Source organism: Kitasatospora sp. NPDC004531 (genome assembly GCF_053602195.1).
In genome coordinates this window covers 1-88778 of sequence record NZ_JBSGDD010000020.1, presented here as the reverse complement: position 1 = coordinate 88778, position 88778 = coordinate 1, and the positions used below count along the sequence as shown (strand labels likewise).

The 88778-nt window shown below is 73.9% G+C and carries 77 protein-coding genes, 3 tRNA genes and 1 pseudogene; 40 read left to right on the top strand and 41 right to left on the bottom strand.

All coding sequences use genetic code 11. The annotated features are described in order from the left end of the window. The 3 genes from ACWEMJ_RS12000 to ACWEMJ_RS11990 form a co-directional block, all read left to right on the top strand. A partial coding sequence (locus tag ACWEMJ_RS12000; RefSeq protein WP_452136881.1) for a PP2C family protein-serine/threonine phosphatase occupies positions 1-743 on the top strand: 743 nt, incomplete at its 5' end. A gap of 148 nt (positions 744-891) precedes the next feature. Then, complete coding sequence (locus ACWEMJ_RS11995; RefSeq protein ID WP_452136884.1) at positions 892-2382, top strand: aminopeptidase P family protein; 1491 nt, start codon at positions 892-894, stop codon at positions 2380-2382. Positions 2383-2675: 293 nt separating this feature from the next. Further along, positions 2676-3692 (top strand): helix-turn-helix domain-containing protein, encoded by a 1017-nt coding sequence (locus ACWEMJ_RS11990; RefSeq protein WP_452136880.1) that lies wholly within the window; start codon positions 2676-2678, stop codon positions 3690-3692. Positions 3693-3699: 7 nt separating this feature from the next. Here the strand turns inward: ACWEMJ_RS11990 and ACWEMJ_RS11985 are convergent, their stop codons facing one another. The 5 genes from ACWEMJ_RS11985 to ACWEMJ_RS11965 all read right to left on the bottom strand — a co-directional run bounded on the left by ACWEMJ_RS11985 (position 3700) and on the right by ACWEMJ_RS11965 (position 6932). Continuing rightward, positions 3700-4467, bottom strand: a complete 768-nt coding sequence (locus ACWEMJ_RS11985; protein ID WP_452136879.1) for a MerR family transcriptional regulator — start codon at positions 4465-4467, stop codon at positions 3700-3702. 74 nt (positions 4468-4541) lie between these two features. After that, positions 4542-4964, bottom strand: coding sequence for a MarR family winged helix-turn-helix transcriptional regulator (locus tag ACWEMJ_RS11980; RefSeq protein ID WP_452136878.1), 423 nt, complete (start codon positions 4962-4964; stop codon positions 4542-4544). A gap of 54 nt (positions 4965-5018) precedes the next feature. After that, positions 5019-6080, bottom strand: a complete 1062-nt coding sequence (locus ACWEMJ_RS11975) for a hypothetical protein (RefSeq protein ID WP_452136877.1) — start codon at positions 6078-6080, stop codon at positions 5019-5021. Between the two features lie 95 nt (positions 6081-6175). After that, on the bottom strand, positions 6176-6499 hold the full coding sequence (gene trxA / locus ACWEMJ_RS11970; protein ID WP_452136876.1) for a thioredoxin: 324 nt from the start codon (positions 6497-6499) through the stop codon (positions 6176-6178). A 19-nt stretch (positions 6500-6518) separates the two neighbouring features. Further along, positions 6519-6932 (bottom strand): MerR family transcriptional regulator, encoded by a 414-nt coding sequence (locus ACWEMJ_RS11965; RefSeq protein ID WP_452136875.1) that lies wholly within the window; start codon positions 6930-6932, stop codon positions 6519-6521. Positions 6933-7027: 95 nt separating this feature from the next. Between ACWEMJ_RS11965 and ACWEMJ_RS11960 the strand changes: the two genes are divergently transcribed. From ACWEMJ_RS11960 to ACWEMJ_RS11950, 3 genes are all read left to right on the top strand, one after another. Next, positions 7028-7831, top strand: a complete 804-nt coding sequence (locus ACWEMJ_RS11960) for a GNAT family N-acetyltransferase (RefSeq protein ID WP_452136874.1) — start codon at positions 7028-7030, stop codon at positions 7829-7831. 122 nt (positions 7832-7953) lie between these two features. After that, complete coding sequence (locus ACWEMJ_RS11955; RefSeq protein ID WP_452136873.1) at positions 7954-8325, top strand: YciI family protein; 372 nt, start codon at positions 7954-7956, stop codon at positions 8323-8325. Next, on the top strand, positions 8322-9560 hold the full coding sequence (locus ACWEMJ_RS11950; RefSeq protein ID WP_452136872.1) for an RNA polymerase sigma factor: 1239 nt from the start codon (positions 8322-8324) through the stop codon (positions 9558-9560). Before ACWEMJ_RS11955 ends, ACWEMJ_RS11950 begins: the two co-directional genes overlap by 4 nt. Here the strand turns inward: ACWEMJ_RS11950 and ACWEMJ_RS11945 are convergent. Beyond that, positions 9530-10723 carry an ROK family transcriptional regulator gene (locus ACWEMJ_RS11945; RefSeq protein WP_452136871.1) on the bottom strand — a complete coding sequence of 398 codons (1194 nt, stop codon included), beginning with the start codon at positions 10721-10723 and terminating at the stop codon, positions 9530-9532. The two genes, ACWEMJ_RS11950 and ACWEMJ_RS11945, sit on opposite strands and share 31 nt — an antisense overlap. A 173-nt stretch (positions 10724-10896) precedes the next feature. On the opposite strand from ACWEMJ_RS11945, the gene ACWEMJ_RS11940 reads away from it, so the two are divergent. The 4 genes from ACWEMJ_RS11940 to ACWEMJ_RS11925 all read left to right on the top strand — a co-directional run bounded on the left by ACWEMJ_RS11940 (position 10897) and on the right by ACWEMJ_RS11925 (position 14291). Further along, positions 10897-11124: a hypothetical protein gene (locus ACWEMJ_RS11940; protein ID WP_452136870.1), complete on the top strand. Its 228-nt coding sequence runs from the start codon at positions 10897-10899 to the stop codon at positions 11122-11124. Positions 11125-11258: 134 nt separating this feature from the next. Continuing rightward, entirely contained in the window at positions 11259-12770 is a 1512-nt protein-coding gene (locus ACWEMJ_RS11935; protein ID WP_452136869.1) for an LCP family protein, read from the top strand. Positions 12771-12801: 31 nt separating this feature from the next. Next, on the top strand, positions 12802-13413 hold the full coding sequence (locus ACWEMJ_RS11930) for a hypothetical protein (protein WP_452136868.1): 612 nt from the start codon (positions 12802-12804) through the stop codon (positions 13411-13413). Positions 13414-13529: 116 nt separating this feature from the next. After that, complete coding sequence (locus tag ACWEMJ_RS11925; protein ID WP_452136867.1) at positions 13530-14291, top strand: AfsR/SARP family transcriptional regulator; 762 nt, start codon at positions 13530-13532, stop codon at positions 14289-14291. Here the strand turns inward: ACWEMJ_RS11925 and ACWEMJ_RS11920 are convergent. The 6 genes from ACWEMJ_RS11920 to ACWEMJ_RS11895 all read right to left on the bottom strand — a co-directional run bounded on the left by ACWEMJ_RS11920 (position 14266) and on the right by ACWEMJ_RS11895 (position 25018). Continuing rightward, on the bottom strand, positions 14266-15261 hold the full coding sequence (locus ACWEMJ_RS11920) for a hypothetical protein (RefSeq protein ID WP_452136866.1): 996 nt from the start codon (positions 15259-15261) through the stop codon (positions 14266-14268). The genes ACWEMJ_RS11925 and ACWEMJ_RS11920 overlap by 26 nt on opposite strands. Positions 15262-15312: 51 nt before the next feature. Further along, entirely contained in the window at positions 15313-18378 is a 3066-nt protein-coding gene (locus ACWEMJ_RS11915; protein ID WP_452136865.1) for a BTAD domain-containing putative transcriptional regulator, read from the bottom strand. Positions 18379-18531: 153 nt separating this feature from the next. Continuing rightward, positions 18532-19788, bottom strand: a complete 1257-nt coding sequence (locus ACWEMJ_RS11910) for an MFS transporter (protein ID WP_452136864.1) — start codon at positions 19786-19788, stop codon at positions 18532-18534. Between the two features lie 7 nt (positions 19789-19795). Then, on the bottom strand, positions 19796-20449 hold the full coding sequence (locus tag ACWEMJ_RS11905) for a pyridoxamine 5'-phosphate oxidase family protein (RefSeq protein WP_452136863.1): 654 nt from the start codon (positions 20447-20449) through the stop codon (positions 19796-19798). Between the two features lie 186 nt (positions 20450-20635). After that, entirely contained in the window at positions 20636-23575 is a 2940-nt protein-coding gene (locus ACWEMJ_RS11900; protein WP_452136862.1) for a BTAD domain-containing putative transcriptional regulator, read from the bottom strand. 156 nt (positions 23576-23731) lie between these two features. Beyond that, positions 23732-25018, bottom strand: a complete 1287-nt coding sequence (locus ACWEMJ_RS11895; protein ID WP_452136861.1) for a cytochrome P450 — start codon at positions 25016-25018, stop codon at positions 23732-23734. A gap of 202 nt (positions 25019-25220) precedes the next feature. Between ACWEMJ_RS11895 and ACWEMJ_RS11890 the strand changes: the two genes are divergently transcribed. Then, positions 25221-26387: a damage-control phosphatase ARMT1 family protein gene (locus tag ACWEMJ_RS11890; protein ID WP_452136860.1), complete on the top strand. Its 1167-nt coding sequence runs from the start codon at positions 25221-25223 to the stop codon at positions 26385-26387. A 79-nt stretch (positions 26388-26466) separates the two neighbouring features. Here ACWEMJ_RS11890 and ACWEMJ_RS11885 read toward each other — a convergent pair. Beyond that, positions 26467-26540 (bottom strand) — tRNA-Gly (locus ACWEMJ_RS11885). 438 nt (positions 26541-26978) lie between these two features. Here ACWEMJ_RS11885 and dcd point away from each other — a divergent pair. Then, a complete protein-coding gene (gene dcd, locus ACWEMJ_RS11880; RefSeq protein WP_452136859.1) occupies positions 26979-27554 on the top strand; it encodes a dCTP deaminase in 576 nt (191 codons plus the stop codon). A gap of 78 nt (positions 27555-27632) precedes the next feature. Here the strand turns inward: dcd and ACWEMJ_RS11875 are convergent, their stop codons facing one another. From ACWEMJ_RS11875 to ACWEMJ_RS11855, 5 genes and pseudogenes are all read right to left on the bottom strand, one after another. Further along, positions 27633-28526 carry a metal-dependent hydrolase gene (locus ACWEMJ_RS11875; RefSeq protein ID WP_452136858.1) on the bottom strand — a complete coding sequence of 298 codons (894 nt, stop codon included), beginning with the start codon at positions 28524-28526 and terminating at the stop codon, positions 27633-27635. Between the two features lie 86 nt (positions 28527-28612). Then, positions 28613-29527: a YIP1 family protein gene (locus ACWEMJ_RS11870; protein WP_452136857.1), complete on the bottom strand. Its 915-nt coding sequence runs from the start codon at positions 29525-29527 to the stop codon at positions 28613-28615. Between the two features lie 196 nt (positions 29528-29723). Continuing rightward, a pseudogene (locus tag ACWEMJ_RS11865) lies at positions 29724-30797 on the bottom strand (sugar phosphate nucleotidyltransferase); the annotation flags it as partial. A 231-nt stretch (positions 30798-31028) separates the two neighbouring features. Further along, the gene (locus ACWEMJ_RS11860; protein WP_452136856.1) at positions 31029-32117 is read right to left on the bottom strand and encodes a LamG domain-containing protein; all 1089 of its coding nucleotides are present in this window, start codon (positions 32115-32117) and stop codon (positions 31029-31031) included. 88 nt (positions 32118-32205) lie between these two features. Beyond that, positions 32206-34419 (bottom strand): (Fe-S)-binding protein, encoded by a 2214-nt coding sequence (locus ACWEMJ_RS11855; protein WP_452136855.1) that lies wholly within the window; start codon positions 34417-34419, stop codon positions 32206-32208. A gap of 305 nt (positions 34420-34724) precedes the next feature. Between ACWEMJ_RS11855 and dnaK the strand changes: the two genes are divergently transcribed. The 5 genes from dnaK (at position 34725) to ACWEMJ_RS11830 (ending at position 40176) form a co-directional block, all read left to right on the top strand. Further along, positions 34725-36572: a molecular chaperone DnaK gene (dnaK, locus tag ACWEMJ_RS11850; protein ID WP_452136854.1), complete on the top strand. Its 1848-nt coding sequence runs from the start codon at positions 34725-34727 to the stop codon at positions 36570-36572. Beyond that, complete coding sequence (gene grpE, locus ACWEMJ_RS11845) at positions 36569-37156, top strand: nucleotide exchange factor GrpE (protein WP_452136853.1); 588 nt, start codon at positions 36569-36571, stop codon at positions 37154-37156. Before dnaK ends, grpE begins: the two co-directional genes overlap by 4 nt. 127 nt (positions 37157-37283) lie before the next feature. After that, complete coding sequence (gene dnaJ / locus ACWEMJ_RS11840) at positions 37284-38435, top strand: molecular chaperone DnaJ (RefSeq protein WP_452136852.1); 1152 nt, start codon at positions 37284-37286, stop codon at positions 38433-38435. A 7-nt stretch (positions 38436-38442) separates the two neighbouring features. Beyond that, entirely contained in the window at positions 38443-38964 is a 522-nt protein-coding gene (locus ACWEMJ_RS11835; protein ID WP_452136851.1) for a heat shock protein transcriptional repressor HspR, read from the top strand. Between the two features lie 204 nt (positions 38965-39168). Next, positions 39169-40176: a helix-turn-helix domain-containing protein gene (locus ACWEMJ_RS11830; RefSeq protein ID WP_452136850.1), complete on the top strand. Its 1008-nt coding sequence runs from the start codon at positions 39169-39171 to the stop codon at positions 40174-40176. A 102-nt stretch (positions 40177-40278) separates the two neighbouring features. Here the strand turns inward: ACWEMJ_RS11830 and ACWEMJ_RS11825 are convergent, their stop codons facing one another. After that, positions 40279-40440, bottom strand: a complete 162-nt coding sequence (locus tag ACWEMJ_RS11825; protein WP_452136849.1) for a hypothetical protein — start codon at positions 40438-40440, stop codon at positions 40279-40281. Between the two features lie 346 nt (positions 40441-40786). Here ACWEMJ_RS11825 and ACWEMJ_RS11820 point away from each other — a divergent pair, with 346 nt between their 5' ends. Further along, on the top strand, positions 40787-41404 hold the full coding sequence (locus ACWEMJ_RS11820) for a hypothetical protein (protein ID WP_452136848.1): 618 nt from the start codon (positions 40787-40789) through the stop codon (positions 41402-41404). A 7-nt stretch (positions 41405-41411) separates the two neighbouring features. On the opposite strand, the gene ACWEMJ_RS11815 is transcribed toward ACWEMJ_RS11820, so the two are convergent. From ACWEMJ_RS11815 to ACWEMJ_RS11785, 7 genes are all read right to left on the bottom strand, one after another. Beyond that, positions 41412-42392, bottom strand: a complete 981-nt coding sequence (locus ACWEMJ_RS11815) for a LuxR C-terminal-related transcriptional regulator (RefSeq protein WP_452136847.1) — start codon at positions 42390-42392, stop codon at positions 41412-41414. 58 nt (positions 42393-42450) lie between these two features. Then, entirely contained in the window at positions 42451-43404 is a 954-nt protein-coding gene (locus ACWEMJ_RS11810) for a LuxR C-terminal-related transcriptional regulator (RefSeq protein WP_452136846.1), read from the bottom strand. Beyond that, positions 43397-44332 (bottom strand): LuxR C-terminal-related transcriptional regulator, encoded by a 936-nt coding sequence (locus ACWEMJ_RS11805; protein WP_452136845.1) that lies wholly within the window; start codon positions 44330-44332, stop codon positions 43397-43399. Before ACWEMJ_RS11805 ends, ACWEMJ_RS11810 begins: the two co-directional genes overlap by 8 nt. Then, positions 44329-45279 (bottom strand): LuxR C-terminal-related transcriptional regulator, encoded by a 951-nt coding sequence (locus ACWEMJ_RS11800; RefSeq protein WP_452136844.1) that lies wholly within the window; start codon positions 45277-45279, stop codon positions 44329-44331. Before ACWEMJ_RS11800 ends, ACWEMJ_RS11805 begins: the two co-directional genes overlap by 4 nt. After that, positions 45272-46273, bottom strand: a complete 1002-nt coding sequence (locus ACWEMJ_RS11795) for a helix-turn-helix domain-containing protein (protein ID WP_452136843.1) — start codon at positions 46271-46273, stop codon at positions 45272-45274. Before ACWEMJ_RS11795 ends, ACWEMJ_RS11800 begins: the two co-directional genes overlap by 8 nt. After that, positions 46266-47270: a LuxR C-terminal-related transcriptional regulator gene (locus tag ACWEMJ_RS11790; RefSeq protein WP_452136842.1), complete on the bottom strand. Its 1005-nt coding sequence runs from the start codon at positions 47268-47270 to the stop codon at positions 46266-46268. The genes ACWEMJ_RS11795 and ACWEMJ_RS11790 overlap by 8 nt, the downstream gene beginning before the upstream one ends. 650 nt (positions 47271-47920) lie before the next feature. After that, positions 47921-49021 (bottom strand): SLAC1 family transporter, encoded by a 1101-nt coding sequence (locus ACWEMJ_RS11785; protein WP_452136841.1) that lies wholly within the window; start codon positions 49019-49021, stop codon positions 47921-47923. A 70-nt stretch (positions 49022-49091) separates the two neighbouring features. Between ACWEMJ_RS11785 and ACWEMJ_RS11780 the strand changes: the two genes are divergently transcribed. From ACWEMJ_RS11780 to ACWEMJ_RS11770, 3 genes are all read left to right on the top strand, one after another. Then, positions 49092-50021, top strand: a complete 930-nt coding sequence (locus ACWEMJ_RS11780) for a LysR family transcriptional regulator (protein WP_452136840.1) — start codon at positions 49092-49094, stop codon at positions 50019-50021. Between the two features lie 77 nt (positions 50022-50098). Further along, a complete protein-coding gene (gene clpB, locus ACWEMJ_RS11775) occupies positions 50099-52702 on the top strand; it encodes an ATP-dependent chaperone ClpB (protein ID WP_452136839.1) in 2604 nt (867 codons plus the stop codon). A gap of 197 nt (positions 52703-52899) precedes the next feature. Continuing rightward, the gene (locus tag ACWEMJ_RS11770; RefSeq protein ID WP_452136838.1) at positions 52900-53454 is read left to right on the top strand and encodes a YbjN domain-containing protein; all 555 of its coding nucleotides are present in this window, start codon (positions 52900-52902) and stop codon (positions 53452-53454) included. A 66-nt stretch (positions 53455-53520) separates the two neighbouring features. On the opposite strand, the gene ACWEMJ_RS11765 is transcribed toward ACWEMJ_RS11770, so the two are convergent. After that, positions 53521-54990: a DUF2079 domain-containing protein gene (locus tag ACWEMJ_RS11765; RefSeq protein ID WP_452136837.1), complete on the bottom strand. Its 1470-nt coding sequence runs from the start codon at positions 54988-54990 to the stop codon at positions 53521-53523. Between the two features lie 420 nt (positions 54991-55410). Between ACWEMJ_RS11765 and ACWEMJ_RS11760 the strand changes: the two genes are divergently transcribed. From ACWEMJ_RS11760 to pyrE, 5 genes are all read left to right on the top strand, one after another. Further along, entirely contained in the window at positions 55411-56571 is a 1161-nt protein-coding gene (locus ACWEMJ_RS11760; RefSeq protein ID WP_452136836.1) for a pyridoxal phosphate-dependent aminotransferase, read from the top strand. 379 nt (positions 56572-56950) lie between these two features. Next, on the top strand, positions 56951-57541 hold the full coding sequence (locus tag ACWEMJ_RS11755) for a DUF2617 family protein (RefSeq protein WP_452136835.1): 591 nt from the start codon (positions 56951-56953) through the stop codon (positions 57539-57541). A gap of 157 nt (positions 57542-57698) precedes the next feature. Next, positions 57699-59390, top strand: coding sequence for a spermine/spermidine synthase domain-containing protein (locus ACWEMJ_RS11750; protein ID WP_452136834.1), 1692 nt, complete (start codon positions 57699-57701; stop codon positions 59388-59390). A gap of 115 nt (positions 59391-59505) precedes the next feature. Further along, on the top strand, positions 59506-60360 hold the full coding sequence (locus ACWEMJ_RS11745) for a CoxG family protein (RefSeq protein WP_452136833.1): 855 nt from the start codon (positions 59506-59508) through the stop codon (positions 60358-60360). 29 nt (positions 60361-60389) lie between these two features. Beyond that, positions 60390-60926: an orotate phosphoribosyltransferase gene (gene pyrE, locus ACWEMJ_RS11740; RefSeq protein WP_452136832.1), complete on the top strand. Its 537-nt coding sequence runs from the start codon at positions 60390-60392 to the stop codon at positions 60924-60926. A gap of 106 nt (positions 60927-61032) precedes the next feature. On the opposite strand, the gene ACWEMJ_RS11735 is transcribed toward pyrE, so the two are convergent. Next, complete coding sequence (locus tag ACWEMJ_RS11735) at positions 61033-61755, bottom strand: DedA family protein (protein WP_452136831.1); 723 nt, start codon at positions 61753-61755, stop codon at positions 61033-61035. Positions 61756-62017: 262 nt separating this feature from the next. Between ACWEMJ_RS11735 and fbaA the strand changes: the two genes are divergently transcribed. From fbaA to ACWEMJ_RS11715, 4 genes are all read left to right on the top strand, one after another. Continuing rightward, the gene (fbaA, locus tag ACWEMJ_RS11730) at positions 62018-63040 is read left to right on the top strand and encodes a class II fructose-bisphosphate aldolase (RefSeq protein ID WP_452136830.1); all 1023 of its coding nucleotides are present in this window, start codon (positions 62018-62020) and stop codon (positions 63038-63040) included. 116 nt (positions 63041-63156) lie between these two features. Continuing rightward, positions 63157-63576, top strand: a complete 420-nt coding sequence (locus tag ACWEMJ_RS11725) for a DUF3151 domain-containing protein (protein WP_452136829.1) — start codon at positions 63157-63159, stop codon at positions 63574-63576. 271 nt (positions 63577-63847) lie between these two features. Continuing rightward, complete coding sequence (locus ACWEMJ_RS11720; RefSeq protein ID WP_452136828.1) at positions 63848-64714, top strand: DUF3152 domain-containing protein; 867 nt, start codon at positions 63848-63850, stop codon at positions 64712-64714. 175 nt (positions 64715-64889) lie between these two features. Next, positions 64890-65753: a nucleic acid/nucleotide deaminase domain-containing protein gene (locus ACWEMJ_RS11715; protein WP_452136827.1), complete on the top strand. Its 864-nt coding sequence runs from the start codon at positions 64890-64892 to the stop codon at positions 65751-65753. 3 nt (positions 65754-65756) lie between these two features. Here the strand turns inward: ACWEMJ_RS11715 and ACWEMJ_RS11710 are convergent, their stop codons facing one another. The 4 genes from ACWEMJ_RS11710 to purS form a co-directional block, all read right to left on the bottom strand. Further along, the gene (locus tag ACWEMJ_RS11710; protein WP_452136826.1) at positions 65757-66569 is read right to left on the bottom strand and encodes a sterol carrier family protein; all 813 of its coding nucleotides are present in this window, start codon (positions 66567-66569) and stop codon (positions 65757-65759) included. Between the two features lie 76 nt (positions 66570-66645). Next, positions 66646-68901, bottom strand: coding sequence for a phosphoribosylformylglycinamidine synthase subunit PurL (gene purL / locus ACWEMJ_RS11705; protein WP_452136825.1), 2256 nt, complete (start codon positions 68899-68901; stop codon positions 66646-66648). After that, positions 68901-69578, bottom strand: coding sequence for a phosphoribosylformylglycinamidine synthase subunit PurQ (purQ, locus tag ACWEMJ_RS11700; RefSeq protein WP_452136824.1), 678 nt, complete (start codon positions 69576-69578; stop codon positions 68901-68903). Before purQ ends, purL begins: the two co-directional genes overlap by 1 nt. After that, entirely contained in the window at positions 69575-69829 is a 255-nt protein-coding gene (purS, locus tag ACWEMJ_RS11695; protein WP_033250393.1) for a phosphoribosylformylglycinamidine synthase subunit PurS, read from the bottom strand. Before purS ends, purQ begins: the two co-directional genes overlap by 4 nt. A 411-nt stretch (positions 69830-70240) precedes the next feature. On the opposite strand from purS, the gene ACWEMJ_RS11690 reads away from it, so the two are divergent. The 7 genes from ACWEMJ_RS11690 to ACWEMJ_RS11660 all read left to right on the top strand — a co-directional run bounded on the left by ACWEMJ_RS11690 (position 70241) and on the right by ACWEMJ_RS11660 (position 74740). After that, positions 70241-70558 carry a histone-like nucleoid-structuring protein Lsr2 gene (locus tag ACWEMJ_RS11690; RefSeq protein ID WP_073807183.1) on the top strand — a complete coding sequence of 106 codons (318 nt, stop codon included), beginning with the start codon at positions 70241-70243 and terminating at the stop codon, positions 70556-70558. A 154-nt stretch (positions 70559-70712) separates the two neighbouring features. Then, positions 70713-70785, top strand: a tRNA-Gly gene (locus ACWEMJ_RS11685). A gap of 37 nt (positions 70786-70822) precedes the next feature. After that, positions 70823-70895, top strand: a tRNA-Gly gene (locus ACWEMJ_RS11680). A 165-nt stretch (positions 70896-71060) separates the two neighbouring features. Next, positions 71061-72035: an ABC transporter ATP-binding protein gene (locus ACWEMJ_RS11675; protein WP_452136823.1), complete on the top strand. Its 975-nt coding sequence runs from the start codon at positions 71061-71063 to the stop codon at positions 72033-72035. Further along, positions 72032-72835, top strand: coding sequence for an ABC transporter permease (locus ACWEMJ_RS11670; protein WP_452136822.1), 804 nt, complete (start codon positions 72032-72034; stop codon positions 72833-72835). Before ACWEMJ_RS11675 ends, ACWEMJ_RS11670 begins: the two co-directional genes overlap by 4 nt. Before the next feature lie 49 nt (positions 72836-72884). Continuing rightward, the gene (locus ACWEMJ_RS11665; RefSeq protein WP_452136821.1) at positions 72885-74129 is read left to right on the top strand and encodes a sensor histidine kinase; all 1245 of its coding nucleotides are present in this window, start codon (positions 72885-72887) and stop codon (positions 74127-74129) included. After that, entirely contained in the window at positions 74126-74740 is a 615-nt protein-coding gene (locus tag ACWEMJ_RS11660; RefSeq protein WP_452136820.1) for a response regulator, read from the top strand. Before ACWEMJ_RS11665 ends, ACWEMJ_RS11660 begins: the two co-directional genes overlap by 4 nt. 30 nt (positions 74741-74770) lie before the next feature. Here the strand turns inward: ACWEMJ_RS11660 and ACWEMJ_RS11655 are convergent, their stop codons facing one another. The 4 genes from ACWEMJ_RS11655 to purD form a co-directional block, all read right to left on the bottom strand. Continuing rightward, positions 74771-75670, bottom strand: coding sequence for a phosphoribosylaminoimidazolesuccinocarboxamide synthase (locus ACWEMJ_RS11655; protein WP_452136819.1), 900 nt, complete (start codon positions 75668-75670; stop codon positions 74771-74773). 93 nt (positions 75671-75763) lie between these two features. Further along, entirely contained in the window at positions 75764-77308 is a 1545-nt protein-coding gene (locus ACWEMJ_RS11650) for a N,N-dimethylformamidase beta subunit family domain-containing protein (RefSeq protein ID WP_452136818.1), read from the bottom strand. Between the two features lie 152 nt (positions 77309-77460). Next, positions 77461-78954 (bottom strand): hypothetical protein, encoded by a 1494-nt coding sequence (locus ACWEMJ_RS11645; protein WP_452136817.1) that lies wholly within the window; start codon positions 78952-78954, stop codon positions 77461-77463. Positions 78955-79386: 432 nt separating this feature from the next. Next, entirely contained in the window at positions 79387-80631 is a 1245-nt protein-coding gene (gene purD, locus ACWEMJ_RS11640) for a phosphoribosylamine--glycine ligase (RefSeq protein ID WP_452136816.1), read from the bottom strand. 420 nt (positions 80632-81051) lie between these two features. On the opposite strand from purD, the gene ACWEMJ_RS11635 reads away from it, so the two are divergent. Then, positions 81052-81837 carry an SLATT domain-containing protein gene (locus ACWEMJ_RS11635; protein WP_452136815.1) on the top strand — a complete coding sequence of 262 codons (786 nt, stop codon included), beginning with the start codon at positions 81052-81054 and terminating at the stop codon, positions 81835-81837. 228 nt (positions 81838-82065) lie between these two features. Here ACWEMJ_RS11635 and ACWEMJ_RS11630 read toward each other — a convergent pair whose 3' ends face one another. From ACWEMJ_RS11630 to ACWEMJ_RS11620, 3 genes are all read right to left on the bottom strand, one after another. Continuing rightward, on the bottom strand, positions 82066-82716 hold the full coding sequence (locus tag ACWEMJ_RS11630; protein ID WP_452136814.1) for a hypothetical protein: 651 nt from the start codon (positions 82714-82716) through the stop codon (positions 82066-82068). 45 nt (positions 82717-82761) lie between these two features. Then, positions 82762-83658 carry a GntR family transcriptional regulator gene (locus ACWEMJ_RS11625; RefSeq protein ID WP_452136883.1) on the bottom strand — a complete coding sequence of 299 codons (897 nt, stop codon included), beginning with the start codon at positions 83656-83658 and terminating at the stop codon, positions 82762-82764. Positions 83659-83781: 123 nt separating this feature from the next. After that, complete coding sequence (locus ACWEMJ_RS11620) at positions 83782-84579, bottom strand: carbon-nitrogen family hydrolase (RefSeq protein ID WP_452136813.1); 798 nt, start codon at positions 84577-84579, stop codon at positions 83782-83784. A 159-nt stretch (positions 84580-84738) separates the two neighbouring features. Here ACWEMJ_RS11620 and ACWEMJ_RS11615 point away from each other — a divergent pair, with 159 nt between their 5' ends. After that, positions 84739-85566: a maleylpyruvate isomerase family mycothiol-dependent enzyme gene (locus ACWEMJ_RS11615; protein ID WP_452136812.1), complete on the top strand. Its 828-nt coding sequence runs from the start codon at positions 84739-84741 to the stop codon at positions 85564-85566. A gap of 4 nt (positions 85567-85570) precedes the next feature. On the opposite strand, the gene ACWEMJ_RS11610 is transcribed toward ACWEMJ_RS11615, so the two are convergent. Further along, positions 85571-86923, bottom strand: coding sequence for an MFS transporter (locus ACWEMJ_RS11610; RefSeq protein ID WP_452136811.1), 1353 nt, complete (start codon positions 86921-86923; stop codon positions 85571-85573). Positions 86924-86994: 71 nt separating this feature from the next. After that, entirely contained in the window at positions 86995-88194 is a 1200-nt protein-coding gene (locus ACWEMJ_RS11605) for a M64 family metallopeptidase (RefSeq protein WP_452136882.1), read from the bottom strand. Between the two features lie 293 nt (positions 88195-88487). On the opposite strand from ACWEMJ_RS11605, the gene ACWEMJ_RS11600 reads away from it, so the two are divergent. Then, the gene (locus tag ACWEMJ_RS11600) at positions 88488-88751 is read left to right on the top strand and encodes a helix-turn-helix domain-containing protein (RefSeq protein WP_452136810.1); all 264 of its coding nucleotides are present in this window, start codon (positions 88488-88490) and stop codon (positions 88749-88751) included. Positions 88752-88778: the final 27 nt, after the last annotated feature.

Below are 88778 nucleotides of genomic sequence, written 5' to 3'. Positions count from 1 at the left end.
CCCCCGCCGCCACCGCCGCGCTGCGCCGCTCGCTGCTGCCCGACCACCTGCCGGTCCGGCCCGGCCTGCGGATCGCCGCCCGCTGCGTGCCCGCCGCCCTGGAGCACTCCGCCGGCAGCGACTGGTACGACGCCGTCCCACTGCCCGACGACACCCTGGCGCTGACCGTCGGCAGCGTGCTCGGCGGCGGCCCCGGCGCCGGACCGGGCGCGGGCCTCGGCGCGGCCGCCGCGATGGGCCGGGTGCGGGCCGCGCTGCGCGCCTACGCCGTGCTGGAGGGCGAGGACCCGGTCTCCGTGCTCGGCGACCTCGAACTGCTGCTGAAGACCACCGAGCCGACCCGCTCCGCCACCGCCGTGTACGCCAACGTCGACCCGGCCGAGCGGCGGATCGCGCTGGCCGGCGCCGCGAACTGCCCGCCGGTGCTGCTCACCCGCTACGGCGCGAACTTCGTGGAGACCTCGCTGTCCGCGCCGCTGGGCATGCTCAGCTGCTGGGAGGCCCCCGGCGTGGAGCTCACCGCGGAGCGCGGCGACCTGCTGGTGCTGTACACCGAGGGCCTGGCCCGCCGCTTCGGGCCCAACCTGCACGCCGGGCAGTCCGCGCTGCGCCGGGTCGCCGCCGACGCCCCCCGGGACGTCCGGCTGGACCCGGAGCTGCTCTGCGACCACCTGCTGGACCGGGCCGGCGGCGAGAGCCCCGGCGAGGACGACCTGGTGCTGCTGGCGGCACGCTTCGAGTGAGGCCCGTCGCGGCTTCGAGTAAGCCCCACCGCAGCTCGAAGGGGCTTTCTTCACCCGAACGGCGCTACGTACCATGGGGGCGACGTCCGCCCACGCGCCCCGCGACCCGGGGAGTGCGGGGCGGTACCAGCGCGAGGAGGCGACGTACGTGACCGAGGACCGCAGCCCGGCGGTGTCCGAGAACCCCGAAGGGACCGCCGAGGGCGAGGAGGACAAGCCGATCAAGAGCCGCAAGAACGGCCTGTACGGCGAGATCTCCGAGGAGCTCACCGCGTCCATGCGCTCCGGCTGGGCCGACACCGAGCTGCACGGCCTGCAGCCCGTCGCCCAGGCCCCGTACGCGGCCGAGCGCCGCGCCAAGCTGTCCGCCGCGTTCCCCGGCGAGCGGCTGGTCGTCCCCGCGGGCAACCTGCGCACCCGGTCCAACGACACCGAGTACGCGTTCCGCGCCGCCAGCGAGTACGTGCACCTGACCGGCAACCAGACCGAGGACGCGGTGCTGGTCGGCGAGCCGGTCGAGGGCGGCCACGAGTTCGCGCTGTACCTGCTGCCGCGCTCCGACCGGGAGAACGGCGAGTTCTGGCTCAGCGGCCAGGGCGAGCTGTGGGTCGGCCGCCGCCACTCCCTCACCGAGGCCGCCCAGCTGTACGGCCTGCCGGTCCGCGACGTCCGCAAGGCCGCCGAGGAGCTCGCCGCCGTCACCGTCCCGACCCGCCTGGTGCGCGGCTACGACGCCGGTCTGGAGGCCGCCCTCGCCGAGCAGCTCGACGAGGAGAAGGACGGCGAGCTGAAGGTGTTCCTGTCCGGGCTGCGCCTGGTCAAGGACGAGTGGGAGATCGGCGAGCTGCGCGCCGCCTGCAACGCCACCGTCAACGGCTTCACCGACGTGGTCCGCGAGCTCGACCGCGCCGTCGCCACCTCCGAGCGCTGGATCGAGGGCACCTTCTGGCGCCGCGCCCGCGTCGAGGGCAACGACGTCGGCTACGGCACCATCGCCGCCGCCGGCCCGCACGCCACCACCCTGCACTGGGTGCGCAACGACGGTGACGTCCGCCCGGGCGAGCTGCTGCTGCTGGACGCCGGCGTGGAGACCAGCACCCTCTACACCGCCGACGTCACCCGCACCCTGCCGATCAACGGCACCTTCACGCCGCTGCAGCGCAAGATCTACGACGCGGTGTACGACGCCCAGGAGGCCGGCATCGCCGCGGTCAAGCCCGGCGGCCGGTTCCGCGACTTCCACGACGCCGCGCAGCGGGTGCTCGCCGAGCGCCTGCTGGAGTGGGGCCTGATCGACGCCTCGGTGTACGACGTGGACAAGGTCCTGGAGCTCGGCCTGCAGCGCCGCTGGACCCTGCACGGCACCGGCCACATGCTCGGCCTGGACGTCCACGACTGCGCGCACGCCCGCCGCGAGAACTACGTGGACGCGGTGCTGGAGCCCGGCATCGTGCTGACCGTCGAGCCCGGCCTGTACTTCCAGGCCGACGACCTGACCGTCCCCGAGGAGTACCGCGGCATCGGCGTCCGCATCGAGGACGACATCCTGGTCACCGCCGACGGCAACGAGAACCTGTCGGTCGGCCTGCCGCGGCGGGCCGACGAGGTGGAGGCCTGGATGGCCTCGCTGAACGGCTGACACAGCAGCGCCGAAGCCCCCGTTCCGGTCTGCCGGCGGGGGCTTCGGCGCGCTCAGTGCCGACGGCCCCAGCCGGAGCGGGCGGCGACGGTGACATTCTTCTCGAAACGGACACGGCCGGGTGCGGACATGGCTGCTCTCCGGAAAAGGGGGTGGGGTGGCCGCGGAAGGCGCTGCCCCCGCGTGCTGACGCCTCCATCCTCGCGGGCGGTCGCGGCTCAGTTCCAAAGGTTTTCCGGCACGGGCCGCTACACTCGCCGCGAACCCCCCACCGGCCGCACCTGGAGCACCCCATGGCCGAGCCCGTTCCCGTCACCATCGGAAAGCGCCCGGCGCCCGTCCACACCGTCGCCGTGTACGCCTTCGCGGGCATGGCGCCGTTCGAACTCGGCGTGGTGGTCGAGGTGTTCGCCCTCGCCCGCCCCGAACTCGCCGGGCTGCTGGCCGCCCCCTGGTACGACGTCCGGGTGTGCGCGGAGCGGCCCGGACACCCGCTGGAGGCGGTCGGCGGGTTCACCCTGACGCCCCGGCACGGCCTGGAGGAACTCGCCGCCGCCGACACCGCCGTGGTGGTCGGCGTGCCCGACCCGTACGGCGACGTGCCGCCCGCCGTGGTCGCCGCGCTGCGCACCGCGCACGCCCGGGGCGCCCGGGTGGTGTCGATCTGCTCCGGCGCCTTCGCACTGGCCGCCGCCGGACTGCTCGACGACCTGCCCGCCACCACGCACTGGCGGTGGGCCGAGGAACTGCGCCGCCGCCACCCCCGGGTCCGGGTCGACCCGGACGTGCTCTACGTGGACAACGGCCAGGTGCTGACCAGCGCGGGCAGCGCCGCCGGCATCGACCTGTGCCTGCACCTGGTCCGGCAGGACCACGGCGCCAAGGTCGCCAACACCGTCGCCCGCCGCTTCGTCGCCCCGCCGCACCGCGACGGCGGGCAGGCGCAGTACGTCGAGGCGACGGTGCGGCCGGTGGACGAGCCCGAGGACGGGGTGGCCCGCTCGATGCGCTGGGCGCTGGACCACCTCGCCCGGCCGCTGACCGTGCCGCTGCTGGCCCGGGCGGCCGGCATGTCCGACCGCTCGTACCTGCGGCACTTCACCGCCCGCAACGGGGTCAGCCCGATGCGGTGGGTGGCGATCCAGCGGATCGCGGCCAGCCTGCCGCTGCTGGAGTCGCCGGAAGGCAGCGTCGAGGAGATCGCCGCAGCGGTGGGCTTCGAGTCGGCGGCGACCTTCCGCCACCACTTCGGCCGCACCATGCGCACCTCGCCGACCGCCTACCGGCGCACCTTCGGACCGGCCGCCTGAGGCGGCGTCAGGACTGCTCCAACCGGTCCGCGTTGGCGTGGATCGCGTCCCGCAGCCACCCGGCGAGGCCCGGGGCGAGCTGCTCGTAGGTGGCGGTGAACCGCGCGTCGGCGACGTACATGTCGCCCAGGCAGCGGTGCATCTGCGGGGCGCACTCGTAGAAGTTCAGGCCGATGTGCGCCCGGTGCTGCTCGGCGGCGGCCATCGCCTCCGGGCTGTCCGGGGCCGCGCCGGCCGTGAACGCCGCCACCAGCGCCTCGTTGATCGCGTCCGCCTCCTCCTTGATCCGCTCCCAGTCCGCCTTGGTGTACCTGGCGGTCCGCTGCCGGGACTGCTTCCAGGCGTCGGTGTCGCCCCAGCGCTGCTCGGCCTCGTCCTCCCAGTTCTCCTGGTAGTCCTTGCCGAACACCTCGAACTTCTCCTCAGGGGTCAGCTGAATTCCCAACGTCCTTGCCTCCATCGCTCGTTCGACCGCCGCGGCGAGGTCCTCCAACTTCCGGATCCGGTCGCCGATCAGCTCGCGCTGCCGGCGCAGGTGCTCGGTCGGGCCGACCGAGCGGTCGTCCAGGATCGCCGCGATCTCCTCCAGCGGGAAGCCGAGTTCGCGATAGAACAGGATCTGCTGCAACCGGTCCAACTCGGCGTCGGTGTACCGCCGGTAGCCGGCCGGGGTGCGGCCGCCGGGCGACAGCAGGCCGATCTCGTCGTAGTGGTGCAGGGCGCGCACCGTCACTCCGGCGAGCCGGGCGAGCTGCCCGACCGTGTATCCGTCCATCGCGTTCCCCTCCTTCCCTTCCCGCTGCGCACCAGCCTCCGGCCTCACGCCGCGTGAGGGTCAAGTCGCTTCCGCTACTCGGATTCGCTGTAGCGGACCAGGTAGTCGGCGAACCGGTCCAGGTCCTCGTCGTCCCAGGAGGTGAAGCGGTCGGTGAAGATCCGCCGCCGCTGCTCGTACGCGTCCGCGAGCAGCCGCTCGCCCGCGTCGGTCAGGTGCAGCAGCTGCCCGCGCTGGTCGTCCGGGTCGGCCCGCCGGGCCAGCAGCCCCAGCCGCTCCAGCGAACCGACCTGGCGGCTGACGGTGGACTTGTCGAGCATGAAGTGCGCCGCCAGGTCCGCCGCCCGGCAGGAGCCGCGTTCGTTGACCAGGTCGAGCATGCTGTACGTGACCAGCGACAGCTCGGGGTGCAGCTGGGCCGCCTTGTGGCGGGCCCGGCGGGCGAACGCGGTGAGCTCGCGCTGAATGGTCTCCAGCGCGGCGTCGCGGTCGGGCATGGCGGTGGCTCCTTCGTCGTGCGGTGTCGCGACCCACGGTAGGGGCAGCCGTCCTCAGACGCCGACCGCCTCCTCCATCTCCTCCTCCGCCGGCTCCCCGGCCGACTCGCCGGCGGCCGGGGAGTGAGCGGCGGCGAGGGCCCGGGCGCGCTCGGCGCGGGCGGCGAGCAGGAGCAGCGCCGCGCCGGCCGCGAGCCAGCCGAACAGGGTGGCGACGTGGCCGCCGAGCCCGGCCCGGCCGCCGAAGTACACGTGGTCGCGGACGCCCTCCAGGAAGCCCGCGCCGTTCCAGAAGGAGTGCAGGGCGCCGTAGAAGCCGTTCTGCAGCTCGGGCTGGAAGATGCCGCCGGAGCTGGTGAAGTTGAGCATCACGAACAGCGCCATCATGGTCAGCGTGGTCCACCGGCCGAGGAAGGTGTGCAGGGCGGTGCCGATCGCGACGATGCCCGCCGAGTACAGCCAGCTCATCGCCCAGACGCCGAGCAGGCCGTGGTCGACCAGGTGGAACACCGGCCCGGCCAGCGCCGCGCCGATCAGGCTGACCACCAGCGCCACGCCGAGGCCGAGCAGCGCCCGGATCCGCGTCGTCAGCGCCGCGCCGGCCGCGCCGAGCACCGCGACGGAGCCGTAGGAGCCGATGCTCAGCGCCACCAGCAGGAAGAACAGGCCCTGCCCGGTCGGGTCGCCGGCCGGCAGCGGGGTCAGTTCCTGGACGGCCAGCGGCTTGCCCTGCTGGGCGGCGACCGCGGTGAACACCTTCTCGGCGGCGCTCGCCGAGGTCTCCGAGTCGGCGGTGGCGACCAGCAGGGTCGGCGTGTCGCCGCCCGGCACGTACGCGGCGACCAGGTCGCGGTCGAGCAGCCGGGCGCGGGCCGCGTCGGCGTCGGCCGCGGTGGTGACGTCCAGGGCGTCGCCCGTCCGGTCCTTGAGCGTCTGCGCGAGCGCCTGGGTCTGCGGGCCCTGGCCGACCACGGCGACCGGCAGGCCGTGGGGAGCGGGGGCGTGGAAGGCGGACAGGTACGCGACGCCCATGCCGAGGCACATCAGCAGCGGTGTGACCAGGTGGGTGAGGACGTGCCGCAGGGCGGGGCGGGAGCCCGCTGGCAGCGAGGACATCTCTGACTCCATGGTTGACAAGTACAACTAATATCTAGTTGCACTTTACAACGCAAGGAGCCTGGCGCCCCCGCCCCGTGACACACCTCACCCGCCTACAGCAGGTCGTCGAGCTCCCGCAGCAGCCGGGCCTTGGCGCGCGCCCCGACCATCGAGCGGACCGGCTCGCCGCCCCGGAACACCATCAGGGTGGGCATCGACAGGACGCCGTACGCCGCCTGGGTCTCCGGGTTCCGGTCCACGTCCAGGGCGACGATCTTCAACTTGCCGGCCTGCTCCTCGGCCACCTCGGCCAGCACCGGTGCCAGCTGCCGGCACGGCGGGCACCAGTCGGCGGTGAACTCCACCAGCACCGGGCCCGGGGCCTCCAGCACCTCGCTCGCGAAGTCCTGGTCGGTCACACTGCGCACACCACTCATCGGATCTCCTCCCGATACGTCAGTCGTCGTCGCGGACCAGCTCGCAGCGCGGCTCCTGGTCCGCCGCCGCCAGCGCGTCGCGGGCCGCCTCGGCCTGCGCCAGCTGGGCCGCCACGGTGTCCCGGACCTCGCACAACCGGGCCACCATGGCGTCGAGTTCGGCCAGCTTGGCCCGGTACACCTCCAGCGAGGCCGGGCAGGAGTCCCCGGCCGGATGGCCGGCCCGCAGGCACTCCACGAACGGCCGGGTCTCCTCCAGCTCGAACCCGAAGTCCTGCAGCACCCGGATCTGCCGCAGCAGCCGCAGATCCTCCTCGTCGTACGCCCGGTACCCGTTCCCCCCGCGCCGCGCGGGCAGCAGCCCCCGCGACTCGTAATACCGCAGCGCCCTGGTGGTGGTCCCCGCCCGCTGGGCCAGCTCGCCGATCCGCATGGCCACGACGCTAGACCTTCACCCCGACGTCAACGCCACCGGCGGGAAGGAGAAATGGCCGGAAAGCGCTTGCCAAGATCCACTACCCTCGCCTGGTGACCGACCTGACCACGGCCCTGCTCGCGGCCTACGACGAACATCTGCGCGGCCTCGGCCCGGCCCGCGAAGGCGAGACCCGGCAGGCCGACGGGCCGCTGCTGCGCAAGTACGGCGGCTTCCGCGGCTTCCTCACCTCCCCCACCGCCGACCTCGGCCTGCGCGGCGAGGAGCTCGACCGGCTGATCGCCCGCCAGCGGGACTTCTTCGCCGCCCGCGGCGAGGCCGTCGAGTGGAAGACCCGCGGCCACGACCTGCCCGCCGACCTGCCCGAACGCCTCACCGCCGCCGGCTTCGTCGCCGAGGATCCGGAGACCGTCCTGGTCGGCCTGGCCGCCGAGCTCGCCACCCCCACCCCCGCGCCCGAGGGCATCACGCTGCGCCGGGTCACCGCCCGCACCGACATGCGGCGGATCGCCGCGCTGCAGGCCGAGGTCTGGGGCGGCGACTGGAGCATGCTGATCGGCGACCTGACCGAGAACGCCGCCGCCGACCCCGAGGGCTTCCTGGTGATGGTCGCCGAGACCGACACCAGCACCCCCGAGGTGGTCTCCGCCGCCTGGCTGAGCCGCACCCCCGGCACCGAGTTCGGCGGCCTGTGGGGCGGCTCCACCCTCGCCGCCTGGCGCGGCCGCGGCATCTACCGCTCGCTGGTCGCGCACCGCGCCCGCTGGGCCCTCGACCACGGCATCCGCTACCTCCAGGTGGACGCCTCCCCCGACAGCGCCCCGATCCTGCGCCGCCTCGGCATGCACGCCGTCACCACCACCACGCCGTACATCTGGACCCCGCCGGCCTCCTGACCGCCGCTGCGCCGCTCCGCCGACCCGCCGACGAGCGGGTTCGGCGAGCATGTAGAGAACCGCCCGGCCCGCTCCGACCACCGGACAGGAGCACCCGACGGACAGATGAGGACGTGGTCCCCGTGAAGTACCTGCTGATGACCTACGGCAACCAGGAGAAGTGGGCGTCCGTCTCGGCCGAGGAGTGGCCGGAGGCGATCGCCCAGCAGGACGCGTTCAACGCGCGCTACCGCGAGACCGGGGAGCTGATCGGCGCGTACGGCCTCGGCGACGCGGCCGCCAGCCGGCTGGTGCGCCGCCAGGACGGGCTGCCCGCCGTCAGCGACGGTCCCTACCTGGAGACCAAGGAGTACATGGCGAGCTTCTACCTGCTGGACTGCGAGAGCGAGCAGCGGGCGCTGGAGATCGCCGCCGACATGCCGTGGGCCGACCGGGAGCCGGTGGAGCTGTGGCCGGTCCTGCACGAGACGCCGATGGACGACCCGGCCGCGTGAGCGGACCGACGGCCGCCGACCAGGGCCTGCTGCGCACCCTCGCGCCGCAGGTCCTGGCGGCGCTGCTGCACCGCCACCCCGGCGCGTTCGACAGCTGCGAGGACGCGGTGCAGGAGGCGCTGCTGGCGGCCGCCGCCCAGTGGCCGCGGCAGGGCCGGCCGGACAACCCGCGCGGCTGGCTGGTCACGGTGGCCTCCCGCCGGCTGGTGGACCTGGTGCGCGCCGACCGGGCCCGGCGCGAGCGCGAGGAGCGGCTGTTCCTGGCGACGCCGCAGTCGGAGCTGCTCGGCCGCCCCGCCGACGCCGACCCGGCCGCCGACCGGGACGACTCGCTGGCGCTGCTGTTCCTGTGCTGCCACCCGGCGCTGACCGCGCCCAGCCGGATCGCGCTGACGCTGCGCGCGGTCGGCGGCCTGAGCACGGCGCAGATCGCGGCGGCGTTCCTGGTGCCGGAGGCGACGATGGCGCAGCGGATCAGCCGGGCGAAGCAGACCATCCGCGCCTCGGGCCTGCGGTTCGCGCTGCCGGAGCCGGGCGAGGCGGTGGCGCGGCTGCGCGAGGTGCTGCAGGTGCTGTACCTGGTGTTCAACGAGGGCTACACGGCCACCTCCGGCGAGGATCTGACGTCCCCCCGGCTGTCCGACGAGGCGATCCGGCTGACCAGGATGCTGCACCGCTCGGTGCCCGCGGACGCCGAGGTGATGGGCCTGCTGGCGCTGATGCTGCTCACCGACGCCCGGCGGCCGTCGCGCACCGGCCCGGCCGGCGAGCTGGTGCCGCTGGCCGAGCAGGACCGCTCGCGCTGGGACGCGGCGGCGATCGCCGAGGGGGTGGCGCTGGTGGAGCGGGCGCTGCCGCACGGCCGGGTGGGACCGTACCAGTTGCAGGCGGCGATCGCGGCGCTGCACGACGAGGCGCCGGACGTGGCGGCCACCGACTGGCCGCAGATCCTGGCGCTGTACGACCTGCTGGTGCGGGTGGCGCCCGGTCCGATGCCGGAGCTGGGCCGGGTGGTGGCGCTCGCGGAGGTGCACGGGCCGGAGCCGGCACTGAAGGAACTGGACGCGCTGGAGAAGCCGTTGGGCCGCCACCACCGCTTCTTCGCGGTGCGGGCCGAGCTGCTGGCCCGCACCGGTGCGGCGGGGCAGGCGGCGGAGGCGTTCCGGCGGGCGTCCGCGCTGGCGCCGAGTGTGCCGGAGCGCCGCTACCTGGCGGAGCGGGCCCGCGGTTGCTGAGCCACGGCGGCGCTCACCGCGGCGTCGATCGCTCCGTAGAGCTCGGAGCGCAGGCCGAGCCGGCTGGCGCGGATCTCGACGGCCTCGGCGACGGCGGGCTGCGCGTAGCGGTCCACGGATTCCCGGATGCCGGTGATCAACGGCCCTCCGGCCAGGCCGAGTTCGCCGCCGATCACGATGGCGGCGGGGTTGAGGCAGTTGACCAGGTCGGCGAGCACCCGTCCGATGGTGCGGCCGGCCTCGCCGATGACGCGGGCGGCGGCGGGGGTGTCGGCGAGTTCGGCGAGCGGCGGCAGTTCGACCCGGGCACCGGGGGCGAGGACGTGGGCGAGGCGGCGGCGGACCTCGACGATGGAGGCGACGGACTCCAGGCAGCCCCGGTTGCCGCAGCGGCACCAGGTGCCGGTGTCGGGGAGCTGGATGTGCCCGATCTCGCCGGAGATGCCGCTGGCGCCCCGGTAGATGCGGCCGTCGAGCAGCAGTCCGGCGCCGATGCCGGTGGAGGCCTTGACGTAGATCAGGTCGTTGAGGGCGTGGCCGCCGCTGTGGGCGCGTTCGCCGCGGGCGCCCATCTCGGCGTCGTTGCCGACGGTGACGGGGCGGTCGAAGAGCCGGCCGAGTTCGGCGGCGGGGTCCATGCCGATCCACTGGGAGAGGGTGGAGGGCGCGCGGACCACGTTGGTGCGGGTGTCGAGGGCGCCGGGGATGCCGGCGGCGACGGCGGTGATCGCGTCCAGCGGGTGGCCGGCGGCGGCGAGCGCCCGGTCGGCGAGGGTGCGGGCGGCGTCCAGCACCTCGCGGGGGTGGTTGTCGACGTCGAGGTGCGCGGTGGCCTCGCCGAGCACGGCGCCGGTGGTGTCGGCGACGGCGGCGGTGACGTGGGTGTGCCCGAAGTCGAAGGCGAGGACCAGGGCGTGGGCGCGGCGCAGGGTGACGGCGGCGGCGCGGCGGCCGCGTCCGGCGGGGGTGGCGGCGGTGGTCTCGCCGGCCAGTCCTTCGCCGATCAGGTCGTTGACGGCGCTGCTGACGGCGGAGCGGGAGAGCCCGGTGAGCCGGCTGATCTCGGCGCGGCTGAGGGTGCCGTGTTCGCCGAGGACGGCGAGCAGGGTGGCCCGGGTGCGCAGGCGGCGGGCCGAGGGCGCCGGGTGGGCGGGGGCGGTCATGGCGGGAACGGTAGCGGACAGCGACCGGATATACACCGTTGAACGGATTATTTGATGGGCGACTTGTCCTCTTGACGGAGGAATTGGCCTATACCTATGGTCGAGTCAGCTCTCCGTCGCCCATCGGGGCCCGGAGGAGCGGCAGGCGCCCGCGCGCCGGGAGAGGAAGGCCGATGGACTCCACCCAGAGCCGCCACCGCTGGTGCGTCGAGATTCCGCACGCCAACGAAGTCCGCTCCGGCAGCCATCTGTTCATCGTGGACGCCCCTGCCGAGGACGACGCCCGCCGCACCGCCATCGAGCGCGCCGAGTCCGCCGAGGCCCGCCGCCACCGGCGCGGCGCCGCCCTCGACCTCGCCCGGGTCACCGTCGTGCACCTCGCGCTGCTGCGCACGCACTGACTCCGCCTCCCCCCACACACCCGTGCGTCCTCGCACCGGGTGTGACTTCACCTGCCCGCATTTGTATGCTTCGCTGAACCTCTACAGCTCTGTAGAAGTTCGGGCCGGCGCACGCCGACGGCGAAGGGGGCGTCATGTCTGCACGCAGGGCGGGGGCCCGGCCCACCAGGTCCGGGCGCGGCCGCCGGGCCCGCCGGATCGCACTGTGGACCACCGCCGGCGTCGTCGCGCTCGCCGTCACCGGCGGCGGCCTGGTCTACTACCGGCTCAACGGCAACCTGAGCACCTTCGACAGCTCCGGCGTCAGCAAGGACCGCCCCGCCGCGGCCGGCGCCGACGCCCAGGGCCGGGTCCCGGTCAACCTGCTGCTGATCGGCTCCGACTCGCGCTCCGGCGGCAACAAGGACCTCGGCGGCGGCCAGGAGGGCGGCGCCCGCTCGGACACCGCGATCCTGCTGCACGTCTACGCCGACCACAAGCACGCCGTCGGCGTCTCCATCCCGCGCGACTCGCTGGTCGCCGTCCCGCCCTGCCTGCTGCCGAACAAGAACTGGACCAAGGCGCAGCCCAGCGCCATGTTCAACAGCGCCTTCTCGGTCGGCGACACCGAACAGGGCAACCCCGCCTGCACCCAGAACACCGTGGAGAAGCTCACCGGCCTGCGCGTCGACCACACCATGGTGGTCAACTTCCAGGGCTTCGCTGACATGACCAGCGCCGTCGGCGGCGTCGACGTCTGCCTGCCCAAGCCGGTCTACCAGGGCGACCTCGACCCGAACCTCGGCCACCGCGGCAAGCTGCTCTTCGACCAGGGCCACCAGAAGATCTCCGGCCAGGCCGCGCTGGACTACGTCCGCATCCGGCACGGCCTCGGCGACGGCTCCGACATCGGCCGCACCAAACGCCAACAGGCCTTCCTCTCCTCGCTGATCAAGCAGGTCAAGGCGGAGGGCATGAACCCGGTCGCGCTACTGCCGCTGGCCGACGCCGCCACCAGGTCGCTCACCGTGGACGAGGGCCTCGGCTCCGCGCAGAAGCTCGTCGACTTCGCGATGTCGCTCAAGGACATCGACCTGCACGACATCAAGTTCCTCACCGTGCCCTGGCGCTACCAGGGCGAACGCGTCGCCCTGGTGCACCCCGACACCGACCAGCTGTGGACCGCGCTCAAGGCCGACCGCACCCTGGACGGGCAGGACGCCTCGGCAGGCCCGAGCCCCGCCGACAGCCCGAGCCCCGGCCCGACCGCCGCGCCGACCGCGGTGGACGGGGCCGACATCAAGGTCGCCGTCCACAACGGCACCGACACCGCCGGGCTGACCGCCAGGGCCGCCGAAGCGCTGGAGGGCTCCGGCTTCACCGTCACCGCCCGCGCCAACGCCGCCTCCCGCGCCCATGCCACCACCCTCGTCGAGTACGGGCCCGGCGAGCGGGCCGGGGCCGAGAAGGTCGCCGCGCTCTTCCCCGGCGCCACCCTGCAGGCCGGCGCCCGCGCCGGAATCACCCTCACCCTCGGCGCCGACTACGCCGTCGGCCACGGCACCGCCACCGCCGCCCCGCCGCCGCCCACCGGCCCGCTGCCCAGCAGCGTCAGCCAGGCCCGCTCCGCCGCCGACGACGCCTGCACCGACCTGACGTTCGGCTGAACCGACCTGACCACCACGGGGGACAGCAGCGATGGACCCGCACTCCGGCGACGGCCCCACCCAGCAGGACCGCGCCGACTTCGAGTACGCCCTCGGCCGGGCCCTCGCCGACCCGGCGGTGCGCGCCGCCCTGGCCGGCGACGGCGCGCGGCACGCCCGGCTGCGGGCGCTGGCCCGGCAGCGCACCGCCGAGATCCTGGCCGCCGCCGAACCCGAGTACCTGGCCTACCGCCGGCTCCGGGACGCCGCACCGCCGCAGGCCGCTCCCGCCGCCGAGCCCGGGGAACGGCTGTCCGGCTGGTTCGGCGTGCTGGCCCTGGTGGTGCCGATCGTCACCGGCAGCGCCGCCGCCGTGTTCTTCCTGCTCGCCGCCGTCATCGGCCTGTCCCGCCCGCACGCCGCCCTCGCCGACGCACTGCGCACCGCTGCCTGGACCACCGTCGCCGCCGCCGTCACCAGCGCCCTGGCCGGCCTGCTCGGCCTGCTGTTCAGCGCCGCCCGCCGGAGCGCCGCACCCCCCGAGGGCCCCCGGCACGCCCAGGACCTGTCGGCCGCCCGGACCGCCTGGCGCACCGCCCTGCTGCACCGCGGCCTGCTCCCCTTCCTGCTGGCCCGCCCGCACCCCGCCGACCCCGACGACTGACCGGCGCGGCCGGCGATATCGAGGCGATAACGGGGTGATGAGGCGCCCTTCTACCGTCGATCGGGCAGGCGGATCCGGCGGACGGGCCCGCACCGGGCAGAGGAGGGGGCGACGGCATGGAGTTCCGCATTCTCGGACCGGTCCACCTGCTGGCCGACGGCCGGCAGGACACCCTGAGCGGCACCAAGCAGCGGACGGTGTTCGCCGCGCTGGTGCTGGCCGAGGGCCGGGTGGTGTCGGACGAGCACCTCGGCCGGATGCTCTGGGACGAACGCCCGCCCGGCACGGCCGCCGCACAGCTGCACACCTACGCCTCCCGGCTCCGCCGCCGCGTCGGCGCGGACGTGCCCCTGGTGCGGAGCCGGTCCGGCTACCGGCTGGAGGCCGGGCACGTGCCCGGCGACCTCACCGCCTTCGGCGAACTGTCCCACAGCGGCTTCCGGGCGCTGCGCGAGCAGCGCTTCGAGGCCGCCGCCGAGCTGCTGCGCGCGGCACTGGAGCGCTGGCACGGCGAGGCGCTCGCGGACGTCACCGACCACCTGGCGCTCGCCGAACGCCCGCGCCTGGAGGAGGCCCGGCTGGCGGCCCTGGAGGCCCGGATCGAGGCCGACCTGATCACCGGCCGGCACCGCCGGCTGATCTCCGAACTGACCGGCCTGGTCGCCCGTCACCCGATGCGGGAACGCTTCCGGGCGCTGCTGATGACGGCGCTGTTCCGCTCCGAACGGCAGGCCGAGGCGATGTCGCTCTACCAGGACGGGCGGCGCCTGCTCGCCGCCGAACTCGGCGTCGAGCCGGGCCGGTTGCTGACCCGGACCTACCAGGCGATGCTCACCGGCGAGATGCGCACCGTCATGCCGTACCGTCCGGCGCACTGACCTGGTCGGCGGTGCGGAAGGTGAGCAGCCGCGCCCCCGCGCCGAGCGCGACGGCCAGCAACTCCTCCGCCGGGTACGGGTCGAGGACCGGCGGCGGCTCCAGCAGCAGCCGGTGCAGCCGGACCAGCAGGGCGCGCAGCGCGGTGCGCAGCCACAGCGGCCCGACCGCCGTCCCCGCCGCCCACAGCGTCAGGCAGGCCGTCGCCGCGTACAACGTCTCGTAGGCGGCGGCCAGTTCACGCCCCGTCGGGCTGCCCTCCGGCTCGGTCGGCAGCTCCGCCATCCGCCGGTGCAGCTCGTCGCCGGCCTCGAGCAGCGCCTTGGCCAGGCTCTGCACCTCCGCACCGGCGCCGTCCAGCGCCGGCCCGCCGACCAGCCGGGGCAGCGCCTGGACGGGACTGCAGCCGCCCCGGGGACCGGCCCCGCCGTCCGCCTCCGGGACGGGGGCGCCCAGCCGGACCGCCTCGGCCAGGCCCGGGCCGTCCACCAGCTCGGCCGCGAACCCGTTGACCAGCCACGGGAATCGGGCCACCACCGCGCCGCGGAAGCCCTCCGTGCCGCCCGGACGGACGGCCGCCGGGCGGCCCAGCGCGCCGGTGGCCTCGGCGACCAGGGCCGGCACCAGCGCCGAGACCACCGGAAGGGTGACGTCCGCCTCGGCGGGCAGCACGTGCGCGCTGCGGGCGGCCAGCGCGGCGGCGGCCTCGGCGGCCCCGAGCAGGGCGGCGGCCCGGCCCAGCGCGTGCGCCTCGTCCGCCCCGACCGCGCCGTCCCGCAGCGCCTCCCGCACGGCCCGCTCGCCGGCGTCCAGGTGCCACGACCAGCCGACCGTGTGCAGCGCCAACGGTCCCGCACCGGTGGCCGCCGGGTCGCCGTCCAGCAGCGCCCGCAGGGTGCACACGGTGCGGGGGGCGAACGGCGCCGACCCGTCCGGTGCGTCGGCGGGGTGCGGCTCGGAACTACCGGTCATCACCGGCTCCTTCGGGGAACGGGGCAGCTGCGTCCACTCTGCCCGAGCGGTCTATACCGCGCCGATATCGCCGCGCGTCGCCGCGGTGCCGGGATCGCCGCCGGTCGCCGCGCCGAGGGCCGCCGACTCCCGTTCCGCCACCAGCAGATCGCGTTCGGCCCCGGCGGCGCGGAGCAGCTCGGCCGCCCGGCCCAGCCGCGCCCGTGCCTCGCCGGTGCGGCCCAGCGCGGCCGCCGCCCGGCCGAGCGCCACCCCGATCCGGCCCTCCGCGACGACCAGCCCGCCCAGGGCGACCACCAGGTCCAGGGCGGTCAGCAGCTCGGCGTGCGCCTCGGCGGCCAGGCCGCGCCGCAGGAGCGTCTCGCCCAGGCCGAGCCGGGCGTGCGCACACCCCAGCAGATCGCGCCGGGCCGTCACCACCCGCAGCGCCACCTGGAGCGCGCGCTCCGCCTCCGCGAACCGCTCCAGCGCCAACAGCACCCGGGCGTAACGGAAGTGGACCTGGGCGGTGACCCCGGTCTCCCCGATCCGGCCGGCGACGGCCACCGCCTGCTCGGCGTGGCCCAGCGCCGCCTCCGGCCGGCCGAGGTCCAGCTCGCCCTGCGCCAGGAAGCCGAGCACGTGCGCCTCGCAGGACAGGTCGCCCGCCGCCCGGAACAGCGCGACGGCCTCGGTGAGCCGCGCCCCGGCCGAGACCAGATCGCCCTGGACGCGGTCCAGCACGGCCAGCGAGCGCACCGCCAGGGCGCGCCCGTACTCCTCCCCGAGCTGCTCGAACAGGGCCTGCGACCTGAGCAGCGGCTCGGCGGCCGCCGAGACGTGCCGGATGCCGATCCAGCACTCGCCCAGCCACGCCAGCACGGCGGCCTCGCCGCGCAGGTTCCCGGCCGCCCGGGTCGCGGCCAGCACGCGCTCGCAGCTGTCCTGCCAGTCGTCGGGGTACTCCCTGGTGCGGAACAGCACGACGACGCAGCCCAGCAGGTCCCAGGCCAGTTCGTCCAGGCCCAGCCGGGCCGCCTGGCCGATCGCGGCGACCAGCGACAGCCGCTCCGCCTCGAACCACTCCAGCGGGTCGGCCGTCAGCTCCGCCAGCAGCAGGGCGTCCATCTCCAGGCGCGGGGCGGAGCCGTGGATCAGCCCGAAGTCGCCGCCGTGCTCGACCCGGTGGGCCTGCTCGGCGACGGTCAGCCAGCCGCGCAGCGCCCGCTCCACGCTCCGCCGCCGCTCGTCCTCGCTCTCCTCCGCCAGCACCCGCTCGCGGGCGAACAGGCCGAGCAGGTTCTGCATCCGGAACCGCAGCCGGCCGGTGCCGTCGGTGCCGGTGACCTCCAGCAGTTGGACGTCCACCAGGTGCTCCAGCAGCCGGTCCGCCTCGAACGGGTGGACGTCGAGCAGGGCGGCGGCCGTCCAGACCGTGACGTCGGGCGCCTCCAGCAGCGCGAGCCGGCGGTACAGCCGGGCCGCGTCCGGCGCCAACTGCCGGTAGGAGAGCGCGAATCCGGCCCGGACCTGGGACTCGCCCTGGCTGAGCTCGTCCAGCCGGCGGCGCTCGTCGGCCAGCCGGGCCACCAGGTGGCGCACGCTCCAGTGCGGCTTCGAGGCCAGCCGGGCCGCGGCGATCCGCAGCGCCAGCGGCAGCCGGTCGCACAGCTCGGCGAGCCGCCCGGCCTGCTCCGGGTCGGCCGCGATCCGGTCCGCGGGGACGATCCGGCCGAGCAGCTCGACCGCCTCCGCCGGTGGCAGCATGCCGAGTTGGACCCGCACCGCGCCGTAGCGGAGCATCAGCTGCTCCATCGGCGGGCGGCCGGTGACGACCACGCAGCACTGCCCGCTGCCGGGCAGCAGCGGGTCGATCTGCGCCGCCGACGCCGCGTTGTCCAGCACCACCAGGACCCGGCGGCCGGCCAGCAGGCTGCGGTACAGCTCGGTGCGTTCGCCGGTGTCGGCGGGGATCCGCTCGCTGGGCACGCCGAGCGCGCGCAGGAAGCGGCTCAGCACGTCGGCCGCCGAGGTCGGCTCCCTGGTCCCGTCGTGGCCGCACAGGTCGACGTACAGCCGGCCGTCCGGGAAGCGGGCGGCGACCCGGTGCGCCCAGTGCACGGCGAGTCCGGTCTTGCCGACGCCGGCGACGCCGGTGATCAGGCCGATGCCGGGCGGCTGATCGTCCGTGCGGCCCTCGACCAGCCGGTCGAGGACGGCGATCTCGGCGGCGCGGCCGGTGAAGGCCGGCACGTTCGGCGGCAGGAAGGACGGTGTCGGCGTGGAGAGTGGCGGGGGCGCGGCGGCGGGCGGCTCCGGCAGTGGCGGCAGTGCCGGCTCGGGATCCGGCTCCGGCGTCGGGTGGTCGTCGGGCAGGCCGAGCGCCGGGTCGTCGCGCAGGATCGCGTCGTGCAGCCGGAGCAGCGCGGTGCCCGGCTCCAGGCCGAGCTCCTCGACGGACTGCCGGCGGCCCGCGCGGAAGGTCTCCAGCGCCTCCGCCCGCCGCCCGGCCCGGTACTGGGCGCGGATCAGGGCGTGCCGGGCGCTCTCGCGCAGCGGGTGCGCCCGGACCACCGGCGCCAGCGACCCGATCACCTCCAGGTGCCGTCCGAGGGCGAGGTCGAGCTCGGCGAGCGCCTCCAGGCAGCGCATCCGGGTCTCGTCCAGGCGGGCCGCCTCGTCCTCGACCTGCCGCCCGGTGACGCCTTCCAGCACGGGCCCGCGCCACAGTCCGAGCGCCCGGCCGTACAGCGCGGCGGCCTCGGCCGTGCGCCGCCCGCCCGCCGCCCGCTCGGCCTGCCGGACCAGCTCCTGGAACTCCAGCAGGTCGATCCGGTGGCCGGCCGGGTTCAGCTGGTAGCCGGGGTGGACGGTGGTGATCAGGTCGTCGCCGCAGCCCTCCGCGCGGAACACCTTGCGCAGGCCCGCGACGCAGATCGCCACCTGGGTGCGGGCGGTGGCCGGCGCCGCGCCCTGCCAGACCGCCTCGACCATGGCGTCCACCGACACCACCGAGCCCGGCGACAGCAGCAGCAGCGCGAGGATGGTGCGCCGGCGCGGACCGCCGACGGCGGTGCGGCGGCCGTCGGTGACCACCGACAGCGGGCCCAGCAGGCCGAATTCGATCCGCGCGTCCAACCGGTCCCCCGTTCGCCGGGTGCCCCTGCTCCCCGGTGCGGGCGCCACGTGCGGGAAGCTTCACCCCTTCTCCGCACAGTTGATCACAGGATCGGCGCGCTCCTCCCCCCACTTTTTCCCCGACTTCTCCCCCGGTTCCCGCCCTCCGCCGCGTCAGTCCCGGGCGGGCGCCCGGCCGAGGGTGCGGATCGGGCGGGCCGCCAGCAGCGCGGCGGCGGTGAGGGTGGAGACGACCAGCCCGACCAGCAGGACGGGCGTGGTGCCGAAGGCGTGCGTGGCGGGCCCGGCCAGCGCGGAGCCCAGCGGGTAGAGGCCCACCGACCCGGCCACCTCGTACGCGTGGACCCGGTTGAGCACCTCGCCGGGCACCTGGGTCTGCACGCTGGTGGCCCACATGACGCCCCAGATCCCGATGCCCGCGCCGACCAGCGCCTGGGTGGCGGCCAGCAGCCAGACCGGGGCGTCCAGGACCAGCGCCAGCGGGTACAGCGGGTAGGCGAACATCGCGACCGCGCCGGCCGCCAGCGGACGGGCGGGCTTGTAGCGGATGGCGATCAGCCCGCCGGCCACGGTGCCCGCCCCGAGCGCGCAGTTGACCAGGCCGAACGCGGTGGCCCCGTGCCGGGGGACGATCAGCCCTGCGGCGAGGGAGAGTTGCGGGCCCCAGGCGAGGACGGCGTAGAACATCCAGATCAGGATCACGCCCCACAGCCAGCGGCGTGCCCGGAACTCCTGCCAGCCGACCACCAGGTTGCGCCACAGCCCGTCCCCGGCCGGCGGCGCGGGCACCTTGCCGAGGCGCAGCGCGAACAGGCAGCTCGCGCTGGTCGCGTAGGCGAGGGCGGAGATCGCCATCACCCATCCCGTGGAGCCGAAGCCGACCAGTACTCCGGCCAGCGCGGGCCCGCCCAGGCCGGTGATCGCCTCCGAGGTGCGCAGCACCCCGTTGGCGCCCTGCACGTCCCGGGCGACCAGCGGCACGGTGGACGAAGCCCCGGGCTGGAACAGCGCGTTGGCGGTGCCGGCCACCGCGAGCAGCGCGTACAGCTGCCACAGCCGGTCGACGCCGTGCAGGAAGAGGACGGCGAGCAGGACGTGCGCGGTGAGGTTGGCCAGGTCGGCGACGATCATCATCCGCCGGGCGGTGAACCGGTCGGCGAGCACCCCGCCGAACAGCACCAGCCCCGCGAACGGCCCGACCAGGAAGGCCATCGCGTAGCCGGCGGTGTCCAGCCCGTGGCCGCCGCCGACCAGGCCGGCCGAGACGGCGACCGGGAGCATCGCCCAGCTGAGCAGGCCGGCGCTGCGAGCGGTGAACCAGTACCGGAAGTTGCGGGACCAGATCGCCGGTCCGGCGTCGGCGGGCCGGCCGGGGGCCGGCGCGGGGGCGACGGCGAGATGTTCGGACACGGGTGGTTCAGTCCTTCGGGTCGTGGCGGGCGGCGGCGAGTTCGGCGCGCAGCGCGGCGTTCTCCGCCTGCAGTCGGGCGAGCCGCTCGCGGACGGGCGCGAGTGCGTGGTCGAGTTCGGCTTCGCTGAAGCGCGGGGTGATGTGGTTGGGGCAGTTCCAGGCGAAGGCCTCCACCCGGACGGTGACCACCTGCTCGATCCGGCCGTCGGTGCGCGGCGATTCGAGCCGGGCGACCAACTCCGGGTGCCGGTCGGCGGGGACGGCGCTCGCCCGGCCGAACAGCTTGAGCCGGGCCTGCCGCCCGTGGTCGAGGAAGAACAGCGAGACCCGGTCGTCGGCGCGCAGGTTTCCGCTGGTCAGGTACTGCCGGTTGCCGCGGACGTCCAGGTAGCCGAGGGTGTGCGCGTCCAGCACGTGGACGAAGCCCGGCGGCCCGCCCCGGTACTGCAGGTACGGCCAGCCGTTCTCGTTGACGGTGCCGATCAGGAAGCCGTCGAGGCTGCGGACGAACGCGGCCGCCGCGTCGCTGAGCGGCTCGGGCCCGCCGGGCGGCTCCCCGCCGGGGTCGCGCAGCCGTCGGCCGGCCGCGGCGGCGCTGCCGAACTCCTGCTGGACGCGGCGCACCGAGGGGGTGGCGGCCAGTTGGTCGTAGCGGCTCATGCGGGTTCCGGGGGCAGCGGCACGGTGTCACCTCGGGGTGTCGGCGCGGGCGGTGCGCCCACCGTACGGAGCCCGCCGGTAGGCGTTCCGGTAGCCGGACCAGAGCCGGCGCCACCGCGCCGACCTGCGACGACGGCTGTCTGCCGGGCCGAACCGGCAGAACGCCGGAAGTGGCGGAACTGCCGCTCAGCGCAGCCGCGTCACGCCCATCGCCCGGGACAGCCGCAGCGCCTCCCGCCAGTGCCCGACCGCCGCCCCGGGCGCGCCGAGCGCGGACTGCGCGCGGCCGAGCGCCAGCAGCGCCCGCACCTCGCCCGGCAGGTGCCCGGTCTCCCGCTGCACGGCGAGTGCCCGATACCCGCTGTCCAATGCCTCCAGCGACCGTCCCAACCAGACGAGTGCGCAGGTCAGCGCGGTGAGTGCGTTGCCTTCGAGGATGCGGAAACCCGCCGCGCGGGCGAGTTGGAGAGCGCTTTCCAACTGCTCGGCGGCGGCCTGCGGATCGGTCTCGGTACGGGTGGCGGCGAGGCCGATCAGGGCGACCACCCGGGGGTGGCGGTCGTCGGAGGCCTCGGCCAGCCGCAGCGCCTCCCGGTACCCGGCGGCCGCGTCGGCGCGGCGGTGCGCGCGCTCCTGGGCGGCGGCCAGCGCGAGCCGGGCGTTCGCCTCCAGCGCGGGATGGCGCAGCGAACGTGCGACGCCGATCGCGGCCCGGGCCGACAACCGCCCGCCGGCCGGGTCGCCGAGGTCGGTGCGCGCGCCGGAGAGGCAGCTCAGCGCCACCGCCTCGCTGAACGCGTTGCCGGTGCTCCGGTGCACCGGCAGCGTCGCGTCGAGCAGCCGGACCGCCTCGGCGGGGCGGCCCAGCGCCCGGCGCACCACGGCCAGATTGGTGCGGGCGATGGCTTCCTCGGCGACCGCCCCGCGCTCCCGATGCAGCCCGGCGGCCCGGGTGAAGTGCTCGGCGGCCTGCTGGAGCCGGCCGAGCTTCCCGCAGATCAGCCCCAGGACGGTGAGGTCGTCGGGGTGCCCGGCATCCGGCGTCGGCGCGAACTGCCGTGCGAACGACGGGAGTTCACTGGCACCGGCCGCGCATTCCGCCGCGGCCCCGGCACCCGTCGGGTACCGGTCGCACAGCCGCTGCCGCGCCTTGTCCGCCTCCTGGCACCCCGCCAACTCCCGGGCGTGCAGCCGCAGCAGCCCCGGCAGCCCGTACCGCCCGGCCGGCCGCTCGCGCAGCAGGTGGGCGTCGGCGAGGGTCCGCAGCAGGGCGGCGGTCTCCACCGGATCGGCGTCCGCCAGCGCGGCCGCGCCCTCGACGGTGGTGTCCGGCCCGGGGAGCAGCCCGAGCAGCCGGTACAGCCGCCGGGCCGGGACGGGCAGCGCCCGGTACGAGAGGTCGAAGGCGGCCCGGACGGTCGAACGCGCATCGCCCTCGACCCGCAGCAGATCGAGCAGGTCCTCGCCGCCCGGCCGGGCGCAGTGCTCGGCGATCGTGCCGCCGCGCGCCACCAGTGCGGCCCCGGCGGCCCGAACCGCCAGCGGCAGGCCGTCGCAGAGCTCCACCAGCCGCCGCGCGGCATCCGGCTCGGCGGCGACCCGGCACCCGCCGACGACGCTGCCGAGCAGTTCACCGGCCTCCGCCGGCCCGAGCCCGTCCAGGGTGAGGCTGCGGGCGCCCTCCCCCGCGACCAGGCCCGTCAGCCGCCGGCGCGCGGTCACCACCACCGCGCACCCGCCCGCCCCCGGCAGCAGCGGCCGCACCTGCTCGGCGTCCCGGGCGTTGTCCAGCACGACCAGCACCCGCCGCCCGGCCAGCAGCGTCCGGTACAGCGCGGCGGCCTCGTCCTGCTCACCGGGCAGCCGGTCCGGCGCCGTGCCGAGCGCCCGCAGGAACCGGGCGAGCACCTCGACCGGCCGCAACGCCGGCTGCGCGGAGTGCCCGCGCAGGTCGACGTACAGCTGCCCGTCCGGGAAGTGCTCGCGCCGCAGCTGCGACCAGTGCACGGCCAGCGCGGTCTTCCCGACCCCGGGCGGGCCGGCCAGCACGGCCAGTCGCGGCTGCGGGCCCGGGGCCACCAGCGCGTCCAGCGCCCGGAGTTCGGCGCGGCGGCCGACGAACGGCCCGCTCCCGGCCGGCAGCTGCGCCGGCCCGCCGACCGGTGCTCCCGGCGCGAGTTGACGGCGCAGCACCCGCAGGTGGGCCTCGTCGACCTCCGGGCCCGGCGCGATGCCGAGCTCCTCGTCGAGACGCTCGCGCAGCCGGTGGAACACCTCCAGCGCGGCGGCCTGTTCGCCGTCACCGGCCAGCGCCAGGATCAGCCGGGCGTGCAGCCCCTCGTGCAGCGGCTCGGCGTGCACCAGCTCCCACAGCGGGGCCACCGCGTCGGCGGGCCGCCGCCGCAGCATGGCCGTGTCGGCGTGCAGCAGCGCGGCCCGGATCCGCCGCTCACCCGCCGCGACGGCCGCCGGGTGCCGCCGCAGCGCGGGGTCGGCGTCCGCCAGCACCGGGCCGCGCCACCAGCGCAGCGCCCGTGCCAGCGTCTCCTGCAGGGCGGCCGGGTCGGGCGCGTGGTGCGTGCACACGGTGCGGGCCAGCAGCGCGTCGAACCGGCCGAGGTCGGTGTCCTGCGGCGCGGCCGTCAGCCGGTAGCCGACGGGGGTGCGGGCGACCCCGTCGCCGCCGAGCAGGCGGCGGACCCGGCCCAGGTAGGTGTGCACCAGGCTCTGCCCCGACCGGGGCGGCCCGTCCGGCCACAGCGCGTCGGTGATCTCCGCCGAGGTGGCGGGCTCGGGGTGCTTGAGCGCCAGCAGGCCCAGCAGCCGCCGCACCGTCGGACCGGTGACCGGGACGACCCCGCCGGCACGGCGCACCTCCAACGGCCCGAGCAGCAGCAGGTGCGGCCCCTCCTGCGCCGGCTCCGCGAGTTCCCGCACCTCCTGCTCGGTCAGTGCGAGCGCCTCGGCCAACTGCCGGACCGTCCCCGCCCGGGGATGCCGCACCCGGCCCTGTTCGAGGTCGCGCAGCGCCCGGGCGCTGAGCCCGGCCCGCTCGGCGACGGCCTGCTGACTGAGCCCCGCCCGGCGACGCGCCGCCCGCAGCCGCTCCCCGAACACCGCGCCCACCGTGGCACCCCCTCCTCGGACCCGACGCACAGTGTGTCCGCGCCACCCACCCCGGGCAAGGGAGGGACTGCCCGGCCCGCCGAACGCCCGGCCCGCCGACCGCCGTTCAGCTCCCGGCCGCTCAGCTCCCCGGCCGCTCAGCCCGCCGGCCACCGCTCAGCCCGTCAGCCAGGCGAGGAACTGGCTCCAGCGCCCCGGCTTCCCGGCGGGCGCCTCGCGGGGCCGCTCCCCCGCCACCGGCCCGCGCGCCTCCTGGACGGCCGCCGGTCGCCGCGGCGCGAACCGACCCGGCAGCGCGACCGGCGCACGGTTGAACGGCCCCGGCCGCCAGCTCAACGACCTTTCCGGCACAGCCAGTTCGAGATCGGGCAGCTGCTGGAACAGGTTGTCCAGCGCCGCCATGGTGATGTGCAGCGCCGGGTCCTTGGACGGGCAGGCGTGCGGCCCCGCGCTCCACGACAGGTAGGCGCGGCTGCCCGCCTGCCGCTGCGCGACCAGCTCCGGACCGGTGTTGGCGGCCACGAAACTCACCAGCACCAGATCCCCCGCCCGCACCCGCTGCCCGCCCAGGGTCACGTCCGTCGTCGGGTAGTGCGGCGCCAGGTTGGTGATCGGCGGGTTGTCCCACAGCGTGTCGTCGATCGCCTCGTCGGTGAGGCCGCCGCCCTTCGTGTAGGCCTCGTCGGTCAGCCGCCGGTGCAGCGTGTTGCCGATCAGGTTGCCCAGCGGCTCCGCGCCCGCCCCCAGCAGCAGGGCCAGCTGGTGCACCATCTCCTCGTCGCTCAGCCGTTCGTGATGCGCCATCAGCCAGGACGTCACGTCGTCGCCGGGTCGCTCCCGCTTCAGCGCGACCAGCTCGCCCACCGCGCCGAACAGCACCTGGGCGGCCTGCTCGGCGTTCACCCCGTCGAACATCCCCGAGATGCCGAACAGCACCCGGTCCCCGATCTCCGCCGGGCACCCGAACAGGTCGTTGAACACGAACAGCGGCACCTGCCTGGCGTACTCCGCCAGCAGGTCCACCGACCCCTGCTCCGCGAACCGCGAGATCAGGAAGTCGGACACCTGCCGCGTGGTCCGCGCCAACCGCCGCGGCTCGACGCGCGCCATGCTGTCCGTCACCGCCCGCCGCAGCCGCAGGTGCTCGGCCCCGTCGGTGAACATGCAGTTCGGCCGCGGCCCCAGCAGCGGCAGCACCGGGCTGTCCGCCGGCACCCGCCCCTCGTTCAGCGCCCGCCACCGCCGCGGGTCCTTCCGGAACGTCCCCGGATCCTGCAACAGCCGCAGCGCCACCGCGTAGTCGGTCACCAGCACCGCCTCCACCCCCGGCGCCAACTCCACCGGAGCCGCCGCCCCGAACCGCCGCAGCCGCGCGTAGTACCCCTGCGGATCCCCCGCGAACCCGTCCCCGTACAACGCCACCCGCCCACCGAAAGCCCCCACGGCCCCTCCTCCCACCTCGGTCGGGCGCGAATGCTACCCGCGCACCGGCCGTCGCCCCGAAGCGGAACTCGCCTTTCCGGCCGATGTCCTGACGCTCCGTCGGCGAGATCGGGCATGTCCGTACGGGCCTCGCCCCGGGCGGACGGAGCATCATTGCTCCGCAGGTCGACACTGCCGAAGCCACCCCGGAGACGAGCACGCCATGGAACCCGCACCCCTGATCCGCAGCGACACCCCCGGGTCGTTCCCGTGGAGCGTGTTCCACGAGCGCCACCCGAAGCTCATCCGGCAGGTCGTCGACGCGCTGCCGTACGAACCCGGGCAACGCGCCGCGCTGGAGCGCCTGTTGACGGAGAGCACCAGCGGCGTCCTGGAGCCGCCGACGGCCGACGCCCACGACCGCGAGCAGTGGCTGGAGTGGGGGCGGGGGCTGTGGGGGCGGCCCTGGGGCGAGGCGCCGTTCCTGTGGGCGGAGAGCTGGTTCTACCGCAGGCTGCTCGACGCCACCGGCTACTTCGGACCCGGCGCCTGGCAGGGCATCGACCCCTTCGGCCCGTTCAAGCACGCGGAACTGGCCTCGGCCGCGGTGGACGGGGAACTGGCCGCCCTCGACGAGCTCGCCGAACTGCCGGCCGCCCGGCGGGCGCAGGCGCTGCTGTCCTCCGCGCTGTGGGGCAACCGCGCGGACCTCGGCTTCCGGATCACGGCCGGTGCGGTCGAGCCGGCCGCCACCGACCTGGTCGTCGACGAAAGCGCCCTGCTGCGGGCCGCGTGGGAACGCGCCGAGGACGGGCGGGTCTGCCTGGTCGCGGACAACTCCGGCCGCGAGCTGCTGCCGGACCTCGTGCTGATCGACCACCTCCTGCACCGCACCCCGGTGGCCCGCGTCGACCTCTACGTGAAGCCCCAGCCGTACTACGTGTCCGACGCCACCACGGCCGACGTCCTCGCCACGGTCGCACGCCTGCGCACCGCGCCCGCGGCCGCCGCCGAAGCGACCGGCCGGCGGCTGTGGCACGCGATGAACAGCGGCGCCCTCACCGTCCGCACCCACCCGTTCTTCTGCGCACCGCTACCGTTCGCCGACCTGCCCGCCGACCTCCGGGCCGAGTTCACCGGCGCCGCCATGACGATCCTCAAGGGCGACCTCAACTACCGCCGCCTGGTCGGCGACCGACTCCACCCGGCCACCACCCCCTTCGCCGCCGCAGCCGCCCACTTCCCGACCCCCGTCGCCGCCCTGCGCACCCTGAAGTCCGACGTCCTGGTCGGCGCCGACCCCAGCACCCTGGAACGCCTCGACAGTTCGGGCACCCCCTGGCGAACCGACGGCCGCCACGCCGTCGTCCAGGTCCACGCCCGGACGTAGCCCGGCGGTGGTCGCCGTCGCCGCAGAACAGCGCCGACAACGCGAAAGCCCCAGGCCATCTGGCCTGGGGCTTTACTGCTGGAGCGGGCGACGAGAATCGAACTCGCGCTCTAAGCTTGGGAAGCTCATGTTCTACCATTAAACTACGCCCGCAGCTGACGAACCGTCAGGGACGGATCGATCAAGCACCACTGTACCCCATCGGGCGGGGTGGGAGTGCGGGGTTCCCGGTGGCGGCGTGCCTGGTGGGGTGGTGTCCGGTTGGTCCCCTAATGTGACGCTGTTGGCGGAGCGGTGGGAAGGGAACCGATGGAGCGGCGCACTGTGGTTCGTTGTGCGGAGGGGCATCTGTTCGGTACGGCGGCGTTTCCGATGCGGCAGTTGCAGGCGGGGCGGCTGGGGCCGGGGCGGCTGCTGCGGTGCCCGCGGTGCGGGCGGCTGCGCAATTCGGTGCCGGCGGACGTGTCGGAGCTCTCGGCGGCCCAACTGGGGCGCGGCGCGCGGCTGTAGGCGCCCGGGGCGGCGATCGGGGCAGGTCCGCCGGGCGGACGCTTTTGGGCGGCCCGCCCGGTGGCACGTACCCTCGGTGGCGTGCTGCTCTCTGACAACGACATCCGTAGCGAGATCGACAAGGGTCGGGTCGTCATCGACCCGTTCGAGCCGTCGATGGTCCAGCCGTCGAGCATCGACGTCCGCCTCGACCGGTTCTTCCGGGTCTTCGAGAACCACCGCTACCCGCACATCGACCCCTCCGAGGAGCAGCCGGACCTGACCCGGCTGGTGGAGCCGGACGGCGACGACGCGTTCATCCTGCACCCGGGCGAGTTCGTGCTGGCGTCCACCTACGAGGTGATCACGCTGCCGAACGACGTGGCGTCGCGCCTGGAGGGCAAGTCCAGCCTGGGCCGGCTCGGTCTGCTGACGCACTCGACGGCGGGCTTCATCGACCCGGGTTTCAGCGGTCACGTGACGCTGGAGCTGTCGAACGTGGCGACGCTGCCGATCAAGCTGTACCCGGGGATGAAGATCGGCCAGCTGTGCCTGTTCCGGCTGTCCTCGCCGGCCGAGCACCCGTACGGCTCGGAGCGCTACGGCTCGCGGTACCAGGGCCAGCGCGGTCCGACGCCGTCCCGGTCGTTCCAGAACTTCCACCGCACCCAGGTCTGAGCCGCTCCAGCAGAGCAGTTGGACGACCGGAGGGCCGGTCCCGCGACGCGGGGCCGGCCCTCTTCTGTGCGTGGTGGGTCAGGCGCGCTTCGGGCTGGTCCGGGCGACCAGCTCGGTGCCGTCCGCGGAGAGCGTCAACTCGGTGCGGAGTTCGGCGAGTTCGCCGAGGTGGTGGAGGTGGGTGCCGCCGCAGGGGATCTCCGCGGCGCCCTCCGGGAGTTCGGCGTGCCAGCGGCGGCGGGCGGTGAGCTCGGGGCCGGGGACGTCGATCCGGACGGCCGCGTCGGCGGCGACCCAGGCGGCCAGCCGGGCGTTGACGTCCGCGGTGAGGGCGGGCAGCGCGTCGGCGAGCGCGGGCAGCTCCTCGGTGGCGTCGACGGTGAAGCCCTTCTTCTTCAGCGACTTGCCGATCCGGTAGGTGTCGGTGCTGGCTTCGGTGTCCATCACCGAGGTGTCCATGGCGAGGCTGTCGAAGTCCGGGTTGCCGAAGGCGTCGGCGCGGCCCGGGTCCTTGCGCCAGCGCGGGGCGAGCGCGGCGTTCAGGGCGAGCGCCAGCAGGTGGCAGCCGGTGTGCGCGGCGGACAGCAGCGCGCGGCGCTCGGCGTCGACGGCGAGTTCGGCGGTGCGTCCGACGGCCTCGGGGCCGAGCGCGCCGGCCGGCAGCACGTGCAGCACCAGCCAGGACCACTCCTCGTCGCCGCGCCGGACCGGGATGTCCGCGCCGGCCGCGAACTCGCCGGCCGGGCCGTGGCCGCCGGTCAGGCAGTCCACGACGGGGTGCGCGGCGCCGTCGACGGTGAGGGTGCCGAGGTCGGCGGGCTGGTCGGGCCAGGTGTGGTCGACCGGGTGGAACGGGGTGGCCTCGGTGACCACGGCGGTGCGGCCGTCCGGCAGGGTGTGCACGGCGAGGATCGGCGAGGTGCCGGTCACCGCCCCGGCCGGGAAGCTGACGTGGGTGGTGGGCAGGCTCATGCGCGGGCTCCGGACGGGATCTGAGGGTGGGCCGAACACCCCACCCTACAAAAATCCCACCATCCGGACGGCCGCGCGTGCGGACCTCAGCCCAGCGTGGGCAGCTTGATCAGCACCAGCAGCGCGATCAGCTGCACCGCCGCCGCCCCGGCCGCCTTGCCCCAGGGCAGGTCGTGGATCCGCCGCACCAGGATGGTCAGCAGCGCCGCGCAGCCCACCCAGCTCGCCCAGCCGACCGCCTGCACCACCAGGTTGTCCGCGGGCAGGAACAGCGCGAGCAGCAGGCGCGGGGCGTCGGTGGTCCAGCTGACCAGTACGGCCAGGCCGATCGTCGACTGCCACGGGCCGTCGCCGCCGAACTGCCTGGCCAGCGCGTAGGTGACGGCGCTGAGGATGCCGCCGGCCACGGTGAAGCCGATCGCGGAGCCGGCGATGGCCCACAGGGCGACCGCGAAGGTGGAGTGCACCACCTGGTCGTAGGTGCTGTCGAGGGCGAACACCGCGAGCACGCCGTACAGCAGCGACACGCACAGCGCGGGCAGCCACACCTGGTGGTCGCGCATCCGGTCGAAGGTGGCGCTGGGGCGGCGGTAGATCCCGGCGAGCAGGTCCCGCCAGGGCAGTCGGGGGCCGCCGAGGTGCGGTGCGGCCTGGCCGCCGGCCCGGTAGACGGCGACGTTGTCCTCGGCCGGGTAGCCGCCCCGGTCGTACTGCTGCTGCCCGTACGGCTCGCCGTAGGGCTCCTGGTACGGCTCGTACGGGGCGTCGTACGGCTGCTCGCCGTAGGGCTGCTCGCCGACCGCGAAGGCCCTGGTGTGACCGGGCTGGTCGCCGTAGCGGTCACCGGGGTGCGGGGCGGGATGTCCGGGCGTCGGCGCGGTGAAGTACTCGGGGGCCCCGGTGGGCTCGCCGTGGTACGGGCCGCCCTGCGGGGTGCCGGGTGCCGTCCAGGGGTGTCGGGGGTCGGCGCCCCGTCCGTCGTCGTGTCGATTGCCAGCCACGCCTCGACGGTACCCGCAAGGGCTGACCCGCCGTCGGGTGATCATGGCGGCGGGACCCGATTGCAGCCGTCCTGTGACGCGCCCGCGCGGCCGCGTCACAGGACAGGAGGGTCGAAGGAGGTCAGCCGATGACGCTGGTGCCGGGCGCGTGCACCGCGGCGGCGTTGCTCAGGCCGGCCTCGCAGCCGCCGGGGCCGGCGGACAGGCGGACGGCGCCGATCGGCAGACGGGTGCCGCAGGCGATCCGCAAGCCGTTGGAGAGCTCGTTCTCGGCCTCCAGGGCGGCCCCGTCGCCGATCACCACGCCGTCCAGCGAGCAGCGCTCACCGATCTCGGCGAAGGCGCCGACGATGGAGTCCTTGACGTACGCGCCGGCCTTGATCTTCGCGCCCTGGAGCACCACGCTGCCCTCGACGATGGCGCCGGCGGCGATCTCGGCGTCCGCGGAGACCACGGTGCCGGAGCCGAGCACGGCGGCCGGGTCGACGTGCGAGCCGGCCAGCAGCAGGGCCTCGCCGGTGGGGCCGGGGACGGCCGGGGAGTCGACCTTGCCGAGCACCAGGTCGGCGGAGCCGCGGACGAACGCGGCGGGGGTGCCGAGGTCCAGCCAGTACGAGGTGTCGACGACGCCGCGCAGCAGGGCGCCGGTGGCGAGCAGCTCGGGGAAGGTCTCGCGCTCGACGGAGACCTCGCGGCCGGCCGGGATGCGGTCGATCACCGAGCGGGTGAAGACGTAGCAGCCGGCGTTGATCTGGTCGGTGACGATCTGCTCGGGGGTCTCGGGCTTCTCCAGGAAGGCGAGCACCCGGCCGCTCTCGTCGGTCGGGACCAGACCGAAGGCGCGCGGGTCGGCCACCCGGGTGAGGTGCAGGGTGACGTCGGCGCCGGAGGCGGTGTGCTCGTCGCGCAGGCCGGCGATGTCCAGGCCGGACAGGATGTCGCCGTTGAAGATCAGCACCGGCTCGTCGGGGCCGCAGGTCAGGCCGGCCGCGGCGTTGCGGATGGCGCCGCCGGTGCCCAGCGGCTCGTCCTCGGTGAGGTAGACCAGTTCGAGGCCGTAGGGGCTGCCGTCCTTGAAGTGGTCGACGAAGACATCGGCCAGGTAGGAGGTGGCGAGCACGACGCGGGTGACACCGGCGGCGGCGGCACGGGCCAGCTGGTGGGCGATGAACGGGACACCGGCCACGGGCAGCATGGGCTTCGGCGTGTGCGTGGTCAACGGGCGCAGCCGGGTGCCCTTGCCGCCGACCAACATGATCGCCTCGGTCATGTCCTATCTCCCCTGGTCAGATTCCGGCGGCCCGGCTCGACAGGGTCCGGTGCGCTCGCTCGGTGACTGTGTCGGGCCAGCATCAGGTGGCCTCCGACGGAACCGGCTATTTCCCGGTCCCGCCGCATACTCTATTTGCTCGAACAGCGTGTCAAACCCACTCCCCCTGTCGGGCAGCTGTGCGGAAGGCGGCCGGTGCGGGGCAGGTCGGGCCATTCCGAGCGGCCGTGCCTAGGGCAACAACCAGGAGCGTTCGGCCGCCGTCCCGGCGTCGGCGCCGCCCGATCCGTTGAGTCGGCCGACGGCGGTGGCGGGCAGTGCCTGGTCCCACACCTGCACGTTGGAGACGGCGCCGTCCCAGAAGTCGCTCCAGGTGTTCTTGTAGCGCACCCGGCCGAGTTGGAGGCCGCCGGTGGTCTGCCAGACGCCCTTGACCGCGGTGGTCTGCTGGAGCACGCCGTCGACGTACAGCGTGATCTTCTTGGCGTCCGCGTCGTAGACGCCGGTGAGCAGCGTCCACCGGCCGGTGGTGGCGGCCCCGGCGGCGGTGGAGAAGGCCTGGTAGGTGGTGTTGTCCTGGGCCCCGGCGGCGGTCTGCACCTTGAACACCCACTGGTTGTGGGTGCCCCAGTCGTCGCGGCCCAGGTAGAAGGAGTAATAGCTGTCGCTGCCCTGGGTGACCACGGCGCGGCCGCCGGCCGGGGCGTTGTTGCGGACCATCGCGGAGACGGTGAAGGACCGGGAGGTGTCGACCACCGGGCTGCCGCTGTCCGCCCAGCCGTCGCTGCTGCCGTGCAGGGTCAGGGTGGGTCCGTTGTGGCCGGCGGTGGCGCCGATCGCCGCGCCGCCGCCGAGGCTCATCCCGGGCAGCGTGGCGGCGTTCGCCCCGCCGGCGGAGCTGGGCTTGGCGCTGCTGCGGGCGGAGGCCGAGCCGGAGGGCTGCGCGGAGCCGGACGCCGAGGGCGAGGCCGAGGCCGACGCGGACGCGGACGCGGAGGCCGACGCCGGATCGGACGGGCCGGGCGCTCCGGTGGGCGCGTCGGGGGCGGGGCCGTCGGGCTGGGCGGTGGGTGCGGGCGCGGCCGAGTTCCCGGACGGGTCGGACGGGCCGGACAGCGCGACCGCGGTGGCGACGGCGCCGCCGATCAGGGCCACCCCGAGCGCTCCGGCGCCGATCCGCAGCCGCAGCCGGCGGCGCCGGTGCTCGCGTTCGTTGGCCTCGGCGAGCGCCGCCCAGTCGGGCGCCGCACTGGTCACCGCGGGCAGTTGGTACGGCCCGCCGCCGGGGCCGCCGGGCCCCGGTATTCCCCCGTCAGTCATGCGGCAGATGCTAGGTCATCGGTGATCACCCGGAAACGCCCGGACCCCGGAGCCGCAGCGGGCGTCCGGGGTCCGGGGAGCGGGGCTGTCAGGCCTCGACCGGCTCCGCGTCGGCGGCGGGGACGGCCTTGACCGAGTCCAGCAGCAGCTGGGCGACGTCCACGACCTTCAGGTGCTCCTTGGCGGCGCCCTCGTTCTTCTTGCCGTTGACCGAGTCGGAGAGCATCACCAGGCAGAACGGGCAGGCGGTGGAGACGATGTCCGGGTTGAGGGACAGCGCCTCGTCCACGCGCTCGGTGTTGATGCGCTTGCCGATCCGCTCCTCCATCCACATCCGCGCGCCGCCGGCGCCGCAGCAGAAGCCGCGCTCCTTGTGGCGGTGCATCTCCTGCTGGCGCAGGCCCGGGACCTTGTCCATGATCTCGCGCGGCGGGCTGTAGACCTTGTTGTGGCGGCCCAGGTAGCACGGGTCGTGGTAGGTGATCAGGCCTTCCACCGGGTTGACCGGCAGCAGCTTGCCCTCGTCGATCAGGTGCTGCAGCAGCTGGGTGTGGTGGATGACCTCGAAGTGCCCGCCGAGCTGCGGGTACTCGTTGGCGATGGTGTTGAAGCAGTGCGGGCAGGTGGCGACGATCCGCTTGGTCGGCGCGTCCTCCAGCGCGGCGTTCAGGGTCTCGACGTTCTGCGCGCCGAGCATCTGGAACAGGAACTCGTTGCCGAGGCGGCGCGGGGAGTCACCGGTGCAGGTCTCCTCCTTGCCGAGGATCGCGAACTTGACGCCCGCGGTGTGCAGCAGCTCGGCGAAGGCCTTGGTGGTCTTCTTCGCCCGGTCCTCCAGGGCGCCGGCGCAGCCGACCCAGTACAGGTACTCGACCTCGGCGGGGTCGATGTCCTCGCCGATCACCGGCACCTCGATGCCGGTCTCCTTCTTCAGCTCCTTGACCCAGTCCAGGCGCGCCTTGGTGGCCAGGCCCCACGGGTTGCCCTTGTTCTCCAGGTTCTTGAGCATCGTCCCGGCCTCGGTCGGGAAGTTGCTCTCGATCATCACCTGGTAGCGGCGCATGTCGACGATGTGGTCGATGTGCTCGATGTCGACCGGGCACTGCTCGACGCAGGCGCCGCAGGTGGTGCAGGACCACAGCACGTCCGGGTCGATGACGCCGCCCTCCTCGGCGGTGCCGATCAGCGGGCGCTCGGCCTCGGCGAGGGCTTCCGCGGACACCCCGGCGAGCTGCTCGCTCGACGCCTTCTCCTCGCCCTCCATGTCCTTGCCGCCACCGGCGAGCAGGTAGGGGGCCTTGGCGAAGGCGTGCTCGCGCAGGCTCATGATCAGCAGCTTGGGCGACAGCGGCTTGCCGGTGTTCCAGGCGGGGCACTGCGACTGGCAGCGGCCGCACTCGGTGCAGGTGGAGAAGTCGAGGATGCCCTTCCAGGAGAAGTGCTCGACCTGGGAGACGCCGAACACCGCGTCGTCGGCCGGGTCCTCGAAGTCGATCGGGGCGCCGTCGCTGGTCATCGGGCGCAGGGCGCCCAGCGCGGTGCCGCCGTCCTCCTCGCGCTTGAAGTAGATGTTGAAGAAGCCCAGGAAGCGGTGCCAGGCGACACCCATCGACGGGTTGATGCCGATGGTGGTGGCCCACGCGAACGAGATGACGATCTTCAGCATCGCGAACAGGTAGATCAGGTTGACCAGGGTGCCGTGGTCGGTGCCCTCGAACGCGGCGACGATCGGGTACGAGACCAGGTACGTCGGGTCGTAGGAGGTGATCCCTTCGAGGGCGCCCTCCAGGCCGCGCAGCATCATGATGCACAGGCCGATGCCGAGGATCGTGTACTCGACGTAGAACGCCTGCCAGGCGATCGAGCCGGCGAACCGGGACTTGCGGCCGGCCCGGGACGGCAGGCTGAGCAGGCGGATCACCATCAGGGTGAGGATGCCCAGCGTGGTCAGGGTGCCGATCAGCTCGACGAAGACGTTCCACACCAGCCAGTGGCCGATGACCGGCAGCACGAACTCGGCGTCGAAGAGCTGGCCGAAGGCGTTGACCAGGGTGAGCACCAGCGAGAAGAAGCCCACCGCGACGAACCAGTGGGCGACGCCCACCACGCCCCAGCGGTTCATCCGGGTGTGGCCGAGGAACTCCTTGGCCACGGTGGCCACGCGCTGCGCGGGCTGCCCGAATCGGGTGCTGTCGGCGGAGCCGGTGCGCACCACCTTGTAGATGTACAGCGCCGCCCGGGCGGCGAGCGCGGTGCCGATCACAAAGGTGACCAGCGAGATGACGATCGCTGCTAGCTGCATCGGCTCTCCGTCTCCAGCGGCTATGGTCCGAATCCTGCCCAGAGTGTACTGGTGGGTAACTTTCCGGGTCGACGCGCCGGACATTACCGCGCGTTAACACCCCGCCAGAAGATGTTCAAGGTATGGCGGCAGTCACTAAGTCCCGGACCCACCCGTTCGGAGTACCCGGGAGCCCGCTCGCGAGCCGGCGGCGACATAAGCGCTCAGTAAAGTTGAGCGCCACGGACTCAAAGCTGTTGACGCCTCCCGGTCCGTCGTGCATCCTTGAGCCTGTACTGCTCAACTTCTCCCCGGAGGTATTCACGATGGCACGCGCGGTCGGCATCGACCTCGGTACGACGAACTCCGTCGTCAGTGTTCTTGAGGGCGGTGAGCCCACGGTCATCACCAACGCCGAGGGCGCTCGGACCACGCCGTCCGTCGTCGCCTTCGCCAAGAACGGCGAGGTGCTCGTCGGCGAGGTCGCCAAGCGCCAGGCGGTCACCAACGTCGACCGGACCATCCGCTCGGTCAAGCGCCACATGGGCACCGACTGGAAGATCGGCATCGACGGCAAGGACTTCACGCCGCAGCAGATCTCCGCCTTCGTCCTGCAGAAGCTCAAGCGGGACGCCGAGGCCTACCTGGGCGAGACGGTCACCGACGCCGTCATCACCGTCCCGGCCTACTTCAACGACTCCGAGCGCCAGGCCACCAAGGAGGCCGGCGAGATCGCGGGCCTGAACGTCCTGCGCATCGTCAACGAGCCGACCGCCGCCGCCCTGGCCTACGGCCTGGACAAGGACGACCAGACCATCCTGGTCTTCGACCTCGGTGGCGGCACCTTCGACGTCTCCCTGCTGGAGATCGGCGACGGCGTGGTCGAGGTCAAGGCCACCAACGGCGACAACCACCTCGGCGGCGACGACTGGGACCAGCGCGTCGTCGACCACCTGGTGAAGGTCTTCCAGGCCGGCCACGGCGTCGACCTGTCCAAGGACAAGATGGCCCTGCAGCGTCTGCGCGAGGCCGCCGAGAAGGCCAAGATCGAGCTGTCCTCCTCCTCGGAGACCTCGATCAACCTGCCCTACATCACGGCCTCCGCCGAGGGCCCGCTGCACCTGGACGAGAAGCTCACCCGGGCCCAGTTCCAGCAGCTCACCTCGGACCTGCTGGACCGCTGCAAGGTCCCGTTCCACAACGTCATCAAGGACGCCGGCATCCAGCTGTCCGAGATCGACCACGTGGTCCTGGTCGGCGGCTCGACCCGCATGCCGGCCGTCGCCGAGCTCGTCAAGGAGCTGACCGGCGGCAAGGACGCCAACAAGGGCGTCAACCCGGACGAGGTCGTCGCCATCGGCGCCTCCCTGCAGGCCGGTGTGCTGAAGGGCGAGGTCAAGGACGTCCTGCTGCTCGACGTCACCCCGCTGTCCCTGGGCATCGAGACCAAGGGCGGCATCATGACGAAGCTCATCGAGCGCAACACCACGATCCCGACCAAGCGCTCCGAGATCTTCACCACCGCCGAGGACAACCAGCCCTCCGTGCAGATCCAGGTCTACCAGGGCGAGCGCGAGATCGCGGCGTACAACAAGAAGCTCGGTATGTTCGAGCTGACCGGCCTGCCGCCGGCCCCCCGCGGCCTGCCGCAGATCGAGGTCACCTTCGACATCGACGCCAACGGCATCATGCACGTGGCCGCGAAGGACCTCGGCACCGGCAAGGAGCAGAAGATGACCGTCACCGGCGGCTCCTCGCTGCCGAAGGACGAGGTCAACCGCATGCGCGAGGAGGCCGAGCGCTACGCGGAGGAGGACACCAAGCGCCGCGAGGCCGTGGAGACCCGCAACCAGGGCGAGCAGCTCGTCTACTCGACCGAGAAGTTCATCGCCGACAACGCCGACAAGCTCCCGGCCGACGTCAAGACCGAGGTCGAGACCGCCATCGGCGAGCTCAAGGAAACCCTCAAGGGCGAGGACATCGCGGCCATCCGCACCGCCACCGAGAAGGTCTCCACCACCGCCCAGAAGCTCGGCGCGGCGCTGTACGCCCAGGCCGACGGCGCGGGCGCGGCCACCGGTGCGGCCGGTGCCGGCGAGGCCGGCGCCAAGGACGACGACGTGGTCGACGCCGAGATCGTCGACGACGAGAAGCCCAAGGGCGGTGCGGCATGACGGAGAAGCCGCAGGGCGAGCAGCCCGGCGACGACTCCGCCGCCGAGGAAGCCGTGCTGAAGGCCGCCGAAGAGGCCGTCTCGGGCGCGGGCGCCGACGAGCTGGCCGCCGCCAAGCGCGAGGCCGGCGAGCGCACCGCCGACCTGCAGCGCCTCCAGGCGGAGTACCAGAACTACCGCAAGCGGGTCGAGCGCGACCGGGCCACCGTCCGGGAGATCGCGGTCTCCAACATCGTGGAGTCGCTGATCCCGGTGCTGGACGACATCGGCCGCGCCCGCGAGCACGGCGAGGTGACGGGCGGCTTCAAGTCCGTCGCCGAGTCGCTGGAGACGGTCGTCGCCAAGCTCGGGCTGCAGCAGTTCGGCAAGGAGGGCGAGCCCTTCGACCCGACCATCCACGAGGCGCTGATGCACAGCTACTCGTCGGACGTCACGGAGGACACCTGCGTGCAGATCCTCCAGCCCGGGTACCGGATCGGCGAGCGGATCATCCGCCCGGCGATGGTCGCGGTCGCGGAGCCCCAGCCGGGCACCCAGACCACCGGTGAGCCGGACGACAAGGCCGACGGCTCGTCCGACAGCTGAGTAGAGTCCCCGTGCGCTGCGGAGTCGTACGTCGTCCAGTACGACGGCCGGCTCCGCAGCGCCGTACACGGGCGCTGCACCGCAGCGCCCATCGCAACAGGATTACGGGAGGTGGCGGTCAAAGGCCATGAGCGCTAAGGACTACGTGGAGAAGGACTACTACAAGGTCCTCGGCGTGCCCAAGGACGCCACCGCCGCCGAGATCAAGAAGACGTACCGCAAGCTGGCGCGCGAGTTCCATCCGGACGCCAACAAGGGTGACGCCAAGGCCGAGGAGCGGTTCAAGGACATCTCCGAGGCGTACGACGTGCTCTCGGACGAGAAGCGCCGCAAGGAGTACGACGAGGCGCGCTCGCTGTTCGCCGGCGGCGGCTTCCGGGCCGGCGGGCCGGGCGGGGCCGGCGGCTTCGACTTCGGCGACCTGTTCAGCGGCGGAGCGGGCGGCGCCGGCGGCGGCGGGCTCGGCGACGTGTTCGGCGGCCTGTTCAACCGCGGCGGCCGGCAGACCGCGCAGCCGCGCCGCGGGGCGGACGTCGAGACCGAGGTCACCCTGAACTTCGAGGAGGCCGTGGACGGCGCGACGGTGCCGCTGCGGATGACCTCCCAGGCCGCCTGCCGGGCCTGCGCCGGCACCGGCGCGAAGACCGGCACCACCCCCCGGGTCTGCCCGACCTGCGTCGGCGCGGGCACCGTCAGCCGCGGCCAGGGCGCGTTCGCGCTGTCCGAGCCGTGCCGGGACTGCAAGGGCCGCGGCATGATCGTCGACGACCCGTGCACCGTCTGCCACGGCAGCGGCCGGGCCGCCTCGGCCCGCACCATGCAGGTTCGCATCCCGGCGGGCGTGCAGGACAGCCAGCGCATTCGGCTCAAGGGCAAGGGCGCCCAGGGCGAGCGCGGCGGCCAGCCCGGCGACCTCTACGTCACCGTGCACGTCGACCCGCACCCGGTGTTCGGACGCAAGGGTGACAACCTCACCGTGACGGTGCCGGTCAGCTTCCCCGAGGCCGCGCTCGGCGGCACCATCGAGGTGCCGACCCTGAACGGACCGGCCGTGAAGCTCAAGCTACCCCCGGGCAGCTCCAACGGGCTGACCATGCGGGCCCGCGGCAAGGGCGCCACCCGCAAGGACGGCACCCGCGGCGACCTGCTGGTCACCGTCGAGGTCGCCGTGCCCAAAGTCGTCACCGGCGACGCACTGAGCGCACTGGAGCAGTATCGCGAGGCCACCGCCTCGGACGACCCGCGAGCCGCCCTGTTCAAGGCGGCGGAGGGAGCGTGAGATCCCGATGAGTCCCCACCCGGACAGCCCGCACCACAACGACGGACGGATCGGCGCCGGCATCGGCGAGGGCCTGCCCGGCGGCGGCCGCGCCCGTCCCGCCGGCCCGCCGAGCTACGTCCTGACCGAGGACACCCCGGTCTACGTCATCTCGGTCGCCGCCGAGCTCTCCGGTCTGCACCCGCAGACGCTGCGCCAGTACGACCGGCTCGGCCTGGTCTGCCCGGACCGGACGGCCGGGCGCGGCCGCCGGTACTCCGCGCGGGACATCCAGCAGCTGCGCGAGGTGCAGCGGCTGTCCCAGGACGAGGGCATCAATCTGGCCGGAATCAAGCGGATCATCGAACTGGAGAACCAGGTCGCCGCGCTGCAGTCCCGGGTCTCCGAACTGGTCGACGCCCTGGAGGGCGCCGCCGCCACGCTCCAGCAGCGGGAGGCCGCCGTGCACGCCTCCTACCGCCGCGACCTGGTGCCCTACCAGCAGGTCCAGCAGTCCAGCGCCCTGGTGGTCTGGCGCCCCAAGCGCTGAAGCCGACCCTCCGGTCTCCGACCGCCGGCACCCCGGTCCGACAAGGGGTGCCGGCGGTTCGCGGTTCCGTGAGAGAGTTCCCCTGGGTCGAATCCGGAGGGTCGGACCGGGCTGCCCCTCCAGCTCTTCGACAAAAGACTTGCCGCCTGGAATCCTGACCAGGAGGATCCCCGGTGTGATCGAAGCGACGGCGAGGAGCCGCAAATGAGTGGAAAGGCTCCATTCGGCTCCGTGGCGGCGGGGACGACCACGGTCCTGACCGCGGACGCCCGTGACCTGTACCTGAAGGTGGTCCGGGCCGGCGGGCAGCACCCGCAATCGACCGCCGACCCGGTGGAAGCCGCGGCATTGGCCGAACTCGTCGGACTCGGACTGCTGGTTCCGGACACCACCGAGGCCGGACATCTGATCGCAGTCGACCCGACCCAGCTCGCCGCCGGTTTGGCAAATACCTGGCAACGACAGGCTTTGGACCTGCTCTCCCGGACGATTTCCCTGCCGACCGAATTCCACGACCTTTTCCAGGCGTACCACTCGCCCGCCGACCCCGGCGGCTCGATCGAGTACGTCCGCGGGAAGGTGCTCATCAATCAGAAGATCCAGCAGTACGTCGATTCCGGAATGAAGGAAGCGCTCGCTCTCCAGCCCGGCGGCCCCCGCCCGCCGGAATTGCTGGATGCCACCTTCGAGCGTGATCTCGCCAGCCTGAACCGCGGCACCACGATGCGCACCATCTATCACGCGAGCACCCGCTACCATCAGCCCACTCGCGATTACGTCGCCAAGCTGACCAAGGCCGGCGGGCAGTACCGCACGCTCGACGAACCGTACGGTCGGCTGATCGTGCTCGACCGCCGCCTCGCCGTCATTCCGGTGGGCGACGACATGGGCCTGGCGGCGTTCATCCACGAACCGGCCATCGCCGCCTACCTCACGGACGCCGTTTTCGAACCGAGTTGGAACCGGGCGCTCACCTTCGACGGCGATCGCGCCGTACCCCAACAGGTGGTGTCACGGCTGCGCCAGACCATCATCGACCTGCTGCTGGCGGGTACGAACCACCGCGTCATAGCGCGACGGCTCGGCATCAGCGAACGGACGCTGGCCCGTCATATCGCGGAAATGCGGGAGGACTACAACGTCGACTCCCTCTTCCAGCTCGGTTACGTACTCGCCCAGGCGTCGGCCGCCTCCCAGCCCCCGGGCGAGTGACCGGGAGTATCCCCGGCCTCGTGGTCATCCCGGCATCCGTCCGGCCCTATCGGCCGCCGGACTCGGTCCCCTGTCCGGGACGCCACAAGCGCACCGCTTGACTCAGGCCCAGCCGATGTCCAGAGCGGAAGCCGCCGTGGACGCCTTCGCGACGGCGCCGTTTTCCGTCGCCGTTCCCGTGTTGGAACCGCTGAGCGCGACACCGGCCAGAACCGCCGCACCAACTGCCAGCGGAATCAGTGTCTTCCGGACAAAACGCCTCATGCGAGACATGCAACCTCCCCTGTCCCCGTTCTTGTCGTTGAACCGAATTCAAGGCTCAATCGGCACCAATAGTGCCGCAGTTCGCTCAACTCCGCCAAGGGGCCAGGCTGACCCGGTGCGTCATCTCGCTGCCAGGCAGCCACATGCCACCGGACAACCCTGGACGCAACCGCAGGTCACGATGGACGATCAGTTCGCTCTCAATGGGCCGGCAAGCCGACCACACTTGCCAATGCACCATCAATTTCCAGTTCAACAATCACCCCAAGCCTTCAGCTTGAGCAGCCACTGACCACACCGCCGCCGGCACTCGATCATCCGGACGGCCTGTCCCCGGAGCTGACAGATGAGAGAGTCCGAACTGCAGCACCAGACGTCCGCGAGCAGCGAAGGGCGGCGCGCACGGGTCTTCCTCGCCGCGCCCCTGATGCGGCTCACCGGGCCGGCGGACAGCGTGGTGACGCTGGCCAGCCGCACCAGGCTGACCACCCTGCGGAGCACGCTGCTGCGCAGCGGGGCCGCGGTGTACAGCGCTCACCACAGCGACGCCTGGACGGTGGCCGGGAAGGCGCCGGAGCAGCGGGTGCCCTCCGACTTCCGGGCGATGCAGAGCGCCGACCTGGTGTTCGCGTACGTCGGCGCCCCGCTGTCGGCCGGCGTCAGCCTGGAGCTGGGCTGGGCCTCGGCGCTGCGCAAGCCGATCGTGATGCTGGTCGACGAGGCGATCACGCACAACCCGCTGATCGCCACCATCGAGCAGGTCTCCCCCGTGCTGCCACTGGTCTTCGACGACACCTGGTCGCAGGAGGCGCTGCACCACACCGTGGAGACCGCGCTGGACTGGGCGGGCATGGCGCTGTCGCTGCGCAGCGGCTTCTGGACCGCGCCGGGCGAGCAGTTCCCGCGCACCCGCCGCGAGCCCAGCGCGTTCGGCTTCTGGTCGCCGGAGATCGCCACCGGCTGACGCCGGGTCAGTCGGCCGCGGGCGCTTCGGACGCCCGCATCTGCCAGCCGAGTTGGAACAGCGTCTCCGCGTCGTGCAGTTCGCGCAGGCGGGAGATGTGGCCGGCCACGGTCCGTTCCGACAGGCTCAGGCGGGAGGCGATGCACCGCTGGGTGAGGCCCTGGGCGAGCAGTCGGCCGACCTGCTCGTGGACCGGGACGACGCTCTCGCCCTCGCGGTCGGCCGACCGCCAGCGGACCCGTTCGGCACGCTCCCAGTCCCGTTCGAAGGCGGCGACCAGGAACGAGACCACCGCCGGGTCCTCCACCACCGCCGCGCTGGAGTTGTCGGCCGAGGCCGGGACGACGGCGATCCGGCGGTCGAAGATCGTCATCCGGCTGAACGGCTCGCTCAGCGTGCGGAACCGGCCGCCCCAGCCGGTGACGGCCTCCGCCCAGCGCACGGTGGCCTCGTCCAGCAGCGCGGACGGCTCGTAGACGGTGTGCAGCACCGCGCCGCCGGTCAGGAAGCAGCGGACGCGTTCCAGCGAGTCGGCCTGCAGGTCGCCCGGCGCCACCCCGCCGGGCTGCAGGGCGAGCACCTCCTCGGCCGCGCCGCTCTCCAACTCCCGTACGCGCTCCCGGATCCGGTCGGTGCGGTCGATGTGCTGCACCACGCTGGAGCGGTCGGCGCGGCGCGGGGTGGCGTCGTAGGCGTGGGTGAGGTCCTCCAGCAGGGTCGGCATCTCCTCGGCGCGCAGCAGCATCCGGGTGCCCTCGGCGCGGAGTTCGGCGCTGATCCGGTCGCCGACCAGGCGCGGGTTGACGGCGGTCAGCGACTGCTCGGCCGCGTCGTGCACCAGCAGCCCGAGCTCCATCAGCCGCAGCACGCCGGCCGGGTCCTGCTCGACCGCCTCGCGGAAGGCCACCCGTCCGCCCTGGTCCAGGATCTGCTGGTAGAGCCGCCGTTCGGGCTCGGTCGGCAGGGCGGCTCCGTTCGACTCGCTCATGGGTTCCACTCCTTCCGGGCCGCGCCGGAGCGGTGCCCGGGCGGTCGGTTCCGATCGGTCATCGTGGCGCTCCGCGCAGCTGCCAGCCGAGCTGGAACAGGGTCTCCGCATCGTAGAGGTCGCGCAGCCGGGCGATGTGGGCGGCCACCGTGCGCTCCGACAGGCCCAGTCGGGAGGCGATGGCGCGCTGGGTGAGGCCCTGGGCGAGCAGTGCGCCGAGTTCCTTCGGGACGCCGGTGTCGCGCGGGCGGCCGGCCAGGGCAGGCCAGTCGATCCGGGCGGCGCGCATCCAGTCGCGTTCGAACAGGTCGATCAGGGTGGCCAGGACGGCCGGGTCCTCGATGAACGCGGCCTGGTTGTCGTCCGGGGAGGCGCTGATGATCGCGATCCGCCGGTCGAAGATCAGCATTTTCCGGAACGGCTCGTCCAGTACGCGGATCCGCTCGCCGGCGGCGACGACCGTGGCGGCGTAGTCGACGGTGGGCGGGTCGGCGAGCGCGCCCGGCTGGTAGAGGGTGCGCATGCCGACGCCGCGCTCCAGGAAGTCCAGCGAGCGGGTCAGGGCCTGCCGCATCTGCCCGATCGGGCGGGCACCGCCGGGTTGGGCGGCGAGCGTCTCCTCGTGCATCTCGGACTCGATCTGGAAGATCCGGTGCCGGATCTGCCGGCGGTCGGCCACCCGCTCGACGGCATAGGCCCGGTCGGGCCTGCGCGGGGCTTGGTCGTAGGCGTGCACCAGCTCCTCCAACCGGGCCGGGGCGCGCTGCGAGTCCGTCAGTTTGCGGATGGCGTCCTCGCGCAGGTCGGCGCTCAGCCGGTCGGCCACCGAACGCGGGTTGACGGCGCTCAGCGACTGGTCGACGTCGTGGTGGATCAGCAGGCCGAGTTCGACCAGCCGGAGGGTGGCGGCGGCGTTCTGCTGCATCGCCTCGCCGAACATCACCCGGCCGCCCTGCTCCAGCACCTGGCGGTACAGCGCCCGCTCGTCCTCGTTCGGCAGCCGGTCAGTCACGCGCACCGTCCCGCATCAGGCGGCCGAGCTGGAACAGCGTCTGCGCGCCGTAGTGCTCGCGCAGGCGCGAGATGTGGGCGGCCACCGTCCGCTCGCCGACGCCGAGCCGGGAGGCGATGGCGCGCTGGGTCAGTCCCTCGGCCAGCAGCTCTCCGACCCGGCGCAGCGGCTCGGGGAGGCGGCCGCCGTCCAGCGCCTGCCAGGGGACGCGTTCGGCGCGGGCGAAGTCGCGCTGGAAGACGGTGACCAGGTGGGCGACCACGGCCCGGTCCTCGATGAAGGCGGCGGTGCGGTTGTCGGCGGACGCGGAGATGATCGCGGTCTTCCGGTCGAAGATCATCATGCGGGCGAACGGCTCGTCCAGGACGCGCAGGCGCATGCCCCAGCCGGTGGCGGTGGCCGCGTAGGCGACGGTGTGCGGGGTCCGGCGGCTGATCGGCTGGTAGAGGACGTCGGCGGTGACTCCGCGCTCGATGGCCTGGCGCATCCGGTGGCCGAGGGCTTCGGCGGGCCGGTGGCCCGGCTGGGCGGCGAGGACCTCCTCGTGGAAGTCGGCCTCGACGGCGAGCAGCCGGTGCTGGATCTGCTCCAGGCCGTGGACGTGGGCGATCTCCGGGGGCGTCGCGGAGCGGCGCCGGGCGGTGTCGAAGGACTCGGCGAGGTCGTCGAGGGCGCGCGCGGCACGGTCGGCGCGGGCCAGCAGGTCGGCGGCGGCGGCCCGGTGGGCGGCGCCGGCCCGGGCCGCGACCACCCGCGGATCGACGGCGGCGACCCACCCCTGCGGCACGTACTGGACGAGCAGGCCGTGTTCGAGGAGCCGGGCGGTCGCCGCCGGGTCCTGCTCCGTCAGTTCCCGCATCGAGACCCGGCCGGCCCGCAGCACGTCGAGGTAGAGCGCCTTGTCGCGTTCGCTCGGCACGGCGGTCATCGGGTGCCGTCCCGCATCAGGCGGCCGAGTTGGAAGAGGGTCTCGGCGTCGTAGTGCTCGCGCAGGCGGGCGATGTGGGCGGCGACGGTGCGCTCGGACAGGGCCAGGCGGGAGGCGACGGCGCGCTGGGTGAGGCCGGCGGCGAGCAACTCGGCGATACGGCGCGGGGTTTCGGGGAGCTGCCGGCCGGCCAGGTCGCGCCAGGGGACGCGTTCGGCGCGGGCGAAGTCGCGCCGGAAGACGCCGACCAGGTGCTCGACCACCACGGGGTCCTCGACGAAGGCGGCGGCGCCGTGGTCGGCGGCCGCCGAGATGACCGCGACCCGGCGGTCGAAGATCAGCATCCTGACGAACGGCTCGTCCAGGACCCGCACCCGCACGCCCCAGTCGGTGGCCGCGGCGCAGTAGGCGACGGTGTGCGGGGTGTGTCGGGAGATCGGCTGGTAGAGGACGCGGGCGGTGACTCCGCGGGCCAGCGCCTTGCGCAGCCGGGAGTCGTCGTCCAGGAACTCCGGTGGCCGGACCCCGGGTTGGGCGGCCAGGCCCTCCTCCCGGTACTCGGCCTCGACCGCCAGCAGGCGGTTCTGGATCTGCTCACGGTCGGTCAGGTGGGCGATGCCGCCGCCGGGTTCGCCGCGCCGCTGCGCGCTGTCGTAGGACTCGGCCAGCTCGTCGAAGCCCGTCGTGACCCGGTCGGCCCCGGCGAGCAGCCCGACGGCGTGCTCCCGCAGGGTGTCGCCGAGCCGGCGCCCGATCGTGCGCGGATTGACGGCTCCCACCCAGCCGCCCACCTGGTAGTGCTCCAGCAGCCCGAGCTCCAGCAGCCGCGCGGCCGCCGCCGCGTCCTGCTCCATCACCTCGCGCAGCGAGACCCGGCCGGCCCGCAGGACGGCGAGGTAGAGCGCCCGCTCGGACTCGGTCGGGGGGACGGCGACGGGGTCAGCCACGGTCCTCGCCTCCGCGCATCAGCCAGCCGAGCTGGAAGAGGGTGTCCGCGCCGTACTGCTCGCGCAGCCGGGAGATGTGGCCGGCGACGGTGCGCTCGGACAGGCCGAGGCGGGCGGCGACGGCGCGCTGGGTGAGGCCCTGGGCGAGCAGGCGGGCGACCCGGTCGGCGGCGGTGCGGGTGGGGGCGGTGTGCTGGAGGAGGTCCCAGCGGACGCGTTCGGCGCGGGCCCAGTCGCGTTCGAAGCCGCCCGCGATCATCGCGACGGTGGCGGGGTCGAGGATCAGCGCGGCCCGGCTGTGCTCCTCGCCGGCGGCGACCACGGCGGAGCGGCGGTCGAAGACCAGGGCCCGCTGGAAGGGCTCGTCGAGCAGCCGGATCTCGCCGCCGGCGGCGGTGAAGGCGGCGGCGTAGCGGATCGCGGCGGGGTCGACGAACACGCCGGGCCGGTACAGGCTGCGGATCCGGCAGCCGCGCCGCAGCACCAGCAGTTCCTGCTGGAGCGAGCTCTCCAGGACCGCGGGGGTGGGGTCCCCGGGCTGGGCGGTGAGGGCCTCCTCGCAGCAGTCGGAGGCGAGTTGGGCGATCCGCCGGCGGATGTGCTCGCGGCCGATCACCTGGACGTCGCAGCTGGCGGGTTCGATCGGGCTGGAGACGCTCTCGTACGCGGTGATCAGCGGTTCGAGGCGGCCGGGCAGGCATTCGGCGCGGTTGAGCAGGCGGGCGGCCTCGGTGTTCATCGCGGTGCCGAGGCTCTCCGCGACGAAGCGCGGGTCGACGGCCAGGTAGGCGTCGTCCGGGCCGTCGGGGATCAGCAGGCCGGTGCGGAGCAGTTCGGCGAGCGCGGGCCGGCACGGGTCGGCGACGCGGTCGGCGGCGATCCGGCCGCCGGCTTCGAGGATCTCCAGGTACAGGCGCCCGGCCTGCTCGCCCACCGGCACGGACGCGAGCACGGCGGCGGGGGCGACGGCGGGCGCGGGCACGGGTTCAGCCACGTCCGCCGCCTCGCATCAACCAGCCGAGCTGGAACAGGGTTTGGGCGTTGTGCAGCTCGCGCAGCCGGGAGATGTGGCCGGCGACGGTGCGCTCGGACAGGCCGAGGCGGGTGGCGACGGCGCGCTGGGTGAGGCCCAGGGCGAGCAGCCGGCCGACCCGGTGGGTGACGGTGCGGGTGAGGGTGCGGCCGTCCAGGCTGTGCCAGTGGACCTGGTCGGCGCGGGCCCAGTCGCGTTCGAACCCGGCCACCAGGTAGGCGATGGCGGCGGGGTCCTCGACGAAGGCGGCGCGGCTGTGGTCGTCGGCGGCGGGGATCACCGCGACCCGCCGGTCGATGACGATCATGCGCAGGAACGGCTCGTCCAGGACGCGCAGTTGGGCGCCCTGTTCGGCCATCGCGGTGGCGTGCCGGACGGCGCTGTCCTCGGTGAGCGCCACCGGCTGGTAGAGGGTGCGCATGGTGCCGCCCCGGCGCAGCATCAACTGGTCCTGGGTGTGGGCGAGTTCGAGGACGCCGGGCGGCCGCAGGCCGGGCTGGGCGCTGAGCAGTTCGAGCCGGCAGTCGGAGACCAGCTGGGCGATCCGCAGCCGGATGCTCTCCTGGCCGTCCACGTAGACCGCCTGCCGGGCCCGGTCGGCCGGCCGGGGGACGGCGTCGTAGGCGCGGGCGAGCGGGTCGAGGGCGGCGGGCAGCCGGTCGGCGTCGAGCAGCAGCCGGGTGGCCTGGGCGCGCAGGTCGGCGCCGAGGCGTTCGGCGACGGCGCGCGGGCTGACCGCGACGAAGCAGCCGTCGATGCGGTTGGGCAGCACCAGTCCGAAGGCCACCAGCTGGTCCAGCAGGGCGCGTTGGCGTTCCGGCTCGAAGTCGGAGTCGGGCAGCGCCGGGTCGTCGAGCGAGACGCGGCCGCCGGCGGCCAGGATGGCCAGGTACAGCCGGGCGGCGTCCTCGTCGGGCAGTGTGTCGTCCGGGTCGGACATCGGGTGGTCCGCAGCCACGTCGAGCTCTCCCCTGCCGTGTGTCTCCGCTTGCGGACGATGATCTCAGCAGGGTCGTCCGGCTCGACGGCGGGAGCCCCCGCGGACGGGCGCGTCCCCCGGGGCGGGTGCCTGGGCACCCGGCTCCCGGAGGACCCGCTCGTGTTACGCCAAGCGTCACGGCGCTTTCGGTGAGGCGGAGCAGCAACGCCTCACCGATCCGGTCCTTCGGCCATCACCACACATGGCCTCGGGACCGGCGCTCTTCCCCCCGTTGCGCAGATACGAACGCACCTGTCGCCCCCACGCGAAGAGCAAGTCGCCTGCTCGGGCTGCGGCGGCCCGGAACGACTTGGCGTGACTACACCCTCACAGCGCGGGGAACTCCGAACAAGTGGTCTCCGGCTGCAGGTTCCCGCAAGTGCAGGAACCTGCAGCAAACTGTCCGCCCGAGTGAGCGGAATCCGGGTTTTCGCGGCATTGCCCCCCTCTCCGACCAGGCATTCGTCGGGTTCCGGCAGGAGGCCGGGCGGTAGCGTCGCGATGCCCGGGAATGTCACTGCCGAGGGCGAGAATTCGACGAATCTTTGCCGAATCCACAGATCCGGAATGCCCGGAGCCGAATCTCCCGGTCCGAATCCGCGACCGGCCGGGGCCGCGGGCGCTCCCCGCTACAGCAGCCGCCCGGCCCGCAGGCCCGCCAGGGTGCGCGCCGAGGCCACCGCCCAGGCGGCACCCAGCAGCAGCCACAGCGCGCCGCCCAGCACCGTGAAGCCGCCGAACCCGGTGTGCCGGGCCAGCGCCGCCGAGCCGGTGACGAGCGTGCCGACCGGGAAGGTGAACGCCCACCAGGTCATCGCGAACGGCATCCCGGCGCGCAGCGCCCGCAGGTTGGCGGCCAGCGCCACCGCCAGCCAGAGCAGCGCGAAGCCCATCACCGCGACGCCGTACACCTCGGCCAGAGCGGTGGCCACCGCCGCGCCCGACGCCCCGGCCGAGGGCAGCGCCAGGGGCAGCGCGTCCGCGAACTGGTGGACGGCGGTGGTGGACTGGCCGAGCGGGCCGAGCACCAGGAACAGCGACGGGGTGAGCGCCACCGCGGGCAGCTTGCTGTGCACCAGGCCGCCGAACACCACCGGCAGCAGCACCAGGGTGGCCAGCAGACTGGCCCCGAACATCGCCACGCACCCGTACAGCAGCGCCTGCCGGGCCGCCCCCTCCGGCAGGTGCGGCACCAGCGCGGGGCCGAGCGCGGCGGCCACCATCGGGGCGACCACCGGCAGCAGCCAGGTCGGATTGGCCTCCAGCGCGGACAGCCGGTGCCGGGTGATCATCAGGTACGGCAGCCCGGCGGCCACCGCCAGCGCGTACAGCGTCCCGGCGCTCCACAGCAGCACGTCCAGCGCCAGGCCGGCCCGCTCGCCCAGCACCGGGCCGCCGACCGCCAGCGCGCCGTAGCCGACGGCCAGCAGCGCCATCGGCGGGCAGCCGTAGAACACGGCGGCGGAGGGCTCCTCCAGCAAGGTGCGGCGGGCCTGCTCGCGGTGGCGCACCAGGTGCACGGCGCGGGCCGCGAGGAGCACGGCGAGCAGCAGCAGCGACAGCGTCCACACCGCCTGGGCGAGGACGAGCCGGCCCGGCAGGTCGATCGGCAGCGCGGCGGCGCCGTTGCCGGTGATCGCGGTGCCCATCACCACGGCGTACCAGTTGGGGCCGAGCCGGGACAGGTCGAGGGCGCGCGGGCTGGTGCGCGAAACGGTGAGGGTGGCCATGCCACCAGCCTCACCGGGCGGGCGGGACGGCGGTAGCGAGGCGTCCGCTATGAGGACATAGCCTGGGCCTATGGCTCTCTCCCCGCACGTCCCCGAACTCGGCGCCCTGGAGCTGCTGCTCGCGGTGGCCCGGCTGGGCAGCGTCGGCCGGGCCGCGGCCGAGCTGGGCGTCAGCCAGCCCGCCGCCAGCGCCCGGATCAAGGGGATGGAGCGGCAGATCGGGGTGGCCCTGCTGGAGCGCTCCCCACGCGGCTCGCGGCCCACCGAGGCGGGCCGGCTGGTGGTCGAGTGGGCCCGGCAGGTGGTGGAGGCCGCCCAGGCGCTGGACGCCGGCATCGACGCGCTGCGCGAACGGCGGGACGCCCGGCTGCGGGTGGTGGCCAGCCTGACCGTCGCCGAGTACCTGATGCCCGGCTGGCTGCTCGCCCTGAACGAGGCCAGCCCGGGCACCGCCGTCACGCTGCGCACCGCGAACTCGGCGGACGTCGCGGCCCGGGTGCTGGCCGGCGAGGCCGACCTCGGCTTCGTCGAGGGCACCTCCACCCCGCCCGGCCTGTCCGGCGCGGTGGTCGCCGCCGACCGGCTGGTGCTGGTGGTCTCCCCCGAGCACCGCTGGGCCCGCCGCCGCGCCCCCGTCACCGGGCCCGAGCTGGCCGCCACCCCGCTGGTGCTGCGCGAGGTCGGCTCCGGCACCCGGGAGGTGCTGGAGGAGGCGCTCGCGCCGTACGGCGGGGCGGCCGCGCCCCGGCTGGAGCTGGCCTCCTCGACGGCGCTGAAGGCCGCCGCGATGACCGGCGCGGGCCCGGTCTGCCTGAGCGAACTGGCGGTCACCGAGGAGCTGGCCACCCGCCGGCTGGTGGCCGTCCCGCTGGCCGGGCTGGACCTCCAGCGCCCGCTGCGCGCGGTCTGGCCGGCCGGCCAGCGCCCGGCGGGGCCGGCCCGGCTGCTGCTCGGGCTGACCCGGGGGCCGACGCCCGGACGGGCTTCCCAAAAAAGTTGAGCGGAATAGACTCAACTTAGTGCATGCTGTAGTCAGCAGACTTGAGTTGTCCCGAAGACGAGAGGGGTATGCCCGCAGTGGACGCCAGTAAGTTCACCAGCAAGACGCAGGAGGCCCTGTCCTCCGCCATCCGCCAGGCCGGCGCCGCGGGGAACCCCGACGTCAAGCCGGTGCACATCCTGCTGGCCCTGCTGGAGCAGCCGGAGGGCCTGGCCCGCCCGCTGCTCCAGGCCGTCGGGGCGGACGCCGCGCCGATCGCCGTCGAGGCCCGCCGGCAGGCCGCCGCGCTGCCCGCCGCCCAGGGCTCCACGGTGGCCGCTCCCCAGCTCGCCCGGGACACCCTGGCCGTGCTGGAGGAGGCCGGCAAGCGCGCCACCGACCTGGACGACCAGTACGTCTCCACCGAGCACCTGCTGGTCGGCCTGGCCGCCGAGGGCGGCCAGGCGGCGGAGCTGCTCAAGCAGCACGGCGCCACCCCGAAGGCCCTGCTCGCGGCGTTCAAGGACGTCCGGGGCAGCGCTCGGGTCACCTCGCCGGATCCGGAGGGCACCTACAAGGCGCTGGAGAAGTACGGCTCCGACCTCACCCAGGCCGCGCGGGACGGCAAGCTCGACCCGGTGATCGGCCGCGACCAGGAGATCCGCCGGGTCGTCCAGGTGCTCTCCCGCCGCACCAAGAACAACCCGGTGCTGATCGGCGAGCCCGGCGTCGGCAAGACCGCCGTGGTCGAGGGCCTGGCCCAGCGCATCGTCGCCGGAGACGTGCCGGAGTCGCTGCGCGGCAAGCGGCTGGTCGCGCTCGACCTGGCGGCGATGGTCGCCGGCGCCAAGTTCCGCGGCGAGTTCGAGGAGCGCCTCAAGGCGGTCCTGAACGACATCAAGGACTCCGACGGCCAGGTCATCACCTTCATCGACGAGCTGCACACCATGGTCGGCGCGGGCGCCGGCGGCGACTCCTCGATGGACGCGGGCAACATGCTCAAGCCGATGCTGGCCCGCGGCGAGCTGCGCATGGTCGGCGCCACCACGCTGGACGAGTACCGCGAGCGGATCGAGAAGGACCCGGCCCTGGAGCGCCGCTTCCAGCAGGTGCTGGTCGGCGAGCCCACCGTCGAGGACACCATCGCCATCCTGCGCGGCCTCAAGGGCCGCTACGAGGCGCACCACAAGGTGGAGATCACCGACGCCGCGCTGGTCGCCGCCGCCACGCTGTCCAACCGGTACATCACCTCCCGCTTCCTGCCCGACAAGGCGATCGACCTGGTCGACGAGTCGGCGTCCCGGCTGCGGATGGAGATCGACTCCTCCCCGGTCGAGATCGACGAACTCCAGCGCGCCGTCGACCGGCTGCGGATGGAGGAGCTCGCCCTCGACAAGGAGTCCGACCCGGCCTCCGTCGAGCGCCTCGGCCGGCTCCGCCGGGATCTGGCGGACAAGCAGGAGCAGCTCAGCACCCTCAACGCCCGCTGGGAGCAGGAGAAGAAGTCGCTGAACCGGGTCGGCGAGCTCAAGGAGCGCCTCGACGACCTGCGCGGCGCCCTGGACCGCGCCCAGCGCGACGGAGACTTCGAGCGCGCCTCCAAGCTGATGTACGCCGAGATCCCGGCCGCCGAGCGCGAGTTGACGGAGGCCCAGGACCGCGCGGCGGACGAGCCGAACACCACCATGGTCAAGGAGCAGGTCGGCCCGGACGACGTGGCCGACGTGGTCTCCTCCTGGACGGGCATCCCGGCCGGCCGCCTGCTGGAGGGCGAGAGCGCCAAACTCCTGCGCATGGAGGACGAGTTGGGCAAGCGCCTGATCGGCCAGCGGGAGGCCGTCCAGGCGGTGTCCGACGCGGTGCGCCGCACCCGCTCCGGCATCGCCGACCCGGACCGCCCCACCGGCTCGTTCCTGTTCCTCGGCCCGACCGGCGTCGGCAAGACCGAGCTCGCCAAGGCGCTCGCCGACTTCCTGTTCGACGACGAGCGGGCCATGGTCCGGATCGACATGAGCGAGTACGGCGAGAAGCACTCCGTCTCCCGCCTGGTCGGCGCCCCTCCCGGGTACGTCGGCTACGAGGAGGGCGGCCAGCTCACCGAGGCGGTCCGCCGCCGCCCGTACAGCGTGGTGCTGCTGGACGAGGTGGAGAAGGCCCACCCCGAGGTCTTCGACGTCCTGCTCCAGGTGCTCGACGACGGCCGCCTCACCGACGGCCAGGGCCGCACCGTCGATTTCCGCAACACCATCCTGATCCTCACCTCCAACCTCGGCTCCGCGTTCCTGGTCGACCCGGCCACCCCCGAGGAGCGCAAGAAGGAGCTGGTGCTGGAGACCGTCCGGCAGGCCTTCAAGCCGGAGTTCCTCAACCGGCTCGACGACATCGTGGTCTTCGACCCGCTGGGCACCGCCGAGCTCAGCCGGATCGTCGACCTCCAGATCGGCGCCCTGGCCCGCCGCCTGCACGAGCGCCGGCTCACCCTGGACGTCACCCCGGACGCCCGCGACTGGCTCTCGCGCACCGGCTACGACCCGGCGTACGGCGCCCGTCCGCTGCGCCGCCTGGTGCAGTCCGCGATCGGCGACCAGCTCGCCAAGGAGATCCTCTCCGGCCGCGTCCACGACGGCGACACCGTGCTGGTCGACCGGGACGAGGCGAACGACCGGCTGAGCGTCGGCCCGAAGCCCTCGCTGGTCAAGTGACCCGCGCGGCCTGACGGACCGCCCGGCGGGCGGGGCCCCGCACGGCCCCGCCCGCCGGCCCGCGCACACCGGCCGTGGCCAGGGAGGAACACCCTCGTCGCTCTGTGCCACGGGCTCCGAATGAGGCAGGATGGGGGGCATGAGAAGGCGGCCCCCCATCGGCAGCCGACCTTGTGCACCGTGAAAGGGACACCCCCGTGAGCATCGACCCGTCGTCCATCCCGTCCTTCGGCCTGCCGCAGCCGCCGCAGGGCGGACAGCCCGGCGGCGCTCCGGCCGGGCCGCCGCCGGTGATCGTCCCGGACCAGAACCTGGTCTCCCAGCTGCTCGACCAGATGCAGCTCAAGCACGTGGTGGACGAGGAGGGCGACCTCACCGCCCCCTGGGAGAACTTCCGCGTCTACTACATGTTCCGCGGCGACCACAAGGAGCTGTTCGCGGTCCGCGCCTTCTACGACCGCCCGTTCCCGCTCGACAAGAAGGGCGAGATCCTCGACCTCATCGACGAGTGGAACCGCGAGACCCTGTGGCCCAAGGTCTACACCCACACCCACGAGGACGGCGTGGTCCGCCTGATCGGCGAATCCCAGATGATCGTCGGCAACGGCGTCAACCTGGAGTACTTCGTCGGCACCACCGCCAACTGGACGCAGGCCGCGGTCGGCTTCGAGCAGTGGATGGTCGAGCGCCTGGGCCTGCAGGAGCAGGTCGAGGACGAGAAGGGCGCCGACGGCGAGGCCGACGAGGCCTGAGCCCCCGTCACACGCACCGAAGGGCCCGCCCACCGGCGGGCCCTTTCGCTGTCGCCGCCGACCGCGCTACCCGCGCTGCTCGGCGGCCGACGGCGCGCGCAGCAGCAGCACCCCGTCGTCCTCCCGCACCGTCCGGAAGCCCTCCGCCCGCAGGTTGGCGATCTGCTCCGCCTCCTGCGCCCCGTTCAACGGCCAGCCCATCGGGTTGCGGGTGTCCACCACCACCCACTCCGCGGTGCGCCAGTCGGCCGGCCAGCCGAACTCGAACACCGTGCAGCGGCCGGTCAGTTGGGGCACCAGCCGGTTGCCGGCCGCCACCCGCGCACCGGACGGTATGTCGGCCAGCACCGACCGCACCGTCCGCACGTGCGCGGAACCGCGCCAGAAGCCCGCGTCGGCCGCCTCCACCATCGGGAAGAACGGGAAGAACGCCGCCGTCACCGCCACGCTCCCGCACAGCAGCGGCACCGTCGCCCGGCGTCCCCAGTGCGGCCGCGCGGCGCGCAGCCGGACCAGGCCGTCGACGAACGCCGCGAAGACCACCGGCATCAGCACCAGGCTGTAGTGGTACGTGGTGCCCCAGTACATCTCGTTGCGGCTGAGCAGCCGCCAGCCCAGCGTCGGGACGGCGACCAGGAACAGCGGCGAACGCAGCGCCAGCAGCAGCGTCGGAGCCAGCAGGAAGAACAGCAACTGCCCCTGCACGGTGGCCGTCACCAGATGCCCCGGCACCGACAACAGCCGCTCCAGCAGGCCGGGTTCGGCCCCCGGCCGGCTCTCCAGGTTGTCCCAGTAGTTGTAGGAGTGGCTGGGGCTCATGGCCGGCAGCAGCACCAGCAGTTCCAGCGCGGTGGCCAGCAGCCCGAACAGCGCCGTCGCCACCCCGAGCCGCCGCGACCCGCGCCAGGCGATGCAGCCGCCGATCACCGCGACGGTCAGCCCGAGGTCCTCCTTCACCAGGCACAGCGGCGCCGCCCAGGCCGCCGCCGCCACCCAGCGCCGCTCCCCCAGCGCCACCACCGAGAACGCCAGCAGCGGCGCCGCGAACGCCACCTCGTGGAAGTCGAACCCGATGGTCGACCCGACGCCCCAGGAGAACCCGTACCCGAGCGCCACCGCGACCGCCGCCGCCCGGCCCAACTCCCGCTGCGCCCAACGGGCGAGCGGCACCACCGCCAGCGCCAGCAGGGCGGCCTGCGCGACCAGCAGCGTCTCGGCGGCCGGCCACACCAGGTAGAACGGCACCAGCGTCAGCAGGATCGGCGAGAAGTGGTCGCCGAGCAGGTTGAACCCGTCCCCCTTCAGCGGGGTGACGGGCAGCTCGAAGCGCGCGTAGCCGCGCACCGCCTGCTCGAATATCCCCAGGTCGTACCCGGTGGTCAGGAGCAGCCCGTGGCGGCGCAGGCAGAACAGCGCGTAGAACACGAAGAACCCGGCGGCCAGACCCCATGGCAGCAGCCGCGCCCAGGTGATCCCGCGCCACCCGGCCGGCGGCCCGTCCTCTCCCCCGCACGGCCGGACGGCGGACGACGACACGACTGTTCCGGACGCCATTGATTCACTTCCGATAGCCCCACACGGGCCCGGTTCCCCCCGGCCCGCGGATCCCCGGACGAGGATCACCCCTTTGGCGGCAGACTAGACCAGCCTTCGCGAACCGACGATCCGTTCGGGACAGCAGCGAGGCCGCGCGCCCGTGCTCGCGTCGGCCGGCGGACCGGGCCGGCGTCCCGGCACGGATCCCGCCGGCGGGCGCGTGAACGGCGACCGCGGGAAGCCCCCGGCGACGGACGATCCGAGTGATGTAGCGTCAGCCGACCGAGCGCCGCCCACTCCCGCGACCCGACCCGGACCCGGCTCCGCCATCGGAACCACCGCGGGTCGGCCGGTCCGGACCGTCCGTCCGCGACCGGGGCCGCCGGAGGACCGGCCGAACACGACTCGCGAGGAGCCGCAATGGGTGCAAGGCCGCTGCTGAACCGCCGGCTGGCGGGCATGGGGACGACGATCTTCGCGGAGATGTCCGCCCTGGCCACCGCCACCGGCTCGATCAACCTGGGGCAGGGCTTCCCGGACACCGACGGGCCCGAGGAGGTCCGCGAGGCGGCCGTGCGAGCCCTGCGCGAAGGCCACGGCAACCAGTACCCGCCGGGGCCCGGCATCCCCGAGCTGCGCGCCGCCGTCGCCGAACACCAGCACCGCTTCTACGGGTTGACGTACGACCCGGACCGCGAGGTGCTGATCACGGCCGGCGCCACCGAGGCCATCGCCGCCGCCCTGCTCGCCCTGCTGGAGCCCGGCGACGAGGTGATCGCCTTCGAACCGTTCTACGACTCGTACGCGGCCTGCATCGCGATGGCCGGCGCGGTCCGCGTCCCGCTGACGCTCCGGCAGCCCGACTTCCGGCCGGACCTGGACGAGCTGCGCTCGCTGATCACCCCGCGCACCCGGCTGCTGCTGATCAACACTCCGCACAACCCGACCGGCACCGTGCTGACCCCCGAGGAACTCGCCGCGATCGCCGAACTGGCCGTCGAACGCGACCTGTTGGTGATCACCGACGAGGTCTACGAGCACCTGGTGTTCAGCGGCGCCCACCACCCCCTGGCCGCCCTGCCCGGCATGCGCGAGCGCACCGTCGCGATCTCCTCGGCCGGCAAGACCTTCTCGTTCACCGGCTGGAAGGTCGGCTGGGTCACCGCCGCCCCCGAACTGGTCGCCGCCGTCCGCACCGCCAAGCAGTACCTGACCTACGTCTCGGCCGGCCCGTTCCAGTACGCCGTCGCCGAGGCGCTGCGCCTGCCCGACGCCTACTACGACGGCTTCCGCGCCGAACTGCGGCGCAAGCGCGACCTGTTGGCGGACGGCCTGGCCGAGGCGGGCTTCCAGGTGTTCGAGCCGCAGGGCACCTACTTCATCACCACCGACATCACCCCGCTCGGGGAGCGGGACGGCATCGCGTTCTGCCGCGAACTGCCCGGCCGCTGCGGCGTGGTGGCCATCCCCAACGCGGTGTTCTACGACCGCACCGAGATCGGCCTCAGCCAGGTCCGGTTCGCCTTCTGCAAGCAGGAGTCGGTGCTGCGGGAGGCCGTCGAACGGCTGCGCGGCCGTTAGGAACCGGACGGACGGGGTAGCCGGTGGCCGGGCCGCGCCACCGGCCCCTCCGGCCTGCCCCGACGCCGATCGCGCCGCTCGCACCCCAGGAGTGCACGGCGCACGACACCGGCGTAGGGGCGCTCACCGGACAATGTGCAACCCGGGACCGATCACACCCAGTCGGGCACAGGCCTCAGAACGGTGAATGAGTGCCAAACATGGGTAAATCCCTGACGGACCCGGAGAATTCGTGCTTCTCTGCTGCTGAATCTCCGGACGGAATTCTTCCTTCCACGGTCGGCCGCGCCCCGGATCGGACAGTCTCGAACACCCTCACGTGCTGAGGAGTGGACGCCAACCGCAGCGGCGCGTACTGAGCTGAAACGCGGAGCCGAGCATGCTCACCACCCTGCAGACCTCCTACACGGACACCCGCGCCGGCGACCTGGCCTGGCAACTGGGCGGCGATCCGCTGCCCGCACTGGCGGTCCGCGACATCGGACTCGACGACGGGACGGGCCGCACCGGCGCCCTCGGCGGCACCCTCCAGCTGCGGCTGCTGGGCGCCTCCCACCAGGTGGTGCTGGCCGCCGGCCCGGGCGACTGCCTGGAGACGGTGGCCTGTCTGCCCGGCCGCCGCACCCCGCTGCCGGCCCGGGTCGCCGAACAGGTGGCCGGCTGGGAGTACGAGTTCGCCGCCCGGATCGAGGAGCTGCCGCCGCACGTGTTCGCGGCCCGCGCCCAGGAGCTGCTGGCCCTGGTCGAGGGGCACCCGCGGGCACTGGCCGGGATCTTCCCCGGCGACCCGAGCGCCTTCACCGCCCTGGTCGCGCACTGCGAGGACCGCCGGGTGCACTGGCGCACCTGGCACGCCTACCCGCAGGAGGGCCGCCTGGTGTGCACCCGCTCCTCGCTGTCGCTGCGCCGCCCCGCCGAGGCCCTGAGCGGCCTGGGCGCCCACGGCGGCCAGGGCGGCCGGAGCGCGTGAAGCGGGTACCCGGGAGGGCGACAGCGGCCGGGGCGTTCGGGACGGGCCCGGCAGCCCGTAACCGCAGGTCGGACGGGGCTCGCCGTCAACCCGACGCCACCGGCGGTCGCCCGATTGGGCGCAGCCGCCCGCCCGGCCTCTCGCCTAGCGTGCATTCATGATCAACCCTCCGGTCGGACGGTCCGCGCAGCCGGCTCCGGACGCCCCCGCTCCCCCGCCGACGGCCGAGCACCGGCCCACCACCGCCCCCCGCACCGCGGGCCCCGGCGGCGCGGTCCGGGCCGGCGGCGCCATACCGCTCGCCCTGCCCGCCCGCGCGGCCCGGATCCTGGTGCTGCTGGCGGCGTTCGTCTGCGCGGCCTGCGGCCTGGTGTACGAACTCGAACTGGTCGCGCTCGGCGGCTACCTGCTCGGCGACTCGGTCACCCAGACCTCCGTGGTGCTGTCCGTGATGGTCTTCGCGATGGGCATCGGCTCGCTGCTCGCCAAGGGCCTCACCCGCCGCCCCGCCACCTCCTTCGCCGTGGTCGAGTACGCGCTGTCGCTGACCGGCGGCCTGTCCGCGCTCGCCCTCTACTGCGGCTGGGCGTGGCTGCGCCAGCCGCACACCACGCTGATCGCGCTGATCGGCGCCACCGTGCTGATCGGACTGCTGATCGGCGCCGAGATCCCGCTGCTGATGACGCTGATCCAGCGGATCCGCCGCGAGCACGCCGGCCGGGCCGTCGCCGACCTGTTCGCCGCCGACTACGTGGGCGCGCTGATCGGCGGCCTGGCCTTCCCGTTCGTCCTGCTGCCCGCGCTCGGGCAGGCCGCCGGCGCGCTGGTGACCGGCGCCGTGAACGCGGTCGCCGGGGCGGTGGTGGTGCTCTGGCTGTTCCGCGCCGAACCCACCCCGCGCGCCCGCCTGCTGCTGTGGACCGGCTGCGGCCTGGTGCTCGCCGCCCTCGCGCTGGCCGCCGCCTGCACCGGCGCGATCGAACGCGCCGCCCGGCACGCCCTGTACGGCGGACCGGTCCGGTTCGCCTCGCAGAGCCGCTACCAGGAGATCGTCCTCACCGGCGGCCCACCCGCCCCCGCCGGCGCCGCCACCCGCACCCCGCCGCCGCTGAAGCTCTTCCTGGACGGCCGGCTCGCCGTCTGCGGCCCCGACGAGTACCGCGACCACGAGGCGCTGGTCCGCCCCGCCCTGGCCGGCGGCCCCAGCGCCCGGGTCCTGGTGCTCGGCGGCGACGGCCTGGCGCTGCGCGAGGTGCTGCGGCACCCGGCGGTGCACAGCGTGCTGGTGGTCGAACGGGACCCGGAGCTCTCCGCACTGGCCCACCGGGACGGCGCCTACGACGCGCTGACCGAGCACGCCTGGGACGACCCCCGGGTACGGCTGGTGACCGCCGAGCCGATGGGCTGGCTGCGCAAGGCCGCGGACCAGTTCGACGTGATCGTCTCCGACCTGGACGACGAGGCCGCGCACGGCAAGTACCGCTCGCGCGAGTTCTACGGCCTGGCCGCGCGCCGGCTCGCCCCGGCCGGCCGGCTGGCGGTGCGCGGCGGCGCCCCGGACGGGGTGCTGTGGAGCTCCGAGGCGGGGCTGGCCGCCGCGGGCCTGGACGCCGTCCCGTACCAGGGCGTCGCCCCGGCCGCCGAGGACTGCGGGCAGACCGGGCCCGCCCCGGCGTTCCTGCTGGCCGGCCACACCCTGGCTGGCCACGCCGCCCCCGCGCTGGCGCTGGCCCCGGACGCGCCCGCGCCGCGCTCGCTCACCGTGGACGCGCTGCGCGGCACGGCTGCCCGGCTGTCCGCCCACCGGCCGTCGCCGCTGCCGCCGCCGCACTCGCTGATCGGCCCCTGAGCGCAGCGCCCGCCGGCCCGAACGACCGTCCGCCGTGCGCCCGTTCGCGGCACGTCCGGCCCCGCTTCGGGTGCGGGGCTCGGCACGGCGGCGGCCGGTCGGTAGGCTCGCCGGTATGGAGCATGAGGTTGTCGTCCCGCTGCCCGCCGAGGTGGTCCGGGAAGCGCTGGTGGACCGCGAGCTGGTGGCCCGCTGCGTGCCGGGGCTGAGCGCGGTCGCGTCCGCCTCCGCCCCGTCGGCGGCGGACAGCCGGCTCCGGGTCCGGATCGGCGGCTCCACCATCACCTTCGCCGGCCGGCTGTCCGTGGCCGGCTGGCAGGACGACGCGCTGGAGCTGCGGCTGACCGGCGAGGAGATCCGCGGCGCGGCCCCGGTGACCGCCGAGCTGCGCGTCACCCTGCGGGAGCGGCCGGGCGAGACCGTGATCCGCCTCGCGACCGCGCTGACCGCCTCCGGCCGGCTGGCGGGCTTCGACGCCCCGGCGCTGGAGACGGCCGGCCGCCGGCTGATCGACCGGGCGGCGGCGGCGCTGGTCGCCGAGCTGTCCGGGCCCGGCGAGGACGCCGAGCAGGAGCCCGACGACGCGACCGTGGTGTTCCTGGACGAGCGGGCGCAGGGCCCGGACCTGGACGACGACCTCTCCGACCTGATCTCGTTCAACGAGGACGAGCTGCCCGAGCCGGTGCCGGTGCCGCGCCCCGAGTCGTTCGAGCAGGAGAGCGCCCCGGTGCGGCGCAGCATCGTCGGCCGCTCCGCCGAGGAGGTGGACCACGCCCCGCCGCACGGCCGGTACGCGCCCGCCCCGCCGGCCCACAGCGCGCGGGCCCGCGCGGCCACCCGCTGGGGTGGCGAACCGGTTCTGCTGCCGGGCGCGGGCGGCGAGCGCAGCGCGCTGCCGTGGGTGATCGGCGGCGGAGTGGCGCTGCTCGGCGGCGCGGTGGTGCTGGTTAGGGCCCTGCGGCGACGCTGAGCCGGGGCGCACAACTAAGCTTGCTGCCCATGAGCAACGACCGGGACGCCCTGCTGGCGCAGATCAAGGACAAGGCCGTCGTGCACGGCAAGGTCACCCTCTCCTCCGGCCGGGAGGCCGACTACTACGTCGACCTGCGCCGGATCACCCTGGACGCCGAGGCGGCCCCGCTGGTCGGCAAGGTGATGCTGGACGCCGCCGCCGACCTGGAGTTCGACGCGGTGGGCGGTCTGACCCTGGGCGCCGACCCGGTGGCCACCGCGATGCTGCACGCCGCGGCGGCCCGCGGCCGCAAGCTGGACGCCTTCGTGGTCCGCAAGGCGGGCAAGGCGCACGGCCTGCAGCGCCGCATCGAGGGCCCGGACGTGAAGGGCCGCCGGGTGCTGGCGGTGGAGGACACCTCGACCACCGGCGGCTCGGTGCTGACCGCCGTGGAGGCGCTGCGCGAGGCGGGCGCCGAGGTGGTGGGCGTCGCGGTGATCGTGGAGCGCGGCGCGGCCCCGGCGATCGCGGAGACCGGCCTGCCGTACGTCACCGCGTACACCCTGGACGACCTGGGGCTGTGAGCCCCCGTTCCACGTGGAACGACGCCGGAGGCCCGGCTCCCACGGGGAACGACGGAGGCCCCGGCCGCCCTCTCGGGTGGCCGGGGCCTCTCGCGTGTCGGGGTGCTCAGTTCTTGCGGTGACGGCCGCCGCCGGCGACCGGCTCGCCGGCCTGGGCCTCGGCGAGCGCGCCGGCGGCCTTCTTCTTCTTCCGCTCGCGCACCACCTCGACGATGATCGGCGAGATCGAGATCAGCACGATCAGCGCCATCGCGGGCAGCAGGTACTTGTCGATCACCCCGGCCAGCTGGTCGCCGGTGAAGTAGCCGATCAGCAGCATGCTCTCGGTCCACAGCAGACCGCCGACCGCGTTCCAGACGAAGAACGTCTTGGCGGGCATCTTCAGGGTGCCGGCCACCGGGTTGAGGAAGGTCCGCACCACCGGGATGAAGCGGGCCATCACGACGGCCTTGGCGGGGCCGAACTTGTCGAAGTACTCCTCGGCCTTGTCCACGTACTCGCGGCGCAGCAGCTTGGAGTTCGGTTTGTCGAACATCTTCGGGCCGACCTTGTGCCCGAGCAGGTGTCCGAGTTGGGCGCCGGCGATGGCGCACACCGGCGCGCCGATCAGCAGTACGGCGATGTTCATCTGGGCGCCCTCGCCGAACACCTTGGCGGCGGCGCTGGAGGCGGCGACGCCGGCCAGGATGAGGAGCGAGTCACCCGGGAAGAAGAACCCGACCAGCAGGCCGGTCTCGGCGAAGATGATCGCCAGGATCCCGATGGCGCCCACGGAGGCGACGAGCGATTTGGCGTCAAGGACGTTGACGGCGAGCTGGATGTGTTCCACGCGCGCAGGATAGCCCGTACTGCTTTGCGAAGCCTTAACCGGACGCCCGCGAACCCCCCGCCGAGGACCTCGCCCGGGTGGCCGTCCCAAGTGGCGGGCCGCTGGGTGTGTCCGGACGGCGAGTCTGGGAAGATGGCCGAGGTGTCCGGCCCGCGGTCGAGCAACCACCCTCAGCTCGTGCCGCATCCGTCGTGAACCACAGGCGTATCGAGCCTTCGGACAGCGTCGTCCGATCGCCCCACACCGACAGGAGCGGATTCGCATGCCCATCGCAACTCCCGAGGCCTACAACGAGATGCTCGACCGGGCCAAGGCGGGCAAGTTCGCCTACCCGGCCATCAACGTCACCTCGTCGCAGACCCTGCACGCCGCGCTGCGCGGTTTCGCCGAGGCCGAGAGCGACGGCATCATCCAGATCTCCACCGGTGGTGCGGAGTTCCTGGGCGGCCAGCACAACAAGGACATGGTGACCGGCGCCGTCGCGCTGGCCGAGTTCGCGCACATCGTCGCGGCCAAGTACGACGTCACCGTCGCCCTGCACACCGACCACTGCCCGAAGGACAAGCTGGACGGCTACGTCCGCCCGCTGCTGGCGATCTCCGCCGAGCGCGTCGCCCGCGGCGAGAACCCGCTGTTCCAGTCGCACATGTGGGACGGCTCCGCCGAGACCCTGGCCGACAACCTGGCCATCGGCCAGGAGCTGCTGGCCCAGGCCGCCGCCGCCAGGATCATCCTCGAGGTCGAGATCACCCCGACCGGCGGCGAGGAGGACGGCGTCTCGCACGAGATCAACGACGAGCTGTACACCACCGTGAACGACGCGGTGCGCACCGCCGAGGCGCTCGGCCTGGGCGAGAAGGGCCGCTACCTGCTGGCCGCCTCGTTCGGCAACGTGCACGGCGTGTACAAGCCGGGCAACGTGGTGCTGCGTCCGGAGCTGCTGCGCGACCTGCAGGACGAGATCGGCAAGCAGTACGGCAAGCAGGACCCGTTCGACTTCGTCTTCCACGGCGGCTCCGGCTCCACCGCGGAGGAGATCCGCACCGCGCTGGAGAACGGCGTCGTGAAGATGAACCTCGACACCGACACCCAGTACGCCTTCACCCGCCCCGTCGTGGACCACATGTTCCGCAACTACGACGGCGTGCTGAAGGTCGACGGCGAGGTCGGCAAGAAGAACACCTACGACCCGCGCACCTGGGGCAAGCTGGCCGAGGCCGGCATGGCCGCCCGCGTGCTGGAGGCCGCGCAGCAGCTGCGCTCGGCCGGCAAGCGCATGAAGTAACGGCCCCGGCCGCCGCCGGTGCCCCGTACCCGCCCGGGTGCGGGGCACCGGCGTATGCGCGCGGGGCGGCGGAACCATGGTTGCTCCACCAGGTCCGAGTGGCAGACTGGCACACCATGGAGATGCACAAGAACCTGCTCGACGGGCCCGAGCCGACCCTCCTGCCCGAGGAGGAGCAGCCGTACCGGATGCTGGCCGAGGAGTCCGCGTCCCCGACCCAGGTGGCGGCCGAGTACCCGGCGTTCTGCCTGGCCTGGGCGATGCTCGCGGACGATTCCTTCGCCGCCGGCCGCACCGTCGAGTCCTACGCCTACGCCCGCACCGGCTACCACCGCGGCCTCGACGCGCTGCGCCGCAGCGGATGGCGCGGACACGGCCCGGTGCCGTGGGAGCACCGCGGCAACCGCGGCTTCCTGCGCTGCCTGGCCGCGCTCGCCCGGGCCGCCGGCGCGATCAACGAGACCGAGGAGGAGGCCCGCTGCTGGCAGTTCCTGAAGGACAGCAGCGCCGAGGCGTACGCCGAGCTCAAGCAGTAGCCGCCGAGTCCCTCGTCCGACGGGCCGTCCCCATCCCGGGGGCGGCCCGTCGCCGTCCTCCCGGGGCGGCGGCGCTCACAGCCGGCGACGGCGGGCGGTCGGTCGACACCGGCACCTGCCTGTGGCTTCTTCCGTTCGGGCCGTGCGGGCGGGCATGGCGCCCGAACGGCCCGATGGAACCGATCAGGGCCATACCGCGTATGTTGACGGTGTGGCACCTTCACTCGAACGGGCCACCCGAACAACGCGCCACCGCCCCGGGGGGATCCAGATGCGCGCAGCTCAAAGGTCGTCCCGCCGACGCGCCGCCGCGGCCCGGCGACGCCTTGCCCGCCGGCGGACGGCCGCCGTGCTGGGCGGCGCCGTGGCGATCGCCGTCCTGGGCACGGCCGGATTCGTCGCACTGCACCAGGGGGGCTCCGCGTCCACGGCCACCGACGACCCGACCACCCAGGCCCGGGCCGTGCCGCCGCTGACCGACTCCGCCCCCAGCACGCCGTCCCCCGAACCGTCCGGCCCGCCGCCGTCCTCCTCCGCACCGCCCTCCGCGCCGCCCTCCGCACCGGAGATCGTCGGGCGCGGCAGCGGCTCCTTCACCACCGCCACCGCCAGCGGCGGCCGGTTCGGCACCGGCGGCGTGCTGCGCCGCTACCAGGTGGAGGTCGAGAACGGCATCGGCATCGACCCGAACACCGCCGCGAAGGCCATCCAGACCGTCCTGTCCGACCCGCGCAGCTGGACGACCGACAAGCGCGACAGCTTCCAGCTGGTCTCCTCCGGCGAGTACGACTTCACCGTCAAGATCGCCTCCCCCGACACCGCCGACTCGATCTGCGCGCTCGGCGGCCTCGACACCCACAACGAGGTGAACTGCGACGTCGGCAAGCAGGTGGTGGTCAACTCCAAGCGCTGGCTCACCGGTTCGCCCGAGTTCAACGGCCCCCTGGACGACTACCGCGCCCTGATCATCAACCACGAGGTCGGCCACCGCATCGGCCGCGGCCACGAAACCTGCCCCGGCAAGGGCAAGCCCGCCCCCGCGATGATGCAGCAGATCTACGGCCTCCGGGGCTGCGTCGCCAACGCCTGGCCCTACGACGCCAAGGGCAAGTACATCAGCGGCCCCTCCGTCCCCTGACCGGCGCCCCCGCTCCGGCACCGAGCGCCCAGCAGTCCATAGGCTGTCGGCATGCCGCAGCTCGAACCCGTCACCCGCACCGAGCTGGAGCAGGTCTACGGGCCGGACCCCGACGAGGTCCTCGCCCGACTGTCCGAGAAGCTGCGGCGGATCGAACCCGACCTACGGAGCCCCCATGACCGCCGCACTCACCCAGCGCCTGCTCGACCGTTTCGGGCCGGGTGGCCTGTACCGTCCCGATCCTGCCGCGCTGGGCGGCACGGTGGCCTCGGCCGGGACGGTGGGGCTGCTCGGCGGGGCGGGGCTGCCGTTGCAGGTGGGGCCGTACTTCGCGGCGGAGCCCGGGCAGCCGCTGCGGCTCGGCGACTGGGCGCGCGGGGTCGGGCTGGACGCCGAGGGGCGGGCCGAGGCCGACTGGGTGCGGCTGGGCAACGACCGGGGCGCGGAGCTGTGCGTGGACGGGGAGGGCCGGGTCCGGGCGGTGTACCTGGCCTTCCGGGGGCCGTCCGTCCCGGTCAACGCCTCGCTCGGCGCGTTCCTGGAGAGCCTGTGCGACCTGGACGAGAACCTGCGGGCGCTGGCCGCCGCCGAGCGCCCGGACGAGGTGTTCCGGCTGTTCTCGGCGGCGGAGGGCCGGCTCCGCGGCACCGACCTGCGGGCGTTCGAGAGCGACGAGCAGTGGTGGCCCCGGGTGCTGGAGGACATCCGGCACACCCGGGGCGTGCCCGGCTACGCCGCGTTCAAGGTGCGCGGCAGGGACGGCGAGCCGCAGATCGTCACCGCCGACGGCTCGCTCGCCCTGCACGCCGAGGAGGCGCTCTGGCACCGGCTGTCGGCGGCCGGCCTCGACCCCGAGGACGTGGTCGAGGTCTACACCGAGCTGCAGGCCTGCACCATGCCCGGCCACTACTGCGCGATGTGGATGGCCCGGGCGTTCCCGAACGCCGAGTTCACCCACAGCTACGACTACGGCGACACGGCGGCCGAACGCGACGCGGGCATCCGGGAGTTGGCCGCCGCGCTGGCCGAGCAGGGGTGAGCGTCAGCCCAGCACCGGCAGGTAGCCGGACAGGTCGCTGCGCTCGCCGCTCGCGCTGAGGGTGGCGTCCAGCGCGGCGGGCCAGGCGAGGCGGCCGGTGGCGAGGCGGATCCAGGTCAGCGGGTCGGTCTCCACCACGTTGGGCGGGGTGCCGCGGGTGTGCCGGGGGCCTTCGACGGCCTGCACCACGGCGACCGGGGGGATCCGCAACTCGACCGCGCCGCCCGGCACCTGGACGGCGAAGGCGTCGGCCAGCAGCCGCGCGGTGGAGGCCAGCGCGAAGCGGTCGTGCGGGAAGGCGGCCAGGCCCAGCGCGTCGGCCAGGTCGTCGGCGTGCACCACCGTCTCCACCAGGCGGGTGACCAGGAAGTCGGCGAGCAGCATCGGGCCGAACCGCATCAGCAGCACCCGGCCCGGCTGCTGCCCGTCCGCGCTGTCCAGGACGCGCCACAACTCGCCGATCTGCCGGTCGAGTTCACCCGACACCTGGGCGGCGTCCCCGGCGAACTGCTCGGCCACCAGCTCCACCGCCGTGGAGTTGATCGCGGCCGCCGCGGTGCGGGTCTGCGAGGCCCAGTACAGCGGTGTGATGGGCGGCTTCGGCGGCAGCGGGTCGTGCAGGTGCAGCGGCACCCAGCTGGCCACCATGCCGAGGTGGGCGACGAGTTCGCGCACCCGCCACTCCCCCAGCCGGGTCGGCAGGGCGAGCTGGTCGTCGTCCAGCGAGCGGACGGCGGCGGCGATCGCGTCGAGCTGCCCGGTGAGCGCGGCGCGCACCTTCACCGGGTCGTAGGTTCGGGGCTTCACGGTGGGCATGCCCGCAGCGTACAAAACGCCGCAGGGCGGCCGGCCCGGATTCCTCCGGAACCGACCGCCCTGGGTTGACGAACCGTCAGGCGAGCAGCGACTCGATGACACCCGTGTGGGCGTCGCGCAGCTCGGCCAGGGTGACGGTGAACTGGCCCTGGACCTCCAGCGCCTCGCCGTCCACCACACCGATGCGGGCGGCGGGCAGGCCGCGGGCGCCGCACATGTCGTTGAACCGGAGCTCCTCGCTGCGCGGGACGGCCACCACGGCGCGCCCGGCGGACTCGGAGAACAGGAACACGAACGGGTCGATGCCCTCGGGGACGACGACGCGGGCGCCGTTGCCGCCCTTGAGGCAGCTCTCCACCAGGGCCTGCGCGAGGCCGCCGTCGGAGAGGTCGTGGGCGGCGTCGACCATGCCGTCGCGGGAGGCGGCGATCAGGATCTCGCCCAGCAGGCGCTCGCGCTCCAGGTCCACCTTGGGCGGCAGGCCGCCGAGGTGGTTGTGCACGACCTGCGACCAGGCGGAGCCGCCCAGCTCGTCGGCGGTGTCGCCGAGCAGGTAGAGCAGCTGGCCCTCCTCGGCGAAGCCGACCGGGGTGCGCCGGGTGACGTCGTCGATGACGCCGAGCACCGCGACCACGGGGGTCGGGTGGATGGCGACGTCGCCGGTCTGGTTGTAGAGCGAGACGTTGCCGCCGGTGACCGGGGTGCCGAGCACCTGGCAGGCGTCGGCCAGGCCGCGGGTGGCCTCGGCGAACTGCCACATCACGTCCGGGTCCTCGGGGGAGCCGAAGTTGAGGCAGTCGGAGACCGCGAGCGGCTTGGCGCCGCCGGCCGCGACGTTCCGGTAGGCCTCGGCCAGCGCCAGCTGGGCGCCGGTGTACGGGTCCAGCTTGGTGTAGCGGCCGTTGCCGTCGGTGGCGACCGAGACGCCGAGGTTGGTCTCCTCGTCGATCCGGATCATGCCGGAGTCCTCGGGGGTGGCGAGCACCGTGTTGCCCAGCACGTAGCGGTCGTACTGGTCGGTGATCCACGCCTTGGAGGCCTGGTTCGGCGAACCGGCGACCTTCAGCAGCGCGTCCTTCAGGCCGGCGCCGTCGGTCGGGCGGGCGAGCCGCTCGGCGGTCGGGGCGTCGGCCTGCAGCGCGTCCTGCCAGGACGGGCGGGCGTACGGGCGCTGGTAGGTCGGGCCCTCGTGGGCGACGGTGCGCGGCGGCACGTCGACGACCTGCTCACCGTGCCAGAAGATCTCCAGGCGCTCGCCGTCGGTCACCTCGCCGATGACGGTGGCGATGACGTCCCACTTCTCGCAGATCTCCAGGAAGCGGTCGACCTTGCCGGGCTCGACGATGGCGCACATGCGCTCCTGCGACTCGCTCATGAGGATCTCCTCGGGCGAGAGCGTGTGGTCGCGCAGCGGCACGGTGTCCAGCTCGATCCGCATGCCGCCGGTGCCGGCCGAGGCCAGCTCCGAGGTGGCGCAGGACAGGCCGGCGCCGCCGAGGTCCTGGATGCCCGCGACGAGGTCCTCGCGGAAGATCTCCAGGGTGCACTCGATGAGGAGCTTCTCCTGGAACGGGTCGCCGACCTGGACGGCGGGGCGCTTGGCCGGGCCGGTCGCGTCGAAGGTCTCCGAGGCGAGCACCGAGACGCCGCCGATGCCGTCGCCGCCGGTGCGGGCTCCGTACAGGATGACCTTGTTGCCGGGGCCGGAGGCCTTCGCGAGGTGGATGTCCTCGTGCTTCATCACGCCGACGCACAGCGCGTTGACCAGCGGGTTGCCCTGGTAGCAGGAGTCGAAGACGACCTCGCCGCCGATGTTCGGCAGGCCCAGGCAGTTGCCGTAGCCGCCGATGCCCGCGACGATCCCAGGCAGCACGCGCCGGGTGTCCGGGTGGTCGGCCGCACCGAAGCGCAGCGGGTCCATCACGGCGACCGGGCGGGCGCCCATCGCCAGGATGTCGCGCACGATGCCGCCGATGCCGGTGGCCGCGCCCTGGTAGGGCTCGATGTACGACGGGTGGTTGTGCGACTCGACCTTGAAGGTGACCGCGTAGCCCTGGCCGACGTCGACCACACCGGCGTTCTCGCCGATGCCGACGAGCATCGCGTCGTTCTTCGGGGCCTTCTCGCCGAACTGCTTGAGGTGGACCTTGGAGCTCTTGTACGAGCAGTGCTCCGACCACATCACCGAGTACATGGCCAGCTCGGCGCCGGTCGGGCGGCGGCCCAGGATCTCCCGGATCCGCGCGTACTCGTCCTGCTTGAGGCCGAGTTCGGCCCAGGGCTGGGCGGCGTCCGGGGTCTGCTCGGCGTTCTTGACGGTGTCGAGGCTCATCAGGCGTTCACCAGCTGCTTCAGGACGGAAGTGAAGAAGCCCAGGCCCTCGGTGGTCGGACCGGTGAGCGGCTCCACGGCGTGCTCCGGGTGCGGCATCAGGCCGACGACATTGCCGGCGGCGTTGGTGATGCCGGCGATGTCGCGGTACGAACCGTTCGGGTTCAGCTCCAAGTACCGGGCCACGATGCGGCCTTCGGCCTCGAGTTCGTCGAGGACGCGCTCGTCGGCGACGAACCGGCCTTCGCCGTTCTTGAGCGGAACGACGATTTCCTGGCCGGCCGAGTAATCGTTGGTCCAGGCCGTCGTGGCGTTCTCGATGCGGAGCTTCTGGTCGCGGCAGATGAAGTGCAGCGAGTCGTTCCGGGTGAGCGCGCCGGGCAGCAGGTGCGATTCGCACAGCACCTGGAAGCCGTTGCAGATACCGAGGACCGGCATTCCCAGCTTCGCCTGCTCGATGATGGTCTCCATCACCGGCGAGAAGCGGGAGATGGCACCGCAGCGCAGATAGTCGCCGTAAGAGAATCCGCCCGGCAGGACGACCGCGTCGACCTGGTGGAGATCCTTGTCACGGTGCCAGAGGGCGACCGGCTCGGCGCCGGCCAGGCGGACCGCGCGACGGGCGTCGCGGTCGTCGAGGGAGCCGGGGAAAGTGACGACGCCGACGCGGGTGGTCACTTGCCCTCCTCCTCGACGCGGACGGTGAAGTCCTCGATCACGGTGTTGGCGAGGAAGGTTTCGGCGGCCTCGCGGATGCGGGCGAGCGCGGCGTCGTCGACCGGCCCTTCCAGCTCCAGTTCGAAACGCTTGCCCTGGCGGACGTCGGCGATCCCGGCGAATCCCAGACGGGGCAGTGCGCGCTGCACCGCCTGTCCCTGCGGGTCGAGGATCTCCGGCTTGAGCATGACGTCGACTACGACGCGTGCCACTGGCACTCCCGGTGGTGATTGCGTTCAGGCGGGGGACCTTCAGCCTACCTGTGTCGGAACGGCATCTTGCGGCCCACCAGCGGCAACGCGCGTAGACCCACGCCCCTTACGCGACAAGGCTTCCGCGCCTCTCCGGACCCCGGCCGCCATCCCATTTCGTCGGTTTAATCCCGTCTGTAACGAGGCAGTATCGGCATCCGAGGGAACCCCGTGAATATCCGGAAAAAAGGAATCCCGAACTCTTCGATTTCAGTAGCTTCCGGGTGCAGAATAGGGCGACCGGCAGCCGAACGCGCCGCATCTCGGCGTGGGCCCTCCCTGCCCGCCGACGGATGCCGTGATCCCGGCCCAGCGGACCGGCGGGGCATCCGAGACCACCGTCGGCCGAATTGCCCGAGAGGATTGACACCCATGGCTCAGCGTGTAGTCGTCACGCTCTCCGACGACCTGGACGGCGGCGCCGCCGCGGAAACCGTCCACTTCGGCGTGGACGGGAAGTCGTACGAGATCGACCTGTCCGCCGACAACGCGGAAAAGCTCCGGGAGGCGCTCGCCCCGTTCGTGGCCGCCGGGCGCCGGCAGAGCCGCAGCGGGAAGTCCTTCCGCCGCACCGCGCTGACCCCCGACCCGGCCGCGGTGCGCGCCTGGGCGCAGTCCAACGGCATGGAGCTGCCCGCCCGCGGCCGCATCCCGAAGCACGTGTACGAGGCGTTCTCCGAGAACAACTGACCCTTCCCGGCGGCCCGTTGAGGGCTGCCGGCCCTTCCCCGGCCGGGTCGCCGGGGAAGGGTGGGGCGAGCAGGCCGATTGATGTTGTAGAGTATTTCTCGTCGCCGCAACCGGGGGAACAACCCGAGCGGGGCGGCCGGTGCCCAGGCACCGTGCGGACGTGGCTCAGTTGGTAGAGCATCACCTTGCCAAGGTGAGGGTCGCGAGTTCGAATCTCGTCGTCCGCTCGCAGTCAGCGTTATCGGCTGTACAACTCAATATCATGCGGACGTGGCTCAGTTGGTAGAGCATCACCTTGCCAAGGTGAGGGTCGCGAGTTCGAATCTCGTCGTCCGCTCCGGTTCCGAAGGCCCCCTCACCGAGGGGGCCTTCGGCGTTTCCGGCCCCCGACCGGTCCGGGACCGGCCCGATGACATTTGTCATCGCCGACCCGTGGAACTCCACCGGCACCCGGTGACGGCCCGCACTACTGACCGGTACCGGCCGACGGGAGGCTGGAGCCATGACCGACACCAGCCGTCCCCGCCCCGCCGTCGAGGCCCGCGGCCTGCACCGCCGCTACGGACCGTCCGGCGACGCCGGGTTCGAGGCCGTCCGCGGCCTGGACCTCACCGTCGCCCCCGGCGAGCTGTTCGCGCTGCTCGGCACCAACGGCGCCGGCAAGACCTCCACCCTGGAGGTGCTGGAGGGCCTGGCCGCGCCGAGCGCCGGCCAGGCCCGGGTGCTCGGTCTGGACCCGGCCCACGACCGGGCGGCGCTCCGGCCCCGGATCGGCATCATGCTCCAGGAGGGCGGCTTCCCCGGCGAACTCACCCTCGTCGAGACCGGCCGCTGCTGGGCCGGACTGACCAGCGACGCCCGCACCGTGGACGAGGCGCTCGACCTGGTCGGCCTGCTGCCCAAGCGCACCGTCCGGGTCAAGCAGCTCTCCGGCGGCGAGCGCCGCCGCCTCGACCTGGCGATGGCCCTGCTCGGCCGCCCCGAGGTGCTGTTCCTGGACGAGCCGTCCACCGGCCTGGACCCGGAGGCCCGCGCCTCGGTCTGGCGGCTGATCCGCGAACTGCGCGCGGCCGGCACCACGGTGCTGCTCACCACGCACTACCTGGAGGAGGCCGAGGAGCTCGCCGACCGGCTGGCGATCATGCACGGCGGCCGGGTGGTGGCCGGCGGCACCGTCGCCGAGGTGCTGGCCGACCACCCCGCCCGGATCGCCTTCGAACTGCCCGAGCGCACCGGCCCGCACGCCGCCCTCGACCTGCCCGCCCTGCCCGGCGCCGAAGCGGCGATCGACGGCCGCCGGATCACCCTGCGCACCGCCGACCTGCAGAGCACCCTGACCGAACTGCTCGGCTGGGCCGCCCGCCACCGGGTCGCCCTGGGCCGCCTGGACGCCCGCAGCGCCTCCCTCGAAGAGGCCTTCCTCGCCATCGCCGCCTCCGACGCGGCCACCCCGCCCCGGATCGGACGTGCCGCATGACCGCCGCAACCACCCCCGCCGGACGCCTGCTCGCCCTCGGCCGCGCCGAGGCCACCCTGCTGCGCCGCAACCGCACCGCGATGTTCATGGCGCTGGCGCTGCCGCTGGTGCTGGTCGGCGCGCTCAGTTCGATCCTCGACCAGGCCGCCGAACGGACCCCCGGTCTGAACGTGGACGCCAACCTGATCGCCGGCGCGATGGGCATCGTGCTGCTGATCGTCGTCTACTGCAACCTGACCACCGCCTACACCGCGCGGCGCAGCGAGCTGGTGCTGAAGCGGCTGCGCACCGGCGAGGCCACCGACGGCGAGATCCTGGTCGGCACCGCCGCCCCGTCGATCGCGCTGGCGCTCGTGCAGTGCCTGCTGCTGGGCGTCGGCGGCGCGGTGCTGCTCGACCTGCCGGTGCCGGTCAACCCGGTGCTGATGGTGCTCGGCCTGGGCCTGTCGGTGGCGCTGCTGGCGGCGCTGGCCGCCGCGTCCAGCGCCATCACCAAGACGGTGGAGAGCGCCGGCATCACCACCCTGCCGCTGCTGCTGGTGGCGCAGCTCGGCTCCGGCCTGATGGTCCCGCTGGAGTCGCTGCCGGACGCGGTGGCGGACGTCTGCCGGCTGCTGCCGACCACCCCGGCGCTGCAGCTGCTGCGGATCGGGTGGTTCGGCACCGACGGCTCCGGGCCCGCCGAGGGCTTCGCCGGGACGTGGGGCCAGGGCGCGATGCCGCTGCTGCTGGCCGTGGTGTGGGCGGCCGCGGCGGCCTGGGCCGCCCGCCGCTGGTTCCGCTGGGAACCGCGCCGATAGATTCTCCGGAGTCGTCCGGAAGCCGGGAAAGAGGAACCACGCCGTGCGGATGAGCAGGCCGCGACCGATCCGCCGCTGGCAGGCGCTGTCCAAACCGCAGCGCATCGAGCTGTACGTGCGGTGGTCGCTGTACATCGTGGCGGTGGCCCAGCCGCTGGCCGCGTTCGGCTCGCTGGCCGGCCTCGCCGACGGCGACGAGCTGCCGACCGGGTTCCGGCTGCTGATGCTCGGGGTGCTGGTGTCGTCGGTGCTGAACATCGTGATGTTCCGCACCGGCCTGGCCGCGTACCTCGGGCGCCGCCCGCACCCGTACTGCTGGGCGGCGCTGTCGGCGGCGGTGTCGGCGGGCCTGGCCCTGGCCGCGATGCTGACCGGTGGCCCGCTCACCCCGGACTCGCCGACCGCGCCCGCGGCCGGTGTCGTGGCGAGCATGGCGGCGACCTGCTGGATCACCGCCGCGTCGGTCGCCCTGCCGACCCGACCGGCGCTGCTCGGCGGGCTGGTGCTGGTGGCCGCGACGGCGGTGCCGCCGGCGGTGGCGGGCGTCCATCCGGCGGCGGCAATCAGCATCGCCGTCGGCATCTCGATCGGCGCGACGGCGGCCGCGGCCGCGGCCCGCTGCTCGGCCTGGATGGCCAGGGTGGTCTGGGAGTTGGACGGGGCCCGGGAGGCCCAGGCCCGGCTCGCGGTCGCCGAGGAGCGGCTGCGGTTCTCCCGCGACCTGCACGACGTGCTGGGCCGCAACCTGGCCACCATCGCGCTGAAGAGCGAGTTGGCGGTGCAGCTGGCCCGCCGCGGCCGCCCCGAGGCGGTGGACCAGATGACCGAGGTGCAGCGGATCGCCCAGGACTCGCAGCGCGAGGTCCGCGAGGTGGTGCGCGGCTACCGCACCGTCGAACTGCACACCGAGCTGATCGGCGCGGCCTCGGTGCTGCGGGCCGCGAACGTCGACTGCCGGACCGAGCTGGCCGGCGCAGAGGCGCTGCCCGCCGAGGCGCAGTCGGTGCTCGGCTGGGTGGTGCGGGAGACCGCGACCAACGTGCTGCGGCACTCCGAGGCCGCCAACTGCACGATCCGGCTGCGGCTCTCGGGCGGCGTCGCGGTGCTGGAGGTGGAGAACGACGGGGTGCCCGCCGTCCCGCCGTCCCGCACCGAGGGCGCGGGCAGCGGGCTGCGCGGCCTGCGCGAACGGCTGGCCGCCCACGGCGGCACTCTGACGGCGGCCGGGACCGGCCCCGGGCGGTTCCGGGTGACCGCCGAACTACCGATGGCAGCAAGGGAGTCCGTGACGTGACCGACCGGGTGCGGGTACTGCTCGCCGACGACGAGCATCTGATCCGGGGAGCGCTGGCGGCGCTGCTCGCGCTGGAGGACGACCTGACGGTGGTCGCCGAGGCGGCGTCCGGCCCGGAGGCGCTGGCGATGGCGGCCGCGCACCGCCCGGACGTGGCGGTGCTGGACCTGCAGATGCCGGGCCTGGACGGCCTGGAGGTGGCGTCCGAGCTGCGGCACCGGCTGCCGGAGTGCCGGGTGATGATCGTGACCGGGCACGGCCGGCCGGGCTACCTGAAGCGGGCCCTGGAGGTCGGGGTGCGCGGCTTCCTGCCGAAGACCGTCTCCGCCTCCGACCTGGCGGGCATCATCCGCACCGTGCGGGCCGGCGGCCGCTACGTGGACCCGGAGCTCGCCGCCGAGGCGATCAGCGCCGGCGACTCCCCGCTGACGCCGCGCGAGACGGACGTGCTGGAACTGGCCGCCGACGGCTCCTCGATCGCGGAGATAGCCGACCGGGCCTCGCTGTCGCAGGGCACCGTCCGCAACTACCTGTCCTCGGCGGCGGGCAAGCTCGGCGCGGAGAACCGGCACGCGGCGGTGCGGATCGCCCGCGAGCACGGCTGGCTGTGACGGTGCGCCACAGCCGGCCGGGCGGCGGCGTCACTTCCAGGTGAGGCCGGTGAGCTTCTCGTACGCGTCGATGTAGCGCTGCCGGGTGTGCTCGACGATCTCGGCGGGCAGCGCCGGCGGCGGGTTGTCGCTCCTGCGGTCCCAGCCGGAGGCCGGCGAGGTCAGCCAGTCGCGGATGATCTGCTTGTCGAAGGACGGCTGGTCGCGGCCCGGCTGCCACTCGTCGGCCGGCCAGTAGCGGGACGAGTCCGGGGTCAGCACCTCGTCGCCGATGACCAGTTCGCCGTCCAGCAGGCCGAACTCGAACTTGGTGTCGGCAAGGATCAGGCCCCGGTCGCGGGCGATCTCGCGGGCCCGCGAGTAGACGGCGAGGGTGGTCTGCCGCAGGGTGGCGGCCAGCTCGGCGCCGACCCGGTGCGCGGTCTCCTCGTAGGAGACGTTCTCGTCGTGCTCGCCGACCTCGGCCTTCAGCGCCGGGGTGTAGATCGGGGCGGGCAGCTCGGAGCCGTTGTCCAGGCCCTCCGGCAGCGCGATGCCGCACACCGTGCGGGACGCCCGGTACTCCTCCAGGCCGGAGCCCGCCAGGTAGCCGCGGGCCACGCACTCCACCGGCGCCATCTCCAGGCTGCGGCAGATCAGGGTGCGGCCGGCCCAGTCGGCGGGGGCGCCCTCGGGCAGTTCGGTGGAGATCACGTGGTTGGGCACCAGGTCGGCGATCCGCTCGAACCACCACAGCGACAGCTGGGTGAGGATGCGGCCCTTGTCGGGGATCTCGTTGGGCAGCACCCAGTCGTAGGCGGAGGTGCGGTCGCTGGCCACCATCACCAGGTTGCCGTTGCCGTCCCGGTACAGGTCGCGCACCTTGCCGGTGTGCAGGTGGACCAGGCCGGGCACCTGGGCCGGCTCGGGCTTGGTGACGAATCCGCTCACGGTCGTAACGTCCTCACAGCTGGGGGGCTCTGCTGCGGGGAGTCTTTCATGCGGGCGGGGACCGGGGCGGGCGCGGCCCCGCCCGGTGCCTGGTCAGGGGCCGGTGCGGCCCTCCTTGCAGAGGTGGTCGAGCAGGTTGGCGGTGGCCCGCTGGATCCGCTCGTCGGTGTGCCCGGGGCGGTCCAGCGCGGGCGACCAGGCGAACGTCCCCGAGGCGAACACGTACGCGCCGCTGGGTGCCCGGTACAGCGAGGTCTCCTGGTGGGTGAGCCGCCCGGCGGCGTCCCGGTACGGGGAGTGCGCCAGCAGGGTGCGCTCGGTGCAGGCCGGCAGGGCGACCTTCGGGTAGTAGCGGTCGGCCTCGCCCGCGACCAGGCCGGGCAGCTCCTCGCCCTCGGCGAGGCCGGTGCCCTGCCACAGCCAGTGCGCGGTGTTCCGGGCCACCAGCGGCACCGGCGCGGGCACCGAGCCCGCGTACTGGATGCCCAGCAGGTGCTGCTCCGGCTCGCCCGCGTCCCGCCACAGCGCGCTCGGCGCGCCCGGTGCGCCGGCCGCGGGGTGGTCGGCGGAGACCTTCTGGCGCTTGCGGCAGTTCAGCAGCCGGGACGGCTCGCCGTTCGCGCCGGCCGTCAACTCCACCCGCCAGTACAGCGAGTTGGCGGACAGGAACACCAGCGAGGTGCCGCCGTCGCGGGCCCGTTCCACGGCCCGCCGCATCGGCTCCGACCAGTACTCGTCGTGCCCGGGGAACACCAGCGCCTTGTACCGGGCGGCGTCCACCAGGCCGGCGTGCAGGTCGGTGGCGGTGGCGTAGCCCAGGTCGTAGCCGTACCGCTCGGCCCACCGGATGAAGTCGTACGCGTGCCCGACGTGCAGCGGCAGCCCGGCCCCGGCGTGCGGCCGGTCGAAGGAGACCGTCACGGCCGCCTCCGCCTCGCCGACCAGCCGCCCCGCCGCGTCCCACGCGTGGTACAGGCTGGCGCCGCGGTGCCCGTCCTCCGGGAACAGGTTGTACGCCTGCCAGGTCACGTCCGGCAGCACCAGCAGCAGGTCCGCCGAGTCGAAGTCCCGGACGGTGAACGGGATGTGGCTGCGGTGCCCGCCGTCGGCCGTGGTCAGCACCGCCACGTACGCGCCCGGCCGCCAGTCCTGCGGGACCTGCAGCCGCCAGGACTGCCACCAGTGGTGGCAGGAGACGGTGCGGTCGGCGACCATCGGCGGGGGCTGGACGAGGCCGGAGATCAGCGGGCTGGAGGAGACCTGGCGGGCGCCGTCGCCGCCGTCGTGGCCGATCCGGTAGACGTCGACCTGGAACTCCTGCGGCGGGTGCACCGTCACCCGGAGGTCCAGCGAGCCGCCCGGGCGCGCCACGCTCGACGAGGCGAACCCCTTGATCTGCTGCCGCACGTCGTCCGCGTTGCCCGGGCCGCTCACCGCCGGACGCGGCCGCCGGGCGGCGCCCTCCAGCGGGCGCTGCCCCGGGGCGTCCACGCTCACGTACCAGGGCACCGCGCCCTCGCCGTCCGCCAGGTAGTGGTCGGGGCTGCGCAGCCACGGCAGCGGGCCCTGGCCGAACGGATCGGACACCCCGTGCGCCAGCGTGCCGGACTCCCACCGGCGGTTGGATTCCGTTCCCACACGCCCCTCCCACACCCTTGCGCATCCGCCGAGGGTGGCATGTGCCATGCGGATGTGCGTGCGGACCAGCACACCACTTTTGCTGGCGCAGTGTCACCCCACCGTAGCAATTAGTACCGACGAAACCGGGATTCCCGGGATCTTTCGGAAATTCAGCCGGAAAGCCGTACCGGACGCTCCAGCCGCACCCCGGCCCGTTCCAGCCAGGCCCGCAGCGGCCCGTCCTGCCCGGCCTCCGCGGCGGCCGCCACCGCGGGGGCCAGCGCCGCCCGGGGCGCCGCCCGGGACAGCAGCACCGGGCCGTCCAGCCAGTCGAGGCCCGGATCGGCCGTGCCCGCGTCCACCGCGGCGCAGCAGACCGTGGCGGTCAGGTGCTCGACCAGCAGGTCGCGTCCGCTGCGCACGGGTGGCAGAGGGGGCGCGACCTCGGCCGCGCGCGCCACCCTGCCCGCCAGTGCGGCCGCCAGGGTGTCGGCCTCGCCCGCCGCCAGCCGGGCCAGCAGTTTGTCCAGCGCGGGCCCGGTGTGCGGGCGGTCGTCGTCGCCGAGGGCGGCCTGCAGGGCGGCGGCGCTCTCCCGCCAGCCGTGGTCGACGACCTGCTCCGGGTAGTCGTCCCAGTCCAGCGGCTGCCAGCCGCCGGGCGGCTCCTCGTGGAGCAGCTCGGCGGCCAGCCGGGACACCCGGGCGTCCACCAGGCCGGGCTCCTCCAGCAGGTCGCAGGCGGGGCGGTCGCCGAGCCGGTTCCCGTAGCCGTCGGCCAGCCGGTCGCGGCGGGACAGCTCGGTGAGCGCGGAGACCACGCCGGCGTTCAGGTGCGAGGGGTGCCGGCCGAGCCTCCAGGCGGGCAGCGCGACCCGGGTGAGCAGTCGGTCCCAGCCCGCGTAGGCCAGCCCGACCTGCTCCTGGGCGGCGATCCGCAGCCCGTAGTCGACGGCCTTGGCCTGCTCGGACGCCCACGCGGCGACCGCGTGCTCCAGCTCGGCGGAGTGCTCGCGGCAGGCCCCGAGCAGCCGCCGGTCGATCCGGTCGACCAGCGCGCCCGGCCCGCGGTGCCGGTCGCCCAGCGCGGCGTCCAGGGTGCGCAGCCAGCGGCGGGCGGCCGCGATGTCCGGGTCGGCGGCGGCCGCCGTGCCCGCCACCACCGGGGCCAGCAGGGCGCGCAGCTCGCCGGCCCGCATCCACCACAGGAACGGGGAGCCGATCACCAGCACCGGCGCGCCGGGCGCGGCCCGTCGGCCGGGCCGGTGCGGTTCCTCCAGCCAGCTGTCGCAGTCGGGGGTGAGCGCGATCGCGGCCGGCGCCGGCACCTCCAGCCGGCCGGCCAGCTCCTCGATCAGGCGGTACAGCTCCGGCGCGTCCGCCCTGCTCAGCGGCACCGCCGGGGTGACCGGCGGGACGGCCCGGCGGTGCGAGCGGGCCACCAGGGCGGCCAGCAGCAGCACCAGCGCGGCGACCGCGCCGACCGCCCAGCGGATGCCGTCCCAGAGCGCGGCGTCCGGTGAACCGGCCGCGCCTATCCGTCCGGTGAACCGCCCGACCAGCAGCACCGCCGCGCAGGCGGCGGGCAGCGCGGCGGCGGCCACGGCCCGCCCGCGAAGACGCAGGACGGCCCGGGCCCGTGCGCGTGCGGTGTCCACTGCAGCCATCGCCGCGGCACCCCCTTCGCAGCCGACTCGACTCGATCAATTCCGGTACGGGAAGCGGCGGGTGCCGAACCCGGTGGTGCGACTCGCGTGGCGCTCTCCTGCCAGTCTCGACGCCCCGGTACGGGCGGGTGTTCCGGAACCCCGGGGAGACCACCCGTCCTGGTGACACCTCGGCGGGGCGCGCCACCGCTCCCAGCATCCCCCGGGCGCGTCGTGCCGACGAGCCGCGCCCGCGCCGGTGCCCCCGCCCCTGCGCGATGCAGCGCACCCTACGGCGGAGGCTCCGGCTCCGTCAGCAGGATGACCAACAGATCACCCGAAGGACTGCTTTTTCGACGTGCGGCCCACTCCGCCGCCACCTCGGGAAACGCCGCGGGGCGCTGCGTCCGGACGGGTCGGTCCGGGCGCAGCGCCCCGCGGGGGCCTTCTTCTTTACTGTGCGGCCTTCGCCGCGATGTCGGTGCGGTGCTGGGCGCCCTTGAAGGAGATCTTCGCCAGGCCGGCGTACGCCTTGGCCCGGGCCTCGGCGAGGTCGGCGCCGGTGGCGGTGACGGACAGCACCCGGCCGCCCGCGGTCAGCACCTCGCCCTCGGCGCCCGCCTTGGTGCCGGCGTGCAGCACGAACGCGGTGCCGTCGGCCTCCGCGTCGTCCAGGCCGTCGATCGGGTCGCCGGTGCGCGGGTTCGCCGGGTAGCCCTCGGAGGCCAGCACCACGGTGACCGCGGCGTCCTCGGACCAGCGCAGCGGCTCCAGTTCGGCGAGCGTGCCGTTGGCGGCGGCGAGCAGCACGCCGGCCAGCGGGGTGCGCAGCCGGGCCAGCACGACCTGGGTCTCCGGGTCGCCGAAGCGGGCGTTGAACTCGATCACCCGGGTGCCGCGCGAGGTCAGCGCCAGGCCCGCGTACAGCAGGCCGGAGAACGGGGTGCCGCGGCGGCGCAGCTCGTCGACGGTCGGCTGGAGGACCGTCTCCAGCACCTCGCCGACCAGGCCCTCGGGGGCCCACGGCAGCGGGGTGTAGGCGCCCATGCCGCCGGTGTTGGGGCCCTGGTCGCCGTCCAGCGCGCGCTTGAAGTCCTGCGCGGGGACGAGCGGCAGCACGGTGGTGCCGTCGGTGATCGCGAACAGCGACACCTCCGGGCCGTCCAAGTACTCCTCGATCACCACGCGGTCGCAGCCCTTGGCGTGCTCCAGCGCGGCGGCGCGGTCCTCGGTGACCACGACGCCCTTGCCGGCCGCCAGGCCGTCGTCCTTCACCACATAGGGGGCGCCGAAGGCGTCCAGCGCCTCGGCGACCTCCGCCTCGGTGGTGCACACGTAGGAACGCGCGGTCGGGACGCCGGCCCCGGCCATCACGTCCTTCGCGAACGCCTTGGAGCCCTCCAACTGCGCGGCCTCGGCGCTCGGGCCGAACACCGGGATGCCGGCCGCCCGCAGCGGGTCGGCGACCCCGGCCACCAGCGGGGCCTCCGGGCCGACCACGACCAGGTCGGCGGCCAGCTCGCGGGCCAGCGCGGTGACCGCCGCACCGTCCAGCTGGTCGACCGGGTGCAGGGTGGCCACCCGCGCGATCCCGGCGTTGCCCGGGGCGCAGTGCAGCTCGGTGACAGCGGGATCTTGGGACAGGGAGCGGCACAGGGCGTGTTCGCGGGCGCCGCCGCCGATGACGAGGACCTTCACGCCCCGCAGCCTAGTCGGTGGCCCGTTCCGGACCGTCGGCGGCTCCGTACGAAGCTCCAATTCGTGGGCGAATCCGGCGCGCCCCGTTCATGCGAACGCACAATCGCAGCTCGAACGGGTGAGCAGTCATGCGGACGGCCCGGCTTCACCTCGCTCGGACGGGTGAAATCCGGCCGGGCAGCACAACCCTCCGACCTCGGCTTCCGGAGGTGAAATCACATAACGATCACTCCGGAAGCGCCCCCACGGTCAGCCATTTGGCGGTAAGAAGTGCTGTTGGACAAGGACCCGGCCGCACGCCGGGCACGGCACCATGGACGGCTCCGCCAAGCCCGCGCCGAGATCGATGTCCGCACCGCACCGCCGGTCCCGGTACCCCGCCGGGCCTCCGCAGTCACCCCGCCACAGGGAGCGCCACAGGTGAGCCAGCCGGAAATGCAGCCCGAGGAGAGTCCTTGGGGCAAAGAGGTCGCCGATGACGACCAGCCCGTCCCGGGCTCCGGCGGACGGATCCACACCCGCCGCCGCACCGACCTGAGCGCCCGTCAATTCCCGCTGGGCGACTGGGGCGAGCCCGCCGAACGGCTCGAAGAGCTGTACCGCTGGTCCGAGGAGCGGGCCGTGGAAGCCATCGAGTGGTACCGCCGCGACCGCGTCTGGAAGCGCCGCTGGGCCCGGCTGCTCCGCTTCGCCGCCGGCGTCTTCACGGTCGGCGGGGTCGGCGCCCCGATCCTCTCCCTCACCGACGTCGTCCCGCACGCCCTCGAATGGGGCTACGCCGGCCTCGCCCTCGCCGCCGCGTCGCTGGTCGCCGACCGCGCCTTCGGGCTCACCTCCGGCTGGATGCGCGACGTCTCCACCTCGCAGGCCCTGCAACGGCGCCTGGAAGCCTTCCAGTTCGACTGGGCCTCCGAGTGCGTCCGGGAGGTCCTCGGCCCCACCGAGGGCACGGCCGGCGAGGCCGCCGAACGCTGCCTCGGCGTGCTGCGGCGCTTCTGCGAGGACGTCTCCGACATGGTCCGCACCGAGACCTCGGAGTGGATGCTCGAATTCCGCGCCGGCATGACGCAGCTCCCCACCCAGGCGGCCGGCGCCTGGGGCGGACGCAACGAGGTCGGCACCGGCGCGCAGGTCCGCGTCCTGCCCCCGCCGGGGGCTCGGCCGACCATGCCACGCCAACGTCCCCCGGAGGGGCCCCTGCGCTGAAAGGGCGCGAGACGCAGGAGGGTGCGAAACCGGGGGCGCGGGGAACTGCGCGACAAGCGCAAGGCCCGTCCGCAAGGTCGCGATCAAGTGCAAGTCGCTGTCCTGCGTCGCGATCTTTGCGGTGGGGTGCCTTCCGCTTCGCGCAGTTCCCCGCGCCCCTGTTTTCGCGCCCATCCGCGTTCGCGCCCACCGGGCTTGCGGGAATCTCCCCGCGCGAAAAACTCGCCCCTACGCGAAGACGATCATGGAGCCCTGGGAGACGCTGCGGGCCGCGGCCGCGTAGAGGCCGGCCCAGGCGTGGCGTTCGCGGGCGAAGGGGTGCTGGAAGTCGTCGATCGGCGGGCCGAAGGGCTGTTCCAGTTGGGTGGGGCCCAACGGGCGGGTGGGCGCCGGGGGGTTGAGCGGGTCGATGCCCAACAGCGGGGCGACCGCCTGGAGTTCGCGCAGCAGGCCGTAGGAGGAGCCCAACGGGCCGCCTGCGGCGAGGAGTTCGTCGGCGACCAGCGGCACCGCGAACTCCACCGGGACGTACGCCCCGGCGTGGTCGAAGTGCCAGACCAGGTGCGACTGTTCGGCGGTGGCCTCGAACATCTCCAGGAGCTGTTCGTAGTCGCTGCCGAGCGCGTCCACCGGTGCCACCTCGAAGCCGGTGAGCCCCAACAGGTAGGCGCGGCGCAGGAAGTGGAGCGAGTCGTAGTCGAACGCGGCTATCGTCTCGACGTCGCCGGTGAAGCCGGGCACGTAGGGGTGGACCGGGACGGGCGGCAGCCCGTGCTGGGCGAGTACCCCGTTGTAGCGGTCGAGGTCGTCCCGGAACGGGTTCTCGGGACTGGTGGTGAGCACGTCCACGAGCGGGACGAGCCAGAGGTCGCAGGCCATGGGCCGGCTCATCCTCTCGGTCGGGCGGGGCAACGGGCCCCAACCCTACCGGCCCGTGGCGGGCTCCCCGCGCCCCGGCCGGAACGACCGGGTGAACCGGCCGGGCGGCACGAACCTGGGCAGCGGGACGCGCCCCAACCCGACGGCGCCGTGCGCCGGTTGGGCGTCGTCCGGCTCCTGCCCGGGGGCGGCTGACGGTACGTCGGCCTCGGCCGACTCGCGCAGCAGCCGCAGGACGGGGTACCCGTCGAGCGGCCGGCCGAGCAGCCCGGCGAGGAGTTCGACGGTGAACAGGTTGTACTGGTTGACCAGCCGCCGGGCGCCTTCGTGGTCGCGGGCCTCGATCCGGTCGACGAGTTCGCCGTGCCCGTCCCAGCAGACGCCGGCCAGGTCGCCGGCGGCGCGCAGGTGCGGGGCGGCGAACATCCAGGACTGGACGCGCAGCCAGCCGAGGTAGTCGGCGATCCGCTCGTTGCACAGGATGGCGGCGGCCTCCTGCCAGAACCGCAGGTCGCAGCCGACCAGCACGTCGAGGTGGCCGGCCCGGGCGGCCCGGGTGGCCGCGTCGGCGCGGCGGCGCAGCGAGACCGTCCGGGACCAGTCGTAGGGGTGCGGCCGGTGCCCGAGGTTGCGCAGCGCGCTGTCGGTGAGCAGCGCCCGGGCCTCGAAGATCTCCAGGTAGTCGTCCCAGGTGAACTCGGGGACGGTGAAGCCGCGGTGGGGTTCGCTGACCAGCAGGCCCTGCGCGGCGAGGTCGACCAGGGCTTCCCGGGCGGGGGTGGCGGAGACGCCGTAGACGTCGGCGATCTCCTTGACGGTGAAGTTGCGGCCGGCGGGCAGTCGGCCGGCCATCATCTCGTCACGCAGGGCGTCGGAGATCTGCTCGCGGAGGCTGTTGCGCCGGATCAGGGCACGGCCGCTCCCGGCTCCCACGCCGACCATGGCCACCCCACCCCTCCTCCGGGCCGTACCGCTGCCGGACAGCTCCCAAAACGCGCACAGATTACCCCGGAATGGTCAATCCGGACCAAGGTACGGCAATGTGCGGGGAAATGTCAGATTTGTTCACCGTTGTACCGGTGCCGGGATTCCGAGCAGCCGGTCCCGGTGGACCGGGAATTCGGCGCGGCACTTGGCCACCTCGGCGGGGTCGAACTCGACGCCGAGCACCTGCTCGTCCGGCCCGGCCTCGGCGAGCACCCGGCCCCACGGGTCGACGACCAGGCTGCGGCCGGCCTGTTCGACGCCGCCGTGGGTGCCGGCGGTGTTGCAGGCCAGCACGTAGGCCTGCTCCTCGACGGCGCGGGCGCGGGCCAGCAGGTTCCAGTGCTCGGCGCGCCGGGCGGGCCAGGCGGCGGGGACCACCAGCAGTTCGGCGTCGGCGTCCAGCAGGGCCCGGAACAGTTCGGGGAAGCGCAGGTCGTAGCAGGTGGCCAGGCCCAGGGTGGCGAAGCCGGCGTCCGCGGTGACGATCTCCTGGCCGGCGCCCATCACGACGGCCTCGCCCCGGTCGAAGCCGAAGCGGTGGATCTTGCGGTAGGTGCGGACCAGTTCGCCGTCCGGGGCGAACAGCAGCGAGGTGTTGTAGATCGGCCCGTCGGGGTCGCGTTCGACGATCGAGCCGGCGTGCAGCCAGCAGCCGACCGCGCGGGCGGCGGCGGACATCGTCTCGGCGGTGGGCCCGTCGAGGGGTTCGGCGCCGTCGGACCAGGCGTCGTAGGCGAAGCCGCCGACCGGCCACAGTTCGGGCAGCACCACCAGGTCGGCGCCGTCCTGGGCGCGGACCAGCGCCGCGGCCCTGGCCCGCCGCTCGGCGGCCGGCTCGGTGTCCGAGACCGCGAGTTGGATCAATGAAGCGCGCACAGTACCACCGTCCACGACAAGAGTCCTACGATCGTCACCCGAAAGCGCTGCCCTGCTCTCACCCGGCAGCGTAACGTGCCGTATGCGCGTCCGTGCGAAGGTCTCGGCAGCCCGGGCGACGTGGGACGACGCAAGCCGACGGAGGGGCCGGAGATACCCGTGACGGACAACCAGACCGTGCAGGCGTACACCGATGCGTGGACGCAGTCGATCGAGTCCATATCCGAGCTGCTCGCCCCGTTGCCGACCGACGCGTGGAACCGGGCCACCGAGTGCCCGGGCTGGTCGGTGCGCGACGTGGTGTCGCACGTCATCGGCGTGGAGTCGGAGCTGCTCGGCGACCCCCGGCCGATCCACGCGCTGCCGCGCGACCTGCGGCACGTCACCAACGAGTTCACCCGGTACATGGAGCTGCCGGTGGACAAGCGCCGCTGCTGGACGCCGGTGGAGATCACCAGCGAGCTGGAGTACACGGTGATCCGCCGCTCGCGGGCGCTGCGCAACTCCCGGCACTCGGCGGAGGACCTGGTGCGCTGGCCGGCCGGCCCGCTGTCCCGGGAGATGCCGTACGCGACGATGCTGCGGCTGCGCGCCTTCGACGTGTGGGTGCACGAGCAGGACCTGCGCCGGGCGCTCCAGGAGCCCGGCAACCTGGACTCCGCGGCGGCCCTGGTCACTCGGGACCTGCTGATCGACACGCTGCCGAAGCAGGTCGCCAAGGAGGCGGGCGCGCCGATCGGCAGCACCGTGGTCTTCGACGTGGCGGGCGCGATGCCGTTCCAGCGCACCGTCCGGGTCGGCGCGCACGGCCGGGGCAGCGTGGACGAGTCGGTGGACGCCGCCCCGGACGTGCGGCTGGCGATGGACTGGCAGACCTTCGTGCGGCTGTGCTGCGGCCGGGTCAACCCGGAGACCGCGCTGGTCAACGTGGTCGGCGACGAGGAGCTGGGCAGCCGGGTGCTCGCCCACCTGACGAGCACCCCCTGATCCGCTACCCGGCGGCGGCCAGCTTGCGCCGCAGCCGCAGGATCATCGCCGTCCCGAGCAGCATCGGCAGCAGCTGGAAGCAGAACGCCAGCTGGTAGGCGTGCGCGCCGTAGCCGTCGCTGCCCGGGTCGGCCAGCGCGTCCAGCAGCACGCCGATGCCCAGCAGGGTGATCATCGAGCCGATGAATCCGCCCATGTTGGCGATGCCCGACGCGGTGCCCATCCGCTCGGCCGGGTTGTGGGCGCGGGCGTAGTCGAGGCCGATCAGCGAGGCCGGGCCGTTGCTGCCCATCACCAGGACCAGCACCACCAGCAGCCACAGCGGCGGCCGGCCGTGCGGCCAGGCCAGGGTGACCGTCCAGCAGAGCGTGGTGGCGGCCAGCACGGTGAAGGCGACCGGCAGCCGCAGCGCCGCCGAGCGGGAGATCAGCCGGCCGAACAGCAGGCCGAACGCCATGCTGCTGAGCACCAGCAGGCTGAGCAGCCCGCCCGCGCCGGCCCGGGACATGCCCTGGCCCTCGACCAGGTAGGGCAGCCCCCAGAGCAGGCCGAACGCGGACGCCGGGAACGCCGTGGTGAAGTGCACCCACAGGCCGAGCCTGGTCCCGGGCTCCGACCAGGCTGCCCGGATCAGGCCGCCGACCGGCGGCCGGGCGCCCTCCCGGGGCGCCGGCACCGCGGCGGCCGGGCCGGGCGGCGCCTCCCGCAGCAGGGCCAGCACGGCGACGAAGACCGGCACCCCGGTGAGCGCGATCACGCCGAAGGTGGTGCTCCAGCCGGCCGTGTGCAGGGCCTGCGCGAGCACCACGGTGGTGACCAGGTTGCCGCCGGTGCCGACCAGGCCGGTGAGCTGCGCGACGAACGGGTTGCGGGCGGCAGGGAACCAGCGGGCGGCGATCCGCAGCACGCTGATGAAGGTCATCGCGTCGCCGCAGCCGAGCACCGCGCGGGAGGCCAGCGCGGGCGCGAACGCGGTGGAGAACGCGAACGCCAACTGGCCGGCGCTCATCAGCGCCACGCCGAGCAGCAGCACCCGGCGCGGGCCGATCCGGTCGACCAGCAGGCCGACCGGGATCTGCATCCCGGCGTACACCAGGACCTGCAGGATGGAGAAGGTGGACAGGGCGGAGGCGCCGATGCCGAACCGGGCGGAGGCGTCCAGCCCGGCCACGCCGAGGCTGGTGCGGTGCACCACGGCCAGGACGTAGACGGCGACGCCGATCGACCAGGCGAACCAGGCGGCCCGGCCGCCGGGCGGGTGCGGGACGGCCGCGACGGGGCCGGTGCGGGCTTCCTCGGCGCGACGGGGAGCGGGTACGGACAGGGACGGTGCGGTGGGGACGGGGTCCACGCTCATAGTGCAATCAGGCTAGTCATCCCATCACCTGACCTTTTCGTCAGGGTATGCCCGACCTGCCCGGGGCCCGCTCAGCCCGCGAGCGTCCAGCTCACCGACCGCGTCATGTACTGGGCCCGGAACGCCTCGTCGCGCACCCAGTCGGTGGTGTCCTGCACCGTCGCGGTGACGGTGTGCCGGCGCCCGGGCGACAGCGCCAGCCCCGCGGTGTCCAGCCAGGTGCCGTCCGCGGTGGCGGCGTCCACCGGCCGGCCGTCCAGCGTCCAGTCGATCCGCAGCTGGCGCGGGCCGGTCAGGGCCAGCGGCCGGACGTGCAGCTTGGGCCGGCCGTCCACCTGCCCGGGGGCCGGCTCGGGGGCGTCGGTGGGCTTCACCCGGCGGTACAGCTGCTCGACGATCGCCTCCCGGGACGGCAGGTTGTACACCCCGCCGAGGCTGCGCATCACCGAGTCCTCGGTCGGCCGGTACAGCCCGTTGGCGCTGCGGTAGGCGCCCACCGGCCCGCCGCCGTCCGGGGAGACCGCACCCAGCCAGCGCCACCACTTGACCTTCTCGTGCGCCATCTCCTCGGCGTCCGCCAGCGACAGGTTCGGGTAGTCCGGGTCGCTCGGGGCGCTGTCGTACTCGTCGCCCAGCGCGCCGACGGTGTGGCCGATCTCGTGCTGGATGATCCGCCCGGCGTCCGGGCTGCCGCCGGCCAGCGTGGTCACCCCAGTGCCGCCGGCCCCGCCGTACTCGGTCGAGTTGGCCAGCGCGATCAGGTACTGCGGGCCCTCGCCCTGCCCGGCCCAGCGGGCGGCGGCGGTCTCGTCCGCGCACAGCAGGCGGGCGGTGCCCTCGCACCAGAAATGCATGCCCAGCGGGGTGTCCGGGGCCTTCCCGGCGCTCTCGGTCTCGGCGATCCCGGCCTCCGGGGAGACCACGTCCACCCGCCGTATGTTGAAGAACCCCTGGTAGGTGCGGAACGGCTCGATGTCCAGCAGCGCGTGCCAGGCCCGGTCCGCCTGCTCGTGGAAGAGCTGCTGCTGGGACGCCGTGTAGCCGTCGCCCAGCAGCACCAGGGTGATCCGGTTGGCCGGGTCGCCGGACATCCGCAGGTCCACCGCCGGCGCGCCGGGGGCCCGCAGGTCGGGGCGGGCGGCGGGCGGCACGGCCCGGTCCGGACCCGGCAACGGCGGGCCTATCGCGGTGGACGGCGAGGGCGAGACCAGCTCCACCACGGCGGGCAGCGCCGCGGCGGCGACCAGCAGCAGGGCGGCCGCGGAACGCATCACGGGGCCGGGGGCACCAGGCGGCATACGCGGGAGTCCTCGCTGCGACGACACCCGGCCTGACTGCGCGGGTGGCTGGTCGCACAGACGTACCCATCCCGGCCGCGGCCCCGGCGCGGACGGCGCGAAACTCCCTCGGGCGGCCCAATGCACGCCCCGCCCCGAAACCCCCGGGGCAGAGCGATCGGAGCAGCCAATTCCGAAAGCCCGCACCGCAGTTGGAAACGGTCAACGGGCCGCCCCCGGGCGGGATACCCTGCCGGACGGAAGCACCAGGGGGAAGGACGGCGGATATGGAGAACGGGCCGGAGACGGACCCACGCACGGCATTCGGGCAGGCCCTGCGCACACTTCGGCAGGGGGCCCGGCTGACCCAGCAGGAGCTGGCCGTCAAGGCGGGCCTGGGCATCCGCACCCTGTCCGACCTGGAACGCGGCACCGCCGGACCGCGCCCGGCCACCGCCGCGCTGCTGTCCGCCGCGCTCGGCCTGGACCGCTCCGGCACCGAGGCCTTCCACACCCTCGCGCACGCCGCCTGGCGCACCGCCCGGGCCTGAGCGGCGCGGGAGAGACGCCGCGGCCCC

Excerpts from the sequence above, each read along its gene's own strand:
- ACWEMJ_RS11990 (WP_452136880.1), top strand. The coding sequence starts at position 2,676 with ATGGCCGAGCCCGTTCCCGTCACCATCGGAAAGCGCCCGGCGCCCGTC.
- ACWEMJ_RS11985 (WP_452136879.1), bottom strand. The coding sequence starts at position 4,467 with ATGGACGGATACACGGTCGGGCAGCTCGCCCGGCTCGCCGGAGTGACG.
- ACWEMJ_RS11980 (WP_452136878.1), bottom strand. The coding sequence starts at position 4,964 with ATGCCCGACCGCGACGCCGCGCTGGAGACCATTCAGCGCGAGCTCACC.
- ACWEMJ_RS11975 (WP_452136877.1), bottom strand. The coding sequence starts at position 6,080 with ATGTCCTCGCTGCCAGCGGGCTCCCGCCCCGCCCTGCGGCACGTCCTC.
- trxA (WP_452136876.1), bottom strand. The coding sequence starts at position 6,499 with ATGAGTGGTGTGCGCAGTGTGACCGACCAGGACTTCGCGAGCGAGGTG.
- ACWEMJ_RS11965 (WP_452136875.1), bottom strand. The coding sequence starts at position 6,932 with ATGCGGATCGGCGAGCTGGCCCAGCGGGCGGGGACCACCACCAGGGCG.
- ACWEMJ_RS11945 (WP_452136871.1), bottom strand. The coding sequence starts at position 10,723 with ATGACCGCCCCCGCCCACCCGGCGCCCTCGGCCCGCCGCCTGCGCACC.
- ACWEMJ_RS11940 (WP_452136870.1), top strand. The coding sequence starts at position 10,897 with ATGGACTCCACCCAGAGCCGCCACCGCTGGTGCGTCGAGATTCCGCAC.
- ACWEMJ_RS11935 (WP_452136869.1), top strand. The coding sequence starts at position 11,259 with ATGTCTGCACGCAGGGCGGGGGCCCGGCCCACCAGGTCCGGGCGCGGC.
- ACWEMJ_RS11930 (WP_452136868.1), top strand. The coding sequence starts at position 12,802 with ATGGACCCGCACTCCGGCGACGGCCCCACCCAGCAGGACCGCGCCGAC.
- ACWEMJ_RS11925 (WP_452136867.1), top strand. The coding sequence starts at position 13,530 with ATGGAGTTCCGCATTCTCGGACCGGTCCACCTGCTGGCCGACGGCCGG.
- ACWEMJ_RS11920 (WP_452136866.1), bottom strand. The coding sequence starts at position 15,261 with ATGACCGGTAGTTCCGAGCCGCACCCCGCCGACGCACCGGACGGGTCG.
- ACWEMJ_RS11905 (WP_452136863.1), bottom strand. The coding sequence starts at position 20,449 with ATGAGCCGCTACGACCAACTGGCCGCCACCCCCTCGGTGCGCCGCGTC.
- ACWEMJ_RS11890 (WP_452136860.1), top strand. The coding sequence starts at position 25,221 with ATGGAACCCGCACCCCTGATCCGCAGCGACACCCCCGGGTCGTTCCCG.
- ACWEMJ_RS11875 (WP_452136858.1), bottom strand. The coding sequence starts at position 28,526 with ATGAGCCTGCCCACCACCCACGTCAGCTTCCCGGCCGGGGCGGTGACC.
- ACWEMJ_RS11860 (WP_452136856.1), bottom strand. The coding sequence starts at position 32,117 with ATGACTGACGGGGGAATACCGGGGCCCGGCGGCCCCGGCGGCGGGCCG.
- ACWEMJ_RS11855 (WP_452136855.1), bottom strand. The coding sequence starts at position 34,419 with ATGCAGCTAGCAGCGATCGTCATCTCGCTGGTCACCTTTGTGATCGGC.
- dnaK (WP_452136854.1), top strand. The coding sequence starts at position 34,725 with ATGGCACGCGCGGTCGGCATCGACCTCGGTACGACGAACTCCGTCGTC.
- grpE (WP_452136853.1), top strand. The coding sequence starts at position 36,569 with ATGACGGAGAAGCCGCAGGGCGAGCAGCCCGGCGACGACTCCGCCGCC.
- dnaJ (WP_452136852.1), top strand. The coding sequence starts at position 37,284 with ATGAGCGCTAAGGACTACGTGGAGAAGGACTACTACAAGGTCCTCGGC.
- ACWEMJ_RS11835 (WP_452136851.1), top strand. The coding sequence starts at position 38,443 with ATGAGTCCCCACCCGGACAGCCCGCACCACAACGACGGACGGATCGGC.
- ACWEMJ_RS11830 (WP_452136850.1), top strand. The coding sequence starts at position 39,169 with ATGAGTGGAAAGGCTCCATTCGGCTCCGTGGCGGCGGGGACGACCACG.
- ACWEMJ_RS11825 (WP_452136849.1), bottom strand. The coding sequence starts at position 40,440 with ATGAGGCGTTTTGTCCGGAAGACACTGATTCCGCTGGCAGTTGGTGCG.
- ACWEMJ_RS11820 (WP_452136848.1), top strand. The coding sequence starts at position 40,787 with ATGAGAGAGTCCGAACTGCAGCACCAGACGTCCGCGAGCAGCGAAGGG.
- ACWEMJ_RS11815 (WP_452136847.1), bottom strand. The coding sequence starts at position 42,392 with ATGAGCGAGTCGAACGGAGCCGCCCTGCCGACCGAGCCCGAACGGCGG.
- ACWEMJ_RS11805 (WP_452136845.1), bottom strand. The coding sequence starts at position 44,332 with ATGACCGCCGTGCCGAGCGAACGCGACAAGGCGCTCTACCTCGACGTG.
- ACWEMJ_RS11785 (WP_452136841.1), bottom strand. The coding sequence starts at position 49,021 with ATGGCCACCCTCACCGTTTCGCGCACCAGCCCGCGCGCCCTCGACCTG.
- ACWEMJ_RS11780 (WP_452136840.1), top strand. The coding sequence starts at position 49,092 with ATGGCTCTCTCCCCGCACGTCCCCGAACTCGGCGCCCTGGAGCTGCTG.
- ACWEMJ_RS11760 (WP_452136836.1), top strand. The coding sequence starts at position 55,411 with ATGGGTGCAAGGCCGCTGCTGAACCGCCGGCTGGCGGGCATGGGGACG.
- ACWEMJ_RS11755 (WP_452136835.1), top strand. The coding sequence starts at position 56,951 with ATGCTCACCACCCTGCAGACCTCCTACACGGACACCCGCGCCGGCGAC.
- ACWEMJ_RS11750 (WP_452136834.1), top strand. The coding sequence starts at position 57,699 with ATGATCAACCCTCCGGTCGGACGGTCCGCGCAGCCGGCTCCGGACGCC.
- ACWEMJ_RS11745 (WP_452136833.1), top strand. The coding sequence starts at position 59,506 with ATGGAGCATGAGGTTGTCGTCCCGCTGCCCGCCGAGGTGGTCCGGGAA.
- pyrE (WP_452136832.1), top strand. The coding sequence starts at position 60,390 with ATGAGCAACGACCGGGACGCCCTGCTGGCGCAGATCAAGGACAAGGCC.
- fbaA (WP_452136830.1), top strand. The coding sequence starts at position 62,018 with ATGCCCATCGCAACTCCCGAGGCCTACAACGAGATGCTCGACCGGGCC.
- ACWEMJ_RS11725 (WP_452136829.1), top strand. The coding sequence starts at position 63,157 with ATGGAGATGCACAAGAACCTGCTCGACGGGCCCGAGCCGACCCTCCTG.
- ACWEMJ_RS11720 (WP_452136828.1), top strand. The coding sequence starts at position 63,848 with ATGCGCGCAGCTCAAAGGTCGTCCCGCCGACGCGCCGCCGCGGCCCGG.
- ACWEMJ_RS11715 (WP_452136827.1), top strand. The coding sequence starts at position 64,890 with ATGACCGCCGCACTCACCCAGCGCCTGCTCGACCGTTTCGGGCCGGGT.
- ACWEMJ_RS11710 (WP_452136826.1), bottom strand. The coding sequence starts at position 66,569 with ATGCCCACCGTGAAGCCCCGAACCTACGACCCGGTGAAGGTGCGCGCC.
- purL (WP_452136825.1), bottom strand. The coding sequence starts at position 68,901 with ATGAGCCTCGACACCGTCAAGAACGCCGAGCAGACCCCGGACGCCGCC.
- ACWEMJ_RS11690 (WP_073807183.1), top strand. The coding sequence starts at position 70,241 with ATGGCTCAGCGTGTAGTCGTCACGCTCTCCGACGACCTGGACGGCGGC.
- ACWEMJ_RS11675 (WP_452136823.1), top strand. The coding sequence starts at position 71,061 with ATGACCGACACCAGCCGTCCCCGCCCCGCCGTCGAGGCCCGCGGCCTG.
- ACWEMJ_RS11670 (WP_452136822.1), top strand. The coding sequence starts at position 72,032 with ATGACCGCCGCAACCACCCCCGCCGGACGCCTGCTCGCCCTCGGCCGC.
- ACWEMJ_RS11665 (WP_452136821.1), top strand. The coding sequence starts at position 72,885 with ATGAGCAGGCCGCGACCGATCCGCCGCTGGCAGGCGCTGTCCAAACCG.
- ACWEMJ_RS11645 (WP_452136817.1), bottom strand. The coding sequence starts at position 78,954 with ATGGCTGCAGTGGACACCGCACGCGCACGGGCCCGGGCCGTCCTGCGT.
- ACWEMJ_RS11630 (WP_452136814.1), bottom strand. The coding sequence starts at position 82,716 with ATGGCCTGCGACCTCTGGCTCGTCCCGCTCGTGGACGTGCTCACCACC.
- ACWEMJ_RS11625 (WP_452136883.1), bottom strand. The coding sequence starts at position 83,658 with ATGGTCGGCGTGGGAGCCGGGAGCGGCCGTGCCCTGATCCGGCGCAAC.
- ACWEMJ_RS11610 (WP_452136811.1), bottom strand. The coding sequence starts at position 86,923 with ATGAGCGTGGACCCCGTCCCCACCGCACCGTCCCTGTCCGTACCCGCT.
- ACWEMJ_RS11605 (WP_452136882.1), bottom strand. The coding sequence starts at position 88,194 with ATGCGTTCCGCGGCCGCCCTGCTGCTGGTCGCCGCCGCGGCGCTGCCC.
- ACWEMJ_RS11600 (WP_452136810.1), top strand. The coding sequence starts at position 88,488 with ATGGAGAACGGGCCGGAGACGGACCCACGCACGGCATTCGGGCAGGCC.